Annotated in this window: 105 protein-coding genes, 6 pseudogenes and 1 riboswitch (2 of these 112 cut by a window edge); of the genes and pseudogenes, 91 read left to right on the top strand and 20 right to left on the bottom strand. The window is 34.4% G+C overall.

The window, feature by feature from the left end:
• Both CALKRO_RS11870 and CALKRO_RS11865 read left to right on the top strand, forming a co-directional pair.
• Positions 1-514: the end of a glycoside hydrolase family 2 protein gene (locus CALKRO_RS11870; RefSeq protein ID WP_041742014.1), read on the top strand. Its footprint begins 1,928 nt before the window's first position; the window shows 514 of its 2,442 coding nt (coding positions 1,929-2,442); the start codon falls outside the window, past its left edge; it ends in the stop codon at positions 512-514.
• Between the two features lie 208 nt (positions 515-722).
• Positions 723-2,558, top strand: coding sequence for a glycoside hydrolase family 15 protein (locus CALKRO_RS11865; protein WP_013431244.1), 1,836 nt, complete (start codon positions 723-725; stop codon positions 2,556-2,558).
• A 64-nt stretch (positions 2,559-2,622) separates the two neighbouring features.
• Here the strand turns inward: CALKRO_RS11865 and CALKRO_RS11860 are convergent, their stop codons facing one another.
• The 5 genes from CALKRO_RS11860 to CALKRO_RS11845 form a co-directional block, all read right to left on the bottom strand.
• The gene (locus CALKRO_RS11860) at positions 2,623-3,222 is read right to left on the bottom strand and encodes a hypothetical protein (RefSeq protein ID WP_013431243.1); all 600 of its coding nucleotides are present in this window, start codon (positions 3,220-3,222) and stop codon (positions 2,623-2,625) included.
• 85 nt (positions 3,223-3,307) lie between these two features.
• Positions 3,308-3,859, bottom strand: a complete 552-nt coding sequence (locus CALKRO_RS11855; RefSeq protein WP_237699088.1) for a hypothetical protein — start codon at positions 3,857-3,859, stop codon at positions 3,308-3,310.
• The gene (locus CALKRO_RS14035; protein WP_272940824.1) at positions 3,849-3,974 is read right to left on the bottom strand and encodes a hypothetical protein; all 126 of its coding nucleotides are present in this window, start codon (positions 3,972-3,974) and stop codon (positions 3,849-3,851) included. Before CALKRO_RS14035 ends, CALKRO_RS11855 begins: the two co-directional genes overlap by 11 nt.
• Positions 3,975-4,037: 63 nt before the next feature.
• The gene (locus tag CALKRO_RS11850; RefSeq protein WP_013431241.1) at positions 4,038-4,586 is read right to left on the bottom strand and encodes a hypothetical protein; all 549 of its coding nucleotides are present in this window, start codon (positions 4,584-4,586) and stop codon (positions 4,038-4,040) included.
• Positions 4,576-4,938 (bottom strand): hypothetical protein, encoded by a 363-nt coding sequence (locus CALKRO_RS11845; RefSeq protein WP_013431240.1) that lies wholly within the window; start codon positions 4,936-4,938, stop codon positions 4,576-4,578. Before CALKRO_RS11845 ends, CALKRO_RS11850 begins: the two co-directional genes overlap by 11 nt.
• 308 nt (positions 4,939-5,246) lie before the next feature.
• Here CALKRO_RS11845 and CALKRO_RS11840 point away from each other — a divergent pair, with 308 nt between their 5' ends.
• The 9 genes from CALKRO_RS11840 to CALKRO_RS11800 all read left to right on the top strand — a co-directional run bounded on the left by CALKRO_RS11840 (position 5,247) and on the right by CALKRO_RS11800 (position 15,114).
• Entirely contained in the window at positions 5,247-6,440 is a 1,194-nt protein-coding gene (locus CALKRO_RS11840; RefSeq protein WP_013431239.1) for a glycosyltransferase family 4 protein, read from the top strand.
• Between the two features lie 40 nt (positions 6,441-6,480).
• Entirely contained in the window at positions 6,481-8,619 is a 2,139-nt protein-coding gene (locus CALKRO_RS11835) for a sugar phosphate nucleotidyltransferase (RefSeq protein WP_013431238.1), read from the top strand.
• Between the two features lie 72 nt (positions 8,620-8,691).
• Positions 8,692-9,678 carry a glycoside hydrolase family 5 protein gene (locus CALKRO_RS11830; RefSeq protein WP_013431237.1) on the top strand — a complete coding sequence of 329 codons (987 nt, stop codon included), beginning with the start codon at positions 8,692-8,694 and terminating at the stop codon, positions 9,676-9,678.
• 205 nt (positions 9,679-9,883) lie between these two features.
• A complete protein-coding gene (locus CALKRO_RS11825; protein ID WP_013431236.1) occupies positions 9,884-10,249 on the top strand; it encodes a DUF2089 domain-containing protein in 366 nt (121 codons plus the stop codon).
• 5 nt (positions 10,250-10,254) lie between these two features.
• Entirely contained in the window at positions 10,255-10,689 is a 435-nt protein-coding gene (locus CALKRO_RS11820) for an SHOCT-like domain-containing protein (RefSeq protein ID WP_013431235.1), read from the top strand.
• 32 nt (positions 10,690-10,721) lie between these two features.
• Complete coding sequence (locus CALKRO_RS11815; RefSeq protein WP_013431234.1) at positions 10,722-10,979, top strand: hypothetical protein; 258 nt, start codon at positions 10,722-10,724, stop codon at positions 10,977-10,979.
• Positions 10,976-12,733 carry an ABC transporter ATP-binding protein gene (locus CALKRO_RS11810; protein WP_013431233.1) on the top strand — a complete coding sequence of 586 codons (1,758 nt, stop codon included), beginning with the start codon at positions 10,976-10,978 and terminating at the stop codon, positions 12,731-12,733. The genes CALKRO_RS11815 and CALKRO_RS11810 overlap by 4 nt, the downstream gene beginning before the upstream one ends.
• A 13-nt stretch (positions 12,734-12,746) precedes the next feature.
• Positions 12,747-14,543: an ABC transporter ATP-binding protein gene (locus CALKRO_RS11805; RefSeq protein WP_013431232.1), complete on the top strand. Its 1,797-nt coding sequence runs from the start codon at positions 12,747-12,749 to the stop codon at positions 14,541-14,543.
• 97 nt (positions 14,544-14,640) lie between these two features.
• On the top strand, positions 14,641-15,114 hold the full coding sequence (locus CALKRO_RS11800; protein ID WP_013431231.1) for a VanZ family protein: 474 nt from the start codon (positions 14,641-14,643) through the stop codon (positions 15,112-15,114).
• A 34-nt stretch (positions 15,115-15,148) separates the two neighbouring features.
• On the opposite strand, the gene CALKRO_RS11795 is transcribed toward CALKRO_RS11800, so the two are convergent.
• Genes CALKRO_RS11795 through CALKRO_RS11780 form a run of 5 tightly spaced genes read right to left on the bottom strand, consistent with a single transcriptional unit; the run spans position 15,149 to position 18,623 of the window.
• The gene (locus CALKRO_RS11795; protein ID WP_013431230.1) at positions 15,149-15,640 is read right to left on the bottom strand and encodes a hypothetical protein; all 492 of its coding nucleotides are present in this window, start codon (positions 15,638-15,640) and stop codon (positions 15,149-15,151) included.
• A gap of 6 nt (positions 15,641-15,646) precedes the next feature.
• Positions 15,647-17,158, bottom strand: a complete 1,512-nt coding sequence (locus CALKRO_RS11790) for a TrkH family potassium uptake protein (RefSeq protein WP_013431229.1) — start codon at positions 17,156-17,158, stop codon at positions 15,647-15,649.
• A gap of 29 nt (positions 17,159-17,187) precedes the next feature.
• Entirely contained in the window at positions 17,188-17,319 is a 132-nt protein-coding gene (locus CALKRO_RS14030) for a hypothetical protein (protein WP_015906861.1), read from the bottom strand.
• Positions 17,320-17,340: 21 nt separating this feature from the next.
• On the bottom strand, positions 17,341-18,006 hold the full coding sequence (locus CALKRO_RS11785; protein ID WP_013431228.1) for a potassium channel family protein: 666 nt from the start codon (positions 18,004-18,006) through the stop codon (positions 17,341-17,343).
• Positions 18,003-18,623: a potassium channel family protein gene (locus CALKRO_RS11780; protein ID WP_013431227.1), complete on the bottom strand. Its 621-nt coding sequence runs from the start codon at positions 18,621-18,623 to the stop codon at positions 18,003-18,005. The genes CALKRO_RS11785 and CALKRO_RS11780 overlap by 4 nt, the downstream gene beginning before the upstream one ends.
• Before the next feature lie 156 nt (positions 18,624-18,779).
• On the opposite strand from CALKRO_RS11780, the gene CALKRO_RS11775 reads away from it, so the two are divergent.
• The 14 genes and pseudogenes from CALKRO_RS11775 (at position 18,780) to CALKRO_RS11710 (ending at position 35,563) form a co-directional block, all read left to right on the top strand.
• The gene (locus CALKRO_RS11775; RefSeq protein WP_013431226.1) at positions 18,780-20,519 is read left to right on the top strand and encodes a SpoIID/LytB domain-containing protein; all 1,740 of its coding nucleotides are present in this window, start codon (positions 18,780-18,782) and stop codon (positions 20,517-20,519) included.
• Positions 20,516-21,556 (top strand): tRNA preQ1(34) S-adenosylmethionine ribosyltransferase-isomerase QueA, encoded by a 1,041-nt coding sequence (gene queA / locus CALKRO_RS11770; protein ID WP_013431225.1) that lies wholly within the window; start codon positions 20,516-20,518, stop codon positions 21,554-21,556. Before CALKRO_RS11775 ends, queA begins: the two co-directional genes overlap by 4 nt.
• Positions 21,557-21,650: 94 nt before the next feature.
• A complete protein-coding gene (locus tag CALKRO_RS11765; RefSeq protein WP_013431224.1) occupies positions 21,651-22,226 on the top strand; it encodes a hypothetical protein in 576 nt (191 codons plus the stop codon).
• 100 nt (positions 22,227-22,326) lie between these two features.
• Complete coding sequence (locus CALKRO_RS11760) at positions 22,327-23,790, top strand: TIGR02677 family protein (protein WP_013431223.1); 1,464 nt, start codon at positions 22,327-22,329, stop codon at positions 23,788-23,790.
• Between the two features lie 22 nt (positions 23,791-23,812).
• On the top strand, positions 23,813-25,045 hold the full coding sequence (locus tag CALKRO_RS11755) for a TIGR02678 family protein (RefSeq protein ID WP_013431222.1): 1,233 nt from the start codon (positions 23,813-23,815) through the stop codon (positions 25,043-25,045).
• A pseudogene (locus CALKRO_RS11750) lies at positions 25,029-29,081 on the top strand (TIGR02680 family protein). The gene CALKRO_RS11755 and the pseudogene CALKRO_RS11750 overlap by 17 nt, the downstream one beginning before the upstream one ends.
• A complete protein-coding gene (locus tag CALKRO_RS11745) occupies positions 29,078-30,340 on the top strand; it encodes a TIGR02679 domain-containing protein (RefSeq protein WP_013431221.1) in 1,263 nt (420 codons plus the stop codon). Before CALKRO_RS11750 ends, CALKRO_RS11745 begins: the two are co-directional and overlap by 4 nt.
• Positions 30,341-30,597: 257 nt before the next feature.
• A complete protein-coding gene (locus CALKRO_RS11740) occupies positions 30,598-30,855 on the top strand; it encodes a hypothetical protein (RefSeq protein ID WP_013431220.1) in 258 nt (85 codons plus the stop codon).
• Positions 30,843-31,304, top strand: coding sequence for a type II toxin-antitoxin system VapC family toxin (locus CALKRO_RS11735; RefSeq protein WP_013431219.1), 462 nt, complete (start codon positions 30,843-30,845; stop codon positions 31,302-31,304). Before CALKRO_RS11740 ends, CALKRO_RS11735 begins: the two co-directional genes overlap by 13 nt.
• A 205-nt stretch (positions 31,305-31,509) precedes the next feature.
• Positions 31,510-32,655, top strand: a complete 1,146-nt coding sequence (locus tag CALKRO_RS11730) for an iron ABC transporter substrate-binding protein (RefSeq protein WP_013431218.1) — start codon at positions 31,510-31,512, stop codon at positions 32,653-32,655.
• A gap of 28 nt (positions 32,656-32,683) precedes the next feature.
• Positions 32,684-33,760, top strand: coding sequence for a FecCD family ABC transporter permease (locus tag CALKRO_RS11725; RefSeq protein ID WP_013431217.1), 1,077 nt, complete (start codon positions 32,684-32,686; stop codon positions 33,758-33,760).
• A 3-nt stretch (positions 33,761-33,763) separates the two neighbouring features.
• Positions 33,764-34,528: an ABC transporter ATP-binding protein gene (locus CALKRO_RS11720; RefSeq protein ID WP_013431216.1), complete on the top strand. Its 765-nt coding sequence runs from the start codon at positions 33,764-33,766 to the stop codon at positions 34,526-34,528.
• Between the two features lie 37 nt (positions 34,529-34,565).
• A complete protein-coding gene (tsaA, locus tag CALKRO_RS11715; protein WP_013431215.1) occupies positions 34,566-34,982 on the top strand; it encodes a tRNA (N6-threonylcarbamoyladenosine(37)-N6)-methyltransferase TrmO in 417 nt (138 codons plus the stop codon).
• Positions 34,983-35,023: 41 nt separating this feature from the next.
• On the top strand, positions 35,024-35,563 hold the full coding sequence (locus CALKRO_RS11710) for an FmdE family protein (RefSeq protein ID WP_013431214.1): 540 nt from the start codon (positions 35,024-35,026) through the stop codon (positions 35,561-35,563).
• Here the strand turns inward: CALKRO_RS11710 and CALKRO_RS11705 are convergent.
• Entirely contained in the window at positions 35,539-35,997 is a 459-nt protein-coding gene (locus tag CALKRO_RS11705) for a DUF3842 family protein (RefSeq protein ID WP_013431213.1), read from the bottom strand. The genes CALKRO_RS11710 and CALKRO_RS11705 overlap by 25 nt on opposite strands.
• 249 nt (positions 35,998-36,246) lie before the next feature.
• Between CALKRO_RS11705 and cheB the strand changes: the two genes are divergently transcribed.
• Positions 36,247-37,314 (top strand): chemotaxis-specific protein-glutamate methyltransferase CheB, encoded by a 1,068-nt coding sequence (gene cheB / locus CALKRO_RS11700; RefSeq protein WP_013431212.1) that lies wholly within the window; start codon positions 36,247-36,249, stop codon positions 37,312-37,314.
• Between the two features lie 71 nt (positions 37,315-37,385).
• On the opposite strand, the gene CALKRO_RS11695 is transcribed toward cheB, so the two are convergent.
• Positions 37,386-37,937 carry a hypothetical protein gene (locus CALKRO_RS11695; RefSeq protein ID WP_013431211.1) on the bottom strand — a complete coding sequence of 184 codons (552 nt, stop codon included), beginning with the start codon at positions 37,935-37,937 and terminating at the stop codon, positions 37,386-37,388.
• Positions 37,938-38,096: 159 nt separating this feature from the next.
• Here CALKRO_RS11695 and CALKRO_RS11690 point away from each other — a divergent pair, with 159 nt between their 5' ends.
• From CALKRO_RS11690 to CALKRO_RS11655, 8 genes are all read left to right on the top strand, one after another.
• Complete coding sequence (locus tag CALKRO_RS11690; protein ID WP_013431210.1) at positions 38,097-38,402, top strand: DUF6922 domain-containing protein; 306 nt, start codon at positions 38,097-38,099, stop codon at positions 38,400-38,402.
• Positions 38,403-38,414: 12 nt separating this feature from the next.
• The gene (locus tag CALKRO_RS11685; protein ID WP_237699085.1) at positions 38,415-39,071 is read left to right on the top strand and encodes a nucleotidyl transferase AbiEii/AbiGii toxin family protein; all 657 of its coding nucleotides are present in this window, start codon (positions 38,415-38,417) and stop codon (positions 39,069-39,071) included.
• Between the two features lie 28 nt (positions 39,072-39,099).
• Positions 39,100-39,828, top strand: a complete 729-nt coding sequence (locus CALKRO_RS11680) for a 2-phosphosulfolactate phosphatase family protein (RefSeq protein WP_013431208.1) — start codon at positions 39,100-39,102, stop codon at positions 39,826-39,828.
• A gap of 2 nt (positions 39,829-39,830) precedes the next feature.
• A complete protein-coding gene (locus tag CALKRO_RS11675) occupies positions 39,831-40,391 on the top strand; it encodes a DUF6512 family protein (RefSeq protein ID WP_013431207.1) in 561 nt (186 codons plus the stop codon).
• 59 nt (positions 40,392-40,450) lie between these two features.
• Positions 40,451-42,412, top strand: coding sequence for a methionine--tRNA ligase (metG, locus tag CALKRO_RS11670; protein ID WP_013431206.1), 1,962 nt, complete (start codon positions 40,451-40,453; stop codon positions 42,410-42,412).
• On the top strand, positions 42,409-43,173 hold the full coding sequence (locus tag CALKRO_RS11665; protein ID WP_013431205.1) for a TatD family hydrolase: 765 nt from the start codon (positions 42,409-42,411) through the stop codon (positions 43,171-43,173). Before metG ends, CALKRO_RS11665 begins: the two co-directional genes overlap by 4 nt.
• 27 nt (positions 43,174-43,200) lie before the next feature.
• On the top strand, positions 43,201-43,794 hold the full coding sequence (locus CALKRO_RS11660) for a TatD family nuclease-associated radical SAM protein (protein WP_013431204.1): 594 nt from the start codon (positions 43,201-43,203) through the stop codon (positions 43,792-43,794).
• Between the two features lie 443 nt (positions 43,795-44,237).
• Positions 44,238-45,701 (top strand): PIG-L deacetylase family protein, encoded by a 1,464-nt coding sequence (locus CALKRO_RS11655; RefSeq protein WP_013431203.1) that lies wholly within the window; start codon positions 44,238-44,240, stop codon positions 45,699-45,701.
• Positions 45,702-45,707: 6 nt separating this feature from the next.
• Here CALKRO_RS11655 and CALKRO_RS11650 read toward each other — a convergent pair whose 3' ends face one another.
• The 3 genes from CALKRO_RS11650 to CALKRO_RS11640 form a co-directional block, all read right to left on the bottom strand.
• The gene (locus tag CALKRO_RS11650) at positions 45,708-46,124 is read right to left on the bottom strand and encodes a bifunctional nuclease family protein (RefSeq protein WP_013289631.1); all 417 of its coding nucleotides are present in this window, start codon (positions 46,122-46,124) and stop codon (positions 45,708-45,710) included.
• A 72-nt stretch (positions 46,125-46,196) separates the two neighbouring features.
• Positions 46,197-48,284, bottom strand: coding sequence for a heavy metal translocating P-type ATPase (locus tag CALKRO_RS11645; RefSeq protein WP_013431202.1), 2,088 nt, complete (start codon positions 48,282-48,284; stop codon positions 46,197-46,199).
• A 19-nt stretch (positions 48,285-48,303) separates the two neighbouring features.
• Positions 48,304-48,681 (bottom strand): ArsR/SmtB family transcription factor, encoded by a 378-nt coding sequence (locus CALKRO_RS11640; RefSeq protein ID WP_013431201.1) that lies wholly within the window; start codon positions 48,679-48,681, stop codon positions 48,304-48,306.
• Between the two features lie 185 nt (positions 48,682-48,866).
• Between CALKRO_RS11640 and CALKRO_RS11635 the strand changes: the two genes are divergently transcribed.
• The 15 genes from CALKRO_RS11635 (at position 48,867) to CALKRO_RS11565 (ending at position 66,463) form a co-directional block, all read left to right on the top strand.
• Positions 48,867-50,120, top strand: a complete 1,254-nt coding sequence (locus tag CALKRO_RS11635; RefSeq protein WP_013431200.1) for a glycosyltransferase — start codon at positions 48,867-48,869, stop codon at positions 50,118-50,120.
• Between the two features lie 18 nt (positions 50,121-50,138).
• Positions 50,139-50,966: an HAD-IIA family hydrolase gene (locus CALKRO_RS11630; protein ID WP_013431199.1), complete on the top strand. Its 828-nt coding sequence runs from the start codon at positions 50,139-50,141 to the stop codon at positions 50,964-50,966.
• 5 nt (positions 50,967-50,971) lie between these two features.
• Positions 50,972-51,604: an SOS response-associated peptidase gene (locus CALKRO_RS11625; protein WP_013431198.1), complete on the top strand. Its 633-nt coding sequence runs from the start codon at positions 50,972-50,974 to the stop codon at positions 51,602-51,604.
• A 61-nt stretch (positions 51,605-51,665) separates the two neighbouring features.
• Positions 51,666-52,610 (top strand): UDP-N-acetylmuramate dehydrogenase, encoded by a 945-nt coding sequence (gene murB / locus CALKRO_RS11620; protein ID WP_013431197.1) that lies wholly within the window; start codon positions 51,666-51,668, stop codon positions 52,608-52,610.
• A 14-nt stretch (positions 52,611-52,624) separates the two neighbouring features.
• Positions 52,625-53,497, top strand: coding sequence for an RNase adapter RapZ (rapZ, locus tag CALKRO_RS11615; protein ID WP_013431196.1), 873 nt, complete (start codon positions 52,625-52,627; stop codon positions 53,495-53,497).
• Position 53,498: 1 nt separating this feature from the next.
• Positions 53,499-54,821, top strand: a complete 1,323-nt coding sequence (locus CALKRO_RS11610; protein WP_013431195.1) for a gluconeogenesis factor YvcK family protein — start codon at positions 53,499-53,501, stop codon at positions 54,819-54,821.
• 39 nt (positions 54,822-54,860) lie between these two features.
• Positions 54,861-55,838: a DNA-binding protein WhiA gene (gene whiA / locus CALKRO_RS11605; RefSeq protein WP_013431194.1), complete on the top strand. Its 978-nt coding sequence runs from the start codon at positions 54,861-54,863 to the stop codon at positions 55,836-55,838.
• Positions 55,813-56,151: an HPr family phosphocarrier protein gene (locus CALKRO_RS11600; protein ID WP_013431193.1), complete on the top strand. Its 339-nt coding sequence runs from the start codon at positions 55,813-55,815 to the stop codon at positions 56,149-56,151. Before whiA ends, CALKRO_RS11600 begins: the two co-directional genes overlap by 26 nt.
• Positions 56,152-56,217: 66 nt before the next feature.
• Positions 56,218-57,459, top strand: a complete 1,242-nt coding sequence (locus CALKRO_RS11595; protein ID WP_013431192.1) for a homocysteine S-methyltransferase family protein — start codon at positions 56,218-56,220, stop codon at positions 57,457-57,459.
• A gap of 23 nt (positions 57,460-57,482) precedes the next feature.
• Positions 57,483-59,300, top strand: a complete 1,818-nt coding sequence (locus CALKRO_RS11590; protein WP_013431191.1) for a bifunctional homocysteine S-methyltransferase/methylenetetrahydrofolate reductase — start codon at positions 57,483-57,485, stop codon at positions 59,298-59,300.
• A 709-nt stretch (positions 59,301-60,009) separates the two neighbouring features.
• Positions 60,010-62,214 (top strand): peptidase domain-containing ABC transporter, encoded by a 2,205-nt coding sequence (locus CALKRO_RS11585; RefSeq protein WP_013431190.1) that lies wholly within the window; start codon positions 60,010-60,012, stop codon positions 62,212-62,214.
• On the top strand, positions 62,211-63,611 hold the full coding sequence (locus tag CALKRO_RS11580; protein WP_013431189.1) for an HlyD family efflux transporter periplasmic adaptor subunit: 1,401 nt from the start codon (positions 62,211-62,213) through the stop codon (positions 63,609-63,611). The genes CALKRO_RS11585 and CALKRO_RS11580 overlap by 4 nt, the downstream gene beginning before the upstream one ends.
• 88 nt (positions 63,612-63,699) lie before the next feature.
• Complete coding sequence (locus CALKRO_RS11575) at positions 63,700-63,918, top strand: class IIb bacteriocin, lactobin A/cerein 7B family (RefSeq protein ID WP_013431188.1); 219 nt, start codon at positions 63,700-63,702, stop codon at positions 63,916-63,918.
• Positions 63,919-64,029: 111 nt separating this feature from the next.
• Positions 64,030-65,223 (top strand): ABC transporter permease subunit, encoded by a 1,194-nt coding sequence (locus CALKRO_RS11570; RefSeq protein ID WP_014042404.1) that lies wholly within the window; start codon positions 64,030-64,032, stop codon positions 65,221-65,223.
• Positions 65,224-65,551: 328 nt separating this feature from the next.
• A complete protein-coding gene (locus CALKRO_RS11565; protein ID WP_013431186.1) occupies positions 65,552-66,463 on the top strand; it encodes an ABC transporter ATP-binding protein in 912 nt (303 codons plus the stop codon).
• A gap of 64 nt (positions 66,464-66,527) precedes the next feature.
• Here CALKRO_RS11565 and CALKRO_RS11560 read toward each other — a convergent pair.
• Positions 66,528-67,767: pseudogene (locus CALKRO_RS11560) on the bottom strand (IS256 family transposase).
• Between the two features lie 287 nt (positions 67,768-68,054).
• On the opposite strand from CALKRO_RS11560, the gene CALKRO_RS11555 reads away from it, so the two are divergent.
• From CALKRO_RS11555 to CALKRO_RS11545, 3 genes are read left to right on the top strand one after another with little or no spacing between them, the layout of a single operon-like run.
• A complete protein-coding gene (locus CALKRO_RS11555; RefSeq protein WP_013431185.1) occupies positions 68,055-68,726 on the top strand; it encodes a cysteine peptidase family C39 domain-containing protein in 672 nt (223 codons plus the stop codon).
• The gene (locus CALKRO_RS11550) at positions 68,714-69,454 is read left to right on the top strand and encodes an ABC transporter ATP-binding protein (protein ID WP_013431184.1); all 741 of its coding nucleotides are present in this window, start codon (positions 68,714-68,716) and stop codon (positions 69,452-69,454) included. Before CALKRO_RS11555 ends, CALKRO_RS11550 begins: the two co-directional genes overlap by 13 nt.
• Positions 69,451-70,911 carry a hypothetical protein gene (locus CALKRO_RS11545; protein WP_013431183.1) on the top strand — a complete coding sequence of 487 codons (1,461 nt, stop codon included), beginning with the start codon at positions 69,451-69,453 and terminating at the stop codon, positions 70,909-70,911. Before CALKRO_RS11550 ends, CALKRO_RS11545 begins: the two co-directional genes overlap by 4 nt.
• Before the next feature lie 86 nt (positions 70,912-70,997).
• Here CALKRO_RS11545 and CALKRO_RS14235 read toward each other — a convergent pair.
• Positions 70,998-71,135 (bottom strand): annotated as a pseudogene (locus CALKRO_RS14235) (IS256 family transposase); the annotation flags it as partial.
• A gap of 110 nt (positions 71,136-71,245) precedes the next feature.
• On the opposite strand from CALKRO_RS14235, the pseudogene CALKRO_RS13565 reads away from it, so the two are divergent.
• The 31 genes and pseudogenes from CALKRO_RS13565 to tgt form a co-directional block, all read left to right on the top strand.
• A pseudogene (locus CALKRO_RS13565) lies at positions 71,246-71,609 on the top strand (ISLre2 family transposase); the annotation flags it as partial.
• A 157-nt stretch (positions 71,610-71,766) separates the two neighbouring features.
• Entirely contained in the window at positions 71,767-71,925 is a 159-nt protein-coding gene (locus CALKRO_RS14175) for a type II toxin-antitoxin system HicB family antitoxin (protein WP_083789265.1), read from the top strand.
• Positions 71,926-72,151 (top strand): annotated as a pseudogene (locus tag CALKRO_RS11535) (type II toxin-antitoxin system HicA family toxin).
• A 265-nt stretch (positions 72,152-72,416) separates the two neighbouring features.
• A complete protein-coding gene (locus CALKRO_RS11530; protein WP_237699082.1) occupies positions 72,417-72,782 on the top strand; it encodes a type II toxin-antitoxin system VapC family toxin in 366 nt (121 codons plus the stop codon).
• 35 nt (positions 72,783-72,817) lie between these two features.
• The gene (locus CALKRO_RS11525) at positions 72,818-73,000 is read left to right on the top strand and encodes a hypothetical protein (RefSeq protein WP_041741764.1); all 183 of its coding nucleotides are present in this window, start codon (positions 72,818-72,820) and stop codon (positions 72,998-73,000) included.
• Between the two features lie 395 nt (positions 73,001-73,395).
• Entirely contained in the window at positions 73,396-76,023 is a 2,628-nt protein-coding gene (locus CALKRO_RS11520) for a 3'-5' exonuclease (RefSeq protein WP_013431181.1), read from the top strand.
• Between the two features lie 28 nt (positions 76,024-76,051).
• On the top strand, positions 76,052-78,916 hold the full coding sequence (locus CALKRO_RS11515) for a UvrD-helicase domain-containing protein (protein ID WP_013431180.1): 2,865 nt from the start codon (positions 76,052-76,054) through the stop codon (positions 78,914-78,916).
• Between the two features lie 124 nt (positions 78,917-79,040).
• Positions 79,041-79,736: an anaerobic ribonucleoside-triphosphate reductase activating protein gene (locus CALKRO_RS11510; RefSeq protein ID WP_013431179.1), complete on the top strand. Its 696-nt coding sequence runs from the start codon at positions 79,041-79,043 to the stop codon at positions 79,734-79,736.
• Between the two features lie 44 nt (positions 79,737-79,780).
• Positions 79,781-81,046: an MFS transporter gene (locus CALKRO_RS11505; protein ID WP_013431178.1), complete on the top strand. Its 1,266-nt coding sequence runs from the start codon at positions 79,781-79,783 to the stop codon at positions 81,044-81,046.
• Positions 81,047-81,152: 106 nt separating this feature from the next.
• The gene (locus CALKRO_RS11500; RefSeq protein WP_013431177.1) at positions 81,153-82,136 is read left to right on the top strand and encodes a LacI family DNA-binding transcriptional regulator; all 984 of its coding nucleotides are present in this window, start codon (positions 81,153-81,155) and stop codon (positions 82,134-82,136) included.
• A 94-nt stretch (positions 82,137-82,230) separates the two neighbouring features.
• On the top strand, positions 82,231-83,274 hold the full coding sequence (locus CALKRO_RS11495) for a Gfo/Idh/MocA family protein (protein ID WP_013431176.1): 1,044 nt from the start codon (positions 82,231-82,233) through the stop codon (positions 83,272-83,274).
• 45 nt (positions 83,275-83,319) lie between these two features.
• Positions 83,320-84,258 (top strand): sugar phosphate isomerase/epimerase family protein, encoded by a 939-nt coding sequence (locus CALKRO_RS11490; RefSeq protein ID WP_013431175.1) that lies wholly within the window; start codon positions 83,320-83,322, stop codon positions 84,256-84,258.
• Positions 84,259-84,417: 159 nt separating this feature from the next.
• The gene (gene amrA / locus CALKRO_RS11485; protein ID WP_013431174.1) at positions 84,418-85,818 is read left to right on the top strand and encodes an AmmeMemoRadiSam system protein A; all 1,401 of its coding nucleotides are present in this window, start codon (positions 84,418-84,420) and stop codon (positions 85,816-85,818) included.
• A gap of 17 nt (positions 85,819-85,835) precedes the next feature.
• The gene (gene amrS, locus CALKRO_RS11480; RefSeq protein WP_013431173.1) at positions 85,836-86,684 is read left to right on the top strand and encodes an AmmeMemoRadiSam system radical SAM enzyme; all 849 of its coding nucleotides are present in this window, start codon (positions 85,836-85,838) and stop codon (positions 86,682-86,684) included.
• A 21-nt stretch (positions 86,685-86,705) separates the two neighbouring features.
• Positions 86,706-87,563 (top strand): diadenylate cyclase CdaA, encoded by an 858-nt coding sequence (gene cdaA / locus CALKRO_RS11475; RefSeq protein WP_013431172.1) that lies wholly within the window; start codon positions 86,706-86,708, stop codon positions 87,561-87,563.
• 3 nt (positions 87,564-87,566) lie between these two features.
• Complete coding sequence (locus CALKRO_RS11470) at positions 87,567-88,799, top strand: CdaR family protein (RefSeq protein WP_013431171.1); 1,233 nt, start codon at positions 87,567-87,569, stop codon at positions 88,797-88,799.
• Between the two features lie 37 nt (positions 88,800-88,836).
• Positions 88,837-90,618 (top strand): excinuclease ABC subunit UvrC, encoded by a 1,782-nt coding sequence (gene uvrC, locus CALKRO_RS11465; RefSeq protein WP_013431170.1) that lies wholly within the window; start codon positions 88,837-88,839, stop codon positions 90,616-90,618.
• A gap of 38 nt (positions 90,619-90,656) precedes the next feature.
• The gene (gene hprK, locus CALKRO_RS11460; protein ID WP_013431169.1) at positions 90,657-91,592 is read left to right on the top strand and encodes an HPr(Ser) kinase/phosphatase; all 936 of its coding nucleotides are present in this window, start codon (positions 90,657-90,659) and stop codon (positions 91,590-91,592) included.
• A gap of 215 nt (positions 91,593-91,807) precedes the next feature.
• Positions 91,808-92,590 carry a YhfC family intramembrane metalloprotease gene (locus tag CALKRO_RS11455; RefSeq protein ID WP_041741761.1) on the top strand — a complete coding sequence of 261 codons (783 nt, stop codon included), beginning with the start codon at positions 91,808-91,810 and terminating at the stop codon, positions 92,588-92,590.
• Positions 92,591-92,606: 16 nt separating this feature from the next.
• Entirely contained in the window at positions 92,607-92,993 is a 387-nt protein-coding gene (locus CALKRO_RS11450) for a GntR family transcriptional regulator (protein WP_013431167.1), read from the top strand.
• Positions 92,990-93,115 carry a hypothetical protein gene (locus CALKRO_RS14025; protein WP_013431166.1) on the top strand — a complete coding sequence of 42 codons (126 nt, stop codon included), beginning with the start codon at positions 92,990-92,992 and terminating at the stop codon, positions 93,113-93,115. Before CALKRO_RS11450 ends, CALKRO_RS14025 begins: the two co-directional genes overlap by 4 nt.
• 103 nt (positions 93,116-93,218) lie before the next feature.
• A pseudogene (locus CALKRO_RS11445) lies at positions 93,219-94,167 on the top strand (Rpn family recombination-promoting nuclease/putative transposase).
• Between the two features lie 244 nt (positions 94,168-94,411).
• On the top strand, positions 94,412-95,365 hold the full coding sequence (locus CALKRO_RS11440; protein ID WP_013431165.1) for an Rpn family recombination-promoting nuclease/putative transposase: 954 nt from the start codon (positions 94,412-94,414) through the stop codon (positions 95,363-95,365).
• 102 nt (positions 95,366-95,467) lie between these two features.
• Positions 95,468-95,602: riboswitch (TPP riboswitch) on the top strand.
• 131 nt (positions 95,603-95,733) lie between these two features.
• A complete protein-coding gene (gene thiS, locus CALKRO_RS11435; RefSeq protein WP_083789264.1) occupies positions 95,734-95,925 on the top strand; it encodes a sulfur carrier protein ThiS in 192 nt (63 codons plus the stop codon).
• A 53-nt stretch (positions 95,926-95,978) separates the two neighbouring features.
• Positions 95,979-96,743, top strand: coding sequence for a thiazole synthase (locus CALKRO_RS11430; RefSeq protein WP_013431163.1), 765 nt, complete (start codon positions 95,979-95,981; stop codon positions 96,741-96,743).
• 48 nt (positions 96,744-96,791) lie between these two features.
• Positions 96,792-97,904, top strand: a complete 1,113-nt coding sequence (thiH, locus tag CALKRO_RS11425) for a 2-iminoacetate synthase ThiH (RefSeq protein WP_013431162.1) — start codon at positions 96,792-96,794, stop codon at positions 97,902-97,904.
• On the top strand, positions 97,901-98,512 hold the full coding sequence (thiF, locus tag CALKRO_RS11420; protein ID WP_013431161.1) for a sulfur carrier protein ThiS adenylyltransferase ThiF: 612 nt from the start codon (positions 97,901-97,903) through the stop codon (positions 98,510-98,512). Before thiH ends, thiF begins: the two co-directional genes overlap by 4 nt.
• A complete protein-coding gene (gene thiE / locus CALKRO_RS11415; RefSeq protein ID WP_193345557.1) occupies positions 98,499-99,164 on the top strand; it encodes a thiamine phosphate synthase in 666 nt (221 codons plus the stop codon). Before thiF ends, thiE begins: the two co-directional genes overlap by 14 nt.
• A gap of 6 nt (positions 99,165-99,170) precedes the next feature.
• Positions 99,171-100,433: a phosphomethylpyrimidine synthase ThiC gene (gene thiC / locus CALKRO_RS11410; protein ID WP_013431159.1), complete on the top strand. Its 1,263-nt coding sequence runs from the start codon at positions 99,171-99,173 to the stop codon at positions 100,431-100,433.
• A 43-nt stretch (positions 100,434-100,476) separates the two neighbouring features.
• The gene (gene thiD / locus CALKRO_RS11405; RefSeq protein WP_013431158.1) at positions 100,477-101,256 is read left to right on the top strand and encodes a bifunctional hydroxymethylpyrimidine kinase/phosphomethylpyrimidine kinase; all 780 of its coding nucleotides are present in this window, start codon (positions 100,477-100,479) and stop codon (positions 101,254-101,256) included.
• A 54-nt stretch (positions 101,257-101,310) separates the two neighbouring features.
• Positions 101,311-102,384, top strand: coding sequence for a tRNA guanosine(34) transglycosylase Tgt (gene tgt, locus CALKRO_RS11400; protein ID WP_013431157.1), 1,074 nt, complete (start codon positions 101,311-101,313; stop codon positions 102,382-102,384).
• Between the two features lie 449 nt (positions 102,385-102,833).
• Here tgt and CALKRO_RS11395 read toward each other — a convergent pair whose 3' ends face one another.
• Positions 102,834-103,892 carry a glycosyltransferase family 39 protein gene (locus tag CALKRO_RS11395; RefSeq protein WP_237699081.1) on the bottom strand — a complete coding sequence of 353 codons (1,059 nt, stop codon included), beginning with the start codon at positions 103,890-103,892 and terminating at the stop codon, positions 102,834-102,836.
• Between the two features lie 211 nt (positions 103,893-104,103).
• The gene (locus tag CALKRO_RS11390) at positions 104,104-105,165 is read right to left on the bottom strand and encodes a hypothetical protein (protein ID WP_013431156.1); all 1,062 of its coding nucleotides are present in this window, start codon (positions 105,163-105,165) and stop codon (positions 104,104-104,106) included.
• Between the two features lie 1,242 nt (positions 105,166-106,407).
• Here CALKRO_RS11390 and CALKRO_RS11380 point away from each other — a divergent pair.
• Genes CALKRO_RS11380 through CALKRO_RS11365 form a run of 4 tightly spaced genes read left to right on the top strand, consistent with a single transcriptional unit; the run spans position 106,408 to position 109,971 of the window.
• Positions 106,408-107,148: a hypothetical protein gene (locus tag CALKRO_RS11380; RefSeq protein WP_041741756.1), complete on the top strand. Its 741-nt coding sequence runs from the start codon at positions 106,408-106,410 to the stop codon at positions 107,146-107,148.
• 6 nt (positions 107,149-107,154) lie between these two features.
• A complete protein-coding gene (locus CALKRO_RS11375) occupies positions 107,155-108,102 on the top strand; it encodes a glycosyltransferase family 2 protein (protein WP_013431154.1) in 948 nt (315 codons plus the stop codon).
• Positions 108,095-108,526 (top strand): GtrA family protein, encoded by a 432-nt coding sequence (locus CALKRO_RS11370; protein WP_011915882.1) that lies wholly within the window; start codon positions 108,095-108,097, stop codon positions 108,524-108,526. Before CALKRO_RS11375 ends, CALKRO_RS11370 begins: the two co-directional genes overlap by 8 nt.
• A gap of 17 nt (positions 108,527-108,543) precedes the next feature.
• On the top strand, positions 108,544-109,971 hold the full coding sequence (locus tag CALKRO_RS11365; protein ID WP_013431153.1) for a glycosyltransferase family 39 protein: 1,428 nt from the start codon (positions 108,544-108,546) through the stop codon (positions 109,969-109,971).
• On the opposite strand, the gene CALKRO_RS11360 is transcribed toward CALKRO_RS11365, so the two are convergent.
• Positions 109,968-110,963, bottom strand: coding sequence for a radical SAM protein (locus CALKRO_RS11360; RefSeq protein ID WP_013431152.1), 996 nt, complete (start codon positions 110,961-110,963; stop codon positions 109,968-109,970). The genes CALKRO_RS11365 and CALKRO_RS11360 overlap by 4 nt on opposite strands.
• Positions 110,964-111,084: 121 nt before the next feature.
• On the opposite strand from CALKRO_RS11360, the gene yajC reads away from it, so the two are divergent.
• From yajC to CALKRO_RS11340, 4 genes are all read left to right on the top strand, one after another.
• A complete protein-coding gene (yajC, locus tag CALKRO_RS11355) occupies positions 111,085-111,450 on the top strand; it encodes a preprotein translocase subunit YajC (RefSeq protein ID WP_013431151.1) in 366 nt (121 codons plus the stop codon).
• Positions 111,451-111,525: 75 nt separating this feature from the next.
• Positions 111,526-112,374 carry a 16S rRNA (adenine(1518)-N(6)/adenine(1519)-N(6))-dimethyltransferase RsmA gene (gene rsmA / locus CALKRO_RS11350; RefSeq protein ID WP_013431150.1) on the top strand — a complete coding sequence of 283 codons (849 nt, stop codon included), beginning with the start codon at positions 111,526-111,528 and terminating at the stop codon, positions 112,372-112,374.
• A gap of 164 nt (positions 112,375-112,538) precedes the next feature.
• The gene (locus CALKRO_RS11345; protein ID WP_013431149.1) at positions 112,539-114,305 is read left to right on the top strand and encodes a phosphoenolpyruvate carboxykinase (GTP); all 1,767 of its coding nucleotides are present in this window, start codon (positions 112,539-112,541) and stop codon (positions 114,303-114,305) included.
• Between the two features lie 68 nt (positions 114,306-114,373).
• Positions 114,374-115,343, top strand: the 5' portion of a protein-coding gene (locus tag CALKRO_RS11340) for a hypothetical protein (RefSeq protein ID WP_013431148.1). Its footprint extends 194 nt past the window's final position; 970 of the gene's 1,164 nt are visible here — the first part of the coding sequence; the start codon lies at positions 114,374-114,376; its stop codon lies off the right edge, out of view.

Genomic DNA, 115,343 nt, shown 5'->3' with positions numbered 1-115,343 from the left:
TGAGCTAGAGCCAAAACAAGGTAAGCTCAATATTACAATCTGGAACTTTGACGGGCAGAAGTTATACGAGAAAAACCTAACTGTGGAAATTCCTGAAAATGGTGTGATTGAGGCATTTTCTGAAAAAGTAGAAAACTTGAATATTTTGAAGGGTGAGTGGTTATATATACCCAAACATGTTGAAACGGCTGTAATTGGAGATAAGATAGACAGAGGACTTTTGGAAAGCATAGTTTTTGTGAGCCTTTTTGTCGATAGAGTGGAGTACGAAAACTACTTTGTATTTGAAAAGCCAATAAACCTTGAGCTAAAACCCTGCCAGTTTGAGTACGAAATAAAAGATGACCATATTATAATAAAACCCAAAACTCCTGCAATCTGCCTTATAATTGAAGCTGACAGGGATGTAGAGAACAACTTCATTTTTGCAAGACCTGAAAAGGAGTACAAAATCCGCTTAAACAGTGCTCAAGTTAACAAGGTTTGGGATTTGCTTGAGATGGTAATAAGGTAAATATTTTAAATATGAATAATAAAAGTCCTCTCTGACAAATAATGATATAATAAAATTTGCTGTCAGAGAGGATTTTGTTTTTTTAAAAAGAAATAGGAGAGAATAAAAATTAGTAAAATTGCTGAATGCACAAATGTTGTAATATCTGATATAATAAAATCACTGCAAATGTTTGCGCAACAATTTGTATATAGGAAAGAGGGATCATATGAGAAAGCCGCACGTAGTAGAAGCTATAATTGGGAATACAAAGGTTTTAGGGCAGCTTGATTCAAATGGCATATTGCAAAGGTTTTATTGGCCTGCAGTAGATTATTATCAGCAGCTAAAACTCTTTTTGGCAGCTGTTTTTTTGGATGGGCTTGTATTTTTCGAGGATGAAAGTTTTAAGATAAAAAGTGGATATAGGGATGATTTTGCATACTTTTTTGAATATAAAATTGCAGACAAAACAATTTTTCAGCTTGATTTTGTTGATTTTGAAACAGACAGCTTGGTTCGTTTATGGGAAACTGACTTTGAAGACTTCTATGTCTTTTTAGAACCCATGATAAATTCTTCAAGTCTTTTTAATGCTGCAAAGGTTGATAAGGAAAATGAAATAATCTATGCATATTTTAAAGGGACATATATAGGTCTTGCTTTTGAGAATAAGATAAAAAGCTTTACAGTAAAAAACGGAATTAGTGATGCAAACGATAATCAATTGGAAGGTTGGAGTGAGGCAACAAACCCTCAGATTGCTGTAAAACTCAAAAATACAGAGAGGGTTGTATGTTTTCTTGCTTTTGGAAACTCAAAAGATGAAATCTATCAAAAGCTTTCTTATTTAAAGCAAAAAGGGTATGACGAAATTTACAGGCAAAACAAAGCCTTTTGGGAAAAGAAATTTTCAAAAGTAAAGCTCATTTGCACACAAGACCCAAAAGATATGCAGCTTCAGAAAAGAAGTGCCTATGTATTTTATACTCTGCAGAACTCCAAAACAGGTGGAATTTTAGCTGCATCAGAGGTTGACGAGAAGTTTTTCCACTGTGGCGGGTATGGTTTTGTGTGGGGAAGAGACGCTGCGTTTATAGTATCTGCAATGGATAAGCTTGGACTCTCAAGGGAGGTTGAAAAATTTTTTGAATTCAAATTTTCTTGTCAGGAAAAGGAAGGATTCTGGGACCAGAGATATTACACAGATGGCAGCTTGGCACCAAGTTGGGGAATTCAGATTGATGAGACTGCTTCTGTTGTATGGGGATTTCTCAGCTACTGCGAAAGACAAAATTCCTTGCATTTGATTGATTTGTATAAAGATAAGCTTAAAAAAGCACTGTTGTTTTTGATAGCTGCAGTGGACAGTACAAAAGGAGTTGTGTGCAGAAGCTTTGACTTGTGGGAAGAAAGAGAAGGAATTCATCTTTACTCAAATGCAAGCATTTATGCTGCGCTGAAAAAAGCCAAAAAATATTTTCCTGATCTTGAAAGCGAAATTGAAATGAAATTAAAAGCAATAAAAAATCAGATGGTAACAAGATTTTACAGTCCTAAACTTTCCCGGTATGTAAGGTCAACAGATGTTAGAATTTCACATGAGGAATTTTTAAAGCTTCCTGAAGAGAACAGGTACATGCAAAAAGATGAGAGATATGAGATAACCTATTATTTCAAAAAGCAAGATGAAGTTGTTGACATTTCAATGCTTGGCATTTATTATCCTTTTGAAATGGTAGATAGCAGCGATAAGGCTTTCAAAACAACCATTTTGGCTATTAAAAGGGAGTGTCAAAATTCAATTGTCGGGGGCTACAAGAGATACTCTGATGACAGATACATTGGTGGAAATCCATGGATACTAACAACACTCTGGCTTGCAATTTACTACAAAAAAACAGGGCAGATTGACAGGGCAGAAAGACTTTTTGAGTGGGCAAAAGCGCACAGTTTGCCAAACGGACTTTTTCCAGAGCAGGTTGACAGGCTTACTGGCAAGCCTGCATGGGTTGTTCCTTTAGCATGGTCTCATGCAATGTATGTGCTGTATCTTTATGAATAAATTAATGATAAAAATAAAGACCAGCTTGTTTGTTTTAAACACAGCTGGTCTTTTAGTTTTATTATTACACAGGATTATAAGGTAAATATTTCTCCAATCTCTTTTTTAAAGGTTGATATTTAAAGGTTGTTTTTCCAATTATTTTGCCATCAATAAATTTTATTTCGATGTCATATGTTGCTTCTTCCAGTTGAGAAAAGTCGAGAATGATATGTTCTGCATACTTTATTAAGTAATTATTGTTTTCTTCTCCTGGTGGAATATTAGCTAAGGAGAAATAACATTTTTCAGAATTCTTTTTTATCTCGATAATAATAGGGCATGTATCAACAGGGTTAATTAGTTCAATATATACTACAAACTTTTTATCATTCCCAAAAAGAACATGGGTTTCATGTAATAGTTTTAAAAATCCATCTTCAGTTTTAAACGTTTCCAAACCAATTTTTACTTTTTCTATTTTTAACTCTTTTTTTAATTTTTTTAGTTTTTCAATAGTTGCAAAAATTATTAATTGTTCGTTACAAGCAATAATAAAAGCTTCATTTTCTTTTAAGAAAGTTGAAATATTAATAAAATCACTATTTCTCTCACATTCAATGATATTGTTTTCTGTGATGATTTTCACTTCTTGAAATGTATCTAAAGGAAGATAAAGATTCATTTGAATTTACCTCGCACTTTAAGTTATTTATAGGGCAACCTTTTACTAAATATTTCAAATCATAAAATTAGTTTTACAATTTGCTTTATTTTAATAACAAGTTTAGTATTTCAAAGAAAACAATACCTACAACACATATTGTGATATACAAACCAATACCTTCTAAAGATGGGACAAAAATAATCAAAAGTATTATTGTCGCAAGTATAAAGAAGACTACTATTTTGCTAAAGTTCTTATATTTATAAAATTTCACTTTTTCTAAATGAAAAAAGCGGATGGTAAAAAGTGCAAACAGAAATTCAAATATTATTAACGTTAAAAGAAGTTTTAGTGAAGATATAATCTTGAGCAAAAATATACCAATATCAAATAAGCAAGAGAAACTAATAAAAAATATCACAGGTTTTATTAAAATTTTTCTTGAGTAACCATTTAAATTTTGTTCTACTGACAAATCTAATATGCTGTCAACTGCTACTCCAACTACAATAAATAGTTGTGCAATTCTGTTTGTTATATTTCCTTTTAAAATTGGTGAGTTTCTATTGAGATAGAAGAAAATTAATGTCAAAAGTGAAAGAATAATTCCGCTGAGTGCCCAATTCAAAAAGTTATGTTTGGTTTTATTTTCCATACTCATTCCAACCTCGGACAAATCCTTTTACAAAAGATATACCAGTTGTGAAATATTCTCCATATTCAAATATTTTAATTATCTCTTTTGCAAAAGCATTTGTAGCACTGGACAAACTATCTTGTTCTACTCCTCTTAAACATATATCCATTTTTCATTATATTAAATCAAAAAAGATTTATCTTAATGTAAAATTTAATACCTCAAAAAGTATTGTAACAAAAACAAAAATTAATAAATATCTATACATACCTTCTATTTCAGGGAATATTATTCCCAAGAAAATTCCTAACAAGAGAGCAGATAATATAATAATTTTTGTATAATTTTTGTAATTCTTGAATTTAAGAATATATAAGTAATTAGAACGCAGAACAGAATATGTGAAAAAAATTTCGAGCAAGATAAAAGCTCCCAAGTCTTTTATACTTGGTATTATTTTTAAAACTAAAAGACCAATGTTTAGGGGTAGAAAAAAGAAAACTAAAAATAACAGAAAGTTATTTAATAAAATTCTAAGATGTACTTTGTTAGAATTTTCAATACATTTAGCATCAATTATTGCACCGACTATTATTCCAACTACAATCAACAATTGAATAATTCTGTTTAAAGGATTTTCTTTAAAGTAAGAAGAGTCTTTTAAGTAGTAAACAGCATAAACGAGCAGTGTAGAAGTAATGCATCCAGCTAAGATCCAACTAAAATAACTTTTTTTATTTTCCATACTCTCTCCAACCTCTAACGAAACCTTCTCCAAATGACCAACCTATTGATATCCATCCGACAATTCCAGGTGATTTAATTACTCCTTTTGCAAAACCACTTACAGCTCCAGACATGCCAGCTTGTCCTATTCCTCTTAATGTATATCCATTTTTCATTACAGCATTAAATTCTCTGATTTGTTTGTAGCCACTAATACCGCCTTTAATGCCATTTTCCAAACCTGAAGCTATTGCTGTTCTTTCTATATCATTTATGATTTCTTTGACACCTTCTTTCACACCATTTAAAACTCTTCCGCCAAACTCTTTTAATTCCTGTATTGGATTTGTTCTCGTAGCATATACCTGCATTCTACATAACCCCTCCCCTAAAGTTGTATTTTAGAAATTAAGCTGATATTTTAAATATACCATAAAAAAAAAAAAAAAAAACAACATCAATAATGTCAAAATTTAGATAAAATATTTATGCAAGTTATATAATTTGCAAAAAGAGTTCTGAGGAAAAGATTTGCAAACTTAAAGTATTATAAATTGGAGAAGATAATATTAGAAAAAGAAATTAAAAATATAGAAAAATTTTTGTTAATACTATACACAAAGTGGTATAAATTATATAAACCCTCTTAAAAAATTGCCAAAAGAAAGGAGATGAATGGTTGCGGATACTTCAACTTACATGGGAATATCCACCAAGGATTGTTGGTGGCATCTCAAGAGTGGTCAGAAGCATTTCACAGAAGCTATCTGAAACAGACATAGTTTATGTTGTTACCATTTCAGAAGACTACGAAAGAATAGAAGATCATGGGAATCTTAAGATATTTAGAGTTCCAGTGTATCCACTAAATTCCCTTAACTTTATTGACTGGGTCATGACAATGAACATGTCACTTGCTGAAAAAGCCATATATATATCCCAAAAAGAAGGAAGATTTGACATAATCCATGCGCATGACTGGCTTGTAGCATTTGCTGCGCGCATCGTTAAGTACGCTCTTCGAATTCCGTTGGTTGCTACAATTCACGCAACAGAACACGGACGAAACGGCGGTATATACACAGATATGCAGAGGTTTATTCACAATGTTGAGTGGTGGCTGACATTTGAGGCATGGAAAGTAATTGTGAACTCTGAGTTTATGAAGAATGAGTGTGAAAGAATTTTTAGTTTAACACCAGACAAATGCATTACTATTCCAAATGGTATAGATTATGATGAGTTTGCAAATGTAGAGTTTGATTTAGAATTTAGAAGAAAGTATGCAATGAACAGTGAAAAGATAGTCTTTTTCATTGGAAGACATGTTTATGAAAAAGGAGTTCACATCTTGATAGAAGCTTTCAGAAAGGTGCTTGATAATTTTTATGATGCAAAGCTCATAATTGCTGGAAGTGGTCCAATGACAGGTGAACTTTACTCAAAAGCTCACTTTTTAGGGCTTTCACATAAAGTGATGTTTACAGGTTTTATTTCTGATGAAGAAAGGAAAAAACTATTTAAAGTTTCTGATATTGCTGTGTTCCCAAGTCTTTATGAACCTTTTGGAATAGTTGCTTTAGAAGCAATGGCATCAGGATGTTTGCCAGTTGTATCTGATACAGGAGGTTTTTCTGAGATTGTAAAACACCTTCACAACGGACTTACTTTTTTCTGTGGAAATTCAAATTCACTTGCTGATATGATTTTGCTTGCCTTAAAAGATGAGTATCTGCGTCAAAAACTTTCAAGACAGGCACAAAGTGATGCAAAAGAGATTTATTCATGGGACAAAATTGTAAAAAGACTAAAGAACGTATACGAAATGATTGTCACAGAAGCAAAAAAGATGGAATGGTTTTCAGTACGTTAGAGGAAAATTTCAAAGTCAAAAGGAGGAGGTCTAAAAAAGTATGAAAGGCGTTATAATGGCAGGTGGGTCTGGAACAAGGCTCAGACCCTTGACTGTCTCACTTCCAAAGCCGATGATACCTTTTTTCGGAAAACCTGTGATGGAGTATGCGGTAAAGCTTCTTAAAGCTCATGGCATTTTTGAAATTGCAACAACTCTTCAATATCACCCTGACAAGATAATCAACTATTTTGAAGATGGACAAAAATGGGGGGTTAATATTCAGCACTTTATTGAAGACAGGCCTCTTGGCACGGCAGGTTCTGTCAAGAATGCAAAAGTTTTTTTGGATGATACTTTTGTCGTTTTGAGTGGAGATGGAATTACAAATGCAGACCTCACAAGAGCGATAGAATTTCATAAGCAGAAGGGCAGCAAGGTCACAATTGTATTAAAAGAGGTTGAAATACCTATAGAGTATGGAATTGTTCTTACAGACGAAGAAGGAAGAATTCAAAGGTTTTTTGAGAAGCCTTCCTGGAGCGAGGTCTTTTCAAACCTTGCAAACACAGGGATATATATAATTGAACCAGAGATACTTGACTATATAGAAGATGGCAAACCATTTGATTTTAGCAAGGACTTGTTCCCTAAACTTTTGAAAGAAAAAGTTCCCATATTTGGTTTTGAGATGGATGGATACTGGTGTGACATTGGAGATGTAGGAAGCTACATCAAAGCTCACAGAGATGTATTTAAACTTGGTGGAATACTTGACCTTGATCTAAAAAGTTCTCAAATTTCCAAGAATTCTATCATTTCACCTAATGCGAAAATAAGTCGGAGCGTGTTTATTGGAAGTGAGTGTGAGATAGAAGACGATGTTGAAATAGGAGAGTTTTGTGTAATTGGTGATGGTGTAAAGATTGCAAAAGGAAGCAAGCTTGAGAGGGCTATACTGTGGAGCGGAAGTTTCATAGGAAAAAACTGTGAGCTCAAAAGCTGTATCATCTGCAGCAAATCCATTTTGAAAGACTATGTAAGAGTGTCTGAAAAGGCAGTTGTGGGTGAAAACAACCTTTTGAAAGATTTTGTTGAGGTTAAAGCTGAAGCCAAAATCTGGCCAGAAAAAACAATTGAATCTGGCACAGTGATAGATGAAAACATCTACTGGGGAACAGAGGTTATAAAGAGCGTGTTTTGGGTTCGTGGAATTACAGGTGATTTTAATCAGGAGATAACACCCCAGTTTGGCATAAAACTTGGAAATTCAATCGGTTCTGTCTTTGACAGAAATGCAAGAATTTTAATTGGTGATGACTACACAGAAAAAAGCAGCGTTATTCGAAAAGCTATTGAAACAGGCTGCCAGATAACCGGTGCAAGACTTTACAGAACAAGAGGGATAATACTTCCAGTTTTCAGATACATTGTCAAAGACTATTATGATGCTGGCATTTATGTTCGATCAAGAGGTAACAGCATACGAATTGAAATATTTGACCATAATGGTATTAACATTGACAAATCACTCGAAAGAAAAATTGAAAACCTGTTTGTTACATGTGATTTCAGGACATCCTCAAACATCAATTTTGTCAATGAACTTGTCTCATCACCGCTTGAGATGTACTTTGCGAGGCTTGAAGAGACATTTGAAAGCGCCAAGTTCAAAGGGTTAAAGGTTTGCATAGTTTCGGAAGACAAATCTATAATTTCACTTTTTGATAGGATTTCTGAGCGATATGGCTTAAAAAGTACCTTAATCAGTGGTGGATCTAAACAGTGTATAGAGAATCTTAAAAACATGTGTATACAGAGCGAATATGATGCGGGGTTTTTAATTGACAGACAAGGTGAACATTTCATTATGATGGTAGGAGATTGCACAGTATATGGGGAAAAGCTAAAAATGCTTCTTGCCTGGCTTGAGATGAAAAAGTTTAGGAATAATCATATTATATTGCCTGAGTTTTTCAAAGCGTTTTTGAGTGATGTAGACAAGCTTTTAGATGTTCCTGTAAGATATACGGGTAATGAGATTAGAGATTATATGAAAGTTATTTTAGAGGAAGGTATTAATTACTTTTTCTACTACGATGCAGTTTCATCAGTGATGCTAATATTGGAAAAACTTGCTGAAGTGAAAGATTTGATAGAAAAAGTAAAGAAATTAGAGGAAGTTCATGTGTTGAAATAATTAAAATATATAAGGAAAGGGGAATTAGAGTCTGCCCTTTCCTTTTGATTTTTTAGTAAAGGAGAGTAAACAATGAATAAATTACCAAAATACAAAGGATTCAATCTACTTGGTCTTTTTGTTCCAAATATGAGCTATGGATTTTTTGAAGATGATTTTAAATGGATGCAGGAGTGGGGATTTAACTTTGCAAGAATACCTATGAACTACAAGAACTGGTATGTGGAAGGGCGACCGGAAATAAAAGAGGAAGTTTTAGAAATGGTAGACAAAATTGTTGTCTGGGGGCAAAAGTATGGTATTCATATCTGTTTGAACATTCACGGTGCGCCAGGTTATTGCGTGAATGAAAGAACAAAAGAAGGCTATAACCTGTGGAAAGACAGAGAACCTCTTGAATTATTTGTATTATATTGGCAGACATTTGCTAAAAGGTATAAAGGGATATCTTCAAAACATTTGAGTTTTAACCTTATAAATGAACCAAGACAGTATTCAAAAGAGGAGATGACAAAAGAGGATTTTATAAGAGTTATGACATATACAATTGAAAAGATAAAAGAGATTGATAAAGAGAGGCTTATTATAATTGACGGTGTTGATTATGGCAATGAACCTGTTTTTGAGCTCACAAATTTAGATGTAGCACAAGCTTGCAGGGCATACATTCCGTTTGAGCTTACCCATTACAAGGCAGAGTGGGTTGAGGAGAGTAACAAATTTGCTGAGCCATCGTGGCCGCTTGTACGCGAAAATGGTGAGGTTGTTGACCAGGATTATTTAAGAAGGCATTATGAAAAGTGGGCAAAATTATTTGAATACGATGTTGGTGTAATTTGTGGTGAAGGTGGAGCATACAATAAAACACCCCATCATATTGTTGTGAGATGGCTGGCTGATGTATTGGATGTTTTAAAAGAGCTTGGGATTGGGATTGCGCTTTGGAATTTGCGTGGTCCTTTTGGAATTATTGATTCTGGAAGAGATGATGTCGAATATGAAGACTTTTATGGGCACAAGCTTGATAAAAAGTTACTCGAACTTTTGTTGAGATTTTGAAAATATATGTCTAAATTTTTATAGTTGAATAAAATGGAGTCATATAAGATAAAAGTGTGACTCCATTTTTTATTTTGAAAAGACATATTTTAATAAAATTAAAATAAAAGTATTCTAAATTTTAATAATATTAAAATTATACTTGCAACATATTAAAATTTAGAGTATAATTAATTTCAACAAAAGAATAAGGGTGGCAAAAGGAATGAGGGTAAAGCTATTGAGCAAATGTCCTGTATGTGGTTCTGGGCTTGAAATTGTCAGGCTAAGGTGCCCATCTTGCAAAACTACTATAGAAAACAGTTTTGAGTATAACAAGTTTATGAAATTAACAGATGAACAACTTCAATTTGTTGAGATGTTTCTAAAAGTAAGGGGGAATTTCAAAGAAATGGAAAGAGAACTTGGACTTTCGTATCCAACACTCAGGGCAAGACTTGAAAGCATTTTAGAGGTACTTGGTCTTAAGGACAGTGGCAAGAGACAGGATACAATAGAAGTTTTAGAGATGTTAGAACGCGGTGAGATTAGCCCTGATGAAGCTATAAAAATATTAAAAGAGGAGGATTAAGTATTATGAAAGAGGAGATATTAAGAATACTTAAAATGGTAGAAGAAGGCAAACTTGATGCTGAAAAGGCATATGATATGCTTGAGATTATTCAAAAGAAAAGCTTTAGTCCAACTGAACAGCAAAATAAAGGTAGGATACTCAGGATATTGGTAAGTTCGTCGAATAATGATGAGGTTAAAATAAGTCTACCAATTGAGTTTATAAAGAGCATGATAAATGCGACTGGTCCAAAGTTTATTCAAAAGATAGTTGATCAGTCAATTCAAAGAGGAATTGAAAATATCACTCATGAAGATAATGATATATCTAATTTTCAAAACATTTTTGAAGGTATCGATATTAATATGGTTTTAAGTGCTATTGAAAGTGGTCTTGTGGGTGAAATTGTAAACATCCAATCTTCAAATGGGGATAAGGTTTATATTGGAATTAAATAAATTTTATTCTTATAAAGGTGGTTTTTAGAAATATGAGAATAATAGTAGGCAACCGCGATGAAAGAAAAATAAATGTATATTTTCCTCTTTTTGCAGTAGCATTTTTGTTAAGATTCACACCAAAATTTGTGTTTAAACATATCTTAAAAAAAGCACAAGCAAAGATATCGTTTGATGACATAGATTTTAGAGCCATCTCACGCGCAATTTATTCTCTTGGAAAGTATAAGGGATTAGTTATTGTGGAGATAAAAGACTCAGATGGTTCAGAGGTGATAATAAAAATATGAAAAAGAAAAGATTTATACAGTTTTCTGAGGTGTTTAAGATAATAAAGAAAAATTTTTATTTACTTATAACAGTAGCTCTTTTATCTATTGCCGCATCACTTATTAATATATCTTTAATACAAATTGAAAAAAGTCTTGTTGATGCAGGAGTCAAAAAAGATTTTAATCTATTTATCAGCATATTAAAAATAGCACTTATCGTTATTTCGATAAAAATCCCTCTTGAATATATTAAAGCATATGTACACGGTAAGTTTTCTGAAAAAAGTTTAAAAGATTTGAGAGAAGAGATTAGCAAAAAGCTAATAGTTTCTGAAATAAACCTTATAGAAAAAAATACAACAGGTGATTTTATATCCAGACTCACTTCTGACCTGTCGATTATTAATGGATTTTTGACTCAATCATTAAATGATATATTATATCATCCAGTTGTTTTTGTTATTGGAATTGTTTATGGGATATTGGTGAGTTGGCAGATGACTCTCTTTTGTTTTGCAGTAATTCCCATAGTTATACTTGCTGCGTTATATATTAGTAAACCCGTTGAGAAATTTACAAAAAGGCAGCAAGATTTGGTTGGTGAAACAAATACCACTGTTCAAGATGTAGTAACAGGTGCTTTATTGATAAAGGCTTTTTTGCTTGAAGCACATATCTTTAAAACTTTTAAATCGGGTTTAGAAAAGGTATTTCATCAGGGTTTAAAGATAGCCAAAATTTCAGCAATTCTTGAGACGGTTAAAGGTGTAATTCAAGTTGCACCAAGTATTCTTTTATTTCTATTTGGTGGTTATATGGTAATAAAGAACAAGCTTACATTTGGTGGACTTATAGCTTTTGCAGAACTTATGAATATATTCTTAGCCCCAATGCACATTTTACCTAATGTAATAAATAACTATAGGAAAACAAAGGCTGCTGCATTAAGAATTAATGAGATATTATTACATCCTAATGAAATGTCTGGCGATTTAAACCAAAGCAAGGATGACTATGACTATGCAGTTGAGTTTGAAAATGTAATATTTTCTTATGATAGGTCAATGAAACCGGTTTTAGAAGGTGTGAGTTTTAAAATAAAAAAAGGTGAGAAAGTAGCAATTGTTGGACCAAGTGGTAGTGGAAAATCGACCATTGTAAAGCTACTTCTTGGTCTTTACAGGGCTCAAAGTGGGCAAATAAAAATACTTGGTAATTCTTTAGAAGAGTGGAATTTGAAAAATTTAAGAGATAGAATTTCAGTAGTAAATCAGGATATTTTTCTTTTTCCCACAACAATATATGAAAATATCTTATATGGGAAATTAGATGCAAAGAGAGAGGAAATAGAAGAAGCTTGCAGAATAGCTAATATTCATGATTTTATAATTAATGAAGCGGGGGGTTATTTTAAAGAGATTGGTGAAAGAGGTGTAAACTTGTCAGGCGGGCAAAAACAAAGAATTACTATAGCAAGGGCAATATTGAAAAATTCTGATATTTTTATATTAGATGAGGCTACCTCTGCACTTGATATAGAATCAGAAAATGCACTTCAGTCCGAAATTGAGAAAATTGTAAATGGCAAAACAGTAATTATTATTGCACATAGATTTTCTACAATCAAAAATGTACACAAAATAATTGTTATAGATAATGGGAAAATTTGCGAAGAAGGGACTCACAAGGAACTGATTGAGAAAAAAGGAGTTTATTATAATCTTTATTCAAGACAATTTGCTGACAAAATGGAAGGAAATTTGTTTACTTAGGGAGTGAGAATTTGTGAAAAAAATAGTTAATTCAAATTTGATACGGCTTTTTTCATTTATGTGGAAAGATGGGGGGACTCCACTACTTGGTATAAGTTATATAGTAGCATTGATAATATTGTCATCACAGCAATTTTTGTTTAATTTTGTTGGCGCCTTGGGTTTGAAGATTGTGACAGATAGTATTCTGGCAAAAGACTTACATGGACTTTTTAAAGGTCTGATTTTTGTGGCTAAGTGGTTTGGCATCTTATTGATCATAATACCTATATTTGGATTTATATACGAATGTTGTATAATAAAAACTACAATGATTATAAAAGAAAATTTATTTAAGAAAGTATTAAGTTTATCATTGGACTACTTTGAAAAAAAGCACAGCGGGGATTTTATGTCACGTATTAACAACGATGTTGCTATTGCTGAAGGGGCATATTCCTGGCAGATTATGATGCTGGTAATGGCTTTTATTAGTGGTATTGGTTCAGCAAGCGTAATATTTTATGTAAACAAAATGCTATTTTTATATGGATTGGTCATAGGTCTTCTTCATTTTACTTTTAATGTAGCTTTTGTGAAACCATTGAAAAATGTAAGTGATAAGATACAATCAAAGCTTTCAGAAGTTGTTCAGAGATTTTCAGATATTGTCTCAGGTGCTTTTGTTATTCGTGTTTTTATGATAGGTGAGATAATTTTTAAAAAGTTTATGCAAGCAAATTTAGCAGTTTACAGACTTTCATTGAAGAGAGTAAAGTATAATTCTATACTTGCAGCCTATAATTATACAGCAGGGTGGCTTATATTTTTTGGACAGATAGTAATTGGTGGATATCTGGTTATGAAGAATGACCTTACGTTTGGTAATTTAATGATTAGCGTAAATATGATGGGTTCTTTAGTATGGCTTTTTGGTTCTGTTGGACAGTTTTTAACAAATCTGCAGAGTTCTTTAGCAGGAGCACAAAGAATTTTTGAGGTTCTTGATATTGACAAGAAATATTTGGATGACACGGAGATAGAGTATAATTGTGTTCCTATGGTTACTGAAATAAATCAGAATAGTTCAAGTATTTGTATAGAATTCAAAGAGGTAAGTTTTTCATATAGCGAAACAAAAGAAGTATTAAATGACATAACCTTTACAGTTCCAAAATGTGCAAAAGTGGCTTTTGTTGGGGAAAGTGGTGGTGGAAAGAGTACTATCTTTAAATTAATAATGGGTTTTTATAAGCCACAAAAGGGGGAGATATTAATTTTCGGCCGACCCATATCATGTTATACTGTCAAGGAATTAAGAAGTCTTTTTGCATATGTTCCTCAAGATTGTTATTTGTTCAATGGAAGTATATATGAAAATATTAGATATGGAAAGCTAAATGCTACAGAAAAAGAAGTTATTGAAGCTGCCAAAAAAGCCAATATTCATGATTTTATTATGAGTCTTCCAGAGGGATATAACACAAAAGTCGGAGACAGAGGTTTGACACTTTCTGGAGGACAGAGACAGAAAATTGCAATAGCAAGAGCTATTTTAAAAGATGCTCCAATATTACTTTTAGATGAGCCGACATCTTCTTTGGATTCTGAATCAGAGTTAGAAGTGATGAAAGCACTCAATGCTCTAATAGAAGGTAAAACTACGTTGATAATTGCACATAGGCTTTCTACAATCAAAGATGCTGATATTATATATTTCATTGAGGATGGTAAAATAATAGAAAAAGGTAATCATAATGAGTTACTACGCATTAAAGGAAAGTACGCTAATCTTTATTTAAAGCAGTTTGCAACAAAATATTATTTTTAGTTTGTTAAATTAAGCTAATATAAAACTTAGCACATAAAGGCTATAATTGTAATGTATTAGACTTTTCATTTTAATATGGGAAGGGAAACTGATATTTATGAAAAGCAGAATTTACATAAGATGGGCACTTGTCTTTGTATGGATGACTGTAATTTTTTGTTTCTCAGCACAGGAAGGTGCTATTTCACATCAAAAAAGTTTTTCAATAGCAATTTTTGCGGAGAAATTTATAGAATTTTTTACGGGAAAGGATTTGATTAACTCTCATAATAGAAAGAATTTTGAATTATTTATAAGAAAACTTGCACATGTAACAGAATACTTCATTTTAAGTATGCTGTTTTACAAAGCGTTTTTTGAATGCAACAGAAATTCAAAAAAGTCTTTTATATTGACATTTATTTTTTCTGTTGCCTACGCAATTTCAGACGAAGTTCATCAGATATTTGTATCTGGTAGAGGACCAAGCGCTGTTGATGTAATGATTGATACAATTGGTATAATTAGCTATCTTTTGATTAAAAGGACAAAAAATATGATAAAAAATAGTTTAAAATTTTGTTTTAAATAAAATTAAACGGCTGGTCTAAAAAATTGGCCAGCCGTTACCATTTATATCTAAACACAGTCCACATAAGAAAACTGCCTACTGTGAAAATCAATATTCCAATGACAAGCCTGATTTTGTCAACTTTTTCTTCAATTTCATAGCCTCTTTTTAAAATCTTAATTTGATATGCGTGTATATCCAAATCTCCGCCATGTTCCCTACAAGCTCTATTAAAAATTCCTTTTACATATACAGTATCGCCTTTTACTCCATGTCTTCCAAGATATTTAATTATTTTAGCATCTTCATATTTCAAAAAAATACCAATTGCATTGTTACCATCGTGAACATTGACCCAAGCGTAATTTCCTCTTTTCATTATTTCGCCTATAGCTTCTCCTTGAAACTCGATAAATTTGCCGTCATATTTAAAAGCATTATTTATAAGCGTATTGCTATCAATAGGTTTTGCCAAAGAAGTTTCGGTTAAATATGATACCTCAATTCCAATTAATATCAATAATAACATAAATAATTTTCTTGCCATCTTTTCTTATCCTTCCTTTACCTCTTTAAATAGGAATGCGAAAAGAGCAATCACAGACATAAATTCAAGCCTTCCGACCCACATCATAAAAATATAGATAATTTTCAATGCATCTGGCATGGAAGGTTGAGTAATTCCAATTGAAAGTCCAACGTTGCCGAGAGCTGAGGCTGATTCAAACATTGCTGCCTTCAGAGGATACCCAAAAAACGTACCTGCAAGTGTTCCGAGCGCAAATGTTGAAATATACAAAAGTATAATAATTGATGCATTTCGAACATGCCTATCTTGTAATGTTATTTCTTTTAGATGATGAAACTTTTCAACAACAATTGCCGAATCAGGTTTTATCATCTTTTTTATGTCATTTACAATAGCATTTGCAAGTATTGCAAACCTCAGTGCCTTTATACCACCTGCTGTTGAGCAAACAGAACCGCCCGCAAGCATGGCAATAACTATAAGAATTATTGCTGCGTCTGACCATTCAGAGAAAAATTGCTGCGAGTAAAGTGTTGCAAATCCTGTACCTGTATGTGCAGAAAGAAAATGATAAAATGTTTTTCTAAATGAAACTGTGCTATCTGAATAAATGCCTTTTAAAGCGACGGCACCAAGAAAACTCAAAATTGTTATTGTTGTAAAAAGGCTTTTTATTTCAGCGTTTCTGATACCTTCTTTATAATTACCAGTGAGGATAAAATAATGAAGCGCAAAATTTATTGTTCCTAAAATCATTATGGTCATGCAAATAATCTCGTATGACAGACTGTGAAAATAAATTGCATTTTGAGACTGAGGAGCAAACCCTGCTGTATCCCAGCCACCAAGAAACATCCACAGTCCTCTGAAAAATGCCATATCCAGAGGAAGACCTATTAAAACACCATTTATTGTCAAAGCCAAAGTCCCCAGAACAAGGTACAAAAGACTTACAGACCAGATTATCCTTGCTGTATGCATAACGTTAGGAAATATTTGTTCATCTCTTGCCTCACCCATGTATACCTTTAAAAGTCCGCGCATCCCTGATGCAAGAAAACTAAGGGTCATTAAAACCATACCCTGCCCACCGATGTAACAAATAAGATGTCGCCACATATTCAGTCCCATTGGTGCATGGTCTAAGTCCTGAATGAGAACAAGACCTGTTGTTGTATATCCGCTCATAACTTCAAAAAATGCATCCAGGTAGGATTTAAAATGTCCTGAAAGATAAAGAGGTACAGCTGAAATCAGTCCACCAAGCGCCCAAGTCAAAGCCACCATGCTCATTCCAGCGCCCCAAGAAAACCTTTCTTCTTTTGTGTCCCTTCCAATAAAGATGAATATAAAACTTACAATAAAAAAAAGTCCAATACCAATCATAAGATTAAATAACATATTCCACTCGCGATACAAAAGAGAAGTTATTGCAGCTAATATTTCCACTATCCCAATTGCACTCAAAGTTTTTCCTGTCATGTAAAGGACATGCCTAAGTTCTATATGACCATCTTTGAACTTGGTTTTGTACATTTTATCCAGCCCTCTTTTTCAGCACATTTTTATTTGTGACCAAAAAGATAAGGAATTAAAGTGACAATGGTACCAGCAGCGATGAATCCCAGTGCAAGACCAATTTCTACAAGTACACCAATGAATGTGGTTTTTAGGTTTTTTTCTTTTTTCTTGAGCATTGCACTCAATCACCCTTTTCGTTATTTTGAACTTATAAGACGCTTAAATTCTCTTTTAGCACTTTCACTTACAATTACAAGCAGTGTATCACCCGGCATTATAATACTGTCCCCAGAAGGGACAAATGTTTCATTTTCTCTCATGATAGCCCCAATTATACTCTCTTTTGGAAACGGTATATCTGCAATCTTTTTATTTGCGGCAGGTGAATTTTGCTGGACAACCGCCTGAAAAACTATTATTTCCCCATTTTTTAACGTTGCAAGAACAGAAAGAGGTTCTATCTCCACCTCATGTTCGATTATCTTTGCGATAATATCAGTTGAAGATATTACATTGTCAACCCCAAGCCTTTTCATAACGTTTATGTTTTTAGGGTTGTTTGCCCGTGCTATAGTTCTTTTTACTTCAAATACTTTTTTAGCAAGCTGGCATGATATGAGGTTATCCTCATCCTTTCCGGTTACGGCAATAAAAAAGTCACACTTGTGGACCTTTGCATCAGCCAAGGTATCTAAGGATGTTCCGTCTCCTTCTATAACTGTTACGTTTGAAAACTCTTCGGCAACTTTCCTGCAAAGTTCTGGCTGCTGTTCTATAACTGTTATCTGATATTTTCCTCTCTCTGCTAAAAGCTTTGTTAAAAAATACCCTACTTTTCCACCGCCAATAATTACAATTTTCATTTATTCACCTTCTTTTCTGCCACTACCATAATATCATTTTCCTGAAGCCTGATATTTTTATTCTTGAAATAAAAGTGTTCATTTCGGATTATTCCAAAAAGATAGCAATTTTCAGGAAGAATTATTTTATCCAGACCTTTCCCAATATCATCTCTCTTTGGAGTAATGTACTTAAAAAATACATCATCTTTTCCAAACCTGTGCTTATGCCTTATTTCACGTGAAAGAAGAATTGATTTAATATACTCAACAGCCAAGGTTGTAGGACAGATTGTTTCAAGCCCGAGAGAATGAAAGATATCTTCTCTCAGAGGGTCATAAATCCTTGCTATAACCTTTGGTACATTATAAATCTCTTCAGCAATCTGAGCAGTCATTATGTTTGTACTATCATCAGGTGTTACTGCTGCAAGGGCGTCTGCCTTTTCTATCCCTGCTTGTTTTAAAACATCTTCATCTATTACAACACCCTGAATCTTCATACCATTAAAGTCAGGTCCAAGTCTTTCGAAATTTTTTTGGTCAGAGTCAATCACAACAACGTCGTGCCCCTCATCTGCTAAAGACTTTGCTAATGTTGAGCCTACTTTTCCGCACCCCACAACTATTATATACAATTTTTCTGCACCCCTACTTGATATTACCTCTAAAAATTCATAGATTAAATTATATTCCTTTTGCAATAGACTCACAAGAGGGATTTTGATAAAATAATATAGAAAGTAATAGATAATTAAATAAAAACTCATCGTAGGAATAAAAGGAGAGAAAAAATGGTTAGAAAAGTTTTGTGCGGGACTGTAGCGATAGTATTTTTTGTAGTTTTTTCATTTAATATATTACCCACATTTTCACAGACTCAAATCCCAGAGTGGATAAGAATAGGTGTGTTTTACACTGATACATATAAAAAGTCAAGTCCGGTAGATTCTGTAAAAATTGAAGCGAAAGGAACCCTTTTTTTAGCTATTTCTGATGACAAAAACTTTATTACAATTGCTGATACACAAAAAAATAACCTTACGGTTTCAAAAGATGTATACAAAAAAAATAGTCAGGAAGGGCCAAATTATCATGTAGCAGTTGGAAGATATATTTCATACAAAACAGCAGAGAATAGCTTAAAAAATTTTTCTTCATTTAAAGATGCCTTTGTTGGCTTTGTAAATGGTGGGTATAGCATATTGATTGGCTGTTTTGACAATATAAGTGAAGCAAGTAAGCTGGCAGCAAAACTTTCCGGCGCCACCATTTTTTCGTCAGATACTATGGTGCTTGTAAAAGATGAAAATGGCAAAATACTTTTTGGATTTGACGACCAAGGTACAAGGTTTTTGATGATAATTCCACAAAAGCAAAATGGAATTGAGAGAATAAAGATTGGTGATAGATGGTTCAGGGGCAGGGCTGAGTTTAAAAGAATAAAAGGTAGTGATATGACAGTTATAAATGTTACAAAGCTTGAAGAGTATCTGTATGGTGTTATCAGGATGGAGATTGACCCTCTGTGGCCAATTGAGGCTGTAAAAGCATTTGCAGTGATTGCCCGAACGTATGCTGTGAGAAACCTTGGCAAGCACCAGTTAATTGGGTTTGATCTGTGCCCAACAGACCACTGCCAGGTATATGGCGGTGCAGTAGACGGCACATATGGAGAAAAATGGGCAATTGCAGCTGTTGATGCAACAAGAGGTGAGATTATAACTTACAAAGGCAACCCGATTGACGCTGTGTATTTTTCATCAACAGGCGGTATTCCAACAGAGGATTCTGAAAATGTTTGGAGGTACCCTGTTGAGTATCTGAGGTCTGTTGACAACTCTAAAGAAGCAAAAAATTCAAAGTCGTCGTGGTTATTTCAGTTTACCAAAGATGAGATAAAAAATATGCTCAAAAAAAAGAACATAGACATTGGTGATGTTTTGGATATTCAAGCTCTTGAGTACACAAAAGCAGGAAGGGTTTTGAGGCTAAAAATTGTGGGCACGCAAGGTGAATATGAGTGTCAAAAAGAAACAACACGGCTTTTGTTTGGTCTTTACAGCCAGGCATATACAATTACAACAGATGCGGATGTATCAATAGTAGACAGCAGTGGAAAGGTAAAAAGAGTGAGAATAAGTGGGCAGAAGATTTTGTTTGAAGATGGAAGTGTAAAAAGAGCGATAGAGACTAAACAGGCACAAGATTTAATAGAAGCTCAAAGTATTTTGCCACAAACTGATGAAAGTGTTTATCTTTCGACGTATGATGAGGTTTACAAGTCAGAAAATGTGGGAAGTTTTGAAAACGAAAGTCAGACATATTCACAGCAATATATAAATGTTGTAAATCCAGATGGTAGCATTGACAAGGTGCCACTTGTCCCTACCACATACACATTCAATGGCAAGGGCTGGGGACACGGTGTTGGAATGAGCCAGTGGGGTGCAAAAGGCCTTGCTGAAAGTGGTTATAATTATAAGCAAATTATAAAACACTATTACACAGGAGTTGAGATTGAAAAAAGATGAGAAAATGGAAACTAAGCGACTTTCACTATGACCTGCCAGATGAGCTGATTGCACAAAAACCTGTAGAGCCGCGGGACAGCTCAAGGCTCATGGTTATTTTGCCAGATGGCAGGATTGAACACAGAATTTTCCGCGACATAGTTGATTATTTAAATGAGGGTGACTGTCTTGTTCTAAATAACTCTAAGGTCATACCAGCAAGGTTAATTGGGCAAAGGGAAGATACTGGCAGTTTTATAGAGTTTTTACTTGTAAAAAGGCTTGATATAAACACATGGGAGGTCATGACACGGCCTGGAAAAAAGGCGAGAAAAGGGAGAAGATTTGTATTTGGGAATGGAGAGTTAAAAGCTGAGGTTTTACATGTAAACAGAGAAGAAGGTACAAGGATTGTAAGGTTCTACTACGATGGGGTGTTCGAAGAGGTTTTAGAGAGACTGGGCAAGATTCCTCTTCCACCATATATAAAAGAGGAGCTTGATGACCTTTCAAGATATCAGACAGTGTACAGCAAAGTACCTGGTTCTGCTGCAGCACCAACTGCAGGTCTTCACTTTACGGAAGAGCTCCTTAGCAGAATATCAAAAAAAGGTGTTGAAATTTTATATGTGACACTTCACGTTGGGCTTGGAACTTTTAAGCCTGTTAAGGTTGAAAATGTAGAGGAGCACAAGATGCATGAGGAGTACTATGAGATTTCTCAGGATGTTGCAGATAAAATAAACAAAGCAAAAGAGCTTGGAAAAAGAATCATTGCGGTTGGGACGACATCTTGCAGGGTTTTAGAATCGTGCTGTGATGAAAATGGAAAAGTAAAAGCTAAAAAAGGTTGGACAGACATATTTATCTACCCTGGCTATGAATTTAAAGTTCTTGACGGGCTTGTTACAAACTTCCATCTTCCGGATACTACCTTGATGATGCTTGTCTGTGCGTTTGGCGGATATGAGAGAATCATGAATGCTTACAAGATTGCTGTCGATATGCGTTATAGGTTTTTCAGCTTTGGAGATGCAATGCTGATATTGAGAAGATAAATTTATTTCAATAAATTCTAAAATTTGTTAATTTACAATTAATAGGTTTTAATATATAATAATCTTAAGCCTAAATAAGAGGAGTTGTTAAAATATGGATGAGATAAAGCAAATGTTAACTCTTGTCTTAGAAAAGGTTGATAGCATTGATAAAGGCTTGGGAGAAGTAAAACAAAGGCTTGACAGGGTAGAAGAAAGGCTTGATAGAGTTGAAGAAAGACTTGACAGAGTAGAAGAAAGACTTGACAGAGTAGAGGAAAGACTTGACAGGGTAGAGAAAAGACTTGATGCAGTAGAACAAAGACTTGATGCAGTAGAACAAAGACTTGACACTCTTGAGAAGAGGGTTGACAAGCTTGAGGTTGAGACAGCCAAGAATTCTATTATGCTTGAAGACCTCAAGAGAAAGCTTGAACTTATGGCAGAAATCCAGCAATCTCACTTTGATCAAAACAAGCGTGAACATGAAGAGCTGAGAAGATATGTTGATGGCAGATTTGCTGTTATTGAGTTTGCTATAAAACAACTTTCAAGCGATATGGAAGAGATGAAAAAGGATATAAAAGAATTAAAAGAAAACAGAGTAAAGATTGAGGTTTTTTATGAAATCCTTGGCAGGCACGAGGTTGAAATAAGCAATCTCAAAAAAGCTGTGTTTTCAGCGAATTAGAATAAGAGGGGCTGTATGTGAAAATGTATCAGCCCCTTTTTTGTTTGGTAAGATGTGATATAATTTAAGATAAGATTTTGAGGGAAGGTAGAACTTTAAGATGATAAATAGTTTTCAAGCTCCACTTTTGGGCAAACTCAAATATTTTGAGTACCTCACAGCGCCTAACTCAGAAAGATACAGAACAATCATGAGATATTGTTTTTTGTGCCATTTGGAATACAAAAACAGGCTCACAAAAGAAGAGATATTCACATTTTTAAAAGGTTTTCCACAGTTTGCAGACTATACAGAGCAGATGTGCGAACAAGATTTGAAAAGTCTTGTTGAGTGGGGCAATTTGAATTCAATTCAGGACACTTCAAAGACTAGAACTGTTGAGGAGTTTAAGAACAAAAGATTTTTATATGAACTTACACATATCGGACTTAAGATTGAAAGGTTTTTGTTTGAACTTGAAACTCAAGAGGATACAAAAGCAGAGTTAAATCCCAAGCATATTGAAAAAATATTTGTCTTACTTCAGCATGTGGACAGTGTATTACAAGAGCCACAAAAAAGAGCAGTTGACTGGTGGGATGATCTGACAAGATCTTTTGAGGAGATAGAAAATAGCTATTCTGAATATATTTCAATGTTAAAGTCGTATGAAGCTGAAAATCTCATGATAAAAGAGAATTTTTTAGAGTACAAATCAAAGCTTGTGCAGTACCTTTACAACTTCTATATTGTATTTCAAAACTATCTTCCAAAAATAAGATCCATCTTTTTGCAATTAGAAAACTCTGAGGTTGAAAAGCTTTTGAAATATATAATCGCTCAGGAAAAGGAACATCCCAAAAACATATTCAAAGACCCAGAGAGTATAGAAAGGAATATAAAAGCAAGGTTTGACAATATAAAACTCTGGTTTGTTGCTCCCAATGGTCAGGCAGAAAAACTTTCTGATCAGATACAGGGACTTATAAAAAAGGTGTCTGACCTTGCAGCAAGGCTTTCAGAGATGTCGAGTGTCAAAGTAAACAGGCAGGAAGAGTACAAACACTTAGCTAAAATCTTCTCAGAGCTTGATTTGGCGACCTGTCACAAGCTTTCTGCAGTTGTGTTTGGTGTGCTTTTGCCGCGATACATTGCAACCGAGGAAAAGAGGCAGAGCGAACTTGCAAGTCTTAGCATTCTTGACGTGCCGCCAATGAAGAGTTTGCTTCACTCAAGAGGAAGGCTTGTGAGAGAAAAGAGCAAAGTTTTGCCGGCATCTGAATTTTCTGAAGACAAGAAAAAAAGATTTGAGGAGTATAAAAAGAAGATTGAAGAGGAAGAAAAACTTGTTGCTGAGCTTATAAAAGATGGAAAAATTGAGTTTGAAAATCTTCCTGTTTTGACTCCACAGGTGAGGAAGAAACTTTTGGTGTGGCTTTCAAGAGGACTATCAACAGGTTTTGGTAATACAGACTCAGGTAAAAGATTTAAAGTGGTAAAACCAAAGGATGGGAGATATTGTGTTTTAAAATCTATAGATGGTGAGCTTGAGATGCCGGCGTATGTGATTGAGTTTGTTGAGTAAAGAAAGGCAGGAAAGTAGAAAGATGAAAAGTGCACTTTTAAAATTGCTTGAAAACTTTTGGATTTTAAAAGAAAAAGAGGTTGAAAGCTATTATGAGTGTAAAAACATTGGCAAAGAGTTAAAAGACTTTATAGTTACCAAACTGGGACTTAGGTTCTATGCTACATCTGACATAGTCAGACTTGAAAAGATACCACTTGTTCCAAGAGAGTACATGGGTATTCTGGAGTTTGAAGAACCGAAAGACTATGTATTTTTCTGTCTTGTTCTTGCATTTTTAGAGGACAAGGGCAAAGACACTCAGTTTTTGCTTGAGGATATCACGCAGTATATACGGTCGAATTATCCTTACGAGGAAATTGATTGGACTATGTATTCTGATAGAAGGTCGCTTATAAGAGTTCTTAAGTTTTGCGAAAAGATGGGGCTAATTAAAATAGATGATGGCAATCAAGAGCTTTTTGTGGAAAGAGCTGATGTAGATGTACTTTATGAATCAACAGGGCTATCAAAGTACTTTATGAGGACATTTCCTAAAAGCCTTGTTGAGTATTCGTCGGTCGAAGAGATTTTAAATAGCGAGTTTGAGTTTACAAATGGACTTTCTGACCAAATAACTGATATAAGGAGAATAAAAGCCTACAGAGGGCTTTTGATAGATGGAATTATAGACTTTGAAAATGAAGCACCACTTTATTACATTAAAAAGCAAAAGACAACAATTTCACAGGACCTTGAAAAGTTTGTACCAGAGCTTGATCTTCACCTGTTCAAGTCGTTTGCATATATTAGCGTTGAGGGAGATTACAGATATACTTACCCTGACAATTCAAATATGTGCGATGTGTTACTTTTGTGTTCAAAAGAGATTCTTGAAAGGGTAGAAAAGGGTGAGCTGAGACTTTCGCCCCCACATGAGATGCTTGAAATTTCGCTTGACCACTTTAAGCTAATTGTGGAGAATGTCAAGAAAAAATACGGAAATTTTTGGAACAAGGAGTGGAGGGAAAAGTCAACAGAGAAAATATTTGAAGAGCTTTTAGAGTTTTTACAGCTTCACAATTTTGCAAAGACAAATGACGATGGGTATATTGTTATATCACCTATTTTTTTGAGAGTTGTTGGTGAATATCAGGACTATGAAATAAGTAATCAGCTTTCTGCTAAAAATGAGAGTACAGTAAGATCGTTTGAGGATATAGAAAATATAAATGTAGATGGAGGTTTATATTTTGAAGATGAGCAAGGAAAATAGATGGGTGCTAAGCAGAGCTGGGGTTTTCAACTACTGGTATTATGACGAGGAGTATTTTGACTTTTTCGATGGCAGGATGCTTATTCGTGGTGCTAATGCTTCAGGCAAGTCTGTGACAATGCAAAGTTTTATTACCCTGCTTTTGGATGGCAATTACCACCCATCCAGGCTTGACTCTTTTGGCTCAAATGCGCGAAAGCTTGAAGACTATGTTCTTGGTGATCAGGGGCCTGGTCAGAAAAATGAGGCAATAGCATATCTTTTTCTTGAGTTTAAAAAACAAAATGTATTTGTATCCATAGGCATGGGAATAAGGGCAAAAAGAGGCACGAGCCCTGATACGTGGTATTTTGTTCTAACAGACGGAAGAAGGTTTGGAGTTGACATTTTCTTTTATGAAAAGATAGGCGACCAAAAAATTCCACTTACCAAGAAGAAGTTTGAAAACCTTATAGGAGACGGTGGGAAGGTATTTTCAGCTCGAAAAGATTATATGGAGGAAGTCAATAAAATATTATTTGGTTTTGAAGACATAGAAGAGTTTGAAAATTTAATTGAACTGATAGTTCGAATAAGAGCGCCAAAGCTTTCAAAAGATATAAAACCTGATTCTGTCTATAAGATGCTTCAGGAGTCTTTGCCAGCTCTTTCTGAGTCAGACCTTCGGGCGCTTTCTGACTCAATAGAAAATATGGACAGAATTCAAACAGAGCTTAAAAATCTTGAAATTATAAAAGATGTGTTAGAAAAATTAAAAAAGGTTTACGATGAGTACAATAAGCTTTTGCTTGCGCAAAGTATACTTAACGTGCTTGAGAAGAGCAAAGAATATTTTAGTCTTAAAAGAGATCTTGAAAAAGCTCAAGCTGAGGTTGAGAAAAATAAGGAAGAGAAGCTTAAGATAGAAGAAAAAATAGGAGAGCTAAAAAAAGAACAAGAGTCTTTGACATTGAGGCTTGAAAGTATAAAAGAAAACGATATATTCAAGCTACAAAAGGAACTTTTAAATATAAAAGAAGAGCTCAAAGAAGTTGATGAGCAGAAAAACAAAAAGCTTTCCCAGATAAATTCAGCTTCTCAAAAGCTTGAGAAAGAAAGACAACAGCTTATCGCTTTAGAAGAAGAGCTTGAAAAGTACAAAAGAAAAATAAAAGATAGCGTCAAAGAAGGCAAATTGCTAATCGAATCAATTGGTTTTCATAGATTTTTTGAAACGCTTGATATGTATCTTCTTGAGCAGGGAAGTCTTGACATATTAAAAGACGAAATTTCATCTTTCTTATCTCAGGTGGAGATAGCACTTAAAAATTATGAAAAATTAGCTGAAATCAAGAAAGATTTGGACGGCTTTTATAAAAATCTTGATATGAACAAGGCAGAAGTACAAAAGATTGAAGAAGATATACAAAATCTTTTGTTTCAGCTTGAGGAAATAAAAAATAATCTGAAGAATGCAATTTTAATTTTCTTTGAAAAAAATGAAGTTTTCAAAGCTCAAGATGAACAAAAAACAGCAATTTTCCAGGCAATAAATAGTTGTGAGAAAAAAGGTGATTATGTCAGAATATATTCGATCTTAGATGATATTTATAAGTTCCATTATCTTGCTATCTCAGATACAATAAGAAGGCTTGAGTTTGAAATAGAAACGTTAAATAACAAAATTAAAGCTAAAAAAGAGGAAATTGAAAAAATAAAAAGCCAGAAAGATGATGAAATTATACTTTCACCCCAACAAAAGAAAGTAAGAGATAGGCTTTTACAAAAAGGGGTGCCATTTATACCTTTTTATATGGCTGTGGATTTTAAAGACGGTGTGGAAGAAAAAAATAAAGCTATCATTGAAGATGCGCTAAACTGCCTTGGTATTTTGAACGCTTTGATTGTTCCAGAAAAGTACAGAGATGTTCTTTCAGAACTTATGGATGATGAAAAAGAAATGATTCTAATTCCAAAACCTGCATATTTTTCGCATACGCTGAACGAGTTTTTAGAAGTTGCCAACTTTGACGGACCTGCTGAGCTAAAACAGGAAGTGGCAGCTGTGATTGACAGCATTTTTGCTACCCAAAAAGATGATGGTATTTACATCTGTGAAGATGGAAGATTTGGTAATAGCATCTTAAAAGGCAGAACAACTACATGCGAAAATGCAAGGTTTATAGGAATTGAAAATAGAAGAAGATACAGGCAGATGCTAATATCACAGCTGGAAGATGAAATAGCTAAACTTTCAGTTGAATTAGATAATAAAAAACAGGAGAGAAACGCACAAAAGGTATTGCTTGAAAAGTTACAAAACGAGAGAGACAGTTTTCCTTCATTAATTGACCTTGACACTGCATTTGAGATGATTGAAGAAAGAGAAGATAGAAAATCAGACATACAAAAAGAGATAGAGTTTTTGGAAAAAAAGATAAGAGAGCTTCTTACTAAAGAAAATAATTTAAAGCATGAGATTTCTGTCATTGCAACAAAGCTTTCTGTTACAGCAGCAAAAGATAATTTTTTGAAGCTAAGTAAAGATGCTCAAAAACTTAAAAGTTTGCTTGTTGATTTAGAAAACCAGGTGGAAAAAGAAAAATTGGTTTCAAGGACATTAGACTTACGAAAAGATCAAATCCTACAAATAGAAGAAAATATTCAAAATTTAAGCTTCGATTTGCAGGTTTTAAAAACAAGATGGGAAGGCTTAGAATTAAAGAAAATTGAAATTGAAAAAAGACTCTCAAGTGATGATGCTCAAAAGCTTTTTGAAGAGCAGCAAAAGGCAATTGAACGGCTTGATAGTATTCCTAAGGAGATAGAAAACTTCAACAAAGATCTTCAGGACAAAGTTGCAAAAATTTCGCGATATGAAGCACAGATTGAGACATAAGCTTCGCAGCTTGAAAAAGCCAAAATGGAGTACACAAATAGTCTTGAAGTGTTGAAGATAGAACTTTCTTTTGGTTTTGTTTGCAGGGAAGAAAATCTTGAGGATGAGAGCAGACTTTTAGAGTTTGCAAAGGAAAAAAGTAGCTTTGCCAATGAATATAAGTCTAAGGATTTAAATCAGGTTTTACAAAAGCTTATTGCTACACACTATGAAGCACAAGTTCAGCTTGCAGAGTTTGGTGCAAATCTTTTTCTTAAAGAAGATGAAAAAACCAGATATTCAAGATATTTGTGGACTGCTAAGAAGGATGGAAGATTGCTTTCGCTTTATGAATTTTTAGAGAGAATAGATTCTGAAATAATCGAGAAGAAAAATCTTATCACCCAGCAGGAAAGAGAACTTTTTGAAGAGGTTTTGGCAAAAGACATAGGCTTTAAAATCTCGCGTAAGATAATGCTTGCCCAGGACTGGGTAAAGAGAATGAATGAGCTGATGGACGGCATGGACCTTTCAGGAAATCTTAAATTCAGACTTTCGTGGGAACAGAAGAAACAGGAACTTGAAGATGAACTTTCAACATCAGAACTTGTAAAACTTATTAGCAAAGACCCGGCAACAACTTCAGATGCCGACAGACAAAAGATTGTCAAGCATTTTAGGGCACGTATTGAAAGAGCAAAAAGGCTTCATGACTCACCTGAAAGTTTTCGAAGTCTTTATGAGATAATGAAAGAGATTTTGGATTACAGGCAGTGGTTTGAATTTAGACTCTACTTTCAAAGAGGTGAAGATAACAGAAGAGAGCTTACAAACAATGCATACGACAAGTTTTCTGGCGGTGAAAAAGCGCTTTCTATTTATGTACCTCTTTTGGCAGCGCTATGTGCAAAATACCAGAGTGCTGCAAGCTATGCACCACGTATAATTGCGCTTGACGAGGCGTTTGCCGGCGTTGATGAGAACAACATTGAAAAGATGTTTGAACTAATAGAAAATTTAGAGTTTGACTATATCATGAACTCTCAGATTCTATGGGGAGATTACAAAACAGTGCCAGGACTTTGCATATATGAGCTTATTTCAGACAGGAGCAAAGGCTCTGTTCTCAAAGTAAAATATATCTGGAACGGGTACAAGAAGGTGTTGGTGGAGATATGAAAGAAGACAGGCTTTTACAAGAGTGTATAGAATACTTTTCGCACAAGGGTTTTTCGCGTGTGCTGGAACTCATTTACAACAAATACAGGTCGCTTGGTAGGTTTTCAGGCAAGGTTGTGCTGGAAAATCCACAGCCGATTGAAAAAGAGATGCTTTCGCGATATCTTGGAAGGATTGTCAGTGGTGACAGAGTAGTTATCAATGTAAAAGAGTTTGCACAAAAGAGGTTTGAGCAGACCAAATTTTCTTCACTTGATTTTAAAGATGTGCTTTCACATGTTCTAAAAAAAGATATTTTAACAAAAAAAGAAGAAAAAGAGAGCAGACAAAAGAAACTTTCGGGCTTTCTTGAAAAGTTAGAAAAACAGGTGTCAAACGACAAAAATAGTGAATGTGTATTTCAAGCTGTAAAGGAAAATTTTAAATGGTTTGAAGGGTATTTTAAGAAGTATTCTGAAGAAAAACTTTTGAACATTTTAAAAGTTTGTATAAAAGCTGCTGCAACAAAACCAGAAAGAATAGAAAGTATTGCGGTGTTTGCAACTAAAATGGCGCATGACCCTCATTTTTTTGACGAAGACCGCGACAGTGGCAAGATATTTTTAAGGATTTTAAGCCTGGTAAAAAATGTTGAATATCCAAAGTCTTCAGAGGAAAAAGCTGAACTTTTGTATATGCACAACATCATCATAGACGAGCTTTCGAACTGGTGTTTGGTGTATGGTATAGGTGCAATATCAGAAAACGCAGCAGAAGATGAAGCGCTCAAAAGTTTTGCTTTGCAAAAAAAGCCGGTGATTCTGCCTCTTTATACCATTAAGGATTACAAGCAGTTTTTTGGATATTCAAAGAAAATTGTGGTTGTAGAAAATCCTGCTGTGTTTTCAATGCTGATGCAAGCTTGCAGTGATATTTCTCTCATTTGTACAAACGGGCAGCTAAGACTTTCGACAAAGATAGTACTTGATAGCCTTTCAAAAGAAGGTTTTACCATATTTTACTCAGGCGACTTTGACCCTGAAGGACTCTTGATAGCAGACAGGATTATTCAAAACTATGGTGCAGTTCCCATTTGCATGGATGAAGAAAGCTACATTTTGTCTTTATCTAAAAATAGGATTTCACAAAAAAGGCTTGTGATGCTACGAAATGTAAAAAGCCCAGAGCTTTTTGATGTATGCAATAAAATGAGAGAATTAAAGCTTTCGGGGTATCAGGAAAGGATAGTTGATAGAATTGTTGAAAAGTTAAAAAGTTAATATTTTTCGATAATCTCAATAATACCCAAATATAATGTTAATAGAAGCTGTAAGTAAATTTTGAGGCTGATATTTAAATTCCAGCCCCTTGATGATTATTTCAATATTAATTATACAGTGGATACAATTTTATTTAACTCCCTTATAAAAAATTTTCCTAACAAATTTTTAACACTATCATCGAATTCAATAAGCTTTACTTGCTTCATATAAAGGGGTATAATAATACAGTAAATAGATAAAATAATTGAGTGGTGATGTTAGCTGTGTCAGAATTAATTAAGGACATAGATAATGTAAAAAAAATATCAATTCCAGTGGACACAATAAAATATATTATAGAAAGACTTGGAAATGATATAATATGGGACTATGACAATATAACAGGTGAATTGATTATTATGAAACGTCCTGAATCTTATGTAGATGCTCTGGCTGGATTAGGGCAGGAGATATGGGAAAAGCTTGAGAGTAAAGAATTTATTGAAGAGATGAGAACAGAATGGGACCAATAAAAGTGGGACAAAAACTTGCATTAGATACTAATTTATTTATATATCTCATAGAGAAGAATAAAACTTATTTTCCATTAGTTAAGTCCTTATTTGAAAAAATCCAAAAAGGACAACTATATGGGATAACTTCTAGCCTTGTATATACTGAATTACTTTCAAAGCCTTTTCAAGAAGAAAATATAGTCCTTGTGAATAAATACAAAGTACTCCTTGCTACATTTCCAAACTTAATAATTAAAGAAGTGGATAAGGATATAGCAACCATTGCTGCAAAATTACCTGCCAAATATAAAATAAAAACTCCAGATGCAATATTTATTGCAACAGGAATAGCTGAAAAGGCACAAATATTTATAACTAATGACACAAGGTTGAAAATTGTAAATGAGATTGGTATTATAATATTAGATGAATTGCTTAATCAAACTGATAGAATGATTATAGATTAAAAGCATAATTAAATGCATCAAGATAGTCGGAATTATTCTTAAATAGCACCACGAAGGTGCTGTAAATATTTAGAGTTGAGGGTAAAATAAATTCGACAAAGGTATAACCAAAGATTTTGAGAACAAGGCCCACGAAGGGTGAGATTTTCACCTTTTGTGGGCTTTTATTTTGTTTACAAATATACAAAGAGGAGGTAAGAAGTTGATGAGAAGCAAGAGTTTTTGTTCTGATTACTTTAGAGCAAGTAAAAAGGCAATAAGTATTCTGCTAATTTTGAGTCTTTTCTTACTAATTGTATTGAACACATTTTCTGGGCAAGCAAAACAAGAAAAATCTTCTCAGAAGCTTATCATCACAGACCTTCTTGGCAGAAAAGTAGAGATTGAAGACAAGAAAAACAAAAGAATTGTTGCGATAGGACCTGGGGCACTCAGGCTTGTTTTGTATGTCAATGGAACAAAAAATATAGTTGGAGTTGAAAATGCAGAGAAGGCATGGGAAGAAGGCTCAAGAACATATATCATGGCATATCCACAGCTCAAAAAACTTCCAACAATTGGCCAAGGCGGGGCAGACTCATCCCCTGATCCAGAAAAACTTATTTCTGTAAAACCAGATGTTATTTTTGCAGCAAGTTTTTTAGACAGGGCAAAGGCAGATGCTCTTCAAGCAAAAACAAAAATCCCTGTTGTTGTGCTTGATTATGGTACAAAGCTTCTTTTTGATGAGAATGTATACAAATCGCTCAGAATCATTGGAAAGATTGTAGGAAAGCAGCAGCGTGCAGAAGACCTCATAAACTATATGCAAAGGTGCAAGGCATTTTTCAATGAAAGAACCAGAGATATCCCGGCTTCTAAAAAGCCAAGGGTGTATGTTGGGGCTATCAGTTTCAAAGGCGGGCATGGATTTGAAAGCACAATGGGCAAATACTTTCCATTTTTGGCCATAAACGCAGTAAATGTCGCAGACCAGGCAAACAAAGAAGGCTGGTTCATGGTTGAAAAAGAAAAGATTTTAGAGTGGGAGCCTGACATTATATTTATTGACGAGGCAAATTTGGATCTTGTAAAGCAGGATTACAAGAAAAAACCTGAGTTTTATAAATCACTTTCAGCTTTCAAATATGGCAATGTCTACGGTCAGCTTCCTTACAACTTCTATTGGACCAACATTGACACTGTTTTGGCAAACACATTCTTTATTGCAAAGGTTGTGTATCCAGACAGATTCAAAGATGTTGACCCAATCAAGCGAGCAGATGAGATTTACAAATTCTTCTTAGGAAAGCCGCTTTATACCAAGATGGCAAAGAAATTTGGTGGGTTTGTGAAAATAAAGCTTGACTAAAAATTAAGAGCAAAGAGGTTTTATGAAGATGACTCAAGAAGTAGAGAAACACAAAAAACTAAAATCCCAGTACAAAAAGCTTGTTGCCGAGAAAGTGCTGTTTTTAATTACTATTGCTATCTTGACAGTGATACTTTCAATCTATGCAATATCGTCAGGTTCATCAGATTTAAGTTTTTCGGATGTTTTAAAGGCTTTTTTAGGAAAAAGTGATGAAAGAACAGCGCTTATAGTTTTTGACATAAGACTTGTGAGAATTATAGCAGCAATTTTGGCGGGGATTGGTCTTGCAATTGGAGGAGCTGCAATTCAGAGCCTTTTTCACAATCCCTTAGCATCTCCTTTTACTCTTGGAATTTCGCAGGGTGCTGCGTTTGGTGCGGCAATTGGAATAATTGTGCTGGGCGGCGGGGTAGCATCCTCTGCCGCCTCTGACTCTGTTACCATTTTGCATCCATCGTTAGTTGTTGCGTGTGCCTTTTCGGGGTCTATGCTCTCAACAGTGATTGTACTTGCTTTAGCTCAGGTAAAAAGGTTTTCACCTGAAGCGGTAGTACTGTCTGGAGTTGCCTTGAGTTCTCTTTTTTCTGCTGCAACAACTATAATTCAGTATTTTGCATCAGATGTCAAAATTGCTGCGCTTGTGTTCTGGACATTTGGCGATATTGGAAGAGCTACATGGAATGATGTAAAGATTATGGCGGTATTAGTAATTTTAGGATGGCTGTACTTTTTGGCAAATTCATGGAACTACAATGCAATTGCAAGCGGCGAAGATGTTGCAAAAAGCCTTGGTGTGAATGTTGAAAGAACAAGGTTTTTTGGGATTTTAGTAAGCAGCTTTATAACATCTGTGATTGTATCCTTCTTAGGAATTATAGGTTTTATATGCTTGGTAGCGCCTCACATAGCACGAAGGTTTATAGGAAATGACCAGAGGTTTTTGACTATGGCATCTGGTCTTGTAGGTGCGTTTTTGCTTCTTTTGTCAGACACAGTGGCAAGACTTATAATACAGCCAGTTGTTTTGCCAGTTGGCGCTGTGACATCTTTCCTTGGTGCACCGCTTTTTATGTATCTTTTAATCCGCGGAAAGAAGGTATGAAAAATGCTGAAAGTAGATAACCTTGAATTTAGCTTTAAAGACTTTCAGGTCTTAAGTGGGATTTCTTTTGAAGCAAGAAGAGGAGAGTTTGTGTCAATTTTAGGAAACAACGGTGCAGGAAAATCTACACTTTTAAAATGCATAGCAAGGCTTTTAAAGCCCAAAAGTGGAGTTGTGCTGATAGACGGCAAGGACGCAAATAGTTTTTCTTTACACCAGCTTTCAAAAAGTGTTGCATATGTTCCGCAAAGATACACTACAAACAGAATAACAGTGTATGAGGCAATACTTCTTGGGAGAAAGCCGCATTTTACAGGACTTATCCCTTCTTCAGAAGATTTGGAGAAGGTTGAGATGGCACTTGATATTTTTGGCTTGAAACACCTTGCTTTCAGATACTTAGATGAGATAAGCGGCGGAGAGCTTCAAAAAGTGGTGATTGCAAGGGCGTTTGTCCAAGAGCCAAAAGTGTTGCTTTTGGATGAGCCAATAAATAACCTTGATTTGAAGAATCAGATAGAGGTTTTGAAGATTTTAAAAAGGCTTTCAATGCAAGAAGGGATTTTAGTAATTGTAATCTTACATGACTTAAACTTGGCCATCAGGTTCTCTGACTGGTTCATCTTCATCAAAGATAGAAAAATATTTGCATCAGGTGGGAAAGAAGTAATAAGGGCTGATATAATCTCAAAGGTATATGGCATAGATGTAAAAGTAGAAAAGCATGGTGATGAGATTTTTGTTGTTCCAATAGTAGCTGCTGTTTAAACATAAGTTAGTTTTTAAAAGGGGAGATTTTGAGCTGATGGAACTAGTAAAAATAGGAATAATTCACAGTCCATATAAAACAAAAGAAGAGGCACCAAGGCAAGGTGCAGATTCAGAAGAAGTTTGCTATATAGAGATATTTGAAAATTATATTAATGGTTTAAAGGATATCGAAGAGTCGAAGTACTTAATTGTTTTGTACTGGGGACATCAATCAAACAGGGAAACTCTAATTACCAAGACACCCTTTTCAGATGTTCCCAAAGGTGTTTTTGCATGCAGGTCTCCAAACAGACCAAACCCAATACTTTTTAACATTGCAGAGCTGATAGCTCGCAGAGGCAACGTTCTTGTTGTAAAAGGGCTTGATGCAATAGATGGTTCACCTGTAATAGATATAAAACCCTATTATGAAAGAATTGACATTCCCAAAGGGTTACGAGAAAAAATTTAAGAAGAACAAAGCAAATAACATGCTTGAGAGGTGGTGTTAATATGAAATGGGAAAAAGAACCTTTCTGGAAAAAGGCAGCTGAGTTTCACGGGCACATATGTCTAGGTCTTGCGATAGGATTTAGAGCATGTGAGGCAGCTATAAAAATACTTTCTATAGATTTTTCTTCAGATGAAGAAATAGTTTGCATTACAGAAAATGATGCATGTGGAGTTGATGCTATTCAGGTAATTTTGGGATGTACTGTCGGCAAAGGTAATCTAATTTTTAAGGACAGGGGGAAACAGGCATTTACGTTTTTCAGAAGAGATACAAATCAGGGTATTAGAATTGTGTTCAAGGGTTTTAATGAATATAGGTCAAGAGAAGAAAACCTACAGTATATTCTTGATGCGCCTTTAGATGAGATTTTTGAGTACAAAGAACCAAAAGATAAATTACCACAAAATGCACGTATTTTCAGGTCTTTGAAATGTGAAAATTGTGGAGAAAAAACAGCAGAGCACAGAATAAGAATTTTGGATGGAAAGTTTTTATGTCTTGACTGCTATGAGGACTACTCAAGAGGATGGGGAAGATAAAGTTTTTTCTCATTCTCTTTTATTAAACTTTCTTTTATATCATCTATTATCAAAGAAAATATCTCTTTCATAGATAAATTTACCGTGCCAGGAATGAAAATACCATGCAGATTCAAAGGAATGATGTATTTTTTACAATAAAGGCTGAAAATTGTCTGTGCTATCTTTGCAGAAATTTCACCATTTATTCCACCGCATGTCAAAATTCCAATTGGTCCAACAATTGCATCTGGGACAAAGTTTGTAAAAAAATAAACAATTTCATCTTCACCGCAATATCCTACATCTGCGCCACTTTTGAGCATATTCTGCATAGCTACTTTATTTGTACCAAGCGCAACAATTTTTATTTTATCCTCAAATTCTTTTTTCAATCTTTTTATAAATTCTCTTCCAATTCCAGCGCCCTGTCCGTCTAAAACTGCAATGACCATGTGTGTATCTCAATCCTTTGAGATTGTGTTTTTTAAGTAATTTTAATTATAAAACCTTTTAAATTTGGTTGTCAAAAAAAATTATCTATCATCTTTATTGATTTTTCAGTTATATAGCTTTTGTATTATTTTGCCTTCAAAAAATCACAAAAAATTTAATTGAATATTTGCAAAAATTTTGTGTATAATTTCTTACATATGAAATTGTGATAATGTTAAAATAAAGAAATTTAGATGGTGAACAAAACTATGAAAAGGATATTGATTGTTGATGATTCAGAGCTTATGTGTGAACTTATAAAAGAGACTTTGAGGGGTTTAGAGGAAGATAAAGTTATATTTACAGCGACAAATCCTCTTATAGCTATTAGAAAGGCAAATTTATTTAAAATTGATTTGGCACTTGTTGATTATGAGATGCCTTATATGAATGGTCTTTTACTTATCGGCTATTTAAAGGAGATAAATCCATTAACAAAGATTGTAATGGTTTCTGCTTATACTGAACCTGGTGCTCAGATTACTCTTGAAGCACTTGCAAAAGGTGCAATTGATTATATATTAAAACCTGCAAATAAAGAAGAGTTTAAAGAATTTAAAAAAGAACTGTCAGAAAAAGTTCAATGGATATTAGCTGGAAGAGAACTTAGCCGTAAAAAAAGTAAGGTAGAGAAAGACAAAACTAAGGTTTTAAACTCCCTTGAGGGGCTTAAGACTTATACTTCCAACTATTTAGTGGATAAGCTAAGAGAAAGTAAGGTAATAGCAATTGGAATTTCAACAGGAGGTCCCCCTGTTTTAGAAAAGATTTTTACAAATCTTAAGAAAGATTTTTCGATTCCTATATTAGTTGTTCAGCACATGCCACCAACATTTACGAAAGCATTGGCTGAGAGACTTTGCAAAATATCTCAAAGACAAGTGAAAGAAGCCGAAGATGGTGAAAAGATTGAAAATGGTGTGATTTATATAGCAAAAGGCGGAGTGCATATGGCTGTTGAAAAGATTTTAGGAAAGTATTATATAAGGCTTCTTGAAAATGTTGAAAAGGTGAATAGCCACAAACCATCGTGTGATATTTTATTCAGTTCAGTAGCTGAATGGTACGGGAAAAATGCAACAGGCATAATCATGACTGGAATGGGCTGTGATGGAGCAAATGGTCTTTTGGAAATGAAAAATCAGGGTGCCTTGACAATTGCGCAAAGCAAAGAATCATGCGTAGTTTTTGGCATGTCAAGAGTCGCCATAGAAAAGGGAGCAGCAGAAGCAGTACTAAGTACAGATGAGATTATAAGAATTTTAAATGAGGTATAAACCTAAAATAATAAGTGTAAAATATCTCATAAATAAAAAGACACATGGATATATTTACGCTGTTCCTATACCTATACCTTTACATCCAAAACAGAAGTTGAAAAATTGCTCTGCAAATAAGGTACAACTCCATTTTGAGGACTATAAGAATACATCATAATGTCTTGTAAAATAGGGATGTTTTTGCTCATAAGATTTTTTAAATTATCAGCTGACAGTCCCTTAGTCAAAAATAAATAACTACTTGAGAGCATAGTAATGTCTTGCTCTTGAAGAGTTTGAGTTGATATCAAAACTCCTTTATTTAAAAGGTTTAGCTGATTTCCCATTTCAACTAATGTACTTGGTGAGGATAAATCCGACATCTGCTCAAAACTATTTTGTACTACCTCTAAACCTGATTTGGATCTTAGGGTTTCTGGACTGTATATTTTAAACTGGTTTTCGAAACTTGGAAGTTGTGCTTGCATTTCAAGGATAGCTAATTTATCAGGTGTTATATTGTTTTTCAAATTGTTCAAAACATTTCCTTGAGAAATTATTGTATAGTCAATTGAATTTTGCAAACTCTGCAAAAAAGTGTTTATCAAAGATTTTGAACTAATGTATGATACACTTATCATTTTACCTCAACTCTTTTTATACTTTTTTGGATATCCCCTCATATTTTTATTATACCACAATTCTTACTCAAAAGTTTTCAAAAAAGATGTGTATCTTTTTGCTCAAGTATGGTATATATAAAGTTAAAGCAAACTCTTTTGGGGGTTTATGATTTTAAGATGGACAGCCAAACTCAAATACCCGAAAAGTTTAAAAAATTCTTTTGGGATATTGAATTTGAAGATTTAGACATTCAGAGGCACAAAGCATTTATCATCACGCGCCTTCTTAACTTTGGAGACCAAGATTGCATAAAGTGGCTATTTAGCACATATTCAAAAGAAGAGATTAAAGATGTGGTAAAAAATAGCAGAAGTCTTTTGAAAAAACCTGCAAGATTTTGGCAACTATATTTCAATTTGGAAGAGGATGAAATGAGGTGTTTTGAGGTTTTCAAAAAGATGGAAGGGATGTTTCGGTTTTAGGGGTATTTCAAAATGGAGGTTAGCGTTAAGATGTTTTTTAATGTTTTAGAGTATCAAAGGTATGAAGTTCTAAATAAGATTGTAAAAAGTGATGTAATTGGAGAGTTTTACTTAGGTGGGGGGACAGGACTTGCTTTGCAGCTTGGACATAGAGTTTCAGAGGACTTCGACTTTTTTTCACCAATAGAATTTTCAAGCGACTATATAATATATAAATTGGAAAAAGTAGGCGATATAAACATATTGTACTCAGCAAAAGATACTCTTCATATGCTTTTAGATGGAGTTAGGGTAACATGGCTATATTATCCTAATCCTTTATTAGATAATCTTGTAATACCAACTGAAATAAAAGGCTTGAAAATTGCTTCAAAAATAGATATAGGTGTGATGAAATTAGTTGCTATTTCTTCAAGAGGCTCAAAAAAAGATTTTATTGATTTGTACTGTATATGCCAATCAGGAATAGAGTTAGAGGAGCTTGTTAAACTTCTTCCACAAAAATTTCCAAATAAAATGGTAAATCTTTATCATATCCTTATGAGTCTCTGTTACTTTGATGATGCTGAGGATGAAGCAATGCCCAAGATGTTCATTAGACTTGACTGGAATAATGTCAAGAGATTTTTCTTAGATAATTGTCAGAAATTAGTCAAATTAATAGAATAATAATTTTCAAGAAAGAAGGTGTACCATCTTGAAGGTAATGACATTTTCGCACTATAAAGAGGTAACTGAAGAAATTTTAAAAGATTCATACGCTATTGTTATTGACCTTCTCAGGGCAACATCTACTATGATTTGGGCTATTTCAAATGGTGCAAACGTAATAATTCCTGTTGAGAATATTTTAGAAGCAAAGCTTTTTAAAAAGTTAAATGAAAGCGTTCTTCTTGGAGGAGAGAGAGGCGGTTTGAAAATTGAAGGGTTTGACCTTGACAATTCACCTCTTTCGTACAAAAAGGAAGTTGTTTTTGGCAAAGCTATCGTAATGACAACAACAAATGGGACAAGAGCGCTCAAGAAGGCATCCTTTGCAAAGCGAATCTTTCTTGGTTCGTTTATAAATGCTAAAAAAACTGCAGAGTATATATTAAAAGAAGCTTTAAAAGATGATATGCAGAAAATAGCAATTGTATGTGCAGGAACCGAGAAGAAATTCACCCTTGAAGATATCCTTTGTGCGGGATATTTTGCGGATATATTTAAAACCTGCCTTGAAAAAATTGAGGTTGATGATCTGTCTTTAGCTTCGTATGAGCTTTATAAAAAATTTGAAAATGACCCTCATGAAATATTAAAATATTCATATCACTATAATCATTTAAAAAAACTTGGTTTTGAAGCTGACCTTGAATTTTGTCTCAAAAAAGACTTTGTGGATTGTGTATGTGAGTACAAAAACTTGGTAGTAGAGAAGGTGTGAAAATGTTTGAAATCTATCTTTCCTCATACTCAAAGAAAATTTATAGAAAAAGAGCCAAAATAACATCTATTGTAGGTATATTTATAATCATTGCAATATCAAGCTTACTTCACTTTGGGTTTGACTTTTTCGGAAAAATAAAAGCCACTGCTGTACTTTTTGCAGTCAACGAAAGTGTATGGGAGCATCTTAAAATTGGATTTTTCGGGGGGTTGATTTTTTACATAATTGAATTTATCATTTATGGAAAGAAGTTTGACAATTTTATTGTGGGGAAGACTGTTGCACTATTTTTGATACCATTTTTGACAGCAGTGTTCTTCTACACCTATAGGATATTTTTGGAAGACAATTTGATTTTTGATATACTCACTCTTGTTTTAGCAGTGATAATTGCTCAGTTTGTTTCACTTGCCATAACTCTATCTAAAAAAAAGATAAAGAAAGCACCGTTTGTGCTACTTTTAATTATAATGCTGATATTATTTCCATTGTTTACATACTTCCCACCAAAGATACCAGATCTTTTTTATGATTTTGCTCATAAACATTATGGAATATAGGTATAAAAGTATTTAAAAACTCTGAAGAAAGAATTTTAACAAAAGGAGGAAAATCATTTATGGAAAAGCCAAAATTTTATATAACAACGCCTATATACTATCCATCGGACAAACTCCATATTGGTCACACATATTGCACAGTTGCAGCAGACACCATTGCGAGGTACAAAAGACTCAGAGGATATGACGTGTTTTTCCTGACAGGCACAGATGAGCATGGACAAAAGATAGAAAGAAAAGCGCAAGAAGCTGGCAAGACTCCTCAAGAGTATGTTGATGAGATAGTTGCGTCAATAAAAGACCTTTGGAAGCTTATGAACATCTCATATGATGACTTTATTAGAACAACAGAAGAGCGCCACAAGAAGGTTGTCCAGAAGATATTTACAAAGCTTTATGAGCAGGGCGATATCTACAAGAGCGAGTATGAGGGTTGGTACTGCACACCATGCGAGTCTTTCTGGCTTGACAGACAGCTTGTTGATGGCAAGTGTCCTGACTGCGGCAGACCAGTTGAGCGTGCAAGGGAAGAGAGCTACTTTTTCAGGCTCTCAAAATACCAAGATGCACTTGTTAAGTATATTGAAGAGCATCCGGATTTTATTGTTCCACAGTCGCGCGCAAACGAGATGATAAACAATTTCATAAAACCTGGGCTTGAAGATGTGTGCGTTTCGCGAACAACTATAAAATGGGGAATTCCTGTGCCATTTGACCCCAAGCATGTTATCTATGTCTGGATAGACGCACTTTCAAACTATATAACAGCGCTGGGATACATGAGTGAGGATGACAGCAAGTTCAAAAAATACTGGCCAGCAGATGTGCATCTTGTTGGAAAAGAGATAGTAAGATTCCACACAATTATCTGGCCAGCAATGCTGATGGCACTGGGTCTTCCTCTTCCTAAGATGGTGTTTGGTCATGGCTGGCTACTTTTAGAAGGCGGTAAGATGTCAAAGTCAAAGGGAAATGTTGTAGACCCAGTAATACTTGCGCAAAAGTATGGAGTTGATAGCCTAAGATATTTCCTCTTAAGAGAGATTCCATTTGGTGCTGATGGTCACTTTTCAGAAGATGCTCTAAGGACAAGACACAACAGTGACCTTGCAAACGACCTTGGAAATTTATTGTCAAGAACAGTAGCAATGATTGAAAAGTATTTTGATGAAATTATCCATCTTCCTGAAGCAAAAGAAGATCTTGATAATGAACTGATAACCTTGGCAAAAGAAGTATACGAAAAAGTGTGCAGATGTCTTGATGAGCTTCAATTTTCAAATGCCTTGATAGAAATCTGGAAGTTGATTGCAAGAGCCAACAAGTATATAGATGAGACAATGCCGTGGGTGCTTGGCAGGGATAAATCTAAGTATCCGCGCTTGAAAACTGTTTTGTACAACTTAGCAGAGGTTTTGAGAATTGTGGCAATATTGATAGAACCATTTATGCCGCAGACAACACCAAAGATTTTACAGCAGCTTGGAATTTCAAAAGATGAGAATCCTGATATAACTGCTTGGGAAAGTGCTTCGCAGTTTGGTTTAATTCCAGAGGGAACAAAAGTTAAAAGAGGAGATCCTATTTTCCCAAGAATAGTTGAAAAGGAGGAAAATGCCATGGAAGATACAAACAAGCAAGAAGTTAAAAACCCTGAAGGAGCTGTGCCTGCAGATGACAAAAATGAAGAGCAGAAAGAATATATTACAATAGATGATTTTGCAAAGATTGAACTCAAAGTTGCCAAAGTTTTAGAAGCTAAGAAAATTGAAGGGGCAGACAAGCTGCTCAAGCTCATTGTTGATTTAGGAAATGAAAAACGCCAGATAGTTGCAGGCATTGCAAAACACTATACTCCTGATGAGCTTGTTGGCAAAAAGATTGTAGTTGTTGCAAACTTAAAGCCTGCAAAACTGCGTGGTGTTGAGTCACAGGGAATGCTCTTGGCAGCGTCAATTGGAGATGAGCTGTGCTTAATCACACCTGAAAAAGACATAAAAGAGGGAGCAAGAGTAAAATGATAATAGATGTTCATGCTCACTATGATGATGAAGCATTTGCCACAGATTTAGAGGATGTGATGGCAAAACTAAAAGAAGAGAATATAATTGCCATCTCATCCTCTTCTTCTATTGAGTCTTCAAAAGAAAACATTGAAATTGCAAAAAAGTATGATACCATTTATATAACTGTTGGAATTCATCCTCACGAGGCAAATGATGCACCAAATGATTTTGAAGATGTACTTTTTGAATTTGCAAGGTTTGAAAAGAACGTTGCAATCGGTGAAATTGGACTTGATTACCACTATGATTTTTCTCCAAGAGATGTTCAAAAAGAGGTATTTATAAGACAGATTGAGGTTGCAAAAGCATTAAATCTACCAATAGTTGTTCATTCAAGAGAGGCACATAAAGAAACTTTAGATATTCTTCTTGAGAATGCAGTTGGAAAGATTCCAGTTTTGATACACTGTTATTCAGGAAGTGTTGAGATGAGCAGGATTTTGAGAAAACATGGCATTTATATTTCGGTTGGTGGTGTTGTCACTTTTCAGAATGCAAAGAAGCTTATTGAGGTAGTAAAAGAATACCCTCTTGAACTTTTGATGCTTGAAACAGACAGTCCATACCTGACGCCACACCCGCACAGGGGTAAAAGAAATGATTCTACCTACTTAAAGTATGTGATACAAAAGATTGCACAAATAAAAGAGGTTTCTGAAGATTTAGTAATTGAAAAAACAACACAAAATGCCAGAAACTTTTTTGGTATAAAATAAAAAGAATGGAGATGAAACAAAGATAAAATGGGTATGATAACATATACAATTGACAACAAGCTATATATAAACGTGACAAACAAATGCACAAACTCATGCATATTCTGTATAAGAAATACTGAGAAAGGGCTCGGTAGCGAGTATGACCTGTGGCTTGAAAAGGACCCAACACCAGAGGAGATACTTCTTGAAATAAAAGACCCACAAAAGTATGATGAGATAGTATTTTGTGGCTATGGTGAGCCACTTATCAGACTTGATGTTGTAATTGAGGTTGCAAAAAAGCTAAAAGAGATAACTTCAGTGCCGCTGAGGGTTAACACAAACGGTCATGCATCTTATATTCACAAGAAGAATGTGCCACAGCTTTTGTCAAACCTTATTGACAGGATATCAATAAGTCTCAATGCTCCAAACAAAGAAAGGTACAATGAGATTTGCAGACCGTTTTCTGAAGACATATATGACTATGTAATTGAATTTATAAAAGAGAGCAAAAAATATATAAAGGAAGTTTGGGTTTCGTGTGTGGATATAATTTCAAAAGAAGAAATAGAGGAGTGCAAAAAAATTGCTCAAAAGTTAGGTGTGAATTTCAAGCTGAGAGCTTATGAAGAGTAAAACTAAAAAAGAGTAATGTTATAAGGGGAATGAGAAAGTTTTTATGTATAGCTAAAGTACACAAAGGAAACATAGATTTTTATTAAAATCGGTCAAATTTTCACATAGCCACATAGCTAAAAAAACAGAAAAAAAATTGAAAAAGTTCATTTATTTTTGGTATTGATTGGTGTATACAAAAAACATATAATTATAGATGTAGACAACAGGCGGCAAGAAAAATGCGGACAACCCCCTTGTAACTCTTATTTTTGGGAACTTACATAAATTCAAAATCCCCCCGTTCATTTCCTCCTTTTATATAGAAAGCGGGCAGGAGCTCTACAGGCAAGAGAGCTTCTGCCCGCTTGCGATTTTAGGAGTAAATTTTAATGGAAAATGACTCAAAGATAGTGTAAAATAAAAAGAGCATCTTTGCTGTAAAGGAGTATTGCGGAAAATATATGCCACCGTTTAAAGCTAAAAGTTCTGAAGGTGAAGTTTACAGAAAACCTCAGAATGAAAGAAGAATAAGATTTAAGCGAAAGTACATTTTATATGCATTTGTTATATGGATTGTTGCAAATGTTCTTGTATTTTTGGCAAGAGAATATATTTCAAACTATTTTTTTTCAGCTCAGCTTCCGCAGCTGCGGGTTGAAAATTACAAACGTATACTCATTTTTGCCCCACACTGTGATGATGAAACTTTGTCTTCTGCAGGTGTGATACAAAAAGCTCTTTTGAGTGGGAGTAAAGTTAAAGTTGTTGTTATGACAAATGGAGATGGCTTTACACGTGCTGCAGGGCAGAACTTTGGCAAGATAAGACTTACTCCTGATGACTATATAAGATTTGGTTATCTTCGACAGAATGAAACAATCCATGCGCTTGAGGACTTAGGTTTGAAAAGGGAAGATATAATTTTTTTAGGATATCCTGATAGGGGTTTGCGGTTTTTGTGGGAAAAATATTTTGATTCTAAGATAGGGTATTTTAATCCTTTAACACGCACATTCAAAAGTCCGTATTCAAACTCCTATCAGAGGTCAGTAGAATACAAGGGAATAAACGTTGTAAAAAATATTCAGAGCATAATAAAATTATTTGAACCTGATTTAATAATCTATCCATACTCACGCGACCAGCATCCTGACCACTGGGCAACATCAGCATTTGTTAAGTTTTCAATCCTGACGCTAAATTATAAGTGTGAAGAGTGGCAATATCTTGTGCACAGAGGAGACTGGCCGACTCCTTTTGGCAAACACCCTCAGATGTATCTTGTTCCGCCTTTCAAGCTTGCATTTACAGATACAAAGTGGTATCAGGTACCATTGGATGAATATATGATAGAAAGAAAATCAAATTCAATCTCAGACTACCACTCTCAGATAAAGGTCATGAGAGGATTTTTGGAAGCATTTGTTCGTCAAAATGAATTATTTGCAAAATTAGATAGCAAAGATGCAAAAAAATATGAGGGTGATAACCTGTTTTCAGAAAAGTATTTAATTAGCAAAGAGCCAACGCACGACATATGGTCAATCATTTTTGAAAAAGGTGCTGATATTGAAGCGATATTTGCGGCTCACGATAGCAAGAACATCTATATAGGTATCGAAATGGTTGGTTCTGCTAAAAAACTTATTTCGTATTATCTTCACATAAGAGCATTTGAAGATTATAAATATCTTGGCAGAATATATATTTTGGTTTCTGGAAACAAGATGAATGTAGTAAAGACTATGACAACCCCTGCTTTTTCATTTCAAAATGCAAAGATGCGCAGAAAAAAGAATCAGATTGAGATAATATTTTCCAAAAAAGATTTACAAAATCCGAACATGCTTTATTTGAGCGTGCGCACAGAATTTCTTGGTCGTCAACTTGACAGAAGCGCATGGAAGGTAGTAAAGCTCAAATAACTCTTTTTACTGAGGAATCAGCTCTTCGTACTTATAGGTGAACTCTATGAGCTTTGGAGCCATATAAATTGGGCAGTTTACTCTCAGCGCAAGCGCAATTGCATCGCTTGGTCTTGAATCTATGACAGAAATTACATTGTTGTAGTCTCTTAGATGAAGCTGTGCAAAGTATGTTCCATCCTTGATGTCAGTAATAACAGCTTTCTGGATGGAAATTGAAAACTTTTGCATAATCTCAACCATCAAATCGTGTGTCAAAGGGCGAGGAAACTTTTGTTTTTCAAGAGCAAGTGCGATTGACTGAGCTTCAAGCGGTCCTATAAAGATGGGGAGAACCATTTTGTTGTTCTTGTCACACAGCAAGACTGCAAACCCTCCCCCCTCTTCAAAAAATGCAACGTTTTTAACATACATTTCTATCATTTCAAAACACCTCTTTTTTGGCATCTATATTAAGAAAAGCAAAACCCCCTCTTAAATATTATACCTCTTTTTTTATCTTTTGAGCACTCTCAAAGAATTTAAAACTGCTAAAAGCATTGCACCGGTGTCTGCCACAACTGCTTCCCACAGATTTGCTACTCCCAGAATTCCTAAAAACATTACTGCAAATTTTATCCCCAGAGAAAGAACGATATTTTGAATAACAATCTTTCTTGTGAATCTTGAATCTTTTATCAAATCTACAATCTTATATAGCTTTTCATCAAGAAGAACAATATCTGCTGCCAATGTTGCAAGATAACTGCTGTTTTTTACAAATGAAATTCCCACATCACACACAGAGAGTACTGGCGAATCATTTGTTCCATCTCCCACATATACAACATATCCCAACTCTTTATTTTCAAGTTTTATTTTTTCGGCAATTCTTACCTTTTCTTCTGGAAGAAGCTCTGAGTAAATGCCGTCTATCGGAAGGTCTTTAACAATTTTTTCAGCCGCCTCTTTTTTGTCACCTGTCAGGATGTATATTTTTGAACCAAGACTTTTGAGGCGGTTAAAAACCTTTTTTACGTCATCTTTCAAAGAATCTTTCAAGGCAACATACCCACAGAATTTACCTTCACACGATACATAAATGTACAAAAATTCGGGTGATTTTTCAAAGCTATACTCAATTTTAACTCCATTTTCCTGCAAAAACTCCTTTGTGCCTATTAAAACCTTTTTGCCCTCAACAATTCCTTCTATTCCTCTTCCCGGATGTTCTTTGAGTTCTTGTACTGAAGAAAGAGAAATATCTTTTTGTTCAACTTGGCTTAATATAGATTTTGCTATTGGGTGATTCGAAAGACTTTCGATACTTATAAGAATTTTTAAAAACTCTTGTTGAGAAATTTCCACAGGCACTATCTTTTCAACAGAAAGAGTCCCATTTGTGATTGTTCCAGTTTTATCAAAAAGGAAACTGCCTATTTTTGATGCAAGAATATCTATATATTGAGAACCTTTTACTAATATTCCCTTCGAAGAAAGCTTTGAAATTGAAGCAAAATAGGAAAGTGGCACAGATATAACAAGACTACAAGGGCAGGAGATGATTAAAAAGATAGCAGCCCTGTAAATCCACAGCGAAAAAGGTTGGTCAAATAACAGTGGTGGCAAGATAGCTAATATTATTGCTATAATAACTACCGACGGTGTATAAACCTTTGCAAATCTTGTTATGAACTTTTCGGTTTTAGATTTGTTTACAGATGCATTTTCAACAATCTCAACTATTCTGTGAAGTGCAGAATCTTTGTAAAAACTTTGAGCTTTGACTTCCAAAAACCCGTCAACTACCACGCTGCCAGCTAAAACTTTGTCATTTGGCTGAACAGCAAAAAGTTTTGATTCTCCTGTGATAGCAGAAGTATCCAAAAATGACTTTCCAGATACTACAATTCCATCAACCGGTACTCTTTCACCCGGTTTTACCACCACTATATCGTAAGGTACAATATCTTTTGGATTTACTTTCCTGATGCTATTGCCAATTTTCAAGTTTGCATACTCTATTTCAAGGTGTTTGAGAGCCTGTATGGTTTTTCTTGACTTGTTTAGTGCAACATCCTCAAGAATTTGACCGATTTTGTAAAGAAGCATAACGGAGGCTGCTTCTGGGTATTCCTTTAATAAAATAGCTGATAGTGTTGCTACTGTCATTAAGAAATTTTCATCGAATACTTGAAATTTTCGAAGGTTTTTAAAGAAGTTTAATATAACACTTTTTCCTGAAAGAAAGTATGAGAGAATAAAAAAGATTAAGGCAAAATTTTCTCTTTTTGTAAGAACACCTATTCCAAAAAATATAGAAGAAATTACTAATGCTGAGATATCGCCTATATTTAGTATTGATTTTTCTTTTGGTGCCACAAGTACTCTTACCTCAGGTTCAATTTCGTTTACAATCTTCTTTACTGATTCAATAAATATTTCGTGGTAATTTTGATCAACCTTTGCCGAGAGTTTCTTTGTTACAAAATTTAGCGAAACATCCTCTGCAAAAGAGAGTTTTGCCACTTTTTCTTCAATTTTTTGAGCACAATTAGCACATGAAAGATTTTCCAAAATTAATTCTACATTTACTTTTGACAAATTTGTCTCATCCTTTCATCTACTGGCTTTCGCTAAGATGCGCAAGACCGAGTTCAATTATACTTTTTACATGGTCATCCGAAAGAGAATAATACACAACTTTTCCAGCCTTTCTGCTCTTCACTAACCTGAAAGCTTTTAATAGCCTTAGCTGGTGAGATATTGCCGACTGGGATGTATTTAAGACTGCTGCTAAGTCGCATACACACATCTCAGAAACCAAGAGACTGCTTAATATTTTTATGCGTGTTGAGTCTGAAAAAACCTTGAAAAACTCAGAAAGGTCGAACATAACTTCTTCATCTGGAAGACTTTCTTTTACTTTTTGCACAATATTATTGTGGATTACACTACAGCTGCACAAATCAATCTTTTTTGATACTTCTTGGTTTTTCAAATTCTTTTCACCTCAATTTTAAGATTGAACATTTGAATAATTGTTCATATGTTTATTTTAAAATAAATTTTTTTATAAGTCAAGCTTATATTTATATCTTTGATTTAAAGCTGTGTTGACTATTTCAATGCTTGAGTGATAAACTCAAAAAAGGATAAGTTTTATTAAAAGGGGAGACAAGAAAGTTGGACTTGATTCTTCTTACTATAGGCTATCCGCATCCAAAAAGGGATGTTTTTGTTGGAAATGAAATAGATATTTTGGCAAAGTTTTTCAATAAGATATATATCGTACCAATCTGGCCGGGCAGAGTACTGCCAAAGAAACTGAAAAACCTAAAAAAATACATTCAAAATCCTAAAATTGAAGTGACAGACATAGAATTTGGTTTAAAAGATATTTTACTTTTGAAGCCTAAACTTTTAAAGATTATAGTAAATGAAACATTCAAAGCCGTATTTTCTTTAAAGCCTTTTTCATACAAACTTTTAAGTTTATGGATGCTTTTTAGATGGACTTTCATTACAAACGTTACACTTACCAATTTGGAAAGATTTATAAATAAATATAATATTAATGTGCAAGACACTATCCTTTATTCATACTGGTTTCACTTTTTAGCACTATCAGTGGCACTTTGCGACAAGCCGTTTGCCCTGAAAGTCTCAAGAGCACACAGAGGAGATTTATATGAAGAGAGCTATCCTCAGCCATGCAAAAAGTTTATTCTTAAAAATATTGATAAAGTTTTTGCTTGTTCAAAAATGGGTGCTGACTATATAAACAAGAGGTATCAAACTGACAAAGCAGAAGTGTCGTACTTAGGGACTTTTAATAGATACAGTGTAAACATAGATAAGAAAAGAGATGAGATTTTCAAGATTGTCAGCTGTGCAAGGCTTGCCCCTGTGAAGAGAATTGATAAGATTGTTGATAGCCTTGAGAAGATTGACAGCGTCAAAATTTCGTGGACTCACATTGGCGATGGTGAACTTTTTGAAAAAATAAGATCATATGCTCAAGAAAAGCTGGGCAAAAAAAGCAACATTCAATTCAAATTCTTAGGTTTTATGAAAAATGATGATATTTTGAACCTGTATGCAAAAGAAAACTTTAATCTATTTGTAAACACAAGCCAGTCAGAAGGTCTTCCGGTGTCTATCATGGAAGCAATGTCATATGGAATACCTGTTGTAGCAACAGATGTTGGTGGAACTAAAGAGATTGTGAAAAATGGGAAAAATGGCTTTTTGCTTGACAAAGACTTTTCAGAGTTTGAACTTGCAAACCTTATAGAAAGATTTGCTACTATGAGTGAAGAAGATTATAAAAGGTTTTGCTATGGTGCAAGAGAAACATGGGAAGAGAATTTCAATGCTAAAAAGTGCTATGAAGATTTTGCAAAAAGGCTTTTGGCTTTGGTAGCATCAAAAAAATGAAAAAGGGGAAGCTTGTAAATGAAGAATAAAAGCATTCTAAAAAACATAGACCTTTTCCTGCTTGACTTGGACGGCACAGTATATCTTGGTGAAAGGGTATTTGAAGGTGCAAGAGAGTTTATTAAACTCTTGAAAGAAAATCAAAAAGACTTTCTATTTTTGACAAACAATTCATCAAAAAGTTCAGAAGATTACTATTTAAAGCTTTTGAACATAGGCTTTGAGATTACAAAAGAAAACGTATTTACTTCAGGTCAGGCAATGGGAATTTATATAAAGACAATCCACAAAAAAGAAAAACCACCAAGAGTATATGTTGTTGGCACAACATCTTTAAAGAGAGAGCTAAAGTCGATGGGCATCGTTGTTGTTGACAGTCCAAACTACAATATAGACTATCTTGTTGTAGGATTTGATACTACTCTTACCTACAAAAAGCTTTTAGATGCATGTGAGCTTATAAGAAGAGGAGTTCCTTTTTTGGCAACAAACCCAGACCTTGTCTGTCCTTTAGATGGTGGAAGATATATTCCAGATTGCGGGTCTATCTGCATCATGCTTGAGAATGCAACAAAGAAAAAACCTGTATTTGTTGGCAAACCTTCTTCCATAATGGTTGATATAATCTCGAACCTCAAAAAGGTTGACAAAAGCAGGATTGCGATGATAGGAGACAGGCTTTACACAGACATGAAAATGGCAAAGGATAGCGGTATGGTTGCTGCTTTAGTGCTGTCTGGTGAGACAAAGATGGAAGATGTTGAGGCTTCAACTTTGAAACCAGATTTGATATATGGTTCAATAAAGGATATGTATGAGGAGCTAAAACTGGTCTTTGGAGGCTGATTTTTATGTGCGGGAGATACTTTTTGAATCTTGATGAGAACATTGATGAGATTAAAAAAATCTTAGATGAGATTTCTCAAAAATATGAAGGAAGTCCCCTTTTACAGAAAATGAAATCGGGTGAGATATTTCCTACAGAGTTTGCTGCATCAATTGTGTCAAAGGATTTTCATAGAGAAGCTGAGATTTTAAGATGGGGATTGCCTCTTCAAAACAAGAAAGAGGTTATAATAAATGCAAGAGCTGAGTCTATCTTGGAAAAGCCTCTGTTTTCCAGCATAATATCAAACAGATGTCTGATTCCTGCTCAGGGTTTTTTTGAGTGGAAGAAAGATGGCAGCAAAAAACAAAAGTTTTTCATAAAACCTAAGGATTGCAATATCTTTTACATGGCAGGGCTTTACAAAAGAATTGAGCTTGAAGGTGGGATGACCGTTGACAGTTTTGTTATTCTTACAACAGAGCCAGCTGATGAAATAAAACATATTCACAACCGTATGCCGGTCATACTTAAAAAAGAACATGAAGATTTATGGCTTTTTGAAAAAGGTAGTGCTAAAGCTCTAAAGAGTTTATTTTCTATACTGCTCAAACCATGGGAAGATGGCATTGAGGCAGTTGAGATAAAAAATAATTAAATTTTTTGTTTAAATATAATATAATAAAACTTGAAATGGATGTTTTTAAGGTGATAGAAAAATGGAATTTGAAATGTATTTAAAAAATTCAGGTATTGAGTTTCTAAAAGACCATCCACTAAAAGAGTTCACAACATTCAAAATAGGTGGAGAAGCGAAATATATAGTATTTCCTAAAAATACTAAACAACTTATCGAAGTGTTAACTGTGGCAAAGGATAAAGCGATAAACTACATTGTTGTTGGGAACTGCTCAAATATTCTTGTTTCTGATAAAGGCTTTGATGGTGCGATAATTACTACAGTCAAAATAGACTTTTTTAAAATAGATGGAAATTTGATTGAAGCAGAATGTGGAGCAATGCTCTCTCAGGTTGCAAGAAAAGCGTGCGAAGTAGGTCTAAAAGGTTTGGAGTTTGCAGTAGGAATTCCTGGCACTGTTGGTGGTGCTGTGTACATGAACGCTGGTGCATACGATGGTGAGATAAAAGAGGTCTTTGAATGGGCAGAGGTTTTAGATGAGAACTTGAACCCAGTAGAACTTGGTAGGACAGATATGAGATTTTCTTACAGGCACAGCCGGTTAAAAGAAGAAAAAATGGTACTTCTCAGAGCAGCATTTTGCCTCAAGTTTGCCGACAGAGAAGATATATCTCCTTTGCAAAAAGCAAATGAATTTTCAAAAAGACGAAGAGAAAAACAGCCTCTTTCTTATCCAAGTGCCGGTTCTGTGTTTAAAAGACCGCCAAACAACTTTGCAGGAAAGCTCATCGAGGATGCAGGATTGAAAGGATACAGAATAGGCGGTGCGTGTATATCAGAAAAACATGCAGGGTTTATCATAAACTTAGGAGATGCTAAAGCTGAGGATGTAAGAAAGCTCATCTATCTTGCTCAGAAAACTGTGTACGAAAAATTTGGAATTTTGCTTGAACCCGAGATTCAGTTCATAGGCGAGTTTGAGACACCACTTTTTGTACCAGTGGATGGACAAAATAGAAGATAAAAAGGGTGGTTTTGTTGGAGATAGTAATAATAACTGGCATGTCAGGAGCTGGTAAGAGCTTGGCAATAAGGGCGTTTGAAGACATGGGATTTTTTTGTATAGATAACCTACCACCACAGTTTTTACCCAAGATTGCTGAACTTGCAAGTGCAACAAAAGAGAAGATTTCGAGGATTGCTGCGGTTGTAGACATTCGTGGTGGTGAACTTTTTGACGACTTCAAAGATGTTCTTCAGGAGCTGAAAAAGGATGACCGTAACTTCAAACTTCTCTTTTTAGATGCCCATGATGAGGTTCTTATAAAAAGATATAAAGAGACAAGGCGAAAACATCCTCTGAGTCATGAAGGTGATGGCAGCATTTTAGAAGCCATTCAAAAGGAGAGAGAAAAGCTTGAGGATATAAAAAGGTATGCTGACTTTGTGATTGATACATCAACGCTTTTGCCCAAGGATTTAAAAGAGAAACTCTTTGAGATTTTTGTCCAGCAAAAGTCAAAAGAGGCAATGCTAATCACTATTATGTCGTTTGGGTTCAAATACGGGCTTCCGCTTGATGCTGACCTTGTTTTTGACGTCAGATTCATCCCTAACCCGTTTTATGTGGATACTCTCAAGTACAAAACAGGCAAAGACCCTGAAGTAAAAGAATATGTTTTAAGTTGGGACGTCACAAAAGAATTCTTGCAAAAACTTTTTGACCTGATTTTATTTTTAATACCAAATTATGCAGAAGAAGGGAAGGGGCAGCTTGTAATTGCAATTGGCTGTACTGGTGGCAAGCACCGTTCTGTCACAGTGGCTGAAGAGCTTAAAAAGACTATTGAAAACCAGGGATATAAAGTTTCAATATTTCATAGAGATATAGAGAAAGATAAAAAAGGGTGACATGCCAATGATATTTGATTTCCTAAAACCAGGTATGTATATAAAAAGATGGATTTTTTTAATGTTATTCAGTATTATTTTAATCTCAGCTTCGTTAGCAAAAAGCATTGATATTTTTAATGTTTCGGTGGAACTTCGCTTTTCTTTTCGCATAGGATTATTTGTTTTAGGAATTGGAGTTTTTTTAATTTCGCTAATGGGTTTAACAAAGGGGTTTATAGGGCTTTTGAACAAAAGTTTGCCATACAGAATAAGTCAGAAAACCATATTTGATGCTATATATTCAAAAGGGTTTTTGGAAAAAGGGCCAAGGATTGTTGCAATCGGTGGTGGTACAGGACTTTCTACAATGCTCAGGGGGTTAAAAAACCTTACTGCAAACATCACAGCAGTCGTAACTGTTGCAGATGATGGAGGAGGGTCAGGAAAGCTCAGAGAAGACCTTGGTATGCTTCCACCAGGGGATATCAGAAACTGCATCTTAGCTTTGGCAAACACAGAAGAGATTATGCAAAAGCTTTTGAATTACAGGTTCAAGGAGGGAAGCCTTAAAGGTCAGAGTTTTGGCAATCTGTTTTTAGCTGCGATGACAGGAATTGCAGGCAGTTTTGAAAAAGCGGTAAAGCTTATGAGCGAGGTTTTAGCTGTTCGTGGTAAAGTTTTGCCTGTGACTCTTGACAATATTAATCTTTGTGCTGAGCTTGAAGATGGCAGAGTGGTTGTTGGCGAGTCAAAAATTCCTGAAGAGGTGAAAAATTCTAAGACCCCAATAAAAAGAGTTTTTATAACTCCATCTGATGCAAAGCCATATCCTGAAGTTCTGGATGAGATTGAAAAGGCGGATGTGATAATAATCGGACCGGGGAGCCTTTATACAAGCATTATGCCAAATCTTGTGTTCAAGGAGGTTGTTGAGAGTATAAAGAAAAGCAGAGCCAAAAAGATTTACGTTGCAAATATTATGACACAGCCTGGTGAAACTGACGGATACCTCTTGTGTGACCATATAGAAGCAATAGAGAGACATTGTGGTGGAAGGATTTTTGACATTGTTATTGTTAACAATCAGCCCATTCCTTCAGATGTGCTTGAAAGATACAGAGAAGATGGTGCACAGCCTGTTTTTGCTGACAAGAAAACTGTGGAAAAGGGATATAAGGTTATAGAAGAAGGACTTTTGAGTATTTCTAACGGCCTTATTCGTCACAACTCAGCAAAGCTTGCGAGGCTTCTTAGCAACATAGTTTTTGGTAAGGATGTTATTCATGAGTATAGGTTAGGATATCTGAGATTGAAAAATTTTAGTAAACCGTTTAGGAACTAAAGGGTTTGAAAGCATGCTTCTGTTTTGGAGGTAACTAAAATGTCTTTTTCATCAACTGCAAAAGCAGAAGTGAGCAAAAAACTTTCTCAAAATTCCTGCTGTGTGAAGGCTGCAGCTGCAGCATTTTTGAAATTCACAGGGGTCATATATGAACTTGATGGTACTTTTTCATTTAAAACTTCATTTGAGAATGCTCAGACTGCAAGGTCTTTTTTCCTTCTCATGAAAAACGGGTTTTCAAAACACTGTGAGGTAAGTATCAAGAAAAATAGTAAGCTGCAGAAAAACTATGTATATACCATCTTTCTGCCTCCAAGCAATGACAACATTGCCATATTGAAAAACCTTCATTTTGTCAGAAAAGGTGCAAAAGAGTATCATCTCAGTTTTTCGCTAAAAGAGGAGCTTGTGAGGAAAAAATGCTGCAGAAAGGCTTTTTTACAGGCAACATTTTTGTCGTGCGGTTCCATAACAAACCCTGAGAAAATGTATCATTTGGAGTTTGATGTAAAAACAAAGGATGATGCCGAGTTTTTGCAGAAGGTTTTAAAGAGTTTTGAGTTTGAGGCAAAAATTGTTGAAAGAAAGTCTCATTATGTAGTATACTTAAAAGAAGGTGATAGAATAGTTGACTTTTTAAACATAATTGGAGCACATTCTTCACTTTTAGAACTTGAGAATATTCGCATAGTAAAAGAGCTCAGAAACAATGTCAACCGTCTTGTCAATTGTGAAACAGCTAATTTAGAAAAGACTATAAATGCTTCTATGAGGCATATAGAAAATATTGAATTTATTGAAAGAACAATTGGTATTGAAAACCTTCCACAGAATCTGCAAGAGATAGCACGCCTTAGGATTAAATATAAAGATGCCTCTTTGAAAGAATTAGGTAATATGCTTGAAAAACCACTTGGCAAATCTGGTGTCAATCATAGGCTGAGGAAAATAGATAAAATTGCCGAGGAACTTAGAAAAGGAGGAGTAGTATATGCAAAGCCTTCACATGAAGATTGAAAATTCTCAGGGGATCACATCACGCGCTGCAGCCCTGCTTGTTCAGGTTGCAAGTAAGTTCAAATCCCTAATTTTAATAGAAAAAGATGAAAAAAGAGCCAACGCAAAGAGTATAATGGGTTTGATGTCGCTTATGGTGGACTATGGCGATGAAGTAACAATTATTACAGATGGCGAGGATGAGAAAGAAGCACTGGAAGCTGTTTTGAAGCTTATTCAGTCAGATTTCAGTGAGCAGGTTGCTGATGAAATCACACAACAAGAAACAAAAAAGGAAAACCAAAAAGAAAATGATGAAGATAACAATGAATAAGTATTTTGGAGGGGCTGCTTAATCTTTTTAAGCAGCTTTTTTTAAAATCTAAAAGAGAGGATGGTATTGGCATTGCTAAAAGATGAGCTTTACAGAAGGGTATTGATTTTTGATGGGGCGATGGGCACTCAGCTTATTCAAAATGGCTTGACAGAAGATGAATGTCCTGATTTGTGGTCGGTAACACGGCAGGATGTAGTTTCGTCTATTCACAGGCAGTACTTTGAAGCTGGGTCTGACTGTGTTGAGACAAACACCTTTGGTGCAAACAGAGAAAAGCTCAAGAAATATGGACTTGAAAATGAGGTTGAGAATATAAACAAATGTGCGGTCAAACTTGCAAAAGAGGTTGCAAAAGAGTATAACGGGTATGTTGGGCTCTCTGTTGGACCAACAGGCAGGCTTTTTATTCCCTCAGGTGATCTTAGCTTTGATGAGGCAGAAAGTATATTTTACGAACAGATTCTAAGCGGAATTGAGGCAGGAGCTGACTTTGTTTCAATCGAAACCATGTCTGATATAAAAGAAGCAAAGGCTGCATTTTATGCTTTTAAAAAGGCAAAAGAAGATCTTAACATAGATATACCCTGTTTGGTATCTCTTACGTTTGAGCAAAACAAAAGGCTTTTGATGGGAACTCCTCCTGAGGTTGCAGCTTACTATTTTAGTTCAATTGGCTGTGACATTGTTGGTGCTAACTGTTCTGGTGGTGCGATACAGCTTTTAGAAATTATAAAGCAGATGCAGGTTTTTTCATTTGTTCCGCTTTCAGTAAAGCCAAACGCAGGGTTGCCCAAGGTAATTGATGGCAAGACTGTATATGAAAGCTGCATACCTGAGTTTGTAAATTTGGCAGATGAGTTTGTTGAAAATGGAGTCAGACTCTATGGTGGGTGCTGTGGCACAAACCCTGAGTATATCAGGTCAATATCTAAGGTTTTAAAAGGAAAAGAGGTTTCATTTGAGAGTAGCACACAGAAGAAGTTTATAACATCAATTTATTCCTTGCTTGATATTTCTCAAAAATTTAGTGTTTATGAATTCAAACTCACAAATGATTTCTTAAGCGAAGCTGTCTTTGAACTTGCAGGGCTTGAAGAGGATGTGATATTTGTTGATATTGATGAGAATATAGAGCCTGAGCTTTTAAAAGAATTTTTAATAGAATCTCAGGACTTTTCTAAAAAACCTTATATTTTTAATATAGAGACAAAGTCTCATGTAGATGTTATTGAAAGGTATTACTTTGGTGTATATGGGGCAGTATCAAGCATACACGGCAAAAGCGCGGTCAATGTGCAGATATAAGTATATGATGAGGAGGGCGCAAATTGAAAAAAAACTTTAGAGAATTTTTAAAAGAGCAGGCTATTGTAATTTTTGACGGTGCAATGGGTACACAGCTTCTTTTGAGAGGATTTTCGGTTGATTTTCCACTTGAGTGGGCAAATGTAGCAAATCCTGAGCTTGTAAAGCAAATTCATACAGACTATATTTTAGCAGGTGCAACTTGTGTTGAAACTAACACCTTTGGGGCAAATGAGTGCAAGCTCAAGGTTTTTGGGTTTGAAAACGAGGTTGAGAGGATAAACAGAAGTGCTGTCAGGATTGCAAAAGAAGTAGCAGAGAATAAAGTTTATGTCATAGGCAGTGTTGGACCCCTTGGAAAACCAGTTGGCAATGGCTTTGAGATAGATGATAAAAAAGCAAAAGATGTATATAAAAGACAGCTTTATTTTCTTTTGGACGAAGGGGTTGATGCGATAATATTTGAGACAGCTGCATCAACACATGAGGTTCAAATCGCAATTGAAGCTTTGAAGGAACTAAATGATGAAATTCCATATATAATTCAGTTTTCTTTTACCAAAGAGCTGAGCACAGTATATGGGGAAGATATTTACAGGGTTATAGAATTTTTGAAATACACAGATGCAGATGTTGTAGGACTTAACTGTGGCAATGGACCGCAAAAAACTTTAGAGGCATTGAAAATATTCTCACAGCATTTGAAAGGTCCATTTTCTGTCCAGCCGAATGCGGGATACCCTCAGCTTATTCAAGGACGACCTGTTTTTTCAACATCGGCGAATTATTTTGCATCGTTTGTTCCTGAATATCTCAAACTTGGCGCAAAGATTGTTGGAGGATGCTGTGGAACAGGTCCTGAACATATAAAGGCTGTCAAAGAAAAGATAAAAGAGGTTTCACCTTCCTTAGAGATTGAAGTGGTTGAAAGAAAAGAAGAACAGAAAGCAGTTTTAAAAGACACCCCATCTGAACTTTCTCAAAAACTTGGTAAGAAATTTATCTTTACTGTTGAGATAAGTCCTCCGAAAGGAATTGAGCTTGAAAAGACAAAAGAGGGTGTGAAGCTTTTAAAAGAGGCTGGGGCAGATACAGTAAACATTGCAGATTCTCCAATGGCAAGGGTCAGAATCTCTCCAATTGCTCTTGCTCATATACTCAAAGAAGAACTGGGTATGGAGTCAATACTGCACTTTACATGCAGGGATAGAAACCTTATTTCTCTTCAGTCAGAGCTTCTGGGTGCAGCAGCGCTTGGGGTTAAAAATGTGTTGGCGCTCACAGGTGACCCGCCATCAATTGGTGACCATCCACAGGCAAAACCTGTTTTTGATGTTAACTCTGAAGGTCTTGTTTTGATTTTAAGCAGGCTAAATAACGGTACAGATTACATGGGCAATCCAATTGGTAAGGCGACAAACTTTACAATAGGCGTTGCGCTAAATCTTAATGCAGATGATTTGGGGAAAGAGATAGAAAAGCTCAAGCACAAGATTGAAAATGGGGCGCACTTTATAGAAACACAGCCAATTTACGAACCGGAAACCTTAGAGAAATTTTTTGAAAAGGTTGATTTTAAACTCCCACCAATTTTAGGCGGAATTTTGCCGCTAAGGTCACCACGCCACGCCGAGTTTTTGCACAATGAGGTGCCAGGAATCACAATACCTGACAAAATCCGTGAGAGAATGCGCAGTTCCAAGGAACCTGCAAAAGAGGGCGTAGAGATTGCCTGTGAGATAGTTGAGAAAATAAAACACATGGTAAGCGGCATTTACATAATGCCACCTTTCGAAAAATATGAGATGGCTGTTGAGATAATTAGGAATTTTAAAATTTAGCTATTTTAGGTTTTTCTGTAAGGCTGTTTTGTAAGCATATTTAAATGAATTTGCATACAAGCAGCCTTTTCAATTTTTTTAAGGATTAAATTTTTAACAAAAATTTAGATAGTAATTTTTAAGAATTAAAAGCAATTTAAATAAAAATTAACAGTTTATTGAATATAACTGATTAACAGAAAAGAAAATAGATGGATATACAAAAGCTATCCTCTGTGAGGTAAAATTAAAGCAAGAGAAAACAAAAACGCATCACAAAAGAGTATGTCATTGACTAATCTTATTGAAACTCAAAATAAAAAATTTTCAAAAGTTTTTATGACAATTGAGAAGGTAATAAAACTCTAAGATTAAAGATAAAAAGTAATAAAAGAAGAGGACTAAAGAAGTTTAAATTTAGCCATATATGTCTTGTTTTATTTATAAAGTCATAGTAAGATAAACAATTTTCAAACTTATTATTTTAAAAACTCAAGAAAATTTAAGAAAATTTAAGCTATTTAAAGAAAAGTATATTCTGAGCTCAAAATTTAGTTGAAAATGGGCTAAAAAAAAAAAAAAAAACGAGATTGACAGAGTGAAAATGTATAAGATAAAATTTGCATAGAAATTCCAAGAAGAAGTTTACAGGAAAAATAGCTTGAGTACAAAATAGCCTAAATAAGAGAATAGAGAAGCAAACATACCAAAAATCAAGTGGGATGGAGAGATGAGAAGGAGATACTATTGTGTAAAGCAGCATGATATAACCGATTGTGCAGCAGCGAGCTTAGCAACAGTTTGCTTGCAATATGGAAAAGAAGTATCGATAGCCAGAATAAGGCAGATGGCAGGAACAGACAGGTTTGGCACCACAGCATATGGAGTTGTAAAAGCGGCAAAAGAGCTTGGATTTGATGCAAAAGCAGTCAGAGCAGAAACTAAGGAGGCAATATTTGAAAAAATACCTCTTCCGTGTATAGCGCATGTGTTAATAGATGGCAAGCTGTTTCATTATGTTGTAATACATGAGATAAGAAAAGAAAGGATAGTGATAGCGGACCCGGCCAAAGGAATAGTTAAGCTAAATCCAGAAGAGTTTTTTAAAATATGGACAGGCATTTTGATACTTCTTGTACCAAATGAGAGATTCAAGAAAGGAAAACAAGAGGGAGTTTTGAAAAAGTTTTTTGAGCTATTAAGTCCGCAGAAGGGCTTGATATTGAATATTTTTGCAGTGTCAATTGTATATACGTTGCTTGGGATAGGGGCAGCGTTTTATTACAAGTTTTTGATGGATGATGTAATACCGAATCTTTTGAACAATACTCTTCATGTTATAGCAGCAGGTGCGATATTGATTACGATATTTAAGGTGATATTAGGAGCATTCAGGGTAAGACTTTTGATACATTTGAGTCAGAGATTGGACATTAAACTGATGCTGGGGTATTATGAACATGTGATTGAGCTTCCGATGAGTTTTTTTGGTAGCAGAAAGATAGGAGAGATAATTTCGAGGTTTATGGATGCGTCAAAGATAAGGGATGCAGTATCAGGTGCAACGCTGACGCTAATGATAGACAGCATAATGGCAGTGGTAGGCGCAAGTGTTTTGTATCTGCAAAATTCAACGCTGTTTTTTATAGCCCTTGTGATGGTTTTGCTATATGCAGCGGTGGTGTTTGGATTTAACAGGGCATTGAGGGAAGCGAACAGACAGGAGATGGAAGACAATGCAATTTTGACATCATATTTGGTAGAGTCACTAAGTGGAATAGAAGTAGTAAAAGCATTCAATATAGAAGAAGATGTAAATTTTAAGACAGAAAGTAAGTTTGTAAAGCTTTTAAAAGATGTGTTCAAGGTAGCGAATCTAAACAATTTGCAGAGTAATATAAGTACTGGTATAGCAGCGGTAGGTGTTATGGTAATACTATGGGTAGGAGCACACAAGGTAATAAATGGGCAGATGAGCATAGGAGAGTTGTTTACGTTCAATGCACTGCTTGCATACTTTGTAGACCCGATAAAGAACTTGATAGGATTGCAGCCGATGTTGCAGACAGCAATAGTTGCAGCCGAGAGGCTTAGTGAAATTTTGGAACTTGAGAGTGAGTTTAAAGAGGACGAAGACAAGAAGTTAGCTCCAAGTTTGAAAGGTGATATAGAGATAGAAGGTTTGAACTTCAGATACGGTACAAGACAGCTTGTGCTAAGAGATATAAATCTTAAGATAAGAAGTGGAGAGAGAATAGCGATAGTAGGGGAGAGTGGTTCAGGGAAGACTACATTGGCAAAACTGCTTTTAGGATTTTATGATTATGAAAGCGGTGAGATAAGGATAAATGGATACAATTTAAAAGATATAAACAAGAGGCATTTGAGGGAAAAGATAGCATATATATCTCAAGACATCTTCTTGTTCAGTGGTACGATATTTGAGAATCTGGTGCTTGGAAACAGGGATTTAAAAATGGAAGAAGTAATTGAAGTGAGCAAATTAACAACGCTGGACGAATTTGTAGCAAAACTTCCCTTGAGATACAATACCATGATAGAAGAGAATGGAGCTAATTTGTCGGGCGGGCAGAAACAGCTAATAGCAATAACCAGGGCACTTTTAAAAAATCCTGAGATAGTAATAATGGATGAAGCGACCAGCAACCTTGACTCTGTAACCGAGCAGGCGATAGGGAAGGTTATAGAGAAGGTATGTGAGGGGATAACAACCATAATAATAGCGCACAGGCTATCGACCATATTAAAGTGCGATAAGGTTGTGGTAATGCATGAAGGTAGGATAGTAGAGGTAGGAACGCATGAGGAGCTGATGAGAAAGAAAGGATATTATTATAACCTGTGGAGAGAGCAGCTTGAAGGACTTGAGCAAAAAGGGCTATTGGATTTTGTTGGGAGTGCAGCTGGAAGATGAGAGAGGTAATATATGATTTTGGAGAGCTTAGGGAAAGTAAGCTTTTGTACGAGTCAGAGATTCCAAGGTATGGACTTTTTATTACATACATTTTGCTTGCCTTAATAATAGGACTTGTTTTGTGGAGTATTGCAGGGAAAATTGATATAAATGTGAAGGTTCAAGGAATAATAAGACCTTGGGAAGATGAAGCAAAGGTGATAAGTTATGTTGGAGGGAAGGTAAAAGAGGTTTTTGTAAAAGAAGGTGAATATGTAAAGAAAGGTGAGGTTCTATTTAAAATTGATGATGAGGAGTATGTAAAGAAGAGGGATTTGTTAAGACAGCAATTGGGCGAATATGAGAAAAAGATTGATGATTTGAAAGAATTGAGAAATAGCATAGAAAAAGGAGAAAGTCTCAGGAATAAAAATAATGCATACTATTTGAGGTACTTGAGCTATAGTTATGAGGTAAACGAATTAAGAAAAGCTGCAGAAGAAGCAAGAGTACAAAGAGAATACAGTATAATGGATTTTAAAAAGCAGACGGAGAGTTTGGATGAGAAAATCAAAAATATTGATAAATTTGAAAGCACGTTGAAAGAAATAAAAGAGATTGTCGACAAAGGTGAACAAATTAAGCTTGCCAAATATGATATAGGGTATTTGGGATTTATGTTAAATGAAATAGAAGTTTACAATCAGCAGGTGAAGGCAAAATTGGATGGTAGTGATATACAGAAGAAGATTTTAGTATCGAAAATAGATTCAAAGCTTGATGAGCTAAAGCAGACAAAAAATGAGTTGATTTTACAAAAACAGAAAGTAGAAGGGCAGCTGAAGCTGCTAAACATTTCAGGTGATGATACAAAAGGAGATATTGAGAAGTATAAGCTGGATGTGCTACAGCAGATTGATAATGAGATTAATAATCTAAGTAATGAAATAAAGAATTTAAAAATCAGTTTAGATGAAACAGAGAAGTTGATAGAAAGCTGTAATATAAGAGCGGAAAAAGATGGTTATGTTGAATACAGTGCTGAATTGGTCAGTGGAGCGGTGATAAATGGTGGAGCTGAGATTGGCAGAATAGTTGGCAGCCAAGCGAAAGGATTTAAGGTTATTGGATACATACCAAACACAAAAGGCAGTGGTATAGAAAGAGGGCAAAGTGTAAAAGTGAAATTGGCAGGAACAGATGGCTTGAATGTAGTAGAAGGACAAGTTGTTAAGGTATCGCGGGATATAAAGGTAGTAACTCAAAATGGGCAAGGGTTTTATGAGGTTGAAGTAGAAGTGAAGAATGTTCCAACGGGTATTAATTTGAAAGCAGGGCAAGCCTGTGAGATGAGCATAGTGGTTGAGCAAAAGCGAGTGATTGAATGGGTTTTAGAAAAGATGGGATTGAGGTTATGAGGTGAGGCAACAACCCTTCTATCAGCCGGCTGTGAGGGGTTGGAGTATAGTAAAAATAAAATCATATAAAGAGGAGGTTTGAGGTGTTATGAATGAGGTTGCTTTGAAAGGCTTTTTAGTACTAAATGAAAAAGAGATGTGTAAGGTGGAAGGTGGAGTAGGTCCAGTTGCAATGTTTGCAATACGAGTTGGTGCGTCAATTGTGGGAGGTGCAATCATTCGTGCAATAGACGGTGCAATAGAAGGAGCAACAGGCAAAGATATAAAGACACATGCGAGAGACTTTGTTCGTAGCCTGCTTGATTAAACTGTTTACAATTCAAGTACAACAGCATTTGCTGTTGTACTTGAATCTTATATAAAGTATTTTGCATCCAATTTTTAAAGAACTTAAAATATCTTGAAAGGATGTGTACCAGTGAATAAACTTAAATTATTATCAAAGTTGTTGAAGTTAGAGATTAAAAAGATGTTAGATAACAAAACGTTTTTATATTTAATAGTAGCAATGGCTATATGTTATATTTTGGCAATTATATTTACTCTTTGGGGATTAAAACTTACTGGGGGAGCTAATTTAAGAGAAACAATAAAAGCAAAAGAAGAAACTTTAAAAAGTGAAAAGAAGTATTTACAATGGTTAAAAAATAAGAAAAGGTCACAAAAAGAAGTTTTATATCAGGTAGAAAAGATTAAAGAAATAGAAAGAGAAATTAATCAATTAAGATTGTTGTCAAGTAATAATGATTTGAAAACTCAAATGGAAGAAAGAATAAAAATGATGGAAAATGCACTTAAACAGGCGAAAATTACCAGAGAAAGGTTTAAAATGGAAGCAGAAATACACTATTTAAGAAAACTATATGAGAAAAAAATTTATGTATGGGACAAACAAATGTTGTACTCAAAAAATGGCTTATTTACGGCATCTATGGCAAATGAAGTTTTTATTAGATTTTTACTTCCAGTTTTTATTGTGTTTGCACTTTTGAAAAGTACTCAAATAAACGAAGTAAAAAATAAGACAATAAGAAATATGATGCTTCTTCCTTGCAGCAGAATGAAATTATGGATGGCACAGTTTTTATCAAATTCATTTGTTATAGTTTCGACTTATGTTATTGTAAACATTCTTGTCACTGCCATCTTGTTTTTTAGTTTAGAAAACAAAAGAATAGATATTCCTGTAAGGATATATAAATGGCAAATTATAGCAAAAGATGTAATAATTGATCCTTCAAAAATTGAATTTATGCCGATAATTCAACAATATATAAGTACTTTAATAATTACCGTTGTTACATTATGTATGCTTGTTTCAATTAATATGTTTGTAAATGTACTATTTTGGAATGAAAATTTGTCTTTCATATTTATAAGTGCTCTTTTATTTATTCCTAAGATTATATGGACAAATATAACAAACAAGAGCTATTTTCTTTTAAATCCTTATTCTCTTTACGTAAGTACAGAGATTGCAAACCTAGAAATTTCGGGAGTTTATAATATACCAATTAACAGTAGCATGATTTATTTGGGTCTTATTGTGTTGTGGACAACTTTATTTCTGCTTGTAGGTGGATTAATTTTTGAGCGAAGAAAAGTATATTGAGGAATTAGATACTTTCTAATATACAATTTAAATAAGTATTTTATTGCAATATAAAATGAAATTAAATAAACCCTAAAAATTGTTATTAACAAACTCAAACAATTTTCACTCAATTAAAAATAAAGGAATATTATGGAAATTATAATTCTGCAGAGGAGAGTTTTTTGGTTTTGTTTTTGGACATTGAAAATTTGTTATCAAAACATATTATTTGTTTCCTATGCTCTAATTTACTAAAAATAAAGCTAACCTAACTTTCATTGTTGTATGAAATGGTTGAATGAAGCATTTGCAAAAATAACCTTGTAAAAAAGGGAGGATTACAAAATTGAAAAAAGTTTTAGAAGTATACAATATTGAAGTAAAATTAGGGAAACAAACTATATTGAAAACTGTTAGCTTTGATATAGAAGAGGGGAAAATAGTAGGGCTTGTTGGACCAAATGGAGCTGGAAAAAGTACCACAATGAAGACAATTGTAGGTTTCATATTTCCTGAAAGGGGGAAGGTTTTAATAAATGGTTATGATGTTTACAGGGAAAAGGAAAAAGCGTTGGCAGGAGTAGATGCTTTAATCGAAAATCCAGCTTTTTACGAGAATATTAGTGGATTTGACAATTTAAAGTTATGGAAAGATTTTAAGAAAGTAACGAGAGAACAAATAATTGAAAATGCAATGATGTGTGGACTTACTTCAGAGCAGTTGAAAAAAAAAGTAAAGAAGTATTCAACTGGGTTGAAGCAACGGCTTGCTCTAACGAAGGTCTTATTGGGTAATCCAAAATTTGTAATCTTAGATGAACCCACTAATGGATTAGATCCGACAGGGAAGATAGAGTTCAAGGAAATAATAAAGAAAGTAAAGAAAGAAAAAGGCACAACTTTTCTTATTTCATCCCATTTATTGGACGAATTAGAGGATTTATGCGATAAGTTTGTTTTTATTAATAACGGAAAAATTATAAAAGAATTAGAAAAAAGTGATATTATGCAATCGCAAAAATACACAATTATTTTTAAAAGTAAAAAAGAAGAAGTTTTAAATGTTCTTGATGAGTTGCATATAAAGTATTACAGCATAGGGGGAAACGAAGTGGAAATTGAGTTAGATGGGGCAGATATAACCGAGATAAATAGCTATTTAATGTCAAAGAATATTAGAGTAGAAGAAATCAAAAGAAAGAAGAAAGATTTAGAGGAAGTTTATAGAGAAATTTTTATTGACAATATAGGTTGTTGAATAAAAGAAATAAACGTATAGAGTAGATGTAGTAATAAATGAAAAAATTCTTCTTGGAAACTTTTCAAGAATTTTGTGTTTCCAATTTATAACGTAAGTTGTAAAGTTGGGCTATGTTATTGATGCATTTTCTAACACTGAAAAGCTCCATTTTTCCATTTTGTACGGCGTAACTTCTCTTCTTGTTAAGTAAATATTAATTTCTAAGACTATGAAAGCCATGAAAGTATCCACCTGAATTTACTTCTAGTCTTTTCAATCATGCTGTTTACACTTTCAACGGCGTTTGTGGTATAAATATGCTTCCTTAATTCCTCAGGGTATTTCATATGGGCAAGATAAAACTCTGCTTTTTCTGATATTGCAGCAATAAAATCGAGGATATTTTGAAAGGTATCCATCGCAAAGTTCTTTAAATTTCAGTACAGCTTCGTCAAAATCAGAAGAAGAGATTTTGATTTTGTCCAAACTCTTGTTAAAAGCTGAAGCATCATCTTTTGTCATATGTTTTCTGACATTACGCTCAAGGTGGACAAAAGCAAGCTAAAGGTCAGCAAGAGGATAAGCAAGTTTGACAGCATCTATAATACCAGGGAAATCATCACTTATGACAATTAAAACTTCTTTAAGACCTCTTGTAAATCGTCAAAAACTTTCATCCAATCAGCCTTATTTTCTTTGCCGAAGAAAGGGCAGAATATCAAAGATATCTTTTTTGCCTTTCTTGAGTCGATACCGAGGCTGGCATTGCAAGTAGCATGTTTGCTTTTAGAATTATCCTTAACTTCACTTTTGAATAACCGTCGATGATGAGAGCAAAAGCACTTGTTGGTAGTTCTCTTTTTTAGAAACTAAAACTCATTTTTAAGGTCTTCTTTGATTTTTAGTATTTCATTTTCGGAATATGGAAGATTCAAAGCTTTCAAAGTCTGGAGAAGGGAACGCTCAAGAATAACCATTGACGTAGTTGCGACATAAGAAGGGAAGTAGTTGAACTATCAACTCTTTTGTAGCGGAAAGAAGAGGATAGAAGGTCGGAAATTACCAGTACGTGTGCGAGGGACTGAGATTTCAAGACGTTAGGCAGGTGTTGCAAGTTTTACTTCAATAAAAACCATTGCCTTTGTCATTGTCATTTTTAGCAAGGTAGACTGCTCTTTCCGATAACATAAAGCAATCGAGCAAGTTTTCTAAGAGTTGCTTTAAAGCTGGGCGGTTAGGATCATCTTTGGAGCAATACATATTTAATACTTGCTTCTTGAGCCATGTTTTTAGCAGGCTCAATAAATTTCGTTTTTATTCATTCTCAATGACCCCCTTTGATGATTATTTCAATACTAATTATACAGTGGACACAATTTTATTTTAACTCCCGATATGAGTCTCTTATTGGCTTTCGTGTTGTTTTAAGATGTCAAAACAATTTAGCATTTGCAGGCGTATTTAAAGATATTATTGTAAAAAACGATAAAAAATTTGTTTGGATAGTAACCGATGAGATATCACAATTTGGGATTCTTTGTCCTGTAGATTTTATTTATGAAATGATAAAAATACCTATTTAAATCTTTTTTTAGGAGAAAAGGAAAACATGATAGAATATTTATATTATGGGATTATTATATTGTCTCTATGGGCTGTATTGCCTCTATTGTTTATGTTGTTGATTTCTATGTTAGCGTATTTTTTCAAGAAAAACGACTTTATAATTAGACGTATTATGAAAATTGGATTAGGACTCGGAAATGAAAATGATGATGGAATCCAGAGGCAAATGAAGCATTTTGATTGTGGAAAGACAGTTTTAAGCCAAATTTTAATGGATTTTGAGCTTTTTCATTCTGATTTATCATTGCCAGAACCTAGTTCAATGAAAGATATTGTTGAGGTTGCCTCAAAGCATGGTTGTTTAGCTTACGGTTATAGTGAAGCAACACTCACGCTAATTGAAGAGAGTATTAAAAGGAATGGCAAGGTGATGACACTTTTAAAAATTTATTACCCATTTGAGGGATGGTGGGTAAAACCTGCTAAATTAATGTTAAAAGTTCTAATTGGGAAAGAAGATTTGTATCATTGGGTTATGGTAGAGAAAATACACGAGAAATATATTTGCATTATTGATCCTTATTTCGGTAAAATAAAATTGTCAAAATCCTCTTTTGAAGATTGTTGGACAAAAAAAGTTATATTTATTTATAATCCAATTACTAATAGCGAAACTATTGCAAAAAGATGGGAGGATAACATATGTATCCCATAGAAACTATAGAGCTTACAAAGATATATCGAAGAAGTTCTCAAGGGATTGAAGGAATAGAAAAGATAAACCTTAAGCTTTCAGAGGGACAGATACTATCATTGTTAGGACCTAATGGTGCAGGAAAAACTACTTTCATTAAAATAATTACTTCTCAAATATTACCTGACAGTGGTGAGGTATTTATTTATGGAAATCCACTTCACAAAATAATTAAAGAATCTCAAATATTCATTCGACAACAAATTGGATATTTACCAGAAACGCCGTTTTTCTACGCCAAATTAACAGGTTGGGAATTTGCAAGATTTATGGAGAGTATATATAATTATCCTTTAGAAGAAGGTGGTAATTTGAGTTTTCATAGTATCGCAGACGCTTTTAATTTAACTTCTCACTTAAATAAATTAATAGCTTCTTATTCGCAAGGCATGTTACGCAAGCTTGTTCTTTGTTTTGCAATAACTTTTGGCAAAAAAATTATTATTCTTGATGAACCTTCAAACGGTTTAGATCCTGATAGTTATTTGACATTAAAAGATATCTTGCGCGAATGTAGAGCTCAGAAAAGAGCTATTTTGCTTTCTACACATCATTTATCTTTGGCCCAAGAGATTGCAGATGAAATTGCAATATTTCATCATGGGCATATAAAATGTAAAGTAAAAAACGATGGCTCAGTAGAAGCGTTATACAAAAAAATTATTCACGAGGTGAAAAGTATAGAATGAAGCTATATAAAGCTTTTTTCTCTTCTGCTTTTATACGCGCTGCTCGAACAATAGGTATACCATTAAATTGTGAGTGTTCTAAAAAAAGAATCTTACTAAGTATTTTTACTTTGGCTGTAGGGATACTATTTTTTATTTTGAGTTTACATTACGTGCCAGAGTCTTTTAAAATTTATCTTCCTTCTTTATTAATTGAAAAATGGCTTGCTATTGTATTTTTTACTATTGGAGTTGGTAACTTAATTGGTCCTTTAAAATTTGAGTATGGAGAACGAGAAGAAATCATGTTTATGCTATCGTTACCTATATCACGTCAGTTCATTGTTAATTGGAAAACAACAACTCAGATACTAGAATTTTGTATAATTATGCTAATACTGCTGCTATTTGTTGTTCCATGGGGCAGTGAGGATATAAAGTGGGAAATTTTTTGTGCCCAATGGTTTGTTCTTTTTCTTCTTACGATAGCTAGTCTAATGTGGGGCATGTTAGTTTCTGCATTAATAGCTAAAAAAATAACCAATGAACTACTGCGAAAAGTAGTAACTTATGGATTAGTATTATTTTTCATTGTGATGTCGATAATAGCAGCTTTACACATTGATATGAGTTTTATTTTTAAGCTATACAATAATGCGTGGTATTGGATAGCAACTACTTTTCTTCTTTTAATGGTGGTAGCATTATCGATAAAGGCGACATGTACTTACTTTTCTACATTTTTTGAAATTTTAAATATTTCTAATAGTCGCACAGAAACTATAAATTATGGTAAAAATAAATGGGGCAGTTTTATGACTGCAACTGCTAAAAAAGATTGTCTTTACTACTTAAGAGAAATAGATCAATTACTTCAAATGTTAATTATCTTTATTATTATAATTATTTCATTATCAAAGTTCTCTTGGTTTGACAAATATAGCATTTTCCTTATATTGTTGTGTCTTCCATACAGTTTTTCCGGTATCATTACATTACATTTGATTGGCAGAGATGGGGTAGCTTTAAGCTTAATTAAGATGCTGAGAGGTACATTAAAAAATTATTATTTAATGCGAACTGTACTGTCTTATATTTTCGTCTTGATACCGACGTTGATATCCTATATTTTATTATCAATTCTTTTCTATAAAGAAAGATTTTATATCCAAAATATGTTGTTGATATTATTATTGAGTTTTATTTTTGTTATGTTAGCAATGGGTATCTCAGTTCTATTTCTACAAAAGAAAAATGGAAATATATACCTTCAAAAGAGAGGAGTTTCTGTGTTAGGGGAAATTTTTTATTGGGTTGTAGGAATTGTTTTGCCTATAGCATTAACTCGATGGGCAAACAATGGATATAAGATAAGTAATGTTCCATTGGAGTTTATTGTGATAGCAATGGTTACTATAGTTACAATAATTAGTATTTTTATAGCTGGTTTTCTCTACATTGATAAAGTAAATGATTAATTGTAGGACAACTTGCTATAATTTTATATGAGCATTCTTGCAATGAACGAAAATAATTGAAAATGAAGTGAAATTGAGATTTGTAAGAATGAGGTACCCTCGTCATTGTGATTCTTAGCAAGATAGATTAACCTTTCCGATAACATAAAGCAACTGAGCAAGTTTCCTAAAAGTTGTTTCAAAACTGGGTGGTATGAATTGACTTTTTAGCAATACGTATTCAATACTTATTTTATAAGCTACTTTTCATTATTTTTTTAAATTTTATTTTTATTTATTTTCATAACCCTTTGATGAGTTTATACAGGGGACATAATTTTATTTTACTCCTACAAGGATTATAAAAGAATGTAGTGATAAAGAACATGTAAGCCAAGTATTAACAGATAGGATGAGTTTAAGACCAAGAGGATGGAGCGAACAGGAAGCTGAAGTGATGGTAAAGCTATTGAGCTTAAAATATAACGGTGTAAATTTGAAATTTGAAAGAAACATATTTAAAAGAGATTTGTAACAAGGATGAGAAATAAGACAAAATATTAAAAGAAATTGTGAGAGAGAATGTGAGGAAGATAAAAAAGCAAATTGAGAAGACAAGGGATAATGTGCCAATTTTAGCAAGTGGAAAAGCTGATTTGATGTTTAGAATTTTAAAAAACATAAGTACAGGAAATTTCTTAAATTCAGATGTATTTTAATAAAAAATTTCCCTACAACCTTTTGATACTATCCCTACCAGTGCAAAAACTATGGTTTTTATTTTTTGTGTGGTATAATAAAACTCAAGAGACTTTTATATATAAAAGCTGATTTTGTAATGTTGTTTACAGTAGTAGTAATTAAAACAATTAGTATATAGCTAAATGTATAGAAAATAGTGTAGCTTCACAGGGAAAAACTATCGAAGAAGCAATAGCTAACCTAAAAGAGGCTATTGAGCTTTACTATGAAGGAGAAGAAGTGCAAAAACCAGAGTTATCACCGATAATAACCACTACAGAGGTGGCTGTATAAATGTCACCAAAATATCCTGTACTGAATCCACAGGAAATAATAAGAGCACTCAAAAAAGTAGGGTTTAGGAAAGTATCCCAAAGAGGCAGTCATCTCAAGTTAAAGAAGGAAGAACCAGTAAGGATTGTGATTATCCCTATGCATGAAGAAGTTGCAAGGGGGGCTACTAAAAAGTATTCTGGAACAGGCTGGGATAAGTCTGGAAGAGTTTTTAAAACTCTTGTAGGGAGTTAAGACATGGCACATAAGATGCAATTTTCATAACCAGAAAGGAAGTTGACCACAGGTAGTTTATATGAAAAACTACCTGTAGCTTTTATTTTGGCTCTTTTTTTGTAATATAAACACGCTGGCTTGTGGTATAATTAAATCAGGGATAGCAAAAAGGTGTAAGTGTAAGAAAGGAGTAAACTACAACATTGAGAAAATTGCAAGTATATTTGGATACATCAGTTATCAGTCATTTGGACTAGCAAGATAATCCTGAGTATATGCAGGTAACACTTGAGTTTTGGGAAGAGATAAAGCAGGGAAAATACGAAATATGTATCTCTAGTGTGGTAACGACTGAGTTAGATGAGTGCCCAGAACCTAAGAGAAGCAAGCTGCTTGCATACCTTAATCAGATAAAATTTAATCAGGTTAATTTGAATGAACAAGTTATAGAACTTGCAAAAAAATATGTCAAAGAAGGTGTAATTTCCGGTAAATTTTTTGAGGATGCGCTTCATATTGCAGCTGCAACTATATATCAGTGTGATATTCTGGTATCATGGAACTTTAAACATATCGTAAAAGTAAAGACAATTCAAGGCGTAAATAGGATAAACAAGTTAATGGGCTATAGAGAGATTTAGCTGGTATCGCCTCTTATGATGTTAGATAAAAATAAGTGATTGATATATTTGAAACTACTGCTATGAGAGAGTTGCATCAAATAAAGGAAAAGATTTTTGAAGAGACAAAAGACATGACTACGGAGGAATTGATTGAATATTTTAGAAGGAGAGCAGAAAAAGTTGCAAGGGAATTAGAAGAACTGAAAAAGAGAAATAAAGAAGAAATAACTCAATAATTTTTGTTAAACTTAAATAGCAGTTGACCACAGGTAGTTTGTATGAAAAACTATCTGTGGCTTTTTATATTTTCTGAGGTGTGCTAAAATTTAAGGTAGCATTTTTAAGTTTCATAGTTATAGCCATATTAAATTGCCCAAATTTACTGTTTAATTAATCTATTATTAAAAGAATAATTTTTATAGAAAATATTGTATTAGCTAATACAAACTAATAAAATTACAAAAGGCAACAAACTACAGAAAGCAAACTGTAAAGTTGAATAATTAAAAACTACAAAAGATCAAAATTTGCAGAACAAACTTTCAAAAATAATACAGAAAGAAAACTTACCATAAGAAAAAAGATTATACAAATTAAAATAATGTAAGTCATAGAGAGGAGAATCTCAAAAATGAAAAGAGCATACCTTTTGCAAAAACTTAATTTAAGTCTTCTTGATGATGCCAAGCCTTATGAACTTATAATTCTTCCTCGACGCTTTGTTATAAATAAGCTCAAAGAAAGGCTTGTTGAAAAAAACGGTGTTCTTTTTGATATTGATATATTTACATTTGATGATTTAATAACCCCTGCCAAAAATGAGGTGCTAAAGACACGGAAGGTAATCACAAGAGATCAAGAAGTTTTAATTATATTTCAACTTCTCAAAAGCATTTTCAAAGGAAAGACAAGTTTTGAAGATGTTTTGACATACGAGTTTACAAATCAGGTCATATACCTTTTGAATTTAATGTTTTTGGAGTCGAAAGAATATTCGCAAAAAACTTTTGAAGTAGATGATAATTATAGTTTTTTAAAAGAACTTTTTGGAAAATACAAGGAATACCTTGACCAAAACAACCTTGTGAACTTTTCCTACCTTCAGGATTTAGCTATAAAATTTCTTGAAGAACACAAACTTGAACTTAAAAACTATAATACTGCTAAGATAGCATTTTTTCCAGATTTTAGATGCGACCAAAAAAGGATACTAAAGCTTGTTGCAGAGAAAATAACTGATATAGAAGTTTTCATACCATTTTTTGATGATATTGAGATTTGCAAAGAGACTGCCAAGTTTTTAGAATCGCTCGGATTTGACATGGTGTTTGATATGAAAGAGAATAATTCAGGATGGGGTTTAAACTTAGAATATCCTGAGCAAAAAGTATTTTCTTATCCGAATATAATCCTTGAAATAAACGCTCTTGTAAAAGAAATTAAAAAAGATATAGCTGAAAAGAAAATAGATTTTGACAAGATAGCAATTGTTGTGCCAAGTGTGGAAAGATATAAAGATACTCTTATACAGATTTTCTCTGAGGAGATATTGCCTGTAAATTTGAGTTGTCAGAAAAGTCTTATAGAGTTTGGATTTATAAAATTTGTTTTAGACCTTTTAGAGTTTATAGGTGGAGAATTTGATAAAAAGAAATTTGAACGGATAATATCGCATAGGTTTTTGAACACAGAAAAGGCAGACTTTGAGATTTTATTTTCTAAGATAAAAAATATTAGCATTTTAGAACTTGAGCAAATAGAAATAGTTCTTGAAGAGTTAGAATTTTTTGCTAATCTGTATAGCTTTGATGATGTGATTGAAAATCTCACTAAAATTTGGAGGGTTTTTAATAGACTCAAGAGAATAAAAAATGAATATGATAAGTTACCAAAATCATTTAATAGCTGGCTTGAAAATACAAGGAAGGTTTTTGAAAAGTTAGGAATTACAAAACATGCAGAGTTTATAAATGACATTGAGTTTATAAAAGCTTTTTATTATTTAAATGAAATTTTCGAAAAAAGCAGGGAAGATTTTAAAGAGTTTGACTCTGAATTTACTTTTGAAGAATTTTTAGATATTTTTAAGACCATTCTTTCTCAAAAGATGGTTGATACATCGATTAATATCTTAAATGGAATTGACGTTATAAGTCTTCAGGATACTTTAGGTGGATGTTTTCAAAAGGTCTATCTAATTGGCCTTTCTGACGATATTTTACCGCGTTCAAGGTCTGAGGGATTTTTGATGAACATGAGATTAAAAGAAAATCTCATGCTTGATGAAGTAAAAGATTTTGATTACATATTCCAAAAAGATCTTATATATTTTAGAAGTATTGTAAACTCTTATAACATATACATGTCATATCCACGTTATTATCAAACACAAATTGACAAAAGCCCATTTTTGGAGTTAGAAGATATTGAAGAAGTTTCAATTTATAGGGGATACATACCGAGTGATAATCAACTGACATATAGAGAATATAAATTTTTAAAGAATTCAGATGAAAAAAGTTTAGAGAAAACTTGCACGTGCAATAATATTCCGCAAATTATTAGAATAAAGGACAGAGAGCTAATTGAATATCAGAAGTGTCCTTTAAAATTTGCCTTCAAAAAATTTGGTGTTGATGAGAAGGAGAAAGAAGAAAAACATTTTATTTCGAACCTGCAGCTTTTGTTTTCGTGTATTCAAAAAATACTTTCGTCAAAAGCACCACAGGAAACACTTGACTTTTTGCTTTCAAATATTCGGTATACACACAATGAATCAGTAAAAAAATTTATAGCATTAGATATTTTACAGATGTCTCTTGAAATTGTTGAGAGAATGAACAATTATGGGGCTGTAGAGTTTATTCCTCAAAATGTTAGCGAAAAAATATATGTAATTAAAAAGATGTTTGAAGGAGTTGAACTTCAACTCTTTCCCAATTTTGTTGTGAAGATTGATAACCAAGAAATATGCGGTTTTGTAAAAACAAAAGTTTCATCCGAAAAAGAAATTGACAAAATATGGATTGCAAATTATGTCTTTGAACTTGACAGAGTTGCTGCTATATATCTATTTGAAAAACCGCGATTTGTAATTCATGAAAGGACAAATGAATCTTTGAATAAGCTAACTCAGGAAATTTTAAAAGGTATAAGAGAAGGAATTTATAAGCTTGATAAAATTGAAACTTATAAAAAGGCACAGACAGTTAAAAACTGTTTTTCTTGCGAGTATAACCATGTTTGTATATTATTTTAAACAAAAATATTAAGGGAAGGTTGAAAAAATGGGCAATATAATTGTTTATAGCGCTTCAGCTGGTTGTGGAAAAACAGAAAGTATTGCAAATCTTTATATAGACATTATAAATTCTGAGAAAGCTACCCCAAACGAAATTGTATGCATAACGTATACGGAAAAGGCAGCTAAAGAGCTCAAGAGTAGAATCATCTCAAAAGCAAAGCAAAAAGGGCTTGATTTGCTTACAATTTCAAAGATTCAAAATTCCCATATTAAAACTATACACTCATTTTGTATGTATCTTTTACGATTTTATTGGGCATGGGCAAGGGTTGATGCAAACTTTAAAATTGTTCCTGACCAGAATAGACTCATGCTAAAACTCATAGACAATTATCTTTCAGTATTTCCAGCAACATTAGGGAGATTGCCTCAGGAGAAATTTTTTATAGAAGAATATCTTCACTATATTGAAAATATCGCGCAGGAATTTAACAATTCGTCAAAATATGTCAACAAAGCTTATCACCTTGAAAGCGAAACTTTTTATATATTTGATCATCTATCTGAAAGTTTAAATAGCATGTTTTTAAAAGAACTTACATACGATTTGGTCTTGCAAAGAACCTTTGAACTTTTAAACATTCCAGAAGTAAATAGAGATATAAAAACCAGATTTAAATACTTAATTGTTGACGAGTTTCAAGACTCAAACTTTTTACAAAAATCAATTTTTGAGAACATAGCTGAAAACATTTATTACATCGGAGACAAAAAGCAGTCCATTTACCGTTTTCAGGGTGCCGAGCCAGAGGTTTTTGATGAAGCTATAGAAAATAGCAATCAGGTTTTAGAACTTTGTGAAAATTTTAGAACAAACTCAGAGCTTGGCAAAAAGATTGACAAAATTGCATCTATACTTTTTCCCAGTTACAAGCCACTTTCTTATAAACATCAGGCTGACGGGTTTTTAAAAATAGTTGAAATTGTAAATGAAACAAAAGAGAATATTATTCAAAATGAAGCTATATATGTTGCTAAAAAAATAAAAGAGATGGTTGCAGATGGTGTTACGATTAGTGTAGGTGGAAAACCAGAAAGAAGGGTTAAATATTCTGATTTTGCTGTGCTATCGCGAAAGATTCAAAGCATTGCTCATGTATATAAGAAGGTGTTTGAGGAGTATGAAATTCCTCTTGATATAAACTTTAGAAGAGGACTTTCAGAACAAAAAGAAATAGTACCGCTTTTAGGTTTTCTTGAGATTTTACAATATCCGGACAAAAAATCAGGATACTTGAGACTTCTTGCAAATGACATATTTAAAGTGGATAGGTTCACGCTTCTTTTTTGCGAGATGAGCAAAATTGAAAGTTATGTTCCAGAAGATGTTTTAAAGTTCATTGCAAAACAGCGTGATAATCTGTTTGTAAAGAAAATTTCAGAGATTTTATATGAGTTTGAAGATATGTTTGAGTACAGCTACAAAGTCTATAAATATTTTGGGAAGGCAGCATATGAAAACGTCAGGCTTTTTTACGACTTAGCAGAAGAGAGCAATAGCTTTTCATTAGAAGACCTTTTAAATTTTATTAACAATCAGGGTGAAAAGATGTCAGGTTATTCTGCACTTGATGACAGTGTTGTGCTAATAAGTATCCATTCAGCGAAAGGGCTCAGTTTTCCAATAGTGTTTTTGGTTGGACTTTGCGAAAGCACAGGGTATTTTCCAGGCAGAAGTCCAAAGCTGAGAGGTTCTTATGATACCTCTACGAAAGAATATATTATTGCTCCTTTTTGGATAGAAAAAGAATACACAAGAATAAAGAATATATCAAAACAGCAAGAGAAAGAGGAGCTTAAAAGACTTTTTTATGTTGCCATAACAAGACCAATGGCTGGGATTTTTATGATAAATTCAACAATAAAAGAAACTGTAAAAAAAAGAGGAGGATCAAAGTCATTTGGTGAAGAGGTGGGTTTTAATTACATTCTTGAAAAAGCAGAGGAGATTGGAATTGAAAAAGAAGTTGTAATAATGAAAGAGGAAGAAAAAACATCGCAAGGTTTTGACTTAAGTTCAGGAAATAACAGCATATCTTATACTTTGCCATCCATAATTTTGCCAGATGAATTTGAAAATAGATTTAAAATTTTATCGCCTTCACATATAATGGATTTTAAAAAATGTCCTGTTATGTTTTCATTAAAGTATATAATGGGACTTCCAGTTTTTGATGAACAAAGCTCAAAAGAAGAGTTGCAACAAAATGCAAAAGTACTTGGCACAACCGTTCACAGAGTTTTGGAACTAACAAAAATAAAAGATATTGATGATATCGATAATCTTGAAAGTAACATTTCTTTAGCTGTGATTGAGAATGATTTTGAAGATAAAGAACTTGTAAGAAAACTTGTTTTTAACTATTTCAAAAGCAGTTTTATCAGAGAAATAAAAGACAAAATAATAAGAGAAGAAAGCGAACATCGCTTTTATTATAAGCTTGGGAATCAAATTATATATGGAATAATTGATAAGGTGTATTATCTTGAAAATAAGATTTATCTCATTGACTTTAAAACAAATCTTAACTTTGACCTCAAAAAATTTGAAAGCTATATTCCGCAACTTTGCATTTATACACAGGCAATAAAACAAAGAGAACCACAAAAAGATATCATATCTTCAATCTTTTGGCTAAGAGAAGGCAAAAGTTTTGAATATATTCTAAAAGCTGAACATATTGAAGAAGTAAAAGAGACAATCGACAGGATAAGAAATATCAAAAATAAAAAAGATGTTCTTATGTTAATTGAAGAGTATACAAAAAGAGATTGTAGCGGATGTGAATATGAATTTTACTGCAAGGATGAGCAAAATATTAAATTGGTAAGGAAAAAGCTTGAATAGATTTTCTTTTTTCCTTGTTTTTAAAAAATTAGAGGTTTGCAAAGAAAGGTGAAAAGAAGTTAAAATAAAATATGCACACTTTGCTTGAACTCTATCAAAAAACATTTAAAAGGAGATATAGAATATGCTTGTTGATTTTATGAAAATATCAACCGTTGACTATCCAAAAAAGATTGCAGCTACTTGTTTTTTCGGTGGCTGCAATTTTTCGTGCCCTTTTTGCTACAACTCAGAGCTTGTAAACTTCAAAGGAAAGTTTATGGATGACAGCATCTTTTTTGAGTATTTGGACAAAAGAAAAGGTATAGTTGACGCTGTTTGCATTACAGGTGGGGAACCAACCTTAAATGAAGAGTACTTAACTGAGTTTATAAAAAAAATAAAGCAAAAGAATCTTCTTGTCAAGCTTGACACAAATGGCTCTAAACCCGAGGTACTGCAAAGGCTTTTAGATGCTGGGCTTCTTGACTATGTTGCAATGGACGTAAAAGCCCCGCTTGAAAAGTACCCCCAGATCACAGGTTTTTCTGACGTTGACAAAATCATAAGATCAATAGAGATATTGAAAAATTCAAATATTGATTATGAATTCAGAACAACAGTAAACAAAAACCTTCATACAGTTGAGGATATATTAAATATTGCAAGGCTTTTAAAAGATAGCAGGCTTTATATTATAAAACCATATAAATACACACCTGAAGTTTTAGATGAAAAAGTAAGCGGTAACAAAGATTTGGAAATAGAGTACTTGCAGGAGATTTATAATCGTGCAAAACAGGAAGGCATAGATAATATCAAAATTGGTGGTACAATATGATTTTTTTATTAAAAGCGGTTTTTTAAACATACGAGGTGATTATTATGACAAAAATCAAAGCACAGCTTGAGCAGATAGTTTTAGCATTCAAAGAGATAAATCCAAACGCTAAAAAGATTTTATTTTTTGAGCCCATTTTCACTATTCCATATGCAATGTTTATCATCTACTCCTCACTTTACATGACAAGAGTGGGGGTAAAGGATTACCAGATAGGACTGCTGTCAACGGTGCTGAATTTGGTGATGCTTATCACATCACCCTTTGCAGGACTACTTGTAAATAAATTTGGACGCAAAAAGGTTTTGCTCATTGGAGATTTTCTGTCGTGGTGCTTGTATGCATATATATTTTTCTTTGCAAAGGACTTTACATGGTTTTTAATAGCTACTATCTTTAACGGACTTATGCGAATTCCAGAACTTGCATGGCGACTTCTTTTAATGGAAGATGCAACCGAAAACGAAAGAGTGGCAATCTATTCTGTAACTGTATTTGTATGGAATGTGGGTAACCTTTTTGCGCCTATGATGGGTGTCCTTGTTGCAAGGTTTGGCTTAATACCTGCAACTAAATGGACAGTCCTTGTGTTTGGGATTTTAGTAAATATACTAATTGTTGTAAGACATCTTGTTACATCTGAGAGTTCTGTGGGGCAAAAACTTGCACAGGAAAATTCTGACAAAAATAATAATGGTTTTTCTGAGTGGTTGGACAGTTTAAAATATATGTTTAGAAACGGACAGCTTCTTTTGATTGTGCTTGTTACAATATTTGGCAACATTGCCCTGATATTCAGAGACACATATAAAAATATATATTTAAGCGAAGCTTTGCATTATCCAGATAGTATAATTTCGGTATTTCCAACACTGTGGAGTGCGGTAGCTCTTATATTTGTAATATTTTTAATTCCAAATTTAAAAGAACAAAAACATGATACTGTCCTTTTTTGGGGAATGCTTTCAATTACAGTTTCGAATGCATTGATTTTAGTTGCACCTCCTGGGACATTTGGCTTTATTTTGATGATAATTGTAACAGTTCTTGGCAGCATAGGAGCTGCAGTATATTATTCATTTGTTGATGCTATCTTGGCAAATTCTGTTGATGATGAAAGAAGAGCACATGTCCTGTCAATTACAATGTTTTTGATTTCTCTTTTTTCAATGCCAGTTGGTGCAATAGCCGGACAGTGTTATACCTTTTCAAAGAGTTTGCCTTTTGTGCTTGCTACAATCTTTACTCTCTTGTGCACAATTTTGATTTTCTTCAAGGTAAGAATAAGAAGAGCCCAAGAAGAAAAGTAGATCTGAAGCATTGCTTAAATATAATTCAAAATAATTACAAATGTTGCAAGAGTATTGCCAAAGATATAAAATAAAAAACAGAAGTAAAAGTATCTGGGGGTGTAAAATGCCAACAGTCAAAGATGTTGCCCAAAGAGCTGGTGTTTCTGTTGCAACAGTTTCAAGGGTGCTGAATAATTCAGAAAAGGTCTCTGAACAAACGCGACAGAAGGTTTTAAAGGCAATAGAAGAACTGGGATTTAAGCCTAACCTTCTTGCAAGAAATTTTAGAAAAGACAAGTCAAACTTAATATTAGTATTGCTTCCTACAATTGCAAATCACTATTTTGCACGTGTTGTAAAAGGTATTGAAGATACCGCACGAAAGAATGGTTATGGTATACTTCTTTGCACAACACAAAACAGTCCTGAGATTGCAGCTGAGTATTTAAAGCTTATAGAAAGAAAACAGGTTGATGGAGCTATAATTGCATCTGCAAAGATTGAAATTAATTTTTGCAAAGGACTTGATACAAGAAGGATTGTTCAGGCATGCGAGTTTTATCCTTTTTTGGATACTTCATTTGTGACAATAGACCACAAAAGAGCGTTTTATGACGTTGTAGACTACCTTATAAAAAAAGGTAAAAAAAATATTCTATGCGCAATTGGAAACGAAGACATCCCTTCTGAATTTGAGAGGAAGGAAGGATACAAAAAAGCTCTTGAGGAAAATGGACTTCAGTTTAGAGAAGAGAATGTCATAAGATGCAGCTATGGTTGGACAGAGTTGTATGAGAAATTAAAAAATCTTTGCTGTCTTAAAAAATATGATGCAATTGCTTGTTCTTCAGATTTGATGGCAGTTGGGGCAATAAAGGCTGCAAAAGCTCTGGGGCTCAAAATCCCTGATGAGTTTTCTGTGACAGGTTTTGACAATATTATGATGTCAAGGCTGTATGAGCCTTCAATCACAACAGTTGCACAGCCTATGTATTCAATAGGCGAGAAGGCAGCCCAGATTTTAATTGATACACTTGAAAGTCCAGGTGCTTTTGAAAAACAAAAAATAATACTTCCTCATGAGCTCAAGACAAGAGAGTCTGCCTAAGGGTTATTTTTTATTTTAAAACCATTGTAATTGATTACACTATGAGTTATAATATCATATGTAATCAATTACACAATTAAGGAGGCAGGGAAAATTGAAAAAGCTAAGACTTGCTATAATTGGATGCGGTTCAATCACAAAGCACAGGCATGCGCCGGAGGCAAAGCAAAATCCCAATGTTGAGCTTGTTGCTGTATGTGACAGAAAGTTAGAACATGCAAAAGCGGTCGCTGAAAAATTTAAAGTTGAAAATGTCTATGATGATTATGAAAAGATGCTAAAAGAAATAAAACCTGATGCAGTAGTGGTTGCAACGCCAAATTATCTTCATGCTGATGCTACTATAAAAGCTTTAAAAGAGGGTGCTCATGTTCTTTGTGAAAAGCCAATGGCAACAACAGAAGATGAGTGTAGAATGATGGTAGAGACTGCAAAAGAGATGGGCAAGTTTTTGATGATTGCTCACAACCAAAGGTTAAATATAGCCCACAAAAAGGCAAAAGAGGTAATACAAAGCGGTGAGCTTGGGAAAGTGCTGAGCTTCAAAACTACCTTTGGTCATGGCGGACCTGAGAGCTGGAGCTCAGACAAGCCCGATACATGGTTTTTCCACAAAGAAGCAGCAAGTTTTGGAGCTATGGGCGACCTTGGCGTTCACAAGATTGACCTTATGAGATTTTTGCTTGGTGAGGAGTTTGTTGAGGCAGCTGCGTTTGTTACAACTCTTTCAAAGAAGTATCCAAATGGCCAGCCAATTGACGTTGACGACAATGCAGTCTGCATTTTAAAGACACAGAGCGGCGCGATTGGAACGCTCACAGCTTCATGGACATACCCGGGGAGTGAGGATAACTCAACTGTAATCTACTGTGAGAGGGGTTCAATTACACTTTACGCAGATCCAAAATTTTCGATGATAATAAGATATGCAAACGGTCAAAAAGCATATTTTGAGCTTGACACAATGCAGACAAACGAAAGACAAACAAAATCAGGTGTGGTAGACGAATTTATTGATTGTATCTTGACGAACACACCACCCAAAATTTCTGGAGAAGAAGGTTTGAAGACCATGAAAGTTGTGTTTGCATGTTTTGAGTCAGCAAAGACTGGCAGAATTGTGAAGATTGATTATTAAACATTGGCCCAAATTCTAAAGATGGAAAGGGGAGCTGACGATAGAATGAAACTTGGGTTTTTAACAGCCTGCCTGCCAAAACAAAGCCTTGAAAATCTTGTTGTGTGGGCAAAAAGCATTGGTTTTGAAATGCTTGAGGTTGCGTGCTGGCCTGTAAAAAATACAAGAGACTACTCTGGTACAACATTGGATGTTGCAAATCTTACAGAAGACCAAGCAGAAAGAATAAAAAAACTTTTTGAGCAGAACAATATGCAAATTTCTTCTCTTGCATACTATGACAACAACCTGCACCCTGACCTTGTGATAAGAAAATCTTACCATGACCATTTAAAAAAGGTGATTGATGCAGCAAATCTTCTTGGCGTCAAGTATGTGGGGACTTTTGTTGGGAGAAACTATAACAAGACAATCAAGGAAAACTTTGATGAGTTTGAGATTGTCTTTAAAGAGATCTTGGAGTATGCAAAGGAAAAAGGAGTTTCTATAATAATAGAAAACTGTCCTATGCCAGGCTGGAACCCAAATGGTGGATGGATGGGGACAATATCATATTCACCTGAACTTTGGGAAGAGATGTTTTCAAGGCTACCTTACGACAACTTTGGTTTGAACCTTGACCCGTCACACCTTCTTTGGCTTGGTATTGACCCTGTTTCGGTCATAAAAGAGTTCAAAGACAAAATATTCCATGTCCATGCAAAGGATACTCAGATTTTGAAAGACAAGCTCAATAAATATTCCATTTTTGGTAGCCAAATTCAAAGGAAAAATGAATGGGACATGGGATATTGGGTATACAGAATGCCAGGTCGTGGCGAGATTGATTGGAAAGCATTTTTGAAAGAGCTAAAACAAAACGGCTATGACTATGTTGTGAGTATAGAACATGAAGACCCAGAGTATGAAGAGACTGAAGAAAAAGTAAAAGAGGGACTAAAGCTTGGGTTTGAATATTTAAAGGGCATCTTGAACGAAATTTAGCAAAAACCATTTTCTTTAAGCGGTCGGAAGTAAAATTTTACCGACCGTTTTTATTTTGTAACAACTTTTTAACATTTGAGTAGTAGAAGCAGGCACAAAAAAAGGGTAAAATATTATATATGAAAACCTGCAAAAAATCAAAGTAAGGAGCAGGCAAAAATGGTAGGGTATTTGTTACCACATCCACCCGTCTTGATTCCCGAGATTGGGAGAGGCGAGGAGAAAAAGTGCCAGGCAACTTTGGATGCTTTGGAAAAAATAGCAGATGAGATAGCTGAATATAAACCTGAGGTCATAGTCATAATATCACCCCATGCACCCGTATTTTCTGATGCTTTTTTCTTGAACGACAAGCCAGAAATTGGTGGAAGCCTTGCAAGATGGGGTGTATATGGAATTGAATTTAGGTTCAAAAATAACCTTGAGATAGTTCAAGACATAGCAAAAATGTGTAGCCAGGAAGGTTTGACAGTTGGGTTTGTGTCAGACAAAATTCAAAAAAGATATGGCGTTTCGCGAGAGCTTGACCATGGCGCGTTAGTTCCGCTTTATTTTATCACCAAAAAGTATAAAGACTTTGAGCTTATACACACTTCTTACTGTATGCTTGATGATATTAAGCTTTATAAATATGGAATGATACTCAGAAGGGCAATTGAAAAGCATGCCAAAAAAGGTTTAATTATAGCTTCAGGTGACCTTTCGCACAAGCTCTCTTACGATGGACCTTACGGGTTTGCAAAGGAAGGACCAGAGTTTGACAGACTTTTGGTTGAGCTTTTACAAAGTAGCAACACACGCGCACTTTATGACATAGATCCTGTGCTTTCAGAGAAGGCGGCAGAATGCGGTTTTAGGTCCATAAAGGTTTTGCTTGGAGCATTTGAGGGCTATAGTATAGAATCAAAGGTTTATTCATATGAAGGACCATTTGGTGTTGGATACTGTGTTGCTGCCTTTTACCAGAAAGAACAGACAAGCTCTTCTTTGTTTGAGGAGATAGTGAAGAAAAGAGAAGAGAGATTAAAAAGAATAAGAGAAAATGAAGATGAGTATATAAGACTTGCAAGAGAAAGCTTAGAATACTATGTAAGACACCGCAGGTACTTAGATTATATACCAGATTATGTCACAGAACGGATGCTAAAAGAAAGAGCAGGAGTTTTTGTGTCAATCAAAAAGGATGGGAATTTAAGAGGATGCATAGGGACAATTTTCCCCACACAGGAGAACATTGCAAAAGAGATAATCAGAAACGCTGTTGCAGCAGGGTTTCACGACCCGAGGTTTGAAGAGGTTACCGAAGATGAGCTTGACAGTCTTGTGTATGATGTTGATATTCTAAGCCCACCTGAGAAGGTAAACTCAATTTCAGAACTTGATCCCAAAAAGTATGGTGTGATTGTACGAAAAGGTGCAAGACAAGGTCTTTTACTTCCTGATTTAGAAGGTGTTGACACGGTTGAAGAGCAGCTTAAGATAGCCTGCAGAAAAGCAGGAATTGACTATGAAAGTGGAGATTTTGAGATAGAAAGATTTACAGTTGAAAGACACAAGTAGTAAGGGAAGAGGGTAGAATGGTTGAGGCGAAATATTATGAAAAGCTTGAAGGCAAAAAAGTCAGATGCAAGCTCTGTCCACATGGCTGTATTCTACCACAGGGCAGCACTGGTTTTTGTAGAGCAAGGAAAAATGTTGATGGAGTTCTTTTTTCGCTAAACTATGGCTGTATTTCTTCAATTGCATTTGACCCTATTGAGAAAAAACCTCTTTATCATTTTTATCCGGGGTCGAGCATACTCTCTATAGGGACATTTGGGTGTTCGTTTAGATGCCTTCACTGCCAGAACTTTGAGATTTCCCAGCTAACTCCAAATGTGTTCGAGGTTGAGACAGAGAAGCTAATTGCTCTTGCCAAGAAAGACCCCAAGTGCATCGGTATTGCTTTTACTTACAATGAACCTACCATCTGGTTTGAATATGTAATGGATGTGGCAAAAGCTTTTAAACAGGAAGGGTTAAAGACTGTGCTTGTTACAAATGGGTATTTAAACGAAGAACCGCTCAATGACCTTCTTGAAGTGATTGACGCAGCAAACATTGATGTGAAAGCTTTTAATGATGAGTTTTATAAAAAGGTTTGCAGTGGGGATTTAGAGACGGTGAAAAGGTTTGTTGAGATTTGCGCTAAAAAGATTCATATTGAAATAACAACACTCATTATTCCAACGTTAAATGATAGGGATGAAGAAATAGAAAATCTTGCAAAGTGGATTGCCTCAATTGATGACAGAATTCCGCTGCACCTTACAAGATATTTTCCAAGATACAAGATGACTCTTCCACCAACACCAAAGGAGACATTAATGAGACTGAGGGAAGTTGCCAAAAATTATCTTGTTAATGTATATCTTGGTAATATTTAAAAAATAGTGGGGGAGAAAGGTTTGCTAAAAGATTTTTCTTTTTATCTTCAGGAGTTTTTGAGAAATGTAACGTTAATTAAAATAACACCGTTTGATATTATTGACATTGCAATTGTGTCATTTGTGATATACAAAATAATTGTGTGGATAAAAGACACAAGAGCATATCAGCTCATAAAAGGGATAGCGGTGCTGATTGTTATTACACAGGTGAGCAAGTGGTTGAGTCTTAATGTCATAAACTGGCTTTTGACAAATACACTATCTTACGGTGTTCTGGCACTTTTGATAGTTTTCCAGCCAGAGCTAAGACGCGCTTTAGAGGAGATTGGAAGAAGCAAAATCTGGGGCAAGTTTTTGTGGCTTGGACCTGATGAAGAAATGGCAATAAAATGGCAAAATAGCGTTGAAGAGATCATAAAGGCTGTGATGTATCTTTCCAAAAACAAGATTGGTGCATTGATTGTTGTTGAAGGTCAGACCAAGATAGGGGATATTATCAATACAGGGATTATAATTGATTCAGAGATTTCATCCCAGCTTCTGATAAATATATTTATTCCAAACACCCCACTTCATGATGGCGCAGTGATTATAAGAGATGGGAAGATAAAAGCGGCTGCGTGTTTTTTGCCTCTATCTGAGAATAGATACATAAGCAAAGAACTTGGGACACGACACAGAGCGGCACTTGGGATATCCGAAAACTCTGATGCAACAGCAATTGTTGTGTCAGAAGAGACAGGGATTATTTCTGTTGCGTACAATGGTGGTCTTACAAGAAACTTAGGCCCTGAGGCTTTGAGGAAAATACTTCTCAGGCCTTTGAAGCAAGAAAAAGAAAAAAATGGGCTTAACATATTCAAGTGGAGGCGTTAGGGTTTGAAAAAGATTGCAATAAAAAAACCAAAAGACGACAATTTCTGGCTTAAGATAGTTTCAATTTTGATTGCAATTGTTCTGTGGTTTTATGTAAATAGCATTATAAATCCAATTAAGAAAAGAGAAGTAATTGTTCCTATTAAATATAGCATGACAACTTTGTCAAAAGGTCTTGTAATGAAAGAGACTGATGCCAAAGAAGTGAGAATAGTTATAAGCGGTACACAGGATGAACTAAGCAAAGTAGATGAAAAAAATATCCATGCAATGGTAGATTTTTCTGATATAAGACAGACAGGCAGTATAAAACTTCCAATCTCTATACAAAACCCTTATCACAGGATTAACATAGAGAGTGTGTATCCTAAAAACGTTACAGTGGTAATTGACAATCTTGTGACAATCCAGAAAGATGTTTCGGTTGAGATAAATGGAAATCCCAAGAAGGGTTATATTATAAATAATTATCAGGAAGAGCCAAATGTGATAAGCATAAGAGGTGCTGAAAGTGATATAAAAGAGATTTCAAAATGCATAGCTCAGCTGAACTTGAGTCTTAACGACAGATCGTTCAAAGCGTCTGTCCCTGTAAAGGTAATAGATTCAAGGGGGAAAGACATAACATCGCTTTTTGACCTTTCGCAGAAGAGCATAGATGTGTATGTAGAGATACTCAAAACAAAGCAAGTGCCCTTGAGTGTCAAGTTTAAAGGTAGTCTTCCACCAAGTAAAGTTATCTCAAAGGTAATTTTAAAACCTTCTACAATCAATATAGCAGGAAAAGAAGAAGATATAAATTCAATAAATGAGATTGTTGTGGGGACTATTGATACAAAAATGCTTGAAAATAAATCAACATTCCAATTTGACTTTAGTCTTCCAAAGAATATAAAATCCTTAGATAATGTAAAACAAGTTACAATCACCATATACACAGATTCAGTTGTTGAAAAATCTATTAGTATCCCTATTGAAGTGAGAGGACTGAAACCTGGGCTTGTTGCAAAACTCAGCCCTGACAAGGTAAAAGTAGCACTCAAATACTACCAAAGTATGCAAGATTCTATAGATTTTAATTCTTTGAAGGCGTATGTGGACGTTTCGAATCTGACCAAAGGAAGTTACGACCTTCAGGTGTTGGTCGAAAAGACTGCAAACATAGAAGATTTTGATGTTTCCCCCACTTACATAAGAGTAGAAATTTCAGAAAGTAGTCAGACTCAATCTCAGTAAAATAACATTGTGTGTGCAAAAAAGAGGAGATGACCTGATGCTGCTTGAAGAGAAACTTTCAATCCTTCCAACATCGCCAGGGGTTTATATAATGAAAGATGAAAATGGAAATGTTATATATGTTGGCAAGGCTGTAAACCTGCGAAATAGGGTCAGACAGTATTTTCAAAACTCTCAAGATATGCTTCCAAAGACAAGACTTATGGTAAAGAAAATAAAAGACCTTGACTATATTGTGACAGACAACGAGGTAGAAGCTTTGATTTTAGAGTGCAACCTAATAAAAGAATATAGGCCTAAGTACAATGTTCTTTTGAGAGATGACAAAAACTACCAGTATATAAAGATAACAAACGAGATGTTTCCACGGCTTGTGACAACAAGAAAGGTTGAAAAAGACGGCAGCAGATATTTTGGTCCGTATGTCAGTGGGTATTCTGTAAAGCAGACGGTTGAGCTACTAAAAAGTCTTTTTATGCTCAGGACTTGCAAGAAAAAGTTCCCAGACCAGCTTGGCAAGGGTAGGCCCTGCCTTAACTTTCATATAGAAAAGTGTCTTGGTGTGTGCAAAGGAGATGTATCAGAAGAAGAATACCAAAAGCTGGTTGAGAGAGCTGTAAAAGTTTTAAGTGGCAAGGGTGATGAGATTGTTGAAGAGCTCAAAGCAAAGATGTTTGAATATGCCGAAAATCTAATGTTTGAAAAGGCGCAGGAGATAAAAAATAAGCTTTCAAGTCTTGAGCAAATAATCACAAAACAGAAAGTCATTTATGCAGATGACAGAAGCGAAGATGTTATAAACTTTGCAAAAGACCACACACACATTGCAATTGTTGTTCTGATTATCAGAAATGGTAAGCTTATAAACAAGGAAGAGTTTGTTTTGAAAGCTGAGGAGGATACGTTTGAGAGGTTTTTAGAGCAGTACTACGCTGACGTTGTATCACTGCCAAAAGAGATTATAATTCCTCATGAGATAGAAAATGTTTACAATATTGAAAAGATGATAGAAAAACTTTATGGCTTCAAAGTGAAAGTAACCATTCCAAAACAGGGTGAAAAAAAGCAGCTTCTTGACATGGCAAAAAAGAATGCAGAGATTTCACTTGCTAACAGGCAAAGAGTAGATGATGTTTATGCTGAGGCGCTTTTAACTCTTAAAAATATCCTTGGACTTGAAAACGAAATCGAAAAGATAGAAAGCTACGATATTTCAAACATAGCAGGTGCAGACAATGTAGGAACCCTTGTTGTGTTTGAGGATGGAAGATTCAACAAAGAATTTTACAGGAAGTTCAAAATAAAAGGATTTGAAGGGCAGGATGATATAAGAAGCGTCAAAGAGGTTTTGACAAGAAGATTCACAAACTTAGAAAAGCATGGCAGAATTCCTGATTTGATATTGATTGATGGTGGACAAAATCAGGTCAATGCTGCATTAGAGGTTTTGAACACTTTGGGATTTTCTATTCCTGTTGCTGGCATGGTGAAGGATGATAAGCACAAAACAAGGGACTTGATTTACAATGGTAAAGAAGTAGGTATTCAAGAGTATCCGCTTGTGTATAAACTTATTTATGCTATTCAAGAAGAAACGCACAGGTTTGCAGTGAAGTTCCACAGAGAAGTTAGAAAGAAGCATCTATATGAGTCAATTTTAGATGAAATAGAGGGAATAGGAGAAAAAAGGAAACTTAAGCTCTTTAGGACTTTTGGATCAATTGACAATTTGCGAAAGGCAAGCATTGAAGAGATTGTAAAAGCAGCTGACATTCCATATGAGGTTGCTTTGAAGATAAAAGAAAAGATTGGAGTATAAAAAATAAATTGACGTAGTAAGAAAGGTGTGGGTATACATTGTTCTACACGACAGTTGGCAAAATAATAAAAGAGCTCAATTTAGAGTGTTTGACAGAAATCAGTGGCATTGAAGAGAGAAAAATAAAGGATATGAACTTGAATAGACCCGCTCTGCAGCTTATGGGGTTTTTTGAGTATTTTGATGAGCAAAGGATTCAGATAATAGGAATCTCTGAGATGGCGTATTTGAAGACTATGGCACCATCGCAGCGAAGAGACGCAATTGAGAAACTTTTCCAGCGAAATATCCCATGTGTGATAATTACCTCAAACCAGGAACCTTTTGAGGAGTTTTTGGAATTTTCAAAAAAGTATGGTGTTCCTCTTCTTCGCACTCAAGAAGTTACAACAAGGTTCATGACAAACTTGAGCACTTTTTTGACACACGAACTTGCACCAAGGATAACCCGCCATGGCACGCTTGTAAATGTGTATGGTGAAGGTGTTTTAATGCTTGGCGAAAGTGGGGTTGGGAAAAGTGAGACAGCCCTTGAACTTGTAAAAAGAGGGCACATTCTTGTTGCCGACGATGCAGTTGAAATTCGAAAGGTTTCTGAAAAGACACTTGTCGGTGAAGCACCCGAGATTATAAGGCATCTTATCGAAATTCGAGGGATTGGGATACTGGATGTCAAAAACCTGTTTGGTGTTGGCTGCGTCAAGGAGTCCGAAAGAATTGATCTTGTGATCCAGCTTGAAACATGGAAACAGGGCAAGGAATATGAACGACTTGGTCTTCATGACCAGTACATAGAGATTTTGGGGATAAAAGTACCGACGCTTGTGATTCCTGTACGACCCGGCAGAAATCTTGCCATCATTGTTGAGGTTGCAGCAATGAACAATAGACAAAAGAAGATGGGCTATAACGCCGCAAAAGCCCTCACAGAAAGACTTCAAAAACAGATGAGTAGAGGAAACGGAGCTGAATGAAAAAAGCTAATAAAGAGAAAAACAGATTTTAAAAGAGGTAAAAATAGTAAATCTAAAGACCAATGAAAAGAAAAACTTCTGGGAATAACTTTTAGGGCTTTTGCACAGTCAGGTAGACTAAGGCAAATGTCCTCTTTTTTATTTTGTTTGACAATTAAAACCTATGTGTTATATAATCTATATAATGCATATAACTTAGAAAGAGGTGCTTTGTGTTGGTATCTAATCTCAAAATTATCTTTATGTGCATCACACTTCTTCTTTCAGTAGGCTTTCCGGTTGTGCTGGCTGTGGTTGTTTTAAAGAAGTACTCAAGAGTTTTGAAATCAATTTTAATAGGAGCATTAATATTTTTCATTTCTCAGATTGTTCTGAGAATTCCGATACTTCAGATCTTGTCAAAACAAAGTTACTTTGTACAATTTTCCAAGCATTACATTGTATACTCTCTCTTTTTGGGTCTGACAGCTGGGATTTTTGAAGAGGTTGGAAGATACATTGGTTTTAGAGGGTTTTTAAAAGATAGGCTAAACTATCAAAACGGTCTTGCTTATGGGATTGGACATGGTGGGATTGAATCAATATTGCTGGTTGGTATGAGCTATATAAATAACATTGTGTTTTCATTCTTAATCAACTCTGGCAGTTTAGATACACTTTTAAAAAGCAAAGTTGCGCCTGAGGTAATCGGTGCTATAAAAAATGCACTGATAAATACGCCAGCTTCAGCATTTCTTCTTGCTGGTTTTGAAAGAGTTTTCACAATGGCAGTTCAGATTGCTCTTTCACTTTTGGTTCTGGTGGCTGTTAAGAAAGGAAAGCTTTATTATCTCGTGCTGGCGATATTGCTTCATACAATCATTGATACGCCGGTTGCATACATGTCATTATTGAAAGTTAATATATTTGCTATTGAGTTTGTAGTTTTGCTTTGGGCTGTGTTGAGCCTAATTTATATCATAAAGTGGAAAGATATTCATAGAATACAAGAAAGCTAAAAGGGCTGAAAGCGAGATGTTTATAAAAATTGACTTTACCTCTGACATACCAATTTATGAGCAAATAAAGAACCAAATAATAGAGTCAGTAGCAAGAGGAGAACTTCAAAATGGCGATAGCCTTCCTTCTATCAGAGACCTTGCAAGCGAAATTGGCGTCAACATGCACACAGTGGCAAAGGCATATAATGAGTTAAAGGATATGGGACTTATTGCTATTAACAAAAAGCATGGAGCTTATATTGCTGTGAGAAAAGGTTATAATAAGGAGTTTTTAAATGAGATAATAGAAGAAGTTACTCCAATTGTTGCAAAAGCCATTTGCAAGGGTATGAATAAGAATGAATTAATAAGGTTGATTGAAACTATTTTTGATAGTTTTGGGGGAAGGGAAGATGGATGAATAAGGTGGGTTGGGTATTTGGCTGGGATTTAAACTACGCAAAGCCGCTTGGCAAGTTCATAGGGTTTTTAATAATTGGTATTTTGGTTGCAGCGGTAGTCGTAACTTTGGTTTTGATTTGATTTTGTCTGATCCACGCTTACGTTAAGATGTGGTATAATAATAATACTATAGAGATTATTCTAACTCTTCTTTAAAATTTGATTTCTAAGGAGAATTAGTTAAATGGACAATGAAAACAAGGAAAAACTTCCTGCAAAAGAGTATGATTCTACTTTTAAACTTCTTTTTGAAAATCCTAAGGATATTTATCTTTTGTTGAGCAAAATCATAAACTTATAGTTGGGCGAACGAAATACGTGAAAGCTCAATTGAAATAAAAAAGACAAATTACATTACAAAGGAATTTTCGCAAGTAGAAGCAGATGTTGTTGCAAAAGCAAAGTTGAAAGACCAAGATGTATATTTTTATATATTGATAGAAAACCAATCAACAGTATCAAAAGATATGCCTGAAAGATTATTACGATATATGATTTCTATATGGGCAGAGGAAATACGAAATGGTGTTGAAAAACTGCCGGCTATTATTCCTATTGTTGTTTATAATGGGCTTGATAGAAGGTGGGAAGTGTCTACCGATATAATTGGAGCATTTGATATTTTCAAGTACAAGGTTGTAGATATCGCTCAAGTTGACATTAAGAGTTATTTGGAAGAGGAAGATGTTTTAACACCAATAATTTTCTACTTGGAACGGCTGAGGAAAGACAGTAATGAATTATTTCGCAGATTACAAGAAATTGATCAAAGCTTAAAGAAGCTAAGTTTTAACAATATTGAGAGGTTTTTGCTATGGTTTCAGCATGTTATAAGACCAAGATTAGGTGAGAAACAAAAGAAAGAATATGACAAGATTGTTGAGAGAGTAAAGCAAAAGGGGGTGGAGCTGATGGATGAGTTTGTGTCAAATGTGGCAAGGCTTTTGAATGAGACAAAAACAAAAGAATTTTTGGCAGGCGTCCAACAAGGTATTCAACAAGGTATCCAGCAAGAGTGGATAGAGACAGCAAAAAGAATGATTCAGTTAGGAATTTCATACGATGTCATGACCAAGGCGACCAACCTAAGTACTGAAGAGATTGAAAAAATAGCGCGGGAAAAGATTAACTAAGGTCCAGAACAACTTAAAAAACTTTATTGTTTGTTGTAAAATTAAATGCAACGATAAAAGAAAGTATTGAAGCCTTAATCAATTGATAATTTTCAGTTTCTTTTAAAAAATGTTGTATTTAATATTACAATTTAGATAGATTTGGAATTTGAAAAAGCTTATTGTTATCGATAATTGAAATGAGGTATAATAAAAATTAGCCTGATTTTTGCAATAAATATGATTTTGCAAAAAGGAGAAAAGTATGAAGACTTATAAAAAGTATGATGAAGGATACAAAAAATTGTTTTCTAATAAAGAGAATCTAATTTGGTTTTTACAGAATGTTTTAAATGAAGAAAGATTTAAGAGATTAGAAAAAAGTGATGTAGAGATTATTGCAACTGAGTCGATAAATAAAAAGTGGCAAAAGAAAAGCTCAGACATAGTGTATAAGATAAAATATAAAGATTCTTTCTTTTGTTTGACCATTGAATTTCAAAGTAGAGAGGACAAGAAAATTTTACACAGATTATATGAATATATGCATCTCATTCAGCTCAAGAACAAAGTAAATGGTGAAATACCAGTAGTTGTGCCAATTGTGCTGTATAATGGTATAAGTCATTGGAAACCTAATGAACAGTATAGCGAAATTATCCTATTTGCAGAAGATTTTCCAGAGTACGCACAAAATTTCAAGATAATATTCTTAGATATCAAAAGTATACCTGAGGAGAAGTTAATTAGTGCGTCAAACGTATTAGCAATAGCAATGTACATTGACCAAGTATCTAATAATTCTGAAAGGGTACTAAATAGGATATTGAATTTAAGAGGGAAAATACATCTTAACTGGGAACAGAGAGAAGAATTAGCTGATTGGTTGTATGAGGTTATTTTAAGGTCTTATGGTGTTAGTGAAGAAGAAGCTGAAGAGATGTTTAAAAAATCAGGATTGGAGGTGGATGAGATGTTTTCAAGCACAGCTGAAAAGATAAAGCAAGGAATTGAAAGAGAAAAGAAAAAAATTGCTAAAGAGGCAATGAAGCAAGGCATGAAGCAAGGCATGAAGCAAGGTATGAAGCAAGGTATGAAGCAAGGTATGAAACGCGCAATGAAATTAATTGCAAAACAGATGCTAAAAGATAATCAGCCTATAGAGCTTATTTCAAAGTATACGGGTCTTACACCTGAAGAAATAAAAAGATTAAAGTAAGAACAAACTATGGTTCTTATAACTTAAAGTTTTTTGTTGAGTTTAATTTTCTTGCAAAGCTTTTTCCAAAGTGCTATACTAAAAAATGAAAAATTAAATAAAGTGGTTTTAAGGGGGAGCTGAGCGGGGCAAAGCTCGGCTGAGAGTAGGCACTCAATAAAACATAAAAACCCCGTGCCTTGACCCTTTGAACCTGATCCGGGTAATGCCGGCGAAGGGAAGAAATGTACAAAAAATAAAAGCCTTTAATGCAAAATAGTCCGGCATTAAAGGCTTTTTGTTTTATGAAAACACTGACCAAAATTTACACAAAAAGCTCAAGAAGCTGCCGGCAAAGGCAGCTTCTTGTTTTAATGGAGGTGGATAGCTTGATAAGAATAAATGACAAAGAGATGGAGTTTTGTGGAAATGTACTTGAGCTTTTGTTAAGTCTTAATTTAAATCCTCAAGTCTGTGCAGTTTTGGTCAATGGCGAAATTGTGAAAAAGGAGATGTGGGAAAACTTCTTGCTCAAAGACGGAGATTATGTTGAAATTGTCAGCTTTGTAGGCGGTGGTTAAGTGCTTCAAGTTTTGCAAGTTTAAAAACTATACGCAGAAAGGAGACGATTGATATGTTCGAGATAGGTGGCAAGACCCTCAAATCAAGACTTTTTGTTGGAACAGGAAAGCTTCCTGACTACTCAGTTATTGAAAAAATGTATTATGAGGCAGGAGTAGAAGTTTTTGCAGTAGCTGTCAGACGGATTGGTCCTAACACCAAGCATACCAAAAACGTGTTAGAATATATCCCCAAAGATGCAGTAATTATGGTAAACACTTCAGGTGCGCAGGACCATAAAGAGGCTGTAAAGATTGCAATGATAGGAAGAGAACTTACAAATTCCAACTGGGTAAAGGTTGAGATTGAAAAAGACACAAAATATCTTTTCCCAGACAGTATTGAGACTTTGAAAGCCTGCGAGATTCTGGTAAAAGAAGGGTTCAAGGTCTTCCCTTATATATACCCAGACCTCAACCTTGCAAAGGAGCTTGAGCTAATTGGTGTTGAAGCTGTCATGCCGCTCGGCTCACCAATTGGGACAAACAAAGGTATAGGATGTGAAGTGCTTTTAAAACCAATTATAAACGAGATAAAAATCCCTGTGATAATTGATGCAGGGATAGGAAGGCCATCTCATGCAGCAAAGGCTATGGAGATGGGAGCAGATGCTGTGCTTATCAACACAGCAATTGCAACATCTTCAGACCCTGTGAAAATGGCAATAGCATTTTCTAAAGCTGTTGAGGCAGGAAGGCTTGCTTTTGAGGTTGGACTTTTGAAAGAATATGAGTATGCTCAGGCATCGTCACCTTTGGAAGATTTTATAACAGGCTAAAATATATATTTCGAATATTTAAAACAAAAAAGAAGGTGCTAAGTAAAAATGACAGAGTTTATAAGAAAAGCTCAAAAGGTTTGGGAAAAATTTAAAGATTATGTTCCTACTTATGATGAGGTATGTGAAATTTTAGAAAAAGAAGTTGTAAATATTGAAGATGTGGCAAAACTCTTGAATGTAGAAGATAAAAACTCAATACTTCTCATGGCAAGCAAAGCCAAAAAGCTTACAAGAGAAAACTTTGGCAAGGTCATTCTCTTGTATGCACCGCTATATATCTCAAACTACTGTCAAAACGGATGTGTTTACTGTGGATTTTCTTGCAGGAAAAATTATAAAAGAGAAAAACTTGAGCTTGATGAAATTGAAAATGAACTCAGAGCCATGAAAGAAGAGGGTATCGACTCTGTTATAATCCTCACAGGAGAGGATAGAATACACTCTCCGGTTGACTATATTAAACAGGCCTGCAAAATAGCTGCAAATTATATGTCAGAGGTTTCGGTTGAGGTTTATCCTCTTTTTGAAGAAGAGTATAGAAGTCTTGCAAACGCTGGTGTTGTGGGGATAACCATATATCAGGAGACTTATCAAAAAGAAGATTATGAGAAGCTACATCCTTTTGGACCAAAGAAGGATTTTGAGTTCAGGCTCACTGCTGTTGAAAGAGCCCTATCTGCTGGGTTTCATGAAGCGTGCGTGGGACCGCTTTTGGGGCTGTCTCATCCCCAAAAAGATGTACTTTGTACTTTGCTTCATGCTGAGTATCTTCTTGACAGATTTCCCAAAGCAGAAATTTCAGTTTCATTCCCGCGCGTAAGATCCGCAGGCATAGATTTTGTTCCAATGTTTTCTGTTTCTGACAAGGAATTTATAAAATTTTTGATTGTTGCAAGGATCTATCTTCCAAGAGTTGGGATTGTGATATCCACACGGGAAGATGCGCGCCTTCGTGATGCACTCATTGATGTGTGCATAACAAAGATGTCGGCAGGTTCTAAAACAACTGTCGGCGGATATGTACCACAGGAAGAAGAAAAAGATGCCCAGTTTGAGGTTGAAGATAGAAGAACTGTTGCTGAGGTTGTAGAGAGTATAATAAAAAAGGGACTGAGACCCGAGTTTACTAACTGGGTAAGGGGTGTAAACAGTTTATGAGCTTATTTGACCTTATGCTAAGAAACTATTTTGATGAAAAAATGCTTGAAAAACTCTCAAAGGTCAAAATCCTTATTATTGGCTGTGGCGGCCTTGGTTCTAACATTGCAGTGTTGCTGGTTAGATGCGGTGTCAAAAATCTCACAATAGTCGATTTTGACAAAGTGGACATTTCAAACCTCAACAGGCAAAATTATTTCTTTTATCAAGCAGGTGAGGATAAAACCTCTGCACTCAAAGACATTCTTTCAAAAATAAATCCTTATGTAAGTGTAAAGGCTGTGAACATGAAGGTTGATGAGTCGAACATAGATGGCTTGATTTTGGAACATGACATCATTGTTGAAGCTGTTGACAATGAACTTACCAAGGTTTTGATTTTCAGAAAAGCACACCAGCATGGGAAAAAAGTAGTGTTGGCATCAGGAATTGCAGGGTTTGGCGACTGTGAAAACATTAAAATCAAGCGTGGCAAGAACTTTTCGATTATAGGTGACTTTGTAACATCAATACAAGAGAAAAAACCTCTTGCTCCAAAAGTGGTTGCAGTTGCTGCAATGCAGGCTGATGAGGTTTTGAGGATGGTGAGCGAGCTTGAGTTTGACTAAAGAAGAAAAATTAAGACTGTTTTCAACATATACCATCTATGGGATGACAGCAGAGAAATTTTCAAATGGAAGGTCTAATATTGAAATTGTAAAAGCTATGCTTGACAGCGGCATAAAAATCATTCAGTACAGGGAAAAATACAAATCTTTAAAAGAAAAGTACAAAGAATGTCTTGAGATAAGAAAGCTCACAGAAGATTATGAGGCACTCTTAATTGTCAACGACCATGCAGACCTTTGCCAGATGGTAGGTGCAGACGGTGTTCATTTGGGGCAAGAAGACTTACCAGCAGATGAGGTGAGAAAACTCTTGGGTGACAAATTTATAATTGGTGTTACCACACACACAGAGGATCAAGTTTTGAAAGCAAAGGAAGATGGTGCTGACTATGTGGGTTTGGGACCGGTCTTTACAAGCTTTACAAAAGACAATCCACATCCACCAATTGGGCTTGAAATGGTAAAATGGGCAGCTGAAAACTCTCCTTTACCTTTTGTTGCAATAGGTGGGATTAAAGAGCACAATTTAAAAGAGGTCTTAGCAAGTGGTGCGAGGTGTATCTGTGCTGTTACAGAGATTGTGGGTGCAGATGATATTCACCAAAAAATAGAAAGCCTTTTTAAGATTTTGAAAAGTTTTGAAAGGAGCTGAGTGAAAATGACTCAAATGAGCTTAGCAAAACAGGGGATATTTACAAGAGAGATGGAGCTTGCCATAAAAAATGAGGAGATAGATAAAGATGAGTTTTTGCAAAAGGTTGCAGAGGGCAAAATTGTAATTCCTGCAAATAAGAATAGAAAAAGAGACAAATATTTTGCCATTGGCGATGGGACATATGTCAAGATAAATGTTAATCTTGGTGTGTCAGAGGCATGTCCAAACTTTGATATAGAGCGCCAAAAGCTTGAACTTGCCAAAAAATTTGATGTTGAATCTGTAATGGATTTATCGAGCGGGCTTGATGCTTCAAACTTCAGAAAATACATTCTTCAAAACTATGACTTTATAGTAGGAACAGTTCCAGTTTACCAGGTTGCATCAAGGTATGATGACATCACAAAGGTTGACAGCAAAGAGTTTATAGAAGAAATTGAAAGGCAGGCAGAAGAAGGAGTTGACTTTTTCACAATCCATGCAGGGATTACAAGAAGGACTTTAGAGAGGTTTGAAAAAAATGATCGTTTGCTCAAGATTGTCTCAAGAGGCGGAGCACTTCTTTATAAATGGATGATGGCAAACCAAAAAGAAAATCCTTTGTATGAGCATTTTGATGAGATTTTGAAGATATGCAAAAAACATGATGTTACAATCAGCCTTGGCGATAGCCTAAGACCAGGTGCGGTGGCTGATGCAACAGACGCGCTGCAGATAGAAGAACTTATAAACCTTGGCGAGCTTACAAAAATGGCCTGGAAAGAGGATGTGCAGGTGATGATAGAAGGGCCAGGGCACATGAGAGCAAACGAGATTGCAGCAAACATGGTAATTCAAAAGAGGCTTTGCCACGGCGCACCGTTTTATGTCTTAGGTCCTCTTACAACAGACATTGCAGCAGGATACGACCATATATCAGGTGCGATGGGTGCGCTCATTGCAGCTTTAAATGGAGCAGATTTTCTGTGCTATGTTACACCTGCTGAACATTTGAGACTTCCATCTTTAGAGGATGTCAAAGAAGGGATTGTTGCGTTCAAAATTGCAGCGCACAGTGCAAATATAGCAAAAGGCTTTAAAAAGCCACTTGAAAAGGATATTGAGATGTCAGTAGCAAGAAGAGACCTTGACTGGGAAAAGATGATAAGCCTTTCGGTTGACCCTGAGAAGGCAAGAGAGTACAGAAACAGTTTCTCTTCTGATACATGTTCAATGTGTGGAAGACTCTGCGCTGTAAAAAATTCAAGGGATGAAGCTGTTTTATAAATGCTGAGGTATGTTTTTTTAAAAAGGAGATGAAAGTAGAAAGATGAAAAAAGTGCTCATAATTGCCGGGTTTGACCCATCAGGTGGTGCAGGCGTTTTGCTTGACGTAAAAGTTGTGAGGGCGTTGAATGGTTATGCAACATCTGTAGTAACATCTTTGACAGTCCAGGATACTCAAAGGGTCTATGACTTAAAACCCATAGACCCTCATTTTTTTGAGTATCAGCTTCAAAAAGTGGTTGAAGATATAAAGCCAGACAGTGTCAAGATTGGACTTTTAGGAAGTTCTGAGATAGCAGTTGTTGTACTGAGAAACTTAAAAAGGTACAATCTTAAAAACGTAGTGTGTGACCCGGTTTTGAAATCCACAAGCGGTTTTGAGTTTTGTAAAAGTGAGTTTATAGAATTTTTAAAATATGAGTTTTTCAAAGCCTGTGATGTCATCACACCCAACAAAAATGAGGCAGAAGTCATTTTTGATGTGGAAATTAAAAATTTTGATGTAGATGTTCTAAGCTGCGTTCAAGAAAGAATGAAGAAAATGGGAATAAAATCATGCATCCTAAAAGGCGGTCATCTTGATGGCAAGCTTGCAGAGGATGTTTTGATAACACAAAGTGGAATTTTTAGAGTACATGCAAAAAAACAAGGCTTTACAGATAACATTCACGGGACTGGCTGTGCATTTTCGACTGCATTTGCCACTTTCCTTGCAAAGGGATATAATATGTATGATACCTTGATAAGCACCAAAGAGTATGTTTCAAACCTAATATATAAGTCTACAAAAATCGGGAGTGGAAAGCTCATTTTAAACCCATAGGTTTTTTCATTATAAATATTTCGAAGTATTTTTACAGGAAGGGGCAAGGGAAAAGTGGCAATAAAGTTTGAGCTAATTAAAAAGAGCAAGAAATCCAATGCAAGACGAGGAAGACTCTACACACCACACGGAGTGATTGAAACACCGGTTTTCATGCCAGTTGGCACTCAGGCAACAGTCAAGGCTATTATGCACAGAGACCTATACGAGATGGGTACACAGATAATCTTGGCAAACACATATCATCTTTATTTAAGACCAGGGATAGATGTTATAAAAGAAGCAGGTGGACTTCACAGTTTCATGAACTGGCAAAAACCAATTTTAACTGACAGTGGCGGGTTTCAAGTGTTTTCACTCAGCAAGCTAAGAACTATAACAGAAGATGGGGTTGAGTTCAGGTCGCACATAGATGGTTCTCGGCACTTTTTCACACCTGAAAAGGTGATTGAGATTCAGAATATTCTTGGTTCAGATATAATAATGGCATTTGATGAGTGTGTACCATACCCTTGTGACCATGAGTATGCAAAGTGGGCTTTAGAGAGAACAGCAAGATGGCTCAAAAGATGCAAAGCTCATCACAAAAACACAGAAAATCAGGCTCTGTTTGGGATAATACAAGGTTCAACTTACAAGGACTTGAGGATAGAGAGTGCAAAACGCACAATTGAAGAAGACCTTCCCGGCTATGCGATAGGCGGGCTTTCTGTCGGCGAGCCAAAAGAGCTCATGTATGAGATGATAGAAGTTTTGCACCCAATCCTACCAGAGGATAGGCCACGATACCTTATGGGTGTTGGAACACCAGATTGCTTATATGAATCTGTCATTCGCGGTGTTGACATGTTTGACTGTGTATTTGCAACCCGCACTGCAAGAAACGGCACAGTCTTCACAAAAGAGGGCAGGATGATTATAAAAAACGCTCAGTATGCAAAAGACTTCAGACCTATTGAAGAGGACTGCGATTGCTACACATGCCAGAACTTTACCCGCGCTTATTTGAGGCACTTGATTAAAGCTGAGGAAATCCTTGGTGCAATTTTGCTTTCTATCCACAATGTAAGATTTTTGCTCAGGTTCATGGAAAAGCTGAGAAAGGATATTGAAGAGGATAGGATATAAGTTTTGCTAATTATTTACATGAGACTTATGTGATTTTGCGATTTTTTCCGAAATTGTAATTATTCCATTTGCTGAAATAAAACAAAACCATAACAAAGCATGGTTTTTATATCTTAATGCTGCTTCGAAAGGGATATGTAATAAAATTGTACCTAAAATTATAAAAGAACCTATAATAATTATTGAATTTGAAAAACTACAGTTTTAATTCCCAAATTAATCCTAAAAGAGCAGTAAATAGAATGATGTAATAATATATATCAAAGAAAAGTTTAATTATTTTATTGTTCTTAGTAAAAATTAGCTTTTCAGCTGTATTTTGTAATAGCGCACCCGAAACATAATCATATGCTTCATGGTCTGCATGCCACATTGTTATTATTTTATCAAAAATAAAACTTATTATTTTTTTCTCTTTTATAAGAGTTTGAAGTCGTTTAAGACCAAGGTTAAAAAAATGCTTTTTGAGCTTGATCAGGGCCAATTTCTTTTATAAGTTTTCCGAATAGTTTTGAATCGTTTTTATTCCACTGCCCATGAGAAGATATGTTCATACCAACATACAAATTCCAACCTATTCGGGTTGAAGCAATCTTTTGGTTAATTATTGATTCAGTCATAATGTTTAGAGAAAAAGATACAAGAAGATAATTTGTCAATATTATAGAAACAGCAATAAATTTCAAAAAATGTATATTATGAGTATCCTTTTTAAGGAAATTATTGTTAGTTTCTTTGGAAAATACGATATAAAATAATGTCAGTGCAATTAAAATGATAATTCCATTTGGTCTGATACTACTTAACCAGGCCAGCAAAATACCAATAAGAGCCAGATTGAAATATTTAGTTTTTACACTTTTGGAAGTTCTTAGATTTCTAAAAAACAAAAGTATCGTAAATAGTGCTACAATATTAAATAGGTTTTCTGTGCATATTAATAAAGAATAAAATATTCTTGATGGCATTAAAGACCACATTAGAGCAGCTATAAATCCCAATCGTTTTTTCCCAGCTTCTTTTCCAATAAGAAAAACCAAAATAACTGACATTGCAGACAATAGTATACCTGTTAATTGAGCTACTAAAATTGATGGACCAAAAATATAAAAAATAAATGATAAAAAAATAGGAAACATGATTGTGTGAGGAAATGTTGCTATGTAATTTGGAATAAATATTTTACCATAAACTAAGTGTCTTGCTATGAGATAATATGTTAAGAAATCAGATTTAGGTTCGACTTTAATTGAAAAAGCTAATACTAAAGGGAGAGTTATCGAAATAACAAAAAGGAAAAAAATAATGTGTTTTTCATTGAACTTTTCGATAATAATTTTCTTTAGGTTTAGAAATATGATAAATATGTTGATAGTAATAACAAATAAAAATAAAATTGCACGCGACAAAATTTTTGGGATTCTAGTCGGTAAAACATAATCTAGATAACCAACAATAAAAACTTTTTCAAAAACAAAAACCACAAAAATTGTGATTATTGAATACAAAAAACATAAAAAAAAAACCTTCTAAAATTAAAATTAACCATGGTTTGCTTATTATTTTTCATTATTTATAACGTCTCCCTTCACCGTATGTTAAATAAATTTGTTTGAGTTCCACGCTTTAAATATTTTAGCACAATTTTGTTAGGATTTCAACGATTTAGACTTGCAGGAGGCCACAAAATATAGCCTCCTGCAAAAAGAATGTACTTTTTTAATCAAATGAAATATCATAGTTTCCATAATTACCACCAGGTAGGACAAAATCGAAGGTTGCGGAATTGTTTGTTCCTAAAGAGATATACCAGCATTGTCCGTAACTAATAGTAGATCCAACTGTCCAAGAACTTCCATTTAATCTGTAAAGGATAGTGGCATATTGTCGATCTTTATTACTCCAATCTGGTGTAATTTTTATTCTTTTTCCATTTGCATTATTTATATTAATTTTATATACCACACCAAAAATTCCTGCGTTTACATCCAATCCACCGGACTTATATGTTACAACACCTGTATATTCGTTAATATTTGATAATGGGCGTGGCCATTCACAAAATCTATAAGTGGTTTTCACATTAGCATCAAGAGTTGTAATATTTTGGGTGTGCGAAAGTTCTCCTGTAAAAGTGTTTGTTGTACCAGGTGCATTTGGAGATGAAATGTTGAATAAATCATTTAAAAATGTTGTTGAATTTATTTTATTTTCTCCTGCTACGAATAATCTCATCCAAACATTTGAGCTTAAAGAAGATTGAAATTGAGCTCTTATAAAAACAAATTTATAGTTACCAGTGACAAAATTTGTGTTTATTGCATATACAACTTGGGTTGAATATGCAGGTATTGTAACAGAAGTATATGAAGCATTAAAATAGTCTCTCAATATACCTGGTGTTTTTACAAGTGCATTAGCTGATTGATTGCTTTGGATGTCCCATGCATTTCCACTACCTTTGAATGTAATTGTAACAGGTGAGTTATTGGAATTACGAATAGCAATTCCAACCATAAGTTTGTTGTTTGAGTTCCAACCATTGTATAAAATATGGTACATCTCCACATCTTTGGGCGTAGTGTTTAAAGAAGCACCCCATAGATAGAAAAGATCATTAGGGGTAACACCAAAACTTTCCGGGTTATCAGAATAAATAAAATTATTACCTCCGTTTGAAAATGAAACAGCAGTGTAACCAGAAGGTATAACAGCATACACCTTTACAGTAAATGTAATTATTGTAAGTAAACTTAGTAAGAAAACAAAGAATTTTTTCATAGGAAATACCTCCAAAATTAACAAAAATGTATATTATTGTATTAAGATAAAGTAAAAAACAATGTTTTTTGAATTATATCATATAGTTATTTCCTCCTTTCTCAACCAACTAAAATTTTCTAATTTAATTGTAAAAAAAATAAAAAAAGCAATATTTTGATTTAACAAAAATTTAATCAAAGTATTGGCTATTTGAAACAAATTTTCGTAAGTACGTCTCAAAATATTAATTTATAGAAACGATAAATGTAAAAAAGACAATATTCTTTAATTTATTTCTTGACACAAGGATGTTTTAAAATTACTATAATTTTAGGACAAAAATAGAATGATGAAATCAGATTTATAATAGACTAACTCTATTTTTGTCAATGCTTTTGCTTTACTAAGCATTAATGGTTAAATAGAGATTTAGCAAATATAGTTTAGTTTTAATCAAAATCTAAAAAGATTAAAAATGTAGGATGTGGTAAGATGAAGTTTAATTTCATAATTCAAATGTTCAATGGGCTAAACAAAAAAACAGTTGATATAATGATTTTTGACAAAAAATATTATCAATTTTGCTTAATATTTGTAGCATAATTATATTTTTATATTTATTTTTTATAGCCTTATTTCAGCGGACAATAATAATAACCAATTACCCAACTTATGTTTTTACTATATTAATGGGGCTTTTTATTCTCTTTATTGTAAAATCAAGAAAATATATTGCTTACATAATTAATAAACATAAAGATACTTTTGTATTTATGTTGTTTTGTGTAGGTTTAATTTTAAGGATTTTATATTACTTTATTGTAAAACCAATGCCTTGTTCTGACTTTTTGTTTTACCATCAATATGCCACAAATATTTCAAATGGAATTTTTAGCCCTCTTGATAAAACATGTTTGATTTTTCCTCATAGAGTTGGATTTTCGCTGTTATTAGGATTGGTGTATTTTTTAATAGGTGCATCATTTACAAAAGGTTCTCTTATAAATATTTTATTTTCTATGATAAATTTATTATTAATTTATATTCTTGCACTTAAAATGTATGATAAACATACAGCTAATGTGGTATCAATTTTGTATGCTTTATGGCCGGCACAAATAATGTATTCATCTGTTATTGCATCAGAGAATTTATTTATAACATTTTTCCTAACAGCAGTTTTATTTTTTATAGAAAGCTATTGATAACACACCTTCTAAAAATATTATTTTTTCTTTACTTTGTGGAATTTTTATTGCATTGGCTCAAATAATAAGACCTGTTGCTCAAATGTTAATATTAGTCTTATTTATATCAGGATTTGTTATAATTAAAAAAAGAAGAAAAATGGTTTTATTGATAAAAACATATCTTATAATTTTAGTATCCTTTATAATTACTATACTAATTATGAATGCAGTTATAAAGTTTCTTACAGGAGTACCATTGAGATGGTCAATAGGTTATAATTTTATGGTTGGTACTAATTTGAAATCACATGGCGTGTACAATAATAAAGATGCTTTAATTTTAGGTAAATACAATTACGATTTCAAAAAAGTTCATAAGGAAAGCTTTAAAATTGCTATTGAAAGAATTAAATTACATCCTAAGGGATTTCTAAAACTTATAGAAGAAAAGATTGCAATTCTCTGGGGTGATGAGACTTACTCAATTAATTGGAGTTTTACTCAGGGAGCAAATTTAAAATTGTCTCGGAATACTTTAATAAAAGAATTTTTAATTATATATGTGCAAGTGTTTTATTTAGTGATACTTTTCTTTATTATATTTGGCTTATTATTTAGCTTGAAAAAAGATAGTATAATAATTTCTGTTTTGGTATTTTTAATACATTTTTTAAGTTACTTTTTGTTAGAAGTTCAGTCAAGGTATCATTATCCTGCAATTATTTTTTTACTATCCATTGCAGCATATGGAATGAAAGATTTCAAATTAGAATGTTTAAAAAATTTTTTAAAATATATTCAAAGGAGTTGAAGGTTAATGCTTCCCAAGATATACTTTGTAATCCCATGCTACAACGAAGAAGAAATGCTGCCTTTCACAATTCAAAAGATGGGTGAAAAACTGCAAAGCCTCATTGAAAAAAAGCTAATTTCTGATAAAAGCAAAGTTGTCTTTGTTGACGATGGAAGCCGTGATAGAACGTGGGATCTGATCAAAGCTGCTGCAGAGGATAAGAGATTTTTGGGGGTCAAACTTTCGCGAAACTGTGGGCATCAAAACGCCCTTATGGCAGGAATGAGCTATGCTGTAAAATTTGCTGATTGTATAATTACATTAGACGCAGATTTGCAGGACGATATCAATGTCATTGATGAGTTTATACAAAAGTACAAGGAAGGCTATGAGATTGTGTATGGAGTGAGGAGCAGCAGAAAAACCGATACGTTTTTCAAAAGGTTTACTGCAGAGGGCTTTTATAAACTAATGAAGGCATTTGGAGTTGAGATTGTTTTTAATCATGCTGATTACAGGCTCATGAGTAAAAGAGCAGTCCAGTATCTTTTGCAATTTGAAGAGAGAAACTTGTTCTTAAGAGGTATGATTCCATTAATTGGCTTAAAATCAACAGTTGTCTACTATGAAAGATTAGAAAGAGTAGCAGGAAAGACAAAGTATCCGCTCAAGAAAATGCTCTCTTTTGCTTTTGAAGGAATTACATCTTTTTCGGTAAAGCCCATAAAGTATATCACAACAGCTGGTTTTTTAATGTTTTTGCTAAGTTTTGTAATTCTTATATATGCGATAGTACAGAAATTAAGAGGACAAGCTGTCACAGGCTGGACTTCGCTTACAATTTCAATTTGGTTTATAGGCGGGCTTCAGCTTGTTGCCTTAGGGCTCATTGGTGAGTATATTGGCAAAATTTATAAAGAGGTCAAAAGAAGGCCTTTATACTTCATTGAGGAGATAGCAGGGGATGAATAATTTTAGCTATTTTGTAGAAAAGATAAATTTGTACAAAAAGCAAATAGTCCAGCTTGTGAAATTTTCGATAGTTGGGGTTATAAATACAGCAGTTGACTTTGCAGTATTTTTTCTTTTTTATTCTGTCTTTCGTATCAGTTACTCACTCAGTCAGGTTTTTGGATACACAAGCGGCATGATAAATAGCTTTATAATGAACAAAAAGTGGACATTCGAAGACAAAACCACCGGCAAAGTAATAATTACAAAGTTGTTAAAATTCGTGATTACAAACCTTGTTTCATTAGGATCTTCAATTGTTGTCTTAAAACTTTCAAAAACCTACCTATCAAATTCAATTTTAATCGCCAAAATTCTTGCAACTCTTTGCGCTCAGATGATAAACTATTTATCGTATAAATATTGGGTATTTAACAAATTTTGAAAGGGTAGGGTATGTGAATGCAAAATACAGTAGGAAGACTTGACACATTTTTTAGATGCATTGTTGCAGTGCTTTTAGGATTAGCCATTGTTTTGTCATTTCAGTTTCGGATAGTTGCTCTTACACATAAGAAAATAAGTTTTGTTGTGATGGTTATTCTTCTTTTGTCAGCTTTTTTAATCTTTAATATTTGGCTTTTTATATTTCGAAAACTGGCAAACAAAAAACTCGCTATACTCTTGTTAATTCTTGTTATAGCAGCTCCAAGACTTATATGGATTTTTTTGATGCCAACAAAGCCGGTTTCGGACTATTTGTGTTTTTATTACTATGCCCAAAAAGCTTCTCAAGGCTTTTTAAAAGGGTATGACATGACTTTTACACTCTTTAGGTTCAGATTTGGATATTCATTAATTTTGGCACTTGTTTTCAAGATTTTTGGAAGCAGCATAATTGTAGGAAAACTTTTCAATGTGTTTCTTTCAGTAATTTTAGGACTTATCATATATTTTACTGTTGACTATCTTTTTGGCAAAGAAGCAGCCACATATTCAGCAATTTTGTATGCCTTTTGGCCATCGCAGATAATGTATAATTCAGTTTTGGCGTCTGAACACCCATTTATTGTGTTTTTTGTGCTGGGGCTGTATTTTTTGTTAAGGGCAATAAAAGAGAAAAAAGCCATTTTTGGCATATTTGCAGGAGTCCTTGTGGCAATTTCAAATCATATAAGACCTGTTGCTGTTGTGATCATAATTGCGATGATTTTCTTGTTTGCACTAAAAATTCTTTGTAAAGATTTTAAAATCTTGAAAAGTGCTATCTTAACTATAATTTCATACGTTATTACATTCTATACAGTAGGATATCTAATTTTTTGTCTCACAGGCATTCCTGTGTGGAAAACATCAATGGGGCTTAATCTCATGATTGGTACAGACTATACAACATATGGTATGAACAATCCTAAACATTCTTTGTTTGTTAAAAAATATGCTTATGATTTTCAAAAGATGCACGGTGAGGCTATGAAAATAGGTTTAGAGAGACTCAGAAAAGAGACAAAAATTTTTATTGCTATTCTCCCTCGCAAACATGCTATTATCTGGGGCGATGATAGCTTTGGGTATTTTTGGAGTACTTTTAAAGTTTACAAAACCACATATTTTGTTAATCTTGTAAAAGTTCATCCAACCATTTTCTATATGTTCTCTCAGCTATACTACTATGCAGTTTTGATTTACATCATTTTAGGGATTCTCTCATCTAAAAAAAATGCCAATAAAGAAATTTTTCTTTTTTTAAATCTTATATTCCTTGGCTATGTTGTATTACACATATTTTTAGAAGTTCAACCTCGTTATCACTACCCTGCAATTTTCACACTCTTTTTGTTAAGCGGCCAAGGGATAAAGTGGCTGAGAGAGAAATCGAAAAGATTTTAATACTGTTCATAAAACTCTCTTGGTCCAAAGTCAAATGCCTCTACGTTTTTTTCTAATACCAAAAACCTTCTTATATCAAAACACAGGCTGCACTTAAGAAGGTAACCTTTTTTCGCTTCATATCCGAAGTTTTCTTGAGCAAACCTGAAAAGCTCATGAATACCTTTTGTGTAGAGCATATTTACAAAGAAATACTTTTTGCAATCAAGATCTTTTCCCAAATCGTCAATGGAAATTTTGAATCCCACACATGGGTTTGGGATAAAATTTCCAAAAAGGTCCATATGAAAATGAGTCTTACTATTTAATTCATGGCAGGGAGATGAGTTTTCGAGTATTTCCTCAATACTCTTTTTAGGAAAGAACTCTTCAAAAGTTTTTATTGCCCTTCCATTTAATGTAAGGTAATAGCGCAAAGGTAGCGATTTTACATAGTTTTCTCCAAAGGTATCTATGTATTCTGAAAAGGGATGTGTTTTTTCAATATCAAATCTTTTTATCTCAGGCAAAAACCCTTCAACCCAAGGAAAGATTTCAATCCCAACTTCTTTTAAAAGGTTTATTAGCTTTAACACTTTTTTGAATGGAATATATTCATTGTGAAAAGGGCTGATTGAGACAAGTATTGTTTCAATTCCAAGATTTTTCAATTCTTTTAATCTTCTTTTTACCTCATCTTCATTTTCCACCCACGAAGCGTTTGTCTCTATGTACTCAATGTAAATCCTATTTTCATTTGCTCTATTGATGACCTTTTTAAGACCTTCAAAATTCAAAAAAGGCTCACCACCGCCTATATGAACAGAGTAAACTCCAAACTTTCTTAATGTTTTAAATAATTTATCTGCCATCTCCTCTGTCATGTATTCTTTTTTCCATGATGGCGAGCTATTGTATAGGCAGTGTTTACAGGCAGAAGAACAGTAGTAGTTTGTGATGACACCACCTGAAAAAAGTCTTTCAATTTTAAGGTTTTCGACAAATTTTTCCAATTTTAATAGCCTCCTTTTTAGTCTTTTAAAAGTTCTTGCCTATTTTTTGATAACTGTTATAATATTATTATGCATAATTTTAATTTAAAAAATCAAATGGTGGCAGGGGGATAAAAAATTTATGAGTTTGATGAATCTATTATTTGATTTTGCGTATGCAGCAGGCAATCAAAGTTCTCAGCAGCAGGCACCGCCAGGTGCAACAGCAATTGCTCTGCTTGCGCAGTTCATACCTCTTATATTGATGTTTGTAGTTCTTTACCTTCTCATAATTGTTCCACAGAGAAGAAGAGAGAAACAGTTCAGAGAGATGATTAATTCTTTAATTGTTGGAGATGAGATAGTTACAAACGCCGGAATTATCGGCAAGATTGTGAATATCAAGGATGATATTTTGACAATTGAAGTTGGAGCAGACAGGGTAAAGCTCAAAATTTACAAGTGGGCGGTCAAAGAGGTTTTGAAAAAGGCTGAACCAAAAGATTAAAAAGGTATGGTTCTGAGGGCTTAAGGTCCTCAGAGCCATTTATTTTTAAATGTCATTAACAACTTTAAAAAAGGAGTGAATCCAGCCATCACAAAAACTGATCTTTTAAATCTTCTTGAAAAGTATGGACTTTCTCCAAATAAAAAGCTTGGCCAAAATTTTTTGGTTGATGAAAATGTGGTAAGAAAAATCATTTTATTTTCCCAGGCAGAAGGAAAGGAAGTTATTGAGATAGGTGCAGGCCCTGGAACACTTACAGTGTATTTGGCAAAAACTGCGCAGAAAGTATTTGCAGTTGAAATTGACAAAAAGATACTGAATGTCTTAAAAGATGTTTGCCAGAGCCTTTCAAACGTCCAAATAGTAAATAGCGACTTTCTTGAACTTAATGTTAAAAATTTAACAAATGGTAATAAGGTATATGTTATTGGCAATCTTCCATATTATGTCACATCACAGATACTCTTCAAGCTTTTTGAAGAAAGAGAGTGTATAGAGAAGTTTACAATCATGGTTCAAAAAGAGGTTGCGCAAAGGCTTTTGGCAAAACCAGGAACAAAAGAGTATGGAAATCTCACAGTTGCAATGAACTTTTATTGTGAAATAGAGGATTACTTTTATGTTAGCAAAAATGTTTTTTACCCCAAACCAGAGGTTGACTCTGCTGTCTTGAGAGCAAGGTTCAAAGTTGAAGAGCCAAATGTTGATGAAAAGAAGTTTTTTAAAATAGTCCATGCATGTTTTTCAACCCGCCGAAAAACAATTTTAAATGCTCTTTCAAATCAGCTTGATATTGCAAAAGATGAGCTAAAAAAGATTATCCTCATGGCTGGACTTGATGAAAATTTAAGAGCAGAGGATTTATCATTGGATGATTATATAAGACTTTACCAATGCTTTAAAGAGGAATTTTTTAAAAGTTAAAAGGTGCTCTTAATACCTGGTAATAAATGCAACTTAGTGCGTAGTTAAGTTTCATTTATTCTTAAAAATGCTATTTTATTTTTGACAATTTCGACATTAATGAGGTATAATATAATACAAATTGCAATTATCATAAACAAAACTTGCAAGGTGGTGGAGAAAAGGTGGTAAAGGTGAACTTACATCCCTCAGTGTATGAATGGATTGATGAGATGGCAAAAATCACAAAGCCAGACAAGATTGTCTGGATAGATGGTTCAGAGGAAGAAAAACAAAGGCTTATAAAAGAAGCTCTTGAGTCAGGAGAACTTATGGAGCTCAACCAAGAAAAGCTTCCTGGATGTTACCTTCACAGGACTCATCCGAGCGATGTTGCAAGGGTTGAAGACAGAACCTTTATCTGCACACCAACAAAAGAAGAGGCAGGTCCAACTAATAACTGGATGGATCCAAACGAAGCATATAAGATGCTCTACTCACTTTTTGACGGGTCCATGAAAGGAAGAACAATGTATGTTGTGCCATATTTGATGGGACCTGTTGGCTCACCATATTCAAAAGTGGGCATTGAGCTTACAGACAGCATATATGTTGTTTTAAATCTCAGAATCATGGCAAGGATTGGCAACGTTGCGCTAAAACATCTTGGAAATTCTCCTGACTTTGTAAAAGGGCTTCACTCAAAAGCAACACTTGACCCAGAGAAAAGATACATCTGCCACTTCCCACAGGATAACACTATCATGAGCGTAAACTCAGGGTATGGTGGAAATGTCATTCTATCAAAGAAGTGTTTTGCGCTCAGAATTGCAAGCTATCTGGGAAGAAAAGAAGGCTGGCTTGCGGAACACATGCTCATTGTCGGAATTGAGGACCCGAGTGGCAAGGTAACATATATTGCAGGTGCGTTCCCAAGCGCATGTGGTAAGACAAACTTAGCTATGCTTATTCCTCCAGAGCCTCTTAAAAAGCTTGGGTATAAAGTGTGGACAGTTGGTGACGACATTGCATGGATGAGAATTGGCGAAGATGGAAGATTGTGGGCTATCAATCCTGAAGCAGGGTTTTTTGGAGTTGCACCTGGCACAAGTTATAAGACAAATCCAAATGCCATGGAGACCATAAAGAGAAATACTATATATACAAATGTTCTTTTAAAAGAAGATGGAACAGTTTGGTGGGAAGGCATGGACGGAGAGCCACCAGAGCGAGGTATTGACTGGCTTGGAAGACCATGGACAAAAGACAGTGGCGAAAAGGGTGCACATCCGAACGCAAGATTCACAGCACCAGCCAGCCAGTGCCCATCAATTTCAAAGGAGTGGGAAAATCCAAAGGGCGTGCCTATTTCGGCAATAATATTTGGCGGCAGACGTGCAAAGGTTGCTCCACTTGTGTATGAAGCATTTGACTGGCAGCATGGTGTATATGTTGGTGCTACAATGGCATCTGAAACAACTGCTGCTGCAATGGGCAAGGTTGGCGTTGTTCGTCGCGACCCGATGGCAATGCTTCCGTTCTGTGGCTATAACATGGCAGACTATTTTGCGCACTGGCTTGAGATGGGCAAGAAGATTCCAAACCCGCCAAAGATTTTCCATGTAAACTGGTTTAGACAAGACGAAAATGGCAAGTTCATCTGGCCAGGGTTTGGTGAAAATTTGAGGGTTCTGAAATGGATAATTGAAAGGTGCGAAGGAAAAGTTTCGGCAAAAGAGACTCCAATTGGTTATGTGCCATATGTTGATGATCTTTACTTAGATGGTCTTGATATAGACAAACAGACGGTAGAAAAACTTCTTGAGATAGACAAAGAATTGTGGTTAAAAGAGTCTGAGGATTCAAGAGAGTTTTTAAGCCAGTTTGGAGACAGGCTCCCGAGAGAGCTCATTGGAGAGAATGAAAAGCTAAAACAGAGGCTTTTAAAATAGAAATAAATCACCTAACAGAAGGCCTCCTTCATATACTGATATAAAGGTTGTGAAGGAGGTCTTTTATTTTGATAGAAAATCTGCCGTTTACAAGATTTGTAGTAATCTTAAAGGGGATTGAACAGAAAGGAAAAATCCCGTTTGGATATGTCAAGATTCAGGCAATTGTAGACACAGTTAACTTTGAAATTGTTATCCAGGGATTGGAAGAGACGGAGGATAAGATTACTTTTTGGGGTGTTGTGAAAAAATCGGATGGATATTCTCCAGTGTTTTTGACTGCACTTTCAAAGCCACAAAAAGGGAATATTGTTCAGTTTCTTTCCACAAGTAGGTTTAATTTGTTCAAAAGCAGCTTAAAACTTTCAGACCTCTTCGGATTTGCTGTTGCAAAGGAGAAGAAAGGAAAACCAAATTTCATTTTGATAGGAAGCTTTGATGATAGTAGTTTATATGATATGGAGAAAGATATTCTGAGAAGTTTTGAAAAGGGTGAAAGTAAGAAAAATGAAGATAAAAAAGATATGGATAATCACGATGAGAAAAAAGAGGTGGAAGTAGAGAAAGAAGAAAAAATTGGAAGTTCATTGTCAAAAGATGATGACAAGAGCTTAGATCAGAATTGCAGCCAGGATGTTGAAAAAGAAATCATGCAGGCAAAAGAACAAGAAACAGAATGTGAGATGCTTAAAAAATCAGCCGAAAAAACAGAAAAAGAAGAAGAGTCTTCTGAGATAGTTGAAAATGCTTCACATGAACTTCAAAAGGCTTACCTGGATGAGAACAAAGAAGAAAACTTTCATCTCGATGTTGAAAAAAACTACTGCATATTAGAATTTGGTGACAAAAAAATTTGGAAGAGAATCTTTGAAGAATTGAAAGAAAGATGTGAGAGATTTGACCCATTTTCTGACGATAAAGTCAAATGGTTTAAAATAGATAAGAAGGATATAATAACTGTATCTCATTTGCATCCATTTTTGTATATTATATCTAATCCATTTGTATTTAATCTTGTATCTGAACATGGTTATTTAA

The organism is Caldicellulosiruptor kronotskyensis 2002, from assembly GCF_000166775.1.
Lineage (GTDB): Bacteria > Bacillota > Thermoanaerobacteria > Caldicellulosiruptorales > Caldicellulosiruptoraceae > Caldicellulosiruptor > Caldicellulosiruptor kronotskyensis.
Note: the sequence above shows the minus strand (reverse complement) of the source record. Positions and strands in the feature narration are given on the sequence as shown.

What these genes read in the sequence shown, in the direction of transcription:
- CALKRO_RS11390 (WP_013431156.1), bottom strand. Translation starts at nt 105,165, where the DNA reads ATGAAAAAATTCTTTGTTTTCTTACTAAGTTTACTTACAATAATTACA.
- CALKRO_RS11430 (WP_013431163.1), top strand. Translation starts at nt 95,979, where the DNA reads ATGTTCGAGATAGGTGGCAAGACCCTCAAATCAAGACTTTTTGTTGGA.
- CALKRO_RS11785 (WP_013431228.1), bottom strand. Translation starts at nt 18,006, where the DNA reads ATGAAAATTGTAATTATTGGCGGTGGAAAAGTAGGGTATTTTTTAACA.
- CALKRO_RS11600 (WP_013431193.1), top strand. Translation starts at nt 55,813, where the DNA reads ATGCAAAGCCTTCACATGAAGATTGAAAATTCTCAGGGGATCACATCA.
- CALKRO_RS11825 (WP_013431236.1), top strand. Translation starts at nt 9,884, where the DNA reads ATGAGGGTAAAGCTATTGAGCAAATGTCCTGTATGTGGTTCTGGGCTT.
- CALKRO_RS11610 (WP_013431195.1), top strand. Translation starts at nt 53,499, where the DNA reads ATGCCAATGATATTTGATTTCCTAAAACCAGGTATGTATATAAAAAGA.
- CALKRO_RS11500 (WP_013431177.1), top strand. Translation starts at nt 81,153, where the DNA reads ATGCCAACAGTCAAAGATGTTGCCCAAAGAGCTGGTGTTTCTGTTGCA.
- CALKRO_RS11440 (WP_013431165.1), top strand. Translation starts at nt 94,412, where the DNA reads ATGAAGACTTATAAAAAGTATGATGAAGGATACAAAAAATTGTTTTCT.
- CALKRO_RS11855 (WP_237699088.1), bottom strand. Translation starts at nt 3,859, where the DNA reads ATGGAAAATAAAACCAAACATAACTTTTTGAATTGGGCACTCAGCGGA.
- CALKRO_RS11775 (WP_013431226.1), top strand. Translation starts at nt 18,780, where the DNA reads ATGGTTAGAAAAGTTTTGTGCGGGACTGTAGCGATAGTATTTTTTGTA.
- CALKRO_RS11685 (WP_237699085.1), top strand. Translation starts at nt 38,415, where the DNA reads ATGGAGGTTAGCGTTAAGATGTTTTTTAATGTTTTAGAGTATCAAAGG.
- CALKRO_RS11865 (WP_013431244.1), top strand. Translation starts at nt 723, where the DNA reads ATGAGAAAGCCGCACGTAGTAGAAGCTATAATTGGGAATACAAAGGTT.
- CALKRO_RS11815 (WP_013431234.1), top strand. Translation starts at nt 10,722, where the DNA reads ATGAGAATAATAGTAGGCAACCGCGATGAAAGAAAAATAAATGTATAT.
- CALKRO_RS11735 (WP_013431219.1), top strand. Translation starts at nt 30,843, where the DNA reads ATGGGACCAATAAAAGTGGGACAAAAACTTGCATTAGATACTAATTTA.
- CALKRO_RS11730 (WP_013431218.1), top strand. Translation starts at nt 31,510, where the DNA reads ATGAGAAGCAAGAGTTTTTGTTCTGATTACTTTAGAGCAAGTAAAAAG.
- CALKRO_RS11650 (WP_013289631.1), bottom strand. Translation starts at nt 46,124, where the DNA reads ATGATAGAAATGTATGTTAAAAACGTTGCATTTTTTGAAGAGGGGGGA.
- CALKRO_RS11625 (WP_013431198.1), top strand. Translation starts at nt 50,972, where the DNA reads ATGTGCGGGAGATACTTTTTGAATCTTGATGAGAACATTGATGAGATT.
- CALKRO_RS11760 (WP_013431223.1), top strand. Translation starts at nt 22,327, where the DNA reads ATGATAAATAGTTTTCAAGCTCCACTTTTGGGCAAACTCAAATATTTT.
- metG (WP_013431206.1), top strand. Translation starts at nt 40,451, where the DNA reads ATGGAAAAGCCAAAATTTTATATAACAACGCCTATATACTATCCATCG.
- CALKRO_RS11800 (WP_013431231.1), top strand. Translation starts at nt 14,641, where the DNA reads ATGAAAAGCAGAATTTACATAAGATGGGCACTTGTCTTTGTATGGATG.
- CALKRO_RS11510 (WP_013431179.1), top strand. Translation starts at nt 79,041, where the DNA reads ATGCTTGTTGATTTTATGAAAATATCAACCGTTGACTATCCAAAAAAG.
- CALKRO_RS11725 (WP_013431217.1), top strand. Translation starts at nt 32,684, where the DNA reads ATGACTCAAGAAGTAGAGAAACACAAAAAACTAAAATCCCAGTACAAA.
- CALKRO_RS11365 (WP_013431153.1), top strand. Translation starts at nt 108,544, where the DNA reads ATGCAAAATACAGTAGGAAGACTTGACACATTTTTTAGATGCATTGTT.
- CALKRO_RS11705 (WP_013431213.1), bottom strand. Translation starts at nt 35,997, where the DNA reads ATGGTCATTGCAGTTTTAGACGGACAGGGCGCTGGAATTGGAAGAGAA.
- CALKRO_RS11695 (WP_013431211.1), bottom strand. Translation starts at nt 37,937, where the DNA reads ATGATAAGTGTATCATACATTAGTTCAAAATCTTTGATAAACACTTTT.
- cheB (WP_013431212.1), top strand. Translation starts at nt 36,247, where the DNA reads ATGAAAAGGATATTGATTGTTGATGATTCAGAGCTTATGTGTGAACTT.
- CALKRO_RS11820 (WP_013431235.1), top strand. Translation starts at nt 10,255, where the DNA reads ATGAAAGAGGAGATATTAAGAATACTTAAAATGGTAGAAGAAGGCAAA.
- thiF (WP_013431161.1), top strand. Translation starts at nt 97,901, where the DNA reads ATGAGCTTATTTGACCTTATGCTAAGAAACTATTTTGATGAAAAAATG.
- CALKRO_RS11555 (WP_013431185.1), top strand. Translation starts at nt 68,055, where the DNA reads ATGATAGAATATTTATATTATGGGATTATTATATTGTCTCTATGGGCT.
- CALKRO_RS11765 (WP_013431224.1), top strand. Translation starts at nt 21,651, where the DNA reads ATGGATGAGATAAAGCAAATGTTAACTCTTGTCTTAGAAAAGGTTGAT.
- CALKRO_RS11810 (WP_013431233.1), top strand. Translation starts at nt 10,976, where the DNA reads ATGAAAAAGAAAAGATTTATACAGTTTTCTGAGGTGTTTAAGATAATA.
- amrS (WP_013431173.1), top strand. Translation starts at nt 85,836, where the DNA reads ATGGTTGAGGCGAAATATTATGAAAAGCTTGAAGGCAAAAAAGTCAGA.
- tsaA (WP_013431215.1), top strand. Translation starts at nt 34,566, where the DNA reads ATGGAACTAGTAAAAATAGGAATAATTCACAGTCCATATAAAACAAAA.
- CALKRO_RS14025 (WP_013431166.1), top strand. Translation starts at nt 92,990, where the DNA reads ATGAATAAGGTGGGTTGGGTATTTGGCTGGGATTTAAACTACGCAAAG.
- CALKRO_RS11515 (WP_013431180.1), top strand. Translation starts at nt 76,052, where the DNA reads ATGGGCAATATAATTGTTTATAGCGCTTCAGCTGGTTGTGGAAAAACA.
- CALKRO_RS11520 (WP_013431181.1), top strand. Translation starts at nt 73,396, where the DNA reads ATGAAAAGAGCATACCTTTTGCAAAAACTTAATTTAAGTCTTCTTGAT.
- CALKRO_RS11830 (WP_013431237.1), top strand. Translation starts at nt 8,692, where the DNA reads ATGAATAAATTACCAAAATACAAAGGATTCAATCTACTTGGTCTTTTT.
- CALKRO_RS11755 (WP_013431222.1), top strand. Translation starts at nt 23,813, where the DNA reads ATGAAAAGTGCACTTTTAAAATTGCTTGAAAACTTTTGGATTTTAAAA.
- CALKRO_RS11690 (WP_013431210.1), top strand. Translation starts at nt 38,097, where the DNA reads ATGGACAGCCAAACTCAAATACCCGAAAAGTTTAAAAAATTCTTTTGG.
- thiC (WP_013431159.1), top strand. Translation starts at nt 99,171, where the DNA reads ATGACTCAAATGAGCTTAGCAAAACAGGGGATATTTACAAGAGAGATG.
- whiA (WP_013431194.1), top strand. Translation starts at nt 54,861, where the DNA reads ATGTCTTTTTCATCAACTGCAAAAGCAGAAGTGAGCAAAAAACTTTCT.
- CALKRO_RS11550 (WP_013431184.1), top strand. Translation starts at nt 68,714, where the DNA reads ATGTATCCCATAGAAACTATAGAGCTTACAAAGATATATCGAAGAAGT.
- CALKRO_RS11545 (WP_013431183.1), top strand. Translation starts at nt 69,451, where the DNA reads ATGAAGCTATATAAAGCTTTTTTCTCTTCTGCTTTTATACGCGCTGCT.
- CALKRO_RS11370 (WP_011915882.1), top strand. Translation starts at nt 108,095, where the DNA reads ATGAATAATTTTAGCTATTTTGTAGAAAAGATAAATTTGTACAAAAAG.
- amrA (WP_013431174.1), top strand. Translation starts at nt 84,418, where the DNA reads ATGGTAGGGTATTTGTTACCACATCCACCCGTCTTGATTCCCGAGATT.
- CALKRO_RS11505 (WP_013431178.1), top strand. Translation starts at nt 79,781, where the DNA reads ATGACAAAAATCAAAGCACAGCTTGAGCAGATAGTTTTAGCATTCAAA.
- CALKRO_RS11585 (WP_013431190.1), top strand. Translation starts at nt 60,010, where the DNA reads ATGAGAAGGAGATACTATTGTGTAAAGCAGCATGATATAACCGATTGT.
- CALKRO_RS11850 (WP_013431241.1), bottom strand. Translation starts at nt 4,586, where the DNA reads ATGGAAAATAAAAAAAGTTATTTTAGTTGGATCTTAGCTGGATGCATT.
- CALKRO_RS11790 (WP_013431229.1), bottom strand. Translation starts at nt 17,158, where the DNA reads ATGTACAAAACCAAGTTCAAAGATGGTCATATAGAACTTAGGCATGTC.
- queA (WP_013431225.1), top strand. Translation starts at nt 20,516, where the DNA reads ATGAGAAAATGGAAACTAAGCGACTTTCACTATGACCTGCCAGATGAG.
- CALKRO_RS11375 (WP_013431154.1), top strand. Translation starts at nt 107,155, where the DNA reads ATGCTTCCCAAGATATACTTTGTAATCCCATGCTACAACGAAGAAGAA.
- CALKRO_RS11655 (WP_013431203.1), top strand. Translation starts at nt 44,238, where the DNA reads ATGCCACCGTTTAAAGCTAAAAGTTCTGAAGGTGAAGTTTACAGAAAA.
- CALKRO_RS11835 (WP_013431238.1), top strand. Translation starts at nt 6,481, where the DNA reads ATGAAAGGCGTTATAATGGCAGGTGGGTCTGGAACAAGGCTCAGACCC.
- yajC (WP_013431151.1), top strand. Translation starts at nt 111,085, where the DNA reads ATGAGTTTGATGAATCTATTATTTGATTTTGCGTATGCAGCAGGCAAT.
- CALKRO_RS11530 (WP_237699082.1), top strand. Translation starts at nt 72,417, where the DNA reads ATGCAGGTAACACTTGAGTTTTGGGAAGAGATAAAGCAGGGAAAATAC.
- CALKRO_RS11710 (WP_013431214.1), top strand. Translation starts at nt 35,024, where the DNA reads ATGAAATGGGAAAAAGAACCTTTCTGGAAAAAGGCAGCTGAGTTTCAC.
- uvrC (WP_013431170.1), top strand. Translation starts at nt 88,837, where the DNA reads ATGCTGCTTGAAGAGAAACTTTCAATCCTTCCAACATCGCCAGGGGTT.
- CALKRO_RS11860 (WP_013431243.1), bottom strand. Translation starts at nt 3,222, where the DNA reads ATGAATCTTTATCTTCCTTTAGATACATTTCAAGAAGTGAAAATCATC.
- CALKRO_RS11580 (WP_013431189.1), top strand. Translation starts at nt 62,211, where the DNA reads ATGAGAGAGGTAATATATGATTTTGGAGAGCTTAGGGAAAGTAAGCTT.
- CALKRO_RS14030 (WP_015906861.1), bottom strand. Translation starts at nt 17,319, where the DNA reads ATGCTCAAGAAAAAAGAAAAAAACCTAAAAACCACATTCATTGGTGTA.
- CALKRO_RS11740 (WP_013431220.1), top strand. Translation starts at nt 30,598, where the DNA reads ATGTTAGCTGTGTCAGAATTAATTAAGGACATAGATAATGTAAAAAAA.
- CALKRO_RS11675 (WP_013431207.1), top strand. Translation starts at nt 39,831, where the DNA reads ATGTTTGAAATCTATCTTTCCTCATACTCAAAGAAAATTTATAGAAAA.
- CALKRO_RS11745 (WP_013431221.1), top strand. Translation starts at nt 29,078, where the DNA reads ATGAAAGAAGACAGGCTTTTACAAGAGTGTATAGAATACTTTTCGCAC.
- CALKRO_RS11845 (WP_013431240.1), bottom strand. Translation starts at nt 4,938, where the DNA reads ATGCAGGTATATGCTACGAGAACAAATCCAATACAGGAATTAAAAGAG.
- CALKRO_RS11490 (WP_013431175.1), top strand. Translation starts at nt 83,320, where the DNA reads ATGAAACTTGGGTTTTTAACAGCCTGCCTGCCAAAACAAAGCCTTGAA.
- thiD (WP_013431158.1), top strand. Translation starts at nt 100,477, where the DNA reads ATGAAAAAAGTGCTCATAATTGCCGGGTTTGACCCATCAGGTGGTGCA.
- CALKRO_RS11795 (WP_013431230.1), bottom strand. Translation starts at nt 15,640, where the DNA reads ATGGCAAGAAAATTATTTATGTTATTATTGATATTAATTGGAATTGAG.
- CALKRO_RS11450 (WP_013431167.1), top strand. Translation starts at nt 92,607, where the DNA reads ATGTTTATAAAAATTGACTTTACCTCTGACATACCAATTTATGAGCAA.
- CALKRO_RS11665 (WP_013431205.1), top strand. Translation starts at nt 42,409, where the DNA reads ATGATAATAGATGTTCATGCTCACTATGATGATGAAGCATTTGCCACA.
- CALKRO_RS11575 (WP_013431188.1), top strand. Translation starts at nt 63,700, where the DNA reads ATGAATGAGGTTGCTTTGAAAGGCTTTTTAGTACTAAATGAAAAAGAG.
- murB (WP_013431197.1), top strand. Translation starts at nt 51,666, where the DNA reads ATGGAATTTGAAATGTATTTAAAAAATTCAGGTATTGAGTTTCTAAAA.
- CALKRO_RS11660 (WP_013431204.1), top strand. Translation starts at nt 43,201, where the DNA reads ATGGGTATGATAACATATACAATTGACAACAAGCTATATATAAACGTG.
- thiH (WP_013431162.1), top strand. Translation starts at nt 96,792, where the DNA reads ATGACAGAGTTTATAAGAAAAGCTCAAAAGGTTTGGGAAAAATTTAAA.
- CALKRO_RS11720 (WP_013431216.1), top strand. Translation starts at nt 33,764, where the DNA reads ATGCTGAAAGTAGATAACCTTGAATTTAGCTTTAAAGACTTTCAGGTC.
- CALKRO_RS11630 (WP_013431199.1), top strand. Translation starts at nt 50,139, where the DNA reads ATGAAGAATAAAAGCATTCTAAAAAACATAGACCTTTTCCTGCTTGAC.